The organism is Ectopseudomonas khazarica (genome assembly GCF_004521985.1).
Classification (GTDB): Bacteria; Pseudomonadota; Gammaproteobacteria; order Pseudomonadales; family Pseudomonadaceae; genus Aquipseudomonas; species Aquipseudomonas khazarica.
On record NZ_SBHZ01000001.1, the window covers coordinates 111,879 to 227,221 of the forward strand.

A 115,343-nucleotide genomic window follows, 5' to 3' on the forward strand; every position below is an offset into this window, starting at 1 on the left:
AGTTCAGGATGTATGGGTTTGTTAAAGGAAATAACCGAGCGAATGGAGCTCTGGTGTTCGTTTAGTATTTTTACGGTTATGCCATTGCTTTGCAGGTAGCTGGCTATCAGATTTACCTGGATAAGGCTGTCAGATTCCAATAGTTTACGCAAAATAAATGCCTGATGTCTGGTTATGGGTTGGCTTTGGGGCTGTCCCGGTGAGCGGCTTTAACATGTTGTCATGCGCTGTGCTCGCCGAAAAATACAAGTGTCCAATCGCCGATCTCAAGAGTGTGCAGAGAACCTTTATTGTCACTTTTGAATTTAACTTCATGGATTGGAGCGCTGAAGAGAGGGTTGAACGATCCACGTTCATCAATTGCGGTAGAAAGCAGGCCGACGCATTCTTCGAATTGCCACTTCAGGTCTTCTCGGACGGTAGGAGATAGGTGAGAGAGTGATATGTCTAGCGGGCTCCAGGACTTTTTTATAAATTCGTCGCGGTTTGAAAGTGATGTTTTTATTGTTGAGTATTGGATTTTGCACTTCTTGAGGTGCAAGGCTAGGTCGGCTTCTAGCGTTCCGTTGCGCTTATAAATACCTACAGAGATTCCTGCTTTTCTGTTCGCAACTATTTCTAGTGCCTTGAGAAAACCATGGGTGAAGCTTAAGGCGTTATCGAGTTCAATCGGTAACTGCATAAGGTGTATGATGCTTGGTTGGTGGGAATGAAAAGGGACGGATTTATTTATTGCGATCGCCCATCGAAAATAAATCTGTCCCCTTTAGCTCTCCTTTAGCTCTTCAAATCTCACTGTGCTGCACAGGCAAGAACCAATGTGCTTGGTCATGGCTATCCCTTTAGCTCTTGAGTTGTTTGTTATGCCTTGTTCCATTCGGTTCGCAGTACGGCTAAAACCACTGTATCCCACCACTGCTCTTTGAAAAAACGATGCTCTCTGAAATGCGCTTCTTGGCGCATCCCTAAAGACTTGCAGAGCTTGATGGCTGGTAGATTCCTGCTGATTGTCTCTGCATAGATACGGTGGACCGCGAGCCTGGAAAACCCGAAGTCCGCCAAGGCTAAAGCTGCTTCGTGACTGAACTTGCTACCTTGAGACTCTCTCGAAAACGCACATCCCATCGAAGCTTGCTGATTGCCCTCAAGGCGCAAGCAAACAGTTCCGATGAACTCCCCTGACTGCTTGCACTCAACAGCCAATTGGTATGATTTTCTCGGATTCTCAGAGGCTTGAGCTATGAACAAGCTTGTTAGCTCCCTGTATTTATTGGGGTCGCAATCGCTTTCATCATAGAAGCGTTGATATTTAGAATCCTGAGACATAGAAACAAAAGCACTCTCATCGTTCGGGGTCATGTCCCTAAGAATCAAGCGTTTGGTCTCGATTTTAAACATCGAAAGTTCCTTTTTCATTGTGAGGCATGCCTATTAGTTAGGCGACCTTGCCGTCGCATGACATGACCGCTGCCGTCTGATCACCTCCCCGGAGAGGCGCCAGGTCCTAGGCCAGAATGAAGACACGGCTCGCATAGGCGGAACGCGACACGCAGAGCTGCTCAGGTCGGATGTTCCAGGGTGTTTTGGTGGCTAGACGCTACCGATGGCCAACACGACTGTCTAGGCAGTGTGTCGATAAAGTGGCGAAATCAACGGGCGGTATAGGGCATCAGTGGGCAGGTGCGATGAGACGGAACTCCCGATTTTGCTGACGTTGGGCAGAGCAGAGCAGCGACGGGCAGCCGTTTGAACGGGACCAAATCTCCATCTTCCCGCCATATCTCAAGCTTAAGCCCCTGAAACATCCAGCGTTTCGGGGCTTTTGTTTTCTGGGGCATGCAAAGCGTCAAAACCCCTGCGCTTTGGCGTTTCGACGAGGCGTGCCGGCACCTTTGGCGTCGGTAAACCTTCGACTCGCTCACATTCCTTGCATCCTCTCGGGGAGTGGAAAAGGTCGATCCTGTGAAGGCTCGACGCTGTCTCCCGGCAAAGGAATCGTTATGCGATGAGGCAAAGGGCGGGGTGTTCAACCGGCTCGCGTCGTTAGTCAAAAAAGCAGCGCCAAAATCATGATGAGTGGTCGTTAATCACCGCTGAACCCGGCGATAAGCTCGGTTGCAAGTCGGAGGTCGTGCTCGCGTTCTAGTGGGGCGGCGGTCTGGCGGGACTGAGTAGGCCTGCGTTGGCCGTTTTATCCATGGAGTTCAGTCATGATCGATCTTGCCACCTGGAACCTCACCATTCCCGTAGGCGTGCCTGCGACTGTCATCGATACGCCTCTCCTGGTCGGCGGGTATCAGGATGACTACTTTCAGTCCCGCGACGGGCGGATTTTCTTCTGGGCGCCGGCCAATGGCTCTACCACCAGCAACTCGGTGTACCCGCGCAGCGAACTGAGGGAAACCTATGCCGATGGCACGCTGCGGAACTGGTCCTACACTGCTGCGACCGATGTACTGAGCGCGACCGCCAGAATCACTCAGGTGCCTGCCAGCGGCATGCTGGCGTTCTCGCAGATTCACTCCAAGCAGGGCACTTCACCGCCCTTGATGCTGGGTTACCAGTATGTGCCGCAGACGGGTTACGGCAACGTGGTGATCGCGTTTCGCGGGCATCCTGCCGACGCCGATTCGTTGAAGATCGTGTTGTCGAGCAAGGTGAGGCTGGATCAGGACTTCAGCTATGAAATTCACCTGGCGAAGAACGGCACGCTGAGCATTGGCCTGGTCGAGCCGGGCGGAGCGGTGAAGACCTGGAGTCGCAGCTTGAACAAGGCATGGGCAAGCCATGCGTTGTACTTCAAGGCGGGGGTCTACACCCTCGACAACAACGGCAATGAAACCAATGCGGGAGCGGCGACCTTCAGCCAGTTGAAGGTCGAGCATCGTTAGCTGCGGTGTTCCGTCGATCGGTCCGCGTCGGCTAGTTGCTGCAGGTCGGGGCGTCAGTCGGGTCGGCCTCTGCGCCCTGGAACTGCGAGATCTGCAGGTGGCAGCGACGGCGCACGGTGCTGTCGAGTATCTGGCTTTGCAGCGGCAGCAGGTCGCCTGTCAGCAGGTTCTGCAGCAGCGGAGTGGCCTTGAAGTGGTTGTCGCCCAATATGGTGTCCTGCATGCCCTCTACCCGGATCATGGCCTTGCCGATGCTTTCCAGGCGGTTGCCGGTGATGACCAGTCGGCCGGCGCTGGGTTGGGCGTTGCGCAGGCTGATGGCGTATTCCGGTGTCGAATGGATGCGGTTGTCGAGGATCAGGGCGCCACTCAGTTCGGCTGCGTCGATGGCACTCAGCCTGCTGTTGGCGATCAGGTTGTTCTGGACCAGCAGCCCTGAACCATCGCCGATCTGCCGCAGCATCAGGCCGTAGCCCAGGGATGCACCCAGGCGGTTGCCCTGTATCAGCAGGGCGCCGTGCTGCGCACTGACTTCGATGGCACTCTTGCCCGCGCGCAGGATGAGGTTGTTCTGGATGCGCCCGCTGCTGCTGCCGCTGACGCGCACGCCGCTGTTGTTCTTCACCCCGTCGATGCGGTTGTCGGCAAGCAGAAAGCGGCTGTTGCCGAGGTCGATGGCGTACTGCTGCTGCCTGACGAACTGGTTGCCACGCACCAGTGCCTGGCTGTGATTCAGCTCCAGCGCGCTGGCCATTTCTTCGAAGCGACTACCCTCGATCAGGATCTGCGCCGGAGGGCGATTCGCCGACTGGTGCGGGCTGAGGCCACTGCTGACGCCGCGCGAGAGGTTGGCGTTGTAGCCGATCCTGACCAGTTGCGAGGTCTCGATCTGCAGGCGGCTGCCGGCCCAGTTCATGATGAAGGGGCGGGTGGGGCGGTCGGTGTCCGTGGCACGGCCGTCGCTCCAGCTCTGCAGCCGTGAGTTCTGCACGCGCAGCAACCCCTGGTTGATCAGTGCCGTGCCGGATGGACCGAACAGGTAGAGCACCTGGTCGTCGATCAGCAGTGCAGCATCGTCGGCGATCATCAGCGGGTAGCTGAGCAGGTAGCCGTCGTCATGGCGGCCCAGGACCCGGGCATCGTTGAGCTGCGTGCGCAGTTGCTCCAGGGTGATGCTGCCGCCACGGATCACCACGGCACGCGGGTGTTGCGCCTGGTAGCTGGCGATGGCGCGGAACAGGCCGTTGTGCACGAACGGCTCGAACGGCCAGCTGCCGGCCTGCGCGGAGTACATGGGCTCCAGGGTGACGCTGCCGCGCTTTCCGGGGGCCTGCATGTCGAGTACAGGAGGCTGACTGCGCTGCATGATCTGCGTGCTGCTGCACTGCTGTTGCTGCTGCTGCCAGTGCGGGTCGAGCGTGTGCAGGGCCGCTGGTGCACCGAGGGCCGCGAGGCTGAGGGTGCAGGTCATCAGCAGCAGTGCGCGGGAAAGGGTCAGAGCCTGTGACATGGCGACAATCCTGGGTCAGTTGGGCCGGGGATACAGCGGCTTGAGGTCGCCGCCTACCTGGCTGTAGTGGTTGATCTCCTCGCCGTGTGCCTGGTACAGGCGGCGGCCCCACTGGTGTTGCGGATAGCGGTTGAGGAACGGAAGCAGCCAGACCATCTTGTGCGGGCCGACATCGGCCTGGCGTTCGCTCAGTTCGGCGACGGTCCCGGGCTCCAGCACGGCGCGAGCGGCGAAGTTGGCCAGGCCGGCGAGCTGGCTGCGCTCCTGTTCGCTGAGCGGGCGACCGTTGAATTCCGAGGCCTCGACCAGCAGCATCAACGGCACCAGCGCGTAATGGCTGTAGTCGGCGGCCAGGCGTCCTCTGGCGACTTCCAGTGGCAGGTACTCATAGTCCCCCTTACCTTGGGCGAGCTGGCTGAACGCCCGGCGCAGGGCGACGTCTGCCCAGGCCAGGCCCTTGTCGTCATCGAGCAACATGGCGGTGGCAGCGACGGCCCACGCCGCCCAGTAGTCGTGGTTGTTGAAGTAGATGCCGCTGTCGTGGCGACGAGGCTCGTATTCGGCGACCACCTTGGCGGACAGCTGTTGCAGCCAGCGCGTCTGCACGGGGCTCAACCGATAGCGCTGGTCACTCAGCGCCTGCACCTTGAGCAGGGTCGAGGCGATGGCGGCGAGGGCCCACTTGCGCGAGGCCACGCCGGTCTTGCTGGCGTCATCGCTGAGCAGGGCCGAGCGGCTGCCCCAGGCGTCGAGCCACTGGTCCAGGCAGGCCAGGGCGATGTTGGCCTCGTTGGCCTTTTGCGTGCGCTGGAACACCTGGGCGGCCTTGATCAGGCCACCGATATAGCCCTGCACCTGCTTGCGGATGCGCTGCGTGTCCTTGCTCTGCCGGGCGACCAGGCGGCTCTTGCTGGGGTCGCGCTGGTCGTACTTGCTGTCCAGCTGCAAGTGGCCGGTGTAGGCGGCTGGCGGCGTCTTCGGGCAGCGCTCCTGGCGATAGTCGCCGACCAGGCGTGACGCTGCCGTCGACTGTGGCGCCCAGATCGACTGGGCCGCGTTGGCGCCCAGCGAGGCGCAGAGCAGCAGCAGGGCCGTCAGGCGGGTGCTCACAGGCATAGCTTGGTCTCGATCTTGAAGGGCTGCTCGACGGTCTGCGTGGGTTCGAGCAGCACCGACAGCAGGTTGGCGTCGCGGAATTCCGGCGCACGGCTCAGTTCGAGGTAGTACTGCCCGCCCGTGACGATGGCTTCACGGCGGAACCACACCTTGTCGCGGGTGCCGTTGTCGTAATAGGTGATGATGTAGAAGTTCTTGATGTTGGGATCGCTGATGCGGATGTCGAGCACGGCGTCGCGGCCCTTGAGGTTCTGACGCGCCGTCCCCGTGTTGCTGAGCAGCTCGAGGCGGTCGTTGAGACCCATGCCCGGTCGTTCCAGCTGGGCCTGCAGCACGCTGTCGCTGGCCTTGCAGCCGCCGTTCACGGCGGGGATCAGCTGGCGGTAGGTCAGCTCACCGTCCAGCCGGTAGTTGGCCGGCAGCTCCCAGATGATCAGTTTCGGTGCCTTGTCCGGCGAGTAGTTGCTCGACTGCAGGTATTCCAGCAGCGAGCCGTCCTGGCCGGCGCCCGGTAGTGCGTAGTTGATCAGGTCGGTGCTCAGGTACTGCTTGAGGAATCCGTCGAAGTTGAACTGCTTGGTCTCATCCTCGCGGGCGGCGGAGTTACTGGTCCCTACCAGCACCACCTCGGGGTCGGGCTGTTCTTCGAACAGCAGTGCGGCGTCGTTGCTCTCCGGCACGGTCTGGTAACCGGGCACGAACTGGTAGCCGAAGTGGTTGCCGCAGATCGCCGCCAGGCCAAGGTTGAGCGTGCCGTCCTTGTACAGCGTCAGGGTCTGCTCGGTGACATAGCCCTTGCGCGGCAGTTGCGCATAGACCGGGCTCTGGCGAATGGCCTCGGCCGTGAGGCGGGCAGTGGCCTCTGCGCCTACCGGGGTCCAGTGGTGGTCGCGGCGGAAGAAGAAGTCCTTGGGCGGATTCTCCACCAGGGTCATGATGTCGGGGACGATGGCGCCGGCGTCGCGCATCTGCTGCAGGAACCGGCGCAGGCTGCCGCTGGCTTTCTGGTAGTCGAAACCATGCGCCTGCCCGGGCAGCAGCTGGGCGCGGTGCATCAGCCCTCGGGTCGGTTGCACGGCTACCGCGACCTGCGTGCCGTGCCTGGCGAAGGCCTGCATCAGGCGTGCGAACTCCGGCTGCGCAGCCGCTGGAATGCCGAAGTCATTGGTCAGGTCGACTTCCGAACGGAACAGCCAGCGATCCTTACCAGGCACGATCTGCTTGAGCGCCTTCATGTTGCCCTCGGCGTATTCCTCGGGGGCGCTGAGGCGCGGGCAGATCAGGCATTGCAGGTCCTGGCACTCTTCGGCCTGCTCGGCCTGTGCCGCGGCAGGCGTGGCGCAAGCGCCGGCGGCGATCAGGCTGCCGACCGCCAGTAGTAGAGGGTGCTTCATGCGTTTGCAGGTCATCGTCCGCTCACTTGTTTGGCCGGGCCGTCGGGAGTCATTCCGTCGGGTCGATGCTGTTCGCCAGGGTAATCGCGCGGAAGCCGCTGCCTGCCGGGAGCAGGGCGTAGCTGTAGGAGCGGCCCTTCTTCAGGAACAGCTCGTCGAAGTCGACCAGCCTGGCGTCACCGGCGTAGGCGGCGAAGGCGATCTTCAGCTCGTTGACCATGCGGCTGCCGGTCTGGTCGTGTTCGATCATGTCGACCACCACATGCTGGCCGTCGAGGGTCTTCAGTGCCGCCGGCTTGGCGGTGAAGTTGTAGAACGCGATCTGCGCCTTGCGCGGCTCGTTGACGAACTGGTCGGCGATCAGCTGCAGCTGGCCGTCGCGATAGAGCACCGTGCTGGCGGTATTGGCCTTGAGTTCACGCTCCAGCACCTGGCCGGCAACCGTGATGCGTTGCACGCCGGGAGTGACGAAACGGTAGCCGCCGAATTGCCCACCGGTGACGGACTGGGGCTTGTTCTTGCCGCTGAGCGTGACCTCGACGTTGCTGTCGCTGAGGTTCAGTACCCGCACGAAGGCCGAGTTGGCCGGGGCGACCGGGTCATAGAGGTCGGCATTGCTGTCCTGGGCGGCCTGGGCGCAAGCACTGCCGAGCAGCAGCAGGGTCATGACGCGGAGAATGAGGGCGGGCATAGGGGTACCTCTGGCTGGTGGAGATGTCAGGGAGAAGGGATCTGGCGTTGGGCGAGGAGGGTGCGCACGGGGAACTCCCAGATCACCGTCTGCACCTCGTCGCCACTGGCGGCAGGGCCGGCCAGGAACTCGTTCATGGACTGGAATGGACCGCGCGCTACCAGGGCGACGGTCACCAGGTCGCGCTGCAGCGCCTGCTTGAGGAAGCCGGCGAAGTTCCAATCGTCGATACGCGTGTAGCTGGTGCCCACCAGCGCCAGGGAAATGGCCTCGTCGCCGAACAGGCTGGCGCCGAGGCCGCCGCTGTCGTGCTTGAGGGTTTCATGGAGCTGGATGTACACCGGTTCGAAGTAGCTGGGCGCCAGCCTGGGGTCGAATTTCAGGTAGTTGAGCAGGTCACCGGTGATCTGCTTTTCGCCGGCGGCCTGGGTGATGTAGGGCGTGTCGCCGCGCAGCTGAGGGAACTGTCGGGCCAGGGTCTGCGCCGCCAGCTCGGCCCCCTTCGGGCTCCAGTGAGTGTCGTTGCGCAGGAACAGCGGCTCGGCGGCGGCGACGTCCTGGTACGCGCTGCGCAGGTCGACCGTGTCGATACCGCGCTCGGCCAGGCGCTGGCTGAACTGCTGGTAGAGGCTGCTGATTCGCTCGGCCGGCGCGTAGCTCGAGTGCTCGGCGTAGGTGTCGAGCTTCATCGGCACCGGCAGCATGATCAGCTGCTTGCCCTGCTGCGCCAGTTGCGCGTGGACCTTGTCGATCAGCGCCAGTTGCTTGTCCAGGTTCTGCTCCAGGTCGCTGGGCAGCAGGTACTCCTGGTTGGTGAACAGCCAGCCATCGCGGCCCAGCACCACGCCGCTGGCCCCTTCGCGGAAGATCGCCTGCTGGATGTTCGCCCACAGCTCCACGGACGGGTCGCGCAGAAACAGGCGCTTGTCGTAGAACTGCTCGAACTTGCGCACCAGCTTGCCGTCGAGAAACAGCGACAGGGCCTGGGTCTGGGTGCTGGAGAACGCGAGCACCGCAGGCAGCGAGTACAGAAACATGCCGCACAGCAGAACGCAGAACAGGATGCCGTTGATCTTGCTGGCCGAACTCATCACCGGAAACATGTCGGCAACCTCAGAACTGGAAGTACAGGAAGGGGGAGAAGGAATTCGCCGCCAGGCGGGTGAGCGTCAGCAGGAAGCCGAGCCACAGCAGGAGCATGCCGACGCCGCTGACGTGCTGCATGAAGTACGCCTGCTGGCCGGCGCTGGCGTAGTAGCGGATGTTGATCGAGCCGGCGACGACGATCCACAGCAGGGCGATCAGGGTGAAGGTCATGGTCATGGCCGAGGTGCCGAACCAGTAGAGGTCCAGCGAGCCGAAGCCGTTGAGGCCGATCAGCGCCTTGTAGATCTGCAGGGCGTGGGGCAGGGCGCCGGTGAAGAACAACGGCATGCAGGACGCCAGGACGAACATGCAGCGTGCGTTGCGCCAGAAGTTGTAGGGCGTGTTGATCTTGGTGGCGATGCCCAGCCGGCGCTCGATGACCATGGCGATGCCGAAGAACAGGCCCCAGAAGATGAAGGCGAAGCTGGGGCCGTGCCACAGGCCGGACAGCATCATGGTGATGACCAGGCCGACGAGCATGCCGACCAGGCGCTTGCGCACCAGCGGCATGTACACGTAGTCGCGCAGGAAGTCGGCCAGGGTCATGTGCCAGCGCTGCCAGAACTCGGTGATGCTCTGCGCGATGTAGGGTTGGTTGAAGTTCTCCGCGAAACGGAAGCCCATCATCATGCCCAGGCCGATGGCCATGTCGCTGTAGCCGGAGAAGTCGAAGTACAGCTGCAGCGCGGAGACCAGCAGGCCGAACCAGGCGTCCGCCATCTGCAGTTCGCCACCGCCGATGAACAGCGTGTTCATCGGCGCCAGGGAGTCGGCGATCAGCACCTTCTTGATGAAACCGAGCATGAAGCGGCAGGCGCCCAGGGAAAACAGTTCCAGCGAGTGACTACGGTTCTTCAGCTGCTTGTCGATCAGGCTGTAGCGCAGGATCGGCCCGGCGATCAGCTGCGGGAACAGGGCGATGTAGGCGGCGAAATCGACGAAGCGATCGGTGGGCTCCGCGTTGCGCCGGTAGATGTCGACGATGTAGCTCAGGGCCTGGAACACATAGAAGGAAATGCCCAGCGGCAGGATGATGTGTTCCAGGGTGAAGGTATTGATACCCAGCGGCTCGAGTACCGCGACCAGCACGTCGGCACCGAAGTTGGCGTACTTGAAGTAGCCGAGGGTGGCCAGGTTGCCGACCACGCCGACGCTCAGCAGGCGAAAGGCGATCTGCTTCTCGCCGGCATCGATTCGTGCCTTGATGCGCAGGCCGAACCAGTAGTTCCAGTAGGAAATGGCGACGAACAACAGCAGGAAGTCGGGCCGCCACCAGGCGTAGAACAGGTAGCTGCCGAGCACGATCACGTAGGAGCGCCAGTGATCCCTGGCCAGGTAATAGCAGAGCAGGAAGACCGGCAGGAACAGGAACAGGAAGACATTGGAGGCGAAGATCATGCTGGCGCTGCTCTCGGTCAGTAGGTCAGGGTGATGCCCAGCGTCACCTGGTAGTCGTCGCCGATCTCCAGTGCGCTACCGGCCCTGAAGTAGCTCAGGCTGGTCAGGGTGTTGAGCTGGATGCGCTTGCCGTCGTAGGCCAGCGGGAACATGCGCCAGTAGTGATTGATGTCCAGCACCTGGCCCAGGTGCGACGACCCGCTGTCGCGCACCAGGCCGTCGGTGGTGGTGCGCAGTGGCAGCTGCGCGGAGGCATTGCGCAGGCGCAGATCGCTCAGGCGCATGTCCAGCTGGCTGCGGTCGGTCGGCTGGGTTTCCAGGCTGATGCCATAGAACGCCAGGTTGCTCAGGTTGACGCTGACCAGGTTGCTGACCAGGCGGCTGCTGTAGCTGAAGGGGTCGTTGCGCCGGTCCGACTGGATGCGGTTGAGGCTGAAGCCGTCGTTGCCGCTGTCGTCCGGGCGGTCGGTGAGACCGGCGCTGAGGCCGACGCGCGGGGTCCAGGGCAGGCTCTCGAAACGCTTGCCGACATCGCCGACCAGCGCCCAGCCGCGCTTGTCGCTGCGCTCACGCTGGCCGTTGGCCTGGGTGATGTCCTGCTTGCCGTCGAGCCGCACGGCTTCCAGCTGGTAGTCGCTGACCAGCGAGGTCAGCTGGCGCGTGTCGCCGCGCAGGAAGATGCCGTAGCGCAGGCCGTCGAAGTCCTGGCGATCATCCACCGAGCTGCCCGAGTGATCGTCCTCGTGCAGCAGGCGCGCGCCGATCCAGTGATCGGCATGCCAGCGCCAGGCGTACTCGGCCATCAGGTAGCGGATGTTCTTGTCGCGCGGGTCGAGGCGATTGTCGTCGGAGTTGTAGTAGTAGAACTTCTCGGCGACGGCGACGAAGCCGCTGGCGAAGCTGTCGTTGTAGTCCAGGCGCAGGGCTTCGATGCTGTCGTCCCACCAGATGCCGAAGCGATCACTGAAGCGCTGGCGGCCGAAGGTGGCGGAGAAGCGCGGGTCGTCGCCGAGCAGGTTGCGGCGTGCGTAGAACTCGCGGGCCTCGCTGTAGGCATGACGGCGCCGGCTCAGGTTCTCGTCGCTGCCCTCGGTGTTCTGCAGGGCGTTCGGGTCGGTGTCGTAGTTGAGCCACAGGCGACCGAAGAGCTCCCACCTGGCCCAGCGCTGCTCGGGCGAGTACCAGCGGTAGGAGGGCTCGTAGCGCAGGCTGAAGAAGGTGCGGCGATCCTCGCCGAGGCGGGTCTCGTCGGGGCCATAGCCGGTGCGCATGAACAGCTTGTGGGTCAGCAGCGAGGTGACCGGTTCGAGCTCGGGCGACAGGCTGTCGGCCTCGGCCGCCGGGTTGTCGAACTCATCGGCCTGCGCCAGGAACGGGGGCAGGCAAGCGAGCACCAGGGCGGCGCAGCGCAGGGCGTTGGGGCGGATCACAGGGCGAACTCCTCGATGAGACGGTTGCCATCACGGGTGGCGGCGGTGCGTTGCTCGGGCGTCAGCCTGGAGCCCAGCGCCTGCGTCAGCGCTGCTGCGCGTTGATCGCCCAGTTCCTGAGCGGCGAAGGCGAAGGTGTAGGCCTTGGCGTTGTCGCGGCAGATGGCGCGGCCATAGGTGTAGAGGCGGGCAATGCGCATCAGGGCGTTGATCGAGCCGGCCCTGGCTTCCTGCAGGTACAGCGCCAGGGCCCGTTCCTGATCGGGCTCGTCCAGGACGCCCTGGTTGTACATGTCGCCTTCGAGCAGCGTGGCTTCGGGGTAGTGCTCGGCTTGCAGCTCGGCGATCAGGCGCTGGCTCAGGTGCGGATCGAGGGTGCGCCACAGCACCATGTGCAGCCTGGCGCGCAGGGCCTTGATGTGTTGCGGGGTGATGGGCTGCTCACGCTCGGCCATGCTCAGGCTGAGGTTCTGCCCCTGGCGCTGTTCCAGGCGCTGGACCAGGTCCACCACCGGCTCCGGGCCGTAGCGATCCGGGGCGGTCATGAGGAAGTTGGCCTTGCTCACCATCGCCGGGCCGAAGTCACGGGCGATGGCGTTGTCCAGCCACTGCAGCACCTCGCGGTCGAGCTGTTCGATGAGGCTGGCGTGCGCCTGGGCCTTCAGCTCGCGGGCCTGTTTCTCCTCGTCGGTCTGCGCACGCGACAGCGGGCGGCTGTTGTTGTAGGCGCTGATCTCGGCGTTGCGCACCTCGGTCAGTTGCTGGGCGATGCGCTGCACCAGGTCGACCGGCAGGGTGGCCATGCGCGGCGCCAGTTGCTCGGCGAACGCGCGGAAACGTTGGTTGCGCGCCTCGCCGAGAAAATCGTAGTAGCGGTACACGGCGCGCGGGTCGCTTTCCACCGCCAGGCGGAACCATCTGTCCGCAGACTCGGTGTCACCGGCACGGGCCGCCGCGACGGCGCGGTAGAGCGGGGCGTGGCAATACACCAGACAGGCGCGGTCATAGAGGTCGATCAACTGCGTGACTTGTGCCGCGTCGAACAGCTCGGGAAAGACCAGGAACACTTCCAGGCGGGTGTCGACGCTGATGAAGTCGCGCCCGGCCTTGAAACGCTGCAGCGCCTGCTCCATGTAGGCGCGGTTGGCCTGTTGCCAGCGCGGCTTGTAGTCCACCAGGCGCGCCAGTGGCACCAGTGCGCCGATATCGCCGCGGCCCTCGGCGAAGGCCTGCTTGAACAGTTCGATGGCGCGTGCGGTGTTTGCCGGGCTGCGGCTTGCCAGCACTTCGCCGAGCAGTCGCGTCGCGCCCAGGTCGCCACGGGCGGCCAGGGCACGCAGGTCCTCCTCCACTGGCGCCAGGTTGTCCTGGAACAGCGCGTAGCGAATCTGTTCGAGGCTGCGGGCCGCCTGCGCCGGTCCGGCGATGGCCAGGGACAGGGCAGTGGTGCACAGGAGCGATCTGAGCGACATGGTGACCTCAGAATGTCCAGCGCAGGGGCAGGCCGAGCTTGAACTCGACGGCGGCCGGCAGTTGATAGGCGCTGAGCGGCAGCGGGTGATCCGGCTCGATGGTCAGCTCGACCATCTGCCGCTGGTCGTCCACGCGACTGGAAACGATCTCGCCGGAGAAGGTGTCGTTGCTGCCCAGTACACGCATCTCCACCGCACGAACCCGCTCGAGCTTGTCCATGCGCTCGAAAGGAACGCTGGCCTTGATGTTCAGTGGCTGGTCCTGCGGCAGCAGATGGACCAGCTCCTGCTGCTTGTAGGCGAAGCCGTCCAGGCGCGGTGCAGGGAAGTAGAGGCTGCAGTTGCACGGGCTGGCGATCACCGTTTCCACCGTGACCCGACCCAGCAGGGCGGCGACATCCTGCTCGCTGAGGTCGCCCAGTGCGGCGATGTCGGCGGGGCTGGTGAGGCTGCTGGCCAGTTGCGTGGAGACGCTGGCCAGTGGTTGCCCGGTGCTGACGCTGGTCTGCTCGGCGCCGATCAGGTAACGCAGGTTGCCGTTCTCCGGCATGCTGACGATGTAGGCGTTGGCACCGACGACCGCTTGCGCGGCAGGCATCTGGAAGAACAGCAGGTAGCTCTTGTAGACGATCAGGGTCACTGCGGCGGCGCCGGCGCAGAAGAACAGCAGCGAACCGAGGGCCGCCTTCAGGCGCTCTGCGGGCGTGCGTGCGCTGGCCTGCTTGGTCTTGCGCTCCTTGATGTAGTTCTCGCGCTGCATGACGTTGAACAGGCCGTTGATGTCGGCGATGTCGCCGGACATGTAGGCGGAGATGATGTAGCGCAGGATGTCGCGCTTCTGCCGGTCGAGCTCGACGAACTCGGCGCCGACTTCGCGGCCGCGCTGCGAGACGATCTTCAGCTTGGTATCGATGTTCAGGTCGACCGTGTGCAGGTTCAGCTTGATCGAGCCGTTGAACAGGCTGCCGATCTTCAGCGGCTGATCCAGCAGCAGGCCGATTCCGCCCAGGGAAATGTCCTGGATCTCGCACTCCAGTTCCTTGATGCCGTTGCCTGCCAGGGTCAGGCGGGCAGGGATCTTGGCGCGAACGAACTGGCGTTCATCGATCGCTTCATGAACAACGTTTGCAGGTAGGACAGTGGTGCTACTCATAGCATTCGCGCCTTTGCTTAGGGTTGCGTGAGTTCCAACAGGACCGAGATGACCCCGAAGAAAATGGCGATGGAGGACAGCAACATGGTCTTCGAGGTCCAGCGGTTGAGCGCCGCATCGAAGCTGACGTTGCCGTTGCTGATCGTGGTCTTCTGCCGCGTCCAGCTCTGCTGGTCCATGTGGAACATGGTGTAAACCTTCATCACCGAGCCGACGATCTGGTTGTAATAGAGAACGAAGGGGTACATCGGATCGACCGGGTGCTGGGTGAAGAAGAACAGCAGCGTCACCAGGGTCCGCGACAGCAGCACCCAGAACAGGTAGATCAGCAGGTACTGCACGCCGAACAGCAGGCCGGCCACCACCGAGGCGCTGAGGCCCATCAGGCAGGTCCACATGGACACGCGCTGGTCGTAGAGCACGTACATGGTGAACAGGCCGAGGCGATCGAGGCCCAGCAGGCGGGTCGCGCGGAAGTTCTGCCGCAGCGAGTTGCCGTACCAGCGATACATCAGCTGCCGCGTGGCGCGCAGGAAGCTGTTGTCTGGCGGGTGCTCGACGGTCAGGGTATGGCTGTCCGGCACGTAGAAGGTGTCCCAGCCGGCGCGCATCAGGCTGAACCAGGAGGACTTGTCGTCGCCGGTGAGAAACTGGAAACGGCCCAGGCGCCAGTGGTCGAGGAAGTCCGCCTCGACGTCCTTGATGAACGCCGGGTCGGTCATCACGCTGGCGCGGAAGAACGACAGGCGCCCGGTCATGGTCAGCACGCGCTTGCTCAGCGCCATCGAGCACATGTTGATGTGCCGCTGGACGAAGCGCATGGTGTGCCACTCCTGCATCAGCCTGCTGCCTTCCACCTCGCAGAACTCGTTGGTGGTGATGCCGCCGACGCTGGGCAGGTAGGCGAACAGGGTGACGGCGCGCTCCACGCAGCCCGGCAGCATCATGGTGTCGCCGTCGACCACACCGACCACGGCGTTTTCCAGTGGCATCTGCCGTGACAGGGCGCGGAAGGCGTGGGCCAGGCCGTCGCGTTTGCCGGTGCCGCGAGCCCGCACGATGACCAGCTTGATGTCGTCGCGATCACGCACCTCCTGGCGCATGATGTCCTTGATGAAGTTCTCGTCACCCTTCTCCACGATGGAAGCGATGATGGTGCAGGGCACCGGCATGCGCTGCACTTCCTGGAACACCGACTGGTAGACCTTGAACGTGGTGTGCGTCGGGATGCGGAAGCTGGTCACCACCATGAACATATGGTCGGGCAGGGCGGCGTCGCCCATGCGCTCGACGGCCTTGCGCATGCGCGGAAACCGCCAGTGCAGGAAGTACATGCCACGCAGGTAGTGGGTCGCGGCGTTGCCGTAGCGCCACATGCCCAGGGCTCCGATCAGGAAGATGAACTTCTGGTGCGACGGGTCCAGGTAGCTGGGGTCGACCATCTCCGAGGCGAGCGCGATCAGTGCGATCAGGCAGAGCCAACCGCACAGTTTGCCGAGGCCGGGCGAGGCCTCGAACCACCCCAGAGGTGCTGTTAAATGCCTGAGCATGGGCGTGCTTCCTCCATTGAAGCCGTGTGGGCACGTCTTGCCGCTATCAGTTGATCGTGACGTCGTCGGTGCGGCCGTAGACATCCTCGAAACGCTCGATGTCGTCCTCGCCCAGGTAGCTGCCCGACTGGACCTCGATGATCTCCAGGGGGATCTTGCCGGGGTTGGCCAGGCGGTGAATGGCGGCGATGGGGATGTAGGTCGACTGGTTTTCCCAGAGCAGGAAGGTCTTGTCGTCACAGGTCACGCGGGCCGTGCCGGATACCACGATCCAGTGCTCGGCGCGGTGGTGGTGCTTCTGCAGGGAGAGGCTGGCGCCCGGTTTCACCACGATGCGCTTGACCTGGAAGCGGTTGCCGCTGTCGAGCGAGTCGTAGCTGCCCCAGGGGCGGTAGACCTGGCAGTGGCTGTTCGCCTCGCTGCGGCCCTTGCAGGTCAGCTGGTTGACCAGCTGCTTGACGTCCTGCACCCGGTCCTTGTGGGCGACCATCACGGCGTCCTTGGTCTCGACCACCACCACGTCGTCCAGGCCGACCAGGGTCACCAGCTTGCTCTGGCTGTGCGCCAGGCAGTTGTGGCTGTCGTGCAGCATCACGTCGCCGGACTGGCAGTTGCCGTCGCCGTCCTTGTCCTGGACGTCCCACAGCGCCGACCACGAGCCGACGTCGTTCCAGCCGGCACACAGCGGCACCACACAGGCGCGGTCGGTCTTCTCCATCACGGCGTAGTCGATGGAGTTGTCGGGGCAGCACTCGAACGCGCTCGGGTCGATGCGGATGAACTGCAGGTCGTGGGTGCTGCGGCTCAGCGCCAGCTGGCAGGTGTCATAGATGTCCGGGTCGTGGCGCTGCAGTTCCTCGAGGTAGCGGCTGCAGCGGAACAGGAACATACCACTGTTCCAGACGTAGTCGCCCTGGGCCACGAATTCGCAGGCCGTCTCCAGGTCGGGCTTCTCGACGAAGGCCTCGACCGCCAGTACGCCCTGCGGAAGTTCGCACGCATCACGTCCGGTCTTGATGTAGCCATAGCCGGTCTCGGGGCGCTCGGCAGGTACGCCGAACAGCACCATCGCACCCTGTTCCGCTGCGTTGCGGGCCACGGCGAGGGCCTTGTGGAACACCTCGACATCCTCGATCACATGGTCCGCCGGCAGTACCAGCAGCAGTTCGTCCCGGCCCTCGGCCAGCAGGTGCATGGCGGCGATGGCGACCGCAGGTGCGGTATTGCGGCCGAAGGGCTCCAGCAGGATGGTCTGGGCTTCGTGGCCGATGCTCGCCAGCTGTTCGCTGACGATGAAGCGGTGTTCCTCGTTGCACACCACGATGGGCTTGCTCATGCCGTCGAACGCCAGGCGCCCGATGGTCTGCTGGAGCATCGTCTCGTTGCCGGTGAGGGCGAGAAACTGCTTGGGGTACTGCTTGCGGGACAGGGGCCAGAGGCGAGAGCCACTGCCGCCAGACAAAATCAGGGGAATCATGCTGTCACTCCGTGTAAACACCGATTCAGGGCTATTGGCAGGAAACCGGCATGCGCCGTAACCAATCGAACGGCACCGCACCGGTGCCACCGCTGTTCTTGTTAGCGTGCGCTTACCAGCAGATGCCTTCCCTGTTGGCTTGAGTGGCGTGTTCCATGAATCCGACCAGGTCGACGATCTGCTTGTCGTCACCGATGCCCTTCACGACATCGGCGAAGCGTGGCTCGCCATTGCCGACGATCAGCACATCGGAGGCTGCGACCACATCGTCCAGCTCCTTGCACAGCAGCGAGGAGACGTGCGGGATCTTCGACTCGATGTAGTCCTTGTTGGCGCCGAAGACCCGTGCGTATTCGACGTTGCTGTCGAAGATCTTCAGCTCGTAGCCCTTGCCGATGAGCATCTCGGCCAGCTCCACCAGCGGGCTTTCACGCAGGTCGTCGGTGCCGGCCTTGAAGCTCAGGCCGAGCAGGCCGATGCGGCGCTTGTCGTAGCCCGTGACGATGTCGAAGGCCTTCTTCACCTGAGCGGCGTTGCTGCGCATCAGCGAGCCGATCAGCGGCGCCTCGACGTCCAGGCTGCCGGCGCGGTAGGAGAGGGCGCGCACATCCTTGGGCAGGCAGGAGCCGCCGAAGGCGAAGCCGGGCTTCATGTAGTACTTGGAGAGGTTGAGCTTGTGGTCCTGGCAGATCACGTCCATCACTTCGCGACCATCGACGCCGGCGGCCTTGGCGATGTTGCCGATCTCGTTGGCGAAGGTGACCTTGGCCGCATGCCAGACGTTGCAGGTGTATTTGATCATCTCGGCGACTTCGATCGACTTGCGGATGATCGGTGCGTCGAGTTCGCTGTAGAGCTCTTGCAGCAGGTCGCCGGACTGTTCGTCCAGTTCGCCGATGACGGTCATCGCCGGGAAGTCGTAGTCCTTGATCGCCGTGCTTTCACGGAGGAATTCCGGGTTGGTGGCCACGCCGAAGTCGACACCGGCTCGCTTGCCGGAGGCACTTTCGAGCAGCGGGATCACGACGTTCTTCACGGTGCCGGGCAGGACCGTACTGCGCACGACCACGGTGTGGCGCTCAGGCTTGTCGCGCAGGGCTGCACCAATCTGCTGGCACACCGACTCCATGTAGCCGAGGTCGAGGTCGCCATTGCGCTTGCTCGGCGTACCGACGGCAATGAACGACAGTTCGCTGGCCAGCACCGCAGCGCTGACGTCGGTGGTGCCGCGCAGCAGCCCGGAACGTACGCCGGCGTCGAGCAGTTCTTCCAGGCCAGGCTCGACGATGGGCGACTTGCCCTGGTTGATCAGGTCGATCTTGGCCTGCGACACGTCCACGCCGACGACATCGTGACCACGGGCGGACAAGCAGCCAGCACAGACAGCCCCCACATAGCCCAGTCCGAAAATACTGATACGCATAGGTCCTTCTCCTTAATTAACTGAGTCGGTCAATTGCCGCTGCTGACCCTAATCCCTGTTTCATTGCGCCTGTATGAATCAACGGTTTATTTCCGTTGTATTCGGCTGGCTGGCTGAAAGTGCGCGGATATTAGCGTCGGCTGTTTTGCGCTTTCAAGCAAAACATGGACCTTATTTTTTTATTTTGTTTGTTTAATATTTTGTTATTTTTTTTATTATAAAAATCAATAACTTAAAGTTTGTGGTATTTATGTCGCCAAAAAAAAGTCGCACATTTCCGCTGTGTTATTTTTATGGCGTCATAAAGTCGATGCTTTTCTGCGTGCTTATGTCGCACGCACTTCTGCGCTGTGCGCGTTAGTTGTGCAGGGTGTCTGTAATATCATTGCGATATGTCTGTGCGGTGGTTTTGCCTTCGCTGCGACGAAGTTGGCAATATCGAACTCGAACTGGCGGGCCGGCGCTGCCGGCCTCCGTGTTCTGTGAGGCAATGCCGGAAATTCAGGCTTGGCACAGTGCCACCGTCTGGACTACTCTCCGGTCACCGGGCTAACGAAGTGGCCAACAGGCAGGATGCCGACCCCATACACTTCGTTAGCTCGGTTTTCAGTTGCGTGGCCTGCAGATCGCCGGATCTGCAGGCAAAACAAAGCCCTCTCCTGGAGGGCTTTGTCGTTTCTGCGGGGCGCTCGCGTTGCTGCGGTGGCGGAAAAAGGCGTCCTTGCCAGCTTTCCTTTCCCGCCCTTGAGCTGTCGTATCGATCAGCCTAGGCCAAGTCTGGCGTTTTGCCATGCAGTGGCCTGGTGCCGATAGCGCCTGCGCGCCTGGCCTCAGTCGCTGCGTTGCAGCCGGGCCTTGCCGGGTTTGCTGGCGACGAGGTGTTCCGGCAGGTCGAGCAGGTCGGTGTCGTAGGTCTCCAGTGGCGGCGGACGCCGCTCGAAACGCGCACCGAGCACCAGCAGGCAAGGCGTCAGCAGCAGCGTCAGGACCGTGGCGAACGCCAGGCCGCCGGCGATGGCGCTGGACAGCTGCGTCCACCATTGGGTCGACGGGGCGCCGAAGCCGAGGCTCGGCGTGAGCAGGTCGACGTTGATGCTGAGCACCATCGGCATCAGGCCGAGGATGGTGGTCACGGCGGTGAGCAGCACCGGGCGCAGGCGCAGGCTGCCGGTCTCCAGCGCGGCCTCGCGTGGGGCCAGGCCCTGCCGGCGCAGCTGGTTGTAGGTGTCGATGAGGATGATGTTGTTGTTCACCACGATACCGGCCAGGGCGATCAGGCCCATGCCGACCATGACGATGCCGAACGACTGGCCGTTGACCAGCAGGCCGATCAGCACCCCGGCGGTCGACAGGACGATCGCGGAAAGCACCAGGGCTGCCTGGTAGAGGCTGTTGAACTGGGTCACCAGGATGATCGCCATGAGGAAGATGGCGACCAGGAACGCGGTCATCAGGAAGGTGGCCGCCTCCTGCTGGTCGGCATCCTCGCCGGTGAACTTCACCTTGACCTCGGCCGGCACCTCCCCCAGCGCCTTGCGCAGGGCCTTGAGGCGTTCGTCCAGGCGTGCGCCGTCGGCCAGGTCGGCCTGCAGGGTGATGGTGCGATCGCCATCGACGCGGCGCAGGGTGCCGACCTTGGGCGCGGGCTGCAGGTCGACGAAGTTGCTCAGCGGGACCTGGCCGGCTGCCGTGTTCAGCGTCAGGCGGCCAAGCTGATCGAGCGAGCGCCAGTTGTTGGGCAGGCGCACGCGGATGTCGACTTCGTCGGTGGCGTCTTCTGGGCGGTAGGTTGCCAGCTTCAGGCCGTTGGTGATCATCTGCACCGCGTTGCCGACGCTCAGTACATCGGCGCCGAAGCGGGCCGCGGCTTCGCGGTCGACCTTGATCCGCCACTCGATGCCGGGTAGGGCGCGGTCATCTTCGATATCGACGAAACCCCCGAGCTTCTGCATCTCGCCGCGAATGCGCTCGACCCACTGCTCGGTCAGCGCCGTGTCCAGGGTGCTGATCTGCAGCTTGACCGGCTTGCCGTCGGTGGGGCCTTCCTCCTGCTTGCGGAACTCCAGCACCACGCCGGGAATGCCGGCGGTGCGCTGGCTCATTTCGGCGAGGATGTCCTTGGCCGGGCGCCGCTGGTGCCAGTCGACGAACTGGAACTGCAGGGTGCCGATCACGTCGGCGCCCAGCTGACCTTCCGGTTGCGCCAGGGAGCGGGCATACAGCGCCTTGACCTCGCGCATGCCCAGCACCTGCTTCTCGACCTGCCTGAGCAGGGCGTCCTTCTCCTGGATCGACAGGTCGCCACGGGCACGCAGCCAGATCTGCGCGCTTTCCGGCTCGACCTCCGGGAAGAACTCCACGCCATGGTTGAAGCGACCGTAGCCGATATAGATGAGGGCGATCAGCGCGAGCATGCCGAGCAGCGTCAGGCCGGGGCGCTTGAGCAGCGTCGCCAGCAGATGGCGATAGGCCGTGCCGGCGCGGTTGCTGGTCGTCGCCTGTGGCCGCGCCTTGCCGCCGCTGACGGCGCCGAGCACCGGCAGGAACACCAGGGCCATGGCCAGCGAGGCGAGCAGGCAGATGATCACCGTGGCGGGCAGGTACTTCATGAACTGGCCGACCACGCCGGGCCAGAACAGCAGCGGCAGGAACACCACCAGGGTGGTGGCGGTGGAGGCGATCACCGGCCAGGCCATGCGCGTGGCGGCATTGGCCCAGGCCTGGCGCGGCGACTGGCCCTGCTGCAGGTAGCGGTCGGCCAGTTCGGAGACCACGATGGCGCCGTCGACCAGCATGCCGGCCACCAGGATCAGGCTGAACAGCACGACGATGTTGAGGGTGAAACCGAGCATCCAGATCAGCAGGATGCCGCTGAGAAACGCACCGGGAATGGTCAGCCCCACCAGCAGTGCCGAGCGCATGCCCATGCTCGCCACCACCAGGATCAGTACCAGGACGATGGCGGTCAGCACGTTGTTGAGCAGGTCGCCGAGCATGTTCTGCACTTCCTGCGACTGGTCCATGATGTAGCTGACTTCCACGCCGGGTGGCAGCAGGGGTTTGGCCTGCTCCATCAGCGCCTTGACCTGATCGATGGTGGCGAGGATGTTGGCGCCGCTGCGTTTGGCCACCTCCAGCACGATGGCCGGCTGGCCGTTGATCCGGGCGAAGCCGGTGGGGTCCTTGAAGGTGCGGCGGATGGTGGCGACATCGGCGAAGGTCACCACGCTGTCGCCGACCACCTTGATCGGCATGTTCATGACGTCTTCGAGGTCCTCGATGACGCCCGGAACCTTCATGCTCATGCGCCCGGCACCGGTGTCCAGGCTGCCGGCGGCGACCAGGCGGTTGTTGCGGCTGACCAGGTTGAACAGTTCGTTGTAGTCGATGCCGTAGCTGTCGAGCACCTGCGGGTCGACGACGATTTCCATCAGGTCCTCGCGGTCGCCACCGATGGTCACCGAGAGCACCTCGCCGATGCCTTCGATGTTCTCCTTCAGGCGCCGGGCGATGTACACCAGCTCGGTCTCGGCGATCGGCCCGGACAGACCCACCGAGAGCACCGGGAACAGAGCCACGTTGACCTCGGTCACGGTCGGCTCGTCGGCCTCGTCGGGCAGCTTGCTGCGCGCGGTGTCGACTTTCTCGCGGACGTCGGCCAGCGCCACCTTGGCGTCGAAGCCCGCGTCGAATTCCAGGGTGACGGAGGAGTGGCCCTCGCTGGAGACCGAGCTCATCTCCTTGACCCCTTCCAGGCTGCGCAGCTCCTGTTCCAGCGGGCGCACCAGCAGGCGGTCGCCATCTTCCGGGCTGATGCCTTCCAGGGTCACCGACACGTAGATCATCGGAATAGTGACGTCCGGGTTGGACTCCTTGGGCATGGCGACGTAGGCCAGCAGCCCCCCGCACAGCAGGAACAGCAGGATCAGCAGGGTGGTACGGCTGCGGTCGAGCGCGGCGGCAATCAGTGCGTGCATCTCAGCTGCCCTCTGCGGCGAGTTGCGTGCGCACCTGCTGGCCCGCTTCGACGAAGCCCTGGCCCAGGGTGATCAGCGCGACCTTCGGCGGCAGGCCGCTGACCCAGGCGCCCTGGTTGTCGACGCTGATCAGTTGCACGGGGGTGAACTCCACGCGCTGCTCATCGTTGACCCACTTGACGCCGTGGCGGCCGTTCTCGTCGAGGCTGAGCAGGGCAGGGGACAGGCGGTGGGCCATGGCCTCGCCGGTCTGGATGTGCAGCGTGGCGCTGGCACCTGCCAGGCGCAGGCCGTCCGGGTTGTCCACCTTGACCTCGATGCGGAAGCTGCGCGAGTCCGGGTCGGCGGCAGCGGCGATGAAGTGCAGCTCGCCCTGCAGCGTGCGGCCGTCGAGCAGTTCCACGCTCACCGCCTGCCCCAGCTGCAGCTGGGTGACCTGTTGCTGGGCGATCTGCGCGGTGACCTTGAGGCGGTCGATGTCCACCAGGGTCAGCAGGCTTTGTCCGGGCTGTACGTAGTCGCCCAGTTCGACCGCGCGCTGGTCGTAGATGCCGGCGAACGGCGCCTTGATCCTGGTATTGCGCAGGTGCAGGCGAGCGCTGTCGAGTTCGGCACGGGCCTTGGCCAGTTCGCTCTCCAGGCGCATCAGTTCGCTGGCGGAGATCAGGCTGCGCTCGCGCAGGCGCCTGGCCGCAGTCACGTCGCTCTCGCGCTGGCGCACGTCGGCTTCGCTGCGCGCCACCTGGGCCGGCCGGTCATCCGGCGACAGGCTGAGCAGCAGTTGCTCGGCGGCGACGCGGTTGCCCTTGTCCTGGTCCAGCTTCTGCACGCTGCCACTGACCTGCGCACGCAGCTCGACCCGGCGCCAAGCTTCGATCTGCCCCTGTACCACGTGCTGGCGCTGCATGGGCTGTGCCTCCAGCCACTGCACTTCGACCCGGGCCAGCTCGGCGGCGGCCAGGGGCTTGTCCGGCTCGGCCTGCGCCTCGTCACGGGCGCTGAAGCGTTCGCCGCTGAACAGCCAGAGCAGCAGAACGATGGCGATGACGACCGCGATGATCCAGGGGCGTTTGCTGAGGTGCGTGAACATGAGAATCCCTTACTCGTTGGTGGCGGCCGCTGCCAGCAGCGCAGCGGCCTGGCCGTGCAGGCCGGCGATGATGAAGTCGGTGACGCGCTCGAAATAGGCGTCGAAGGCAATGGGGTCGGCCCAGTGCTCGAAACCGCCCGAGGCAATGCGCGTCATCACCCCGTTGATGCACGCCTCCACGCCCCACAACAGGTGCTGGCAGTGCTCGTCAGAAAGCTGCAGGCCGGCGAAGCTGTTCTGCAGCAGTTCGCTGAACAGGGCCATGTACTCGGCTTCGAGTTCGAGGAACTGTTCGCGGTAGGGCGGCTCCAGGCGTTCCTGAAAGGCCGGGCGGTCACAGTGCAGGCACAGCTGGGCCTGCAGCGGGTCGGCCAGCAGTTGCTCGAAGGCGCGACGGATCATCCGGCGCATGGCTTCCGGCGCCGGGGCCGAGTGGGAGAGTGTCTGCAGTTCGATCAGGTGCATGCGCGAGCGATCCAGCACCAGGCGCGCAAACAGCGCTTCCTTGCTGGGAAAGTGTTTGTACACGGTGCCCTTGCCGATGCCGGTTTGGCGTGCCACTTCGGCGATTGTGACGCGGTCCCAGGACTGACTCTGGAACAGCTGTCGAGCGGCTTCGAGCAAGGCGGTTTCACGTTGCTGGAAGAGTTGATCCTGATAGCGCATGGACTTTCCACGAAAGACTGTGACCGGTGGTCATGCTATGACTGTTGGTCACAAGGCGGCAAGCCAGGAGTTGTAACAAGGCAATTGGCGTGGGTGGGGTTGCGCCCTGCTGCCGGCGGGTACCGTTCGCCGGGGGAGCGCTGCGAGGCCGTCCGGGGACCGGCCATTTCGTTGTCTTGGTGCCCGGCGGGCGGTGAAGCCTGCTGCGTATGGTGCGGGGCACGCGGCAGATGTGATGAAAAGGCGGCCACGCGCCTGCGCGAGCGGCCTTTGTCTGCGCAGTGGCGCTCAGCGCGCCACGCTGACGCCTTCCAGGCTGGCGAAGGAGGTGTCCTTGGCGGTGAGCAGGAAGTCGCGCATGAAGGGCGCATCGAGCATGTCGCTGCGGATCGCCGCATAGAGGGTGGCGAACAGTCCCTTTTCGCCCAGGCGCTTGGCGCTGACGTAGTGACGCGAGCTGTACTCGTGCAGCGCCCAGTTGGGCAGGCCGCAGACGCCGCGTCCGCTGGCCACCAGTTGCATCATCATGACCGTCAGCTCGGAGGTGCGTACCTGCGCGGGTTCCACGTCGTTGGGTTCGAGGAAGCGGGTGAAGATGTCCAGGCGGTCACGTTCCACCGGGTAGGTGATGAGGGTTTCCGTGGCCAGGTCCTGTGGCTGGATATAGGCCTTGTGCGCCAGACGGTGCTGGTTGGCCACGGCCAGCATGGCCTCGTAGGTGAACAGCGGTACGTAGGTGATGCCGGCCAGTTCGACGGGGTCCGAGGTCACCACCAGGTCCAGGTCGCCGCGTGCCAGCGCGGGGAGTGGTGCGAAGGAGAAGCCCGAGGCCAGGTCCAGTTCCACTTCCGGCCAGGCGTCGCGGAACTGATCGATGGTCGGCATCAGCCACTGGAAGCAGCTGTGGCATTCGATGGCCATGTGCAGGCGCCCGGCGGTGCCACCGGCGAGGCGCGCCAGGTCCCGTTCGGCGCCACGCAGCAGGGGCAGGGCGGCGTCGGCCAGTTGCAGCAGGCGCAGGCCGGCGCTGGTGAAACGCACCGGCTTGGTCTTGCGCACGAACAGCTGCAGGCCGAGTCGCTCCTCGAGCTCCTTGAACTGGTGCGACAGGGCCGACTGGGTCAGGTGCAGGCGCTCGGCGGCCTCCACCAGGCTGTCGGTTTCGCGCAGGGCGTGCAGGGTTTTCAGGTGGCGTAGCTCGAGCATGACGGGTCTCTGCGAAGGTTTCATTCATCCAATGTCGTGGCTGGATGAAAGTGGTTCATACAGCCTACATGAGTAAATCTTTAGATCAAGACGAAAATCTTGAGTTTGTCTCACGTGCTGGCGATGCCGAGAATGGCGCCATCTCGATTGACTCTGGAGCGTCACCCCATGGCCCTGTCCCATTCCCTCGGTTTCCCGCGCATCGGCCGCGACCGTGAACTGAAAAAAGCCCTCGAAGCCCATTGGAAAGGCGAGCTGGACGAGGCCGGGCTGCGCGCCGTTGGCCAGCGCCTGCGTGCCGAGCACTGGCAACTGCAGAAAGACGCCGGCATCGACCTGCTGCCGGTGGGCGACTTCGCCTGGTACGACCAGGTGCTCGGCCATTCCCTGGCATTCGGCGTGATTCCCGAGCGCTTCCGCCCGGCCGCCGGCAAACCGACCCTGGACACCCTGTTCGCCATGGCGCGTGGCGCCGTGGCGAGCACGAACGGTTGCTGTGGCGGCGCCCACGCTCAGGAGCTGACCAAGTGGTTCGACACCAACTACCACTACCTGGTGCCGGAGTTCAGTGCCGATCAGGCGTTCGCCCTGAGCTGGGAGCAACTGTTCGAGGAAGTGGCCGAAGCCCACGCGCTCGGTCATAGCGTCAAGCCGGTGCTGATCGGCCCGTTGACCTACCTGTGGCTGGGCAAGGCCAAGGGCGATGAGTTCGACAAGCTGGAGCTGCTCGAGCGCCTGCTGCCGGTCTATGGCGAGATTTTCCAGCGCCTCGCCGAGCAAGGCGTGGAGTGGGTGCAGATCGACGAGCCGATTCTGGTGCTGGACTTGCCGCAGGCCTGGAAGAACGCGTTCGAGCGCGCCTACAACCTGATTCAGCGCGAACCCTGCCGCAAGCTGATCGCCACCTATTTCGGCGGTCTGGAGGACAACCTCGGCCTGGCGGCCAACCTGCCGGTGGATGGCCTGCATATCGACCTGGTACGGGCACCGGACCAGTACCCGACGATTCTCGACCGGCTGCCGGCCTACAAGGTGCTGTCGCTCGGCATGGTGAACGGGCGCAATGTCTGGCGCTGCGACCTGGAAAAGGCGCTCGACGTGCTGCGCCATGCCCATGAACGTCTGGGCGAGCGCCTGTGGGTGGCGCCGTCCTGCTCGCTGTTGCACTGCCCGGTGGACCTGGCGCGCGAGGACCAGCTCGACGCCGAGCTGAAAGGCTGGCTGGCCTTTGCGGTACAGAAGTGTGAGGAGGTCGCGCTGCTGGGCAAGGCCCTGGAAGCGCCGCAGGATGCCGGGGTACAGGCGGCGCTGGCGGCGAGCCGCGAGGTCCAGGCGGCGCGCGCGGCCTCGACGCGCATTCACAAGCCTGAGGTGCAGGCACGTCTGGCTGCGACGCGTCCGCGCCATGCCCAGCGCCAGTCGCCGTTCGCCGAGCGCATCGGCAAGCAGCGCGAGCGCCTGCGGTTGCCGGTGCTGCCGACCACCACCATCGGTTCCTTCCCGCAGACTGCGGCCATTCGTCTGGCGCGGCAGTCGTTCCGTCAGGGCAAGCTGAGCCTGGCCGACTACACCGAGGCCATGCACAGCGAGATCCGCCATGCGGTGCAGGTGCAGGAGCGCCTCGGGCTGGATGTGCTGGTGCATGGCGAGGCCGAGCGCAACGACATGGTCGAGTACTTCGCCGAACAACTGGACGGCTACGCCTTCACCCGCTTCGGCTGGGTGCAGAGCTACGGGTCGCGCTGCGTGAAACCGGCGGTGATCGTCGGCGACCTGAGCCGCCCTCGGGCGATGACCCTGGAATGGATCCAGTACGCGCAGAGCCTGACCGACAAGGTGATGAAAGGCATGCTGACCGGGCCGGTGACCATGCTGATGTGGTCCTTCGCCCGGGAGGATGTGCCGCGTGAGGTGCAGGCCAGGCAGCTGGCGTTGGCCATCCGTGACGAGGTGGTCGATCTGGAGGCCGCCGGAATCAAGGTCATCCAGATCGACGAGGCGGCGTTCCGTGAGGGCCTGCCCCTGCGTCAGGCGGCCTGGCAGGGCTACCTGGACTGGGCCACCGAGGCATTTCGCCTGAGCGCCAGCGGCGTGCGTGACGAAACGCAGATCCACACGCACATGTGCTACAGCGAGTTCAACGACGTGATCGACTCCATCGCGGCGATGGACGCCGACGTGATCACCATCGAGACCTCGCGTTCGGACATGGAGCTGCTGGCGGCCTTCGAACGGTTCGCCTATCCCAACGAGATCGGCCCGGGTGTCTACGACATCCACTCGCCGCGCGTACCCGACAGCGCCGAGATGGCCGCTCTGCTGCGCAAGGCGGCGCGGCGCATCCCGCTGGAGCGGCTGTGGGTCAACCCCGATTGCGGATTGAAGACCCGCGGCTGGCCCGAGACCGAGGCCGCGCTGGTCAACATGGTCGCGGCAGCCCGGCAGTTGCGCGCGGAACTGGCCTGATGTTCCGCCCGTAGCGCCAGGCCCCTCCTGCCAGCCGGTACGGAGGGGTACGCTCTGCATGGGCCTTTGGTCACTTGCCGGGCAACCGTTCGTCCTCCTTCATCAAACTGTCACGCTTGTGTGGCAGCGCCGTCGAACGACTTTCACCAGAATCGCGTTTCAGTGGGGTTCTATGTTTCTGGTGTTCTTCATGCGTGCACTCATCTTCATTGCCGCGTTGCTGTGCGGCGTGCAGTCTTTTGCTGCCAATCGTTGCGATCTGTCCGAGCCGACCCGCTATGCGGACGTCGGTGACGTTCGTCTGGCATACCAGAGCGTCGGTCGCGAGCGCGACCCGGCGCTGCTGCTGATCATGGGCCTGGGCGGGCAGCTGATCCACTGGCCCGACGAAGTGGTCGAGCGTCTCTGTCAGCAGGGCTTCCGGGTCATTCGTTTCGATAACCGCGACGTCGGCCTGAGCAGCTGGCGCAAACCCGCGCCGAGCATCAACCTGCCTTACGAAGTGGTGCGCTACCGCCTGGGGCTGTCGCTGGGAGCGCCCTATCACCTGCGTGACATGGCAGGCGACGCGCTGGGTTTGATGGACGGCCTGGGTATCGGCGTTTTCCATGTCCTGGGGGCGAGCATGGGCGGCATGATCGCTCAGCACCTGGCCGATCTGGCGCCGCAGCGGGTGCTCAGCCTGACCCTGGTGATGACCAGTTCCGGTGCCCAGGGCCTGCCGGCACCCAGCGATGCGCTGGTCGCGCTGCTGGCGCGGCGCGAGGCCGGCAGCCGCGAGGCCGCGCTGCAGCAACAGGCCGACCTGCTCGCGGCGCTGGGCAGCCCCTCGGTCAAGGATGATCGCGCGTTGCTGTTGCACCAGGCCGAGGTGGCTTACGACCGGGCCTTCAATCCCGAAGGCGTGCAGCGGCAACTGTTGGCGATTCTCGCCGAGTCGAGCCGGGTCGAGTTGCTCAACCGCCTGAGCGTGCCGACGCTGGTGGTGCATGGCACCGCCGACCCGCTGCTACCGGTGATGCATGGTGTCCACGTGGCGGCGCACATCAAGGGCTCGGAGCTGAAGCTGATTCCGGGGCTGGCCCACCGTTTCCAGGATGCCTTCAAGGAACCGCTGCTGGCCGCAGTGTTGCCACACCTCGCGGCCCACCGCGGCGACCTCGGGCTGGCCCACCTGTAGCGATCAGAGTTCCTGATTGTGCTTGATCGCGTCGCGGCGCTGCTGGCTGTCGATGTGCTCGCTGCTGTGGCGGATCAGCTTGTCCGCCATGGCCATGCGCTCGATGTAGCGCTGGATGCTCTGCTCGGCATCGTGGCGCGAGAGGTAGGGGCCTTCCAGCGTGCCTTCGCGGGTGGCGAAGAAATACTGGCCATTGACGGCGCTCAGGCGTGAACTGCGGTAGTGCGTGCCCGGTTGGGGGTCGACAGTGCGTTGGCCGAACATGACGAGAGCTCCATCTGCAGGTGCTGGATAGGCTGAGTCTACTGCGAGCGGAGCGGCTTGCCCGGCAAGGCGACCAATGGTCGAAGTTGCCGGCCGTTGGCTACTGGTTGGCGTTTTTTATTGAATTTTGACGCCGGCCTGCTGACACCTGAGGCGTGCCAGGCGGTACAGTTACTCTCGGCAAGCGAGCCGAACTGTCACTGTGCTGGTGCGTCGGCCTCTCCTAGAATGGCCGGCTGCGGTCGACGCGTTCAGTCGACCGCGCTGCTGAGGTCGCCATGCACATTTCCTCCGGCCGCTGGATGTACGGCCTGCTTCTCGCCCTGCTCACATCGCTGCTCTGGGGCATCCTGCCGATCAAACTGAAAGAAGTCCTGCAGGTCATGGACCCGGTCACGGTCACCTGGTACCGCCTGACGGTGGCGGGTTCGCTGCTGCTGGCCTACCTCGCCGCCGCTCGCCGCCTGCCACGTTTCCGCCCGCTGGGGCGCAAGGGCGCCTGGCTGCTGGCCCTGGCCATCGGCGGGCTGACGGCGAACTATGTGCTGTACCTGGTCGGGCTCAGGCTGTTGAGCCCCGGCACCACGCAACTGGTGATCCAGGTGGCGCCGATCCTGCTGCTGATCAGCAGCCTGTTCATCTTCCGCGAACGCTTCAGCCTGGGTCAGGCGCTGGGCCTGGTGGTGATGCTGCTGGGCTTCGGCCTGTTCTTCAATCAGCGCCTGGGCGAGCTGCTGACGTCGCTGACGACCTATACCACCGGCGTACTGACCGTGCTCGCCGCCGCCTTCGTCTGGACCTTCTACGGTCTGGCGCAGAAGCAGCTGCTGACGCTGTGGAGTTCGGTGCAGGTGATGATGGTCATCTACCTGTCCTGCGCCTTGCTGCTGACGCCCTGGGCGCAGCCGCTGCAGGTGCTGGAGCTGAGCCCGCTGCAAGGCTGGCTGCTGTTGGCCTGCTGCCTCAATACCCTGGTGGCCTACGGCGCCTTCGCCGAGGCGCTGGCGCACTGGGAAGCGTCGCGGGTCAGTGCCACCCTGGCGCTGACGCCGCTGGTGACCTTCGTGTCCGTGGCGCTGGCGTCCACCTGGTGGCCGGACCACGTGCTGCCCGAGGCGGTCAACTGGATCGCCTACGCCGGTGCGGTGGTGGTGGTGCTCGGCTCCGCCCTGACCGCCCTCGGCCCCTCGCTGATGGCCAGCCTGCGTGCGCGCAAGGCCAGGCGCCTGGCGGCCACGCAGGCCTGATCAGTCCAGCGGCAGTTCGGTGGTACGTTTGACCTCGCTCATGGCGATGTGCGAATGCGCTTCGTGCACATGCGGGCGCTGCAGCAGGTGGTCGCGCAGGAAGCGCTCGTAGTCGGCGATGTCCTTGGCCACCACCTTGAGCAGGTAGTCCGAGCTGCCGGCCATGCTGTAGCACTCCAGCACCTGGGGATAGCCGACCACGGCCTGTTCGAACTCATCCAGATTGCCGCGACCGTGCGCCGACAGCTTGATGTCGACGAACACGGTGATGCCGAAACCCAGGCGCTTGTGGCTGAGCAGCGCGACCTTGCGCTCGATCAGCCCGTCTTCCTGCATGCGGTGGATGCGCCGCCAGCAGGGTGACTGCGACAGCTCGACCTTCTCGGCCACCTCGGCGGCGGAGAGGTCGGCATTGTGTTGCAGCAGGCGGAGAATCCTGCGGTCGATGGCGCTGAGCTTATCCTGCATGACTATTTCCATTTTCTTGTGATTGTTGGAAGGATCATGCGAAGTATTGTCCTGCAATCTGAAAAATAGAAAGAAAAAAGCGGAACCCTCCAGTCATGCTTTAGGCAAATCCGTCGTGGTGATCCTGCGGCCGGATGCAACGGAGCGCGTTTACCGTCGCGCTCCTCGTGCTCGCCATAAGAATAAAAGGAGCGCTCCATGTCCCTGGCCGAAATCCGCCTGGATGACAAATATCGCCTCGCTACCGGTCACCTCTACCTGACCGGCACCCAGGCCCTGACCCGCCTGCCCATGCTGCAGAAGCAGCGTGACGCCGCCTTCGGTCTGAATACCGCGTGTTTCATCTCCGGCTATCGCGGCTCGCCCCTGGGCGGCCTGGACAAGAGCCTGTGGGACGCGCGCGACTACCTCAAGCAGAACCACATCCACTTCCAGCCGGGCGTCAACGAGGAACTCGGGGCGACGGCCGTGTGGGGCAGCCAGCAGGCCAACCTGTTCCCGGGGGCACGCTACGACGGCGTGTTCGCCATGTGGTATGGCAAGGGGCCGGGGGTGGACCGCAGCGGCGACGTGTTCAAGCATGGCAACTCGGCCGGCGTTTCCAAGCACGGCGGCGTGCTGCTGCTGGCGGGCGACGACCATGGCTGCAAGTCCTCGACCATCGCTCACCAGAGCGAGCATGCCTTCATCGCCGCGTCGATTCCGGTGCTCAATCCGGCCAACGTTCAGGAGGTCCTGGACTACGGCATCATCGGCTGGGAGCTGTCGCGCTACAGCGGTTGCTGGGTGGCGCTGAAGACCATCGCCGAGAACGTCGACTCCTCGGCCGTGGTGGATGTCGACCCACTGCGCGTGCAGGTGAAGATTCCCGAGGATTTTCAGCTGCCCGAGGATGGCGTGCACATCCGCTGGCCGGACCCGCCCCTGGCGCAGGAGAAGCGCCTCAACGTCTACAAGATCTATGCAGCTCGCGCGTTCGCGCTGGCCAACAACCTCAACCAGGTGAAGCTCGATTCGCCGAACCCGCGGCTGGGCATCATCACCACCGGCAAGTCCTACCTGGACGTGCGCCAGGCCCTGGATGACCTGGGTCTGGACGAGGCGCTGTGCGCCAAGGTCGGTCTGCGCGTGCTCAAGGTCGGCATGAGCTGGCCGCTGGAGCCGGTGTCCGTGCACCAGTTCGCCGAAGGGCTGGACGAAATCCTGGTGGTGGAGGAGAAGCGCAGCATCATCGAGGACCAGCTCACCGGTCAGCTCTACAACTGGCCGGTGGGCAAGCGCCCGCGCGTGGTCGGCGAGTTCGACGAGGAGGGCGGTTCCCTGCTGCCCAACCTGGGCGAGCTGACCCCGGCGATGATCGCCCGGGTGATCGCCAAGCGCCTGGCGCCGATCTACAGCAGCCCGGTCATCGAGGAACGCCTGGCCTTCCTCGACGCCAAGGAAAAGGCCCTGGCCGCGCCCAAGCACAAGACCGTGCGCACCCCACACTTCTGCTCCGGCTGCCCGCACAACAGCTCGACCAAGGTACCGGAAGGCAGCCGCGCGCTCGGCGGCATCGGTTGCCACTACATGACCCAGTGGATGGATCGCAGCACCGACACCTTCACCCAGATGGGCGGTGAGGGCGCGACCTGGATCGGCCAGGCTCCCTTCACCGACACGCCGCACGTGTTCCAGAACCTGGGCGACGGCACCTACTTCCACTCCGGGCACCTGGCCTTGCGTGCCGCCGTCGCGTCCGGGGTCAACATCACCTACAAGATCCTCTACAACGACGCGGTGGCCATGACCGGCGGCCAGCCCATCGACGGCGAGCTGCGCATCGACCAGCTCAGCCAGCAGGTGCATGCCGAGGGCGTCAAACGCATCGCTCTGGTCAGCGACGAGCCGGACAAGTACCCGACCCGCGCCACCTTCGCGCCGGGCGTGACCTTCCATCACCGCCGCGAACTGGACGCCGTGCAGCGTGAGCTGCGCGAGTTCAAGGGCGTTTCGGTGATTCTCTACGACCAGACCTGCGCGACCGAAAAGCGCCGTCGGCGCAAGCGCGGCAAGCTGGTCGACCCGGCCAAGCGCGTGTTCATCAACCCGGACGTGTGCGAAGGCTGCGGCGATTGCAGCGTCAAGTCCAACTGCCTGTCGGTGCTGCCGCTGGAGACCGAACTGGGGCGCAAGCGCGAGATCGACCAGAGCGCCTGCAACAAGGACTACAGCTGCCTCGAGGGTTTCTGCCCGAGCTTCGTCACCGTGCATGGCGGCGGCTTGCGCAAGCCCGAGGCCGTGGGCCTGGGTGCCCTGTTCATCGCCTTGCCGGAGCCGAAACAGCCTGCGCTGACGCGTCCCTGGAACATTCTGCTGCCCGGTGTGGGCGGCAGCGGCGTGACCACCGTCGGTGCGCTGCTGGGCATGGCCGCGCATATCGAAGGCAAGGGCTGCACCGTACTCGACCAGGCCGGCCTGGCGCAGAAGTTCGGCCCGGTGATCACCCATATCCGCATCGCCGCGCGGCAGAGCGATATCTACGCGGTGCGCATCGCGGCCGGGGAAACCGACCTGTTGCTGGGGTGCGACCTGGTGGTGGCTTCCAGCGAGGAGTCGCTGGCCAAGCTGAATGACAAGATCGCCCACGCGGTGATCAACAGTCACGAGTCGGCCACGGCCGAATTCACCCGCAACCCCGATGCCCAGGTGCCGGGCGCGGCGATGCGCGAGGCGATCAGCGAGGCGGTGGGCGAGGGCAAGACCCGCTTTGTCGATGCAACGCGCCTGGCCACGCGCCTGCTCGGCGACAGCATCGCCACCAACCTGTTCATGCTCGGTTTTGCCTACCAGCGCGGCCTGGTGCCGGTTTCGGCCGAGGCCATCGACAAGGCCATCGAGCTCAATGGCGTGGCCGTGCAGTTGAACCAGCAGGCGTTCCTCTGGGGGCGGCGCGCGGCACATGACATGGCTGCGGTGGAGAAGCTCGCCGCGCCCAAGGTGGTCGAGGCTCCGCATTGCAGCACGCTGGACGAGATCGTCGCCGACCGCATGCAGCGCCTGAGCCTGTACCAGAACGGCGCCTACGCCGAACGTTACCGGGCGCTGGTCGAGCGCGTGCGCCAGGCGGATAGCGACGCCGGGCAGGCGCTGAGCAAGGCGGTCGCGCGTTATTACTTCAAGCTGCTGGCCTACAAGGACGAGTACGAAGTGGCGCGGCTGTACAGCGAGGCGACGTTCCGCAAGCGCCTGGAAGAGCAGTTCGAGGGCGACTACCAGTTGCAGTTCCACCTGGCACCGAGCTGGTTGAGCAAGCCCGATGCGGTGACCGGCGAGCCGCGCAAGCGCAGCTTCGGTCCCTGGATGCTCAAGGCGTTCGCGCTGCTGGCGCGCTTCAAGTTCCTCCGCGGTACGGTGCTCGACCCCTTTGGGCACAGCACCGAGCGACGTCTGGAACGTGAGCTGATCGAGGAGTACGAGGCCAACCTGGCTTACCTGCTCAGCGAACTGAACGCGGACAACTACCGCACCGCCGTGGCGCTGGCCGAACTGCCGGAGCAGGTGCGCGGCTATGGCCACGTCAAGGAAGCCGCCATGGCCAAGGTGCGCGAGCAGGCCGTGCAGCTCAAGGCCCGCATGACCGTCAGCGAGATCGCGGCGGTGCAGCTGTTCGAACCGGCTGCCTGATTCTTCAACCATCCACCTTGCCACCCCCTCCCGTGCGGGAGGGGGATGGCCTTTTACGATCTGAATACCGAGGTGATTCGATGTCCGTCTTCACTCATGTCGACTTCGACCAGCACGAACAGGTGGTCTACGGCCACGACCAGGCCAGCGGCCTGAAAGCCATCATCGCCATTCACGACAGCACGCTCGGCCCGGCGCTCGGCGGTTGCCGCATGTGGAACTACGCCAACGACGACGAGGCCCTGCGCGATGTGCTGCGTCTGTCACGTGGCATGACCTACAAGTCTGCGCTGGCGCGTCTGCCGCTCGGAGGAGGCAAGGCGGTGATCATCGGCGACCCGCACCGCGGCAAGAGCGAGGCGCTGTTCCAGGCCATGGGCGACTTCGTCGACAGCCTGGGCGGACGCTACGTCACCGCGGCGGACTCCGGCACCGGCGTGAACGAGATGCGCATCATGGCCGAGCGCACGCGCCATGTCGCCGGTGCCGGGCAGCGCGAGGCCTTCGGCGGTGGCAGCCGCGATGGCGACCCATCGCCGTCCACGGCCTATGGCGTGTTCATCGGCATCCAGGCCGCTGTCGCGCATCGCATGGGGCGGGCGGATCTGAATGGCATCCGCGTGGCCATCCAGGGAGTGGGGCAGGTCGGTTTCCACCTGGCCAGGTTGCTCCGCGAGGCCGGTGCGCAACTGTGGGTGACGGACATCTTCGAGGCCAACGTGCAACGTGCGGTCGCTCAGCTGGGGGCCACGGCTGTCGACCAGAACGCGATCTACGGCCTCGACGTCGACGTGTTCGCCCCCTGCGCACTGGGCGCGATCATCAATCTGCAGAGCCTCGAGAACCTGCGTGCGCCGATCATCGCCGGCGCGGCCAACAACCAGCTGGCCGACGCCAGCCTGGCCGAGCTGCTGCGCCGCCGTGACTGCCTGTATGCGCCGGACTACGCGATCAATGCCGGCGGCATCATCGATGTCTGCTACGAGCGCACCGGTGGCAGCGCCGCCGAACTCAAGGCACATATCGAGAGCATCGGCCCGACCCTGACGGAAATCTTCCAGCGCGCCGAACGGGAAGGCGAGACGACCACCGCGATAGCCGACCGCATGGCGCTGGAGCGCCTGCACGGTGGTGTGCCCAGCGTGCGTGCCTCGACAGCCTCTGCGGCGGTTGCCCACGGCTGGCAGCGCTAGGCCGCGAACGGATCGCGACATGACAAACGCGCCGGTCGTCGCTAAGATGCCGCCCGGCCGTTGCGAATACGGCCGTGTCCCCTTAGTTCAACGGATAGAATAAGCCCCTCCTAAGGGCTAGATGCTGGTTCGATTCCAGCAGGGGACGCCATCTTCTTTTTCGCCGATCTGGCGTGCTTCTCCTCCTTAGCTCCCTGATTCTGCATGAGCGACCTTCGCTCGCCATGCCGTCCAGTCGCCTCGCTGTATCCCTCTCTTCGCTGTCGCTTCGCAGATCCAGAGCATGCTGTCTCTGGATGCCTCGCTGCGTCTTCTTTCTGGTCGGCAAGGGCTCTAGAACGCACCTTCTGCGCCCCGCTTGGCTGTCCCGGTCCCGGTTTGTCAGTCCTGTGCTAAAGCGCTCGTCCCGATATGAGTATTTATTCTTATACGCTATTGCAAATCATTATCACTGAGCTCTAGTATCGGCCCACTTTCATCCGGACTGATGAGGCGCAACGTGACCACGGAACTGCCCTACGACTTCATTGCAATAGGCATCGGGCCTTTCAATCTCGGGCTGGCATGCCTTGCGGAGCCTCTGGGAACCCGCAGCCTGTTCCTCGACAGGAAGGCCGAATTCAGCTGGCACCCCGGCATGCTGCTGGACGGCACCACGTTACAGAATCCCTTCCTCGCCGATCTGGTCTCGATGGCCGATCCCACCAGTCGTTTCAGCTACCTCAACTACTGCAAGCAGCAAGGCCGCTTGTACAACTACTACATCCGCGAGAACTGGTACCTGTCGCGTCAGGAATTCGATCGTTACTGCAAATGGGCGGCGGCGCAGCTCGACAACCTGCGCTACCAGCACGACGTGCAGGAGGTCTGGTACGACGAGTCGCTGCCTGGCTACGTGCTGGCCGGTGTGCGCGGCGATACCGGCGAGGGTTTCCAGTACCGCTGTCGCAAGCTGGTGATCGGTATCGGTGGTGTGCCGCACATTCCTGTCTGCTGCAGCCCCGGCGACGCTCGCCAGGCGGTGCATACCTCGGGTTATCTGGACAGCAGGGAGGCACTGCAGCGCTGTCGCAGTATCACGGTGATCGGCAGCGGACAGAGTGGCGCGGAAGTGTTTCAGGACTTGCTGGAGCAAGCCCCGCAGCATGGATACCAGCTGAACTGGGTGACCCGTGCGCCGCGCTTCTTCCAGATGGAGAATGCCAAGCTCACCCTCGAGTTGATCTCGCCGGACTATGGTCGCTATTTCTATGGCCTGGGCGAGGGGGTCAAGCAGCAGATCCTCGACGACCAGCGCAGTATCTACAACGGTATCAATCAGTCGCTGATCGAGCGCATCTACCAGACCCTCGATGAGCGCCAGCAGCAGGGACTCTCCGGTGCCAGGCTGCTGCCGAATCTGGCGTTGCAGCAATGTCGGCGCGAGGGTGGCGGCCAGTGGCAGCTGGAGTTCCAGCATGGCCAGACGGGTGCCCGCTATGGTCACGCGACGGATGGCCTGGTGTTCGCGACCGGTTATCGCTACCAGCTGCCGAGTTTCATCGAGGGCATTCGTGCGCGCATTCGCTGGGATGCGCAGGGGCGCTACGCAGCGTCGCCGAACTGGGCGGTAGATCATCAGGATCGCGAGATCTACGTGCAGAACGTCGGCTTGCACAGTCATGGCCTGACCAACCCGGATCTCGGTCTGGCGTGCTGGCGCAATGGCCGGCTGCTCAACGAGCTGACCGGGCGCGATGCCTATCCCTGCGAAGCGCGTACCACCTACCAGGACTTCCAGCCGCCAGCCGACAGCGGTTTCGTTGCGCTCGGGCCGGGGAGCGCCTCTGCATGAATCTGCGTACCACCATTCTGATCATGTCGGGCTTCGGCGTGATCAGCGATTCGATTCTGATCGCGTTCTACCCGCAATTCTTCGAGACCCGTTACGGCGTGACCAGTCCGGTGCATGTGGGCGCCTACATCGCCGCCATCTCGATTGCGGTGATGTGCATGTTGCCCGTCTGGGCGCGTGTCGCCAGGCGTATCGAGACCATGCACCTGCTGTTCTACACCCAGGGAGTGGCTGCACTGTTCTGTCTGGCTTCGATCTGGGCGCCGAGCGTCGAGAGCTACTGGCTGCTCAGTCTGATGATGTTCATGACCAAGGCCAGTTACCTGCTGATGTTCCCCTACCTGATGCGCCTGGAGGCGCCAGAGAATCACAGCCTGGTGATCGGTCTGCTGTCGGTGGTCATCCACATCGGCGCGATCTTCGGTGCGGCTGTCGGCGGCATGGCGCTGGAGCAGTACGGGCCCAGCTTCTGCATCGCCCTGATGGCGGCCGGTGACCTGGCGCAGATGGCCCTGTGCCTGTACCTGATCCGCAGCGGGAAAGTGGTCAGGGTGCTCAGTCGCGAGGAGAAGACCGGTCAGGCACCGGTGCCGCGGCGTAGCCCGCAGGCGCTGTCGGCGCTGCTCAAGCTGTGCCTGCTGATGTTTCTCTTCGACTTCAGCGCCTATCTGGTACGGCCTTTCTTCACCCTGTACTGGGAGGCACGTACGGGGCTGCACGAGCCTCTGCTGACCGGCCTGGTGTTCGCCATCCCCGGCATCGTCGCCTTGCTCGCGCTGCTGCTCAAGCATCTGCTCGCGCAGTCACCGCGCTGGGTCGATCACACCCTGTTCAATCTGCTGCTCGGGGCATCGGGCCTGGCGCTGCAGGCCAGCGAGTCGCTGGAGCTGATCATCATCGGTCGCTGCCTGTACGGGTGGGCGCTGTATCAGGTGATCGTCAAGCTCGAGGTCACTCTGTTCAAGGTCAGTACGCCGGATGCGTATGCCCGTGATTTCGGCGTCACCAACTTCTTCCAGAACCTTGGCGTGCTGCTGTCCTCGTTCGGCGCCGGGTTCCTGGTCAACCTGGTCGGTATTCCGCTGACCTTCGTCATCGCTGCGGCAGGCCTGCTGCTCACGGCGATCATCGACCGCGGCTGGTTCGGCGTCGATCGCCGGCATGCCGCTCAGGGAGAACTCTGCCATGCCAACTGAGGCCACAGTGTCGCGCCATCCGCGTGCATCGCTAGACCCGCAATTCAGCCTGCGCCCGTTGCGTCTCGACGAGGATGTCGCGGTGATCCACCCCTGGTACCAGATGGACTACGCCCATTACTGGAACATGCAGGACATGACCCTGGAGGCGACCCGCGACTTCTACGCCGATGCCATGGGGAGCGGCCACATGCGTGCCTTCATGGGCTGCTATCGAGGTACGCCAGCGTTCGTCATGGAGTGCTACGACCCCCGGCACGACCCGCTCGGTGAGCTCTATGCGGTGCAGCCTGGCGACCTCGGCATGCACTTTTTCGTCGGTCCGAGCAAGGAGCCGATTCGCCACTTCACCCGTGACGTGCTGCGCGCGGTGATGGCCTTCCTCTTCGACGAACTCGGTGCCCGCCGCGTGGTGGTGGAGCCGGACATTCGCAATCACAAGGTGCATCGCCTGAACCGTCTGGTCGGCTTCGTCGAGCAAGGCCCTGTCGATCTACCTGCCAAGACCGCTCTGCTGGCGTTCTGCACGCCCGCCGACTTCTTCCAATCACTTGAAGGATCAAGCCCGCTATGACTTCTCCTCGTCTGGATCATCCTGCCGACGCCGTCGCCCACCTCAGCCCCGAGCTGTGGCACAGGGTCAACCGTCTGCTGGTGCGCAAGGCCATCGCCGAGTATGCCCATGAGCAGCTGTTCGACCCGCGCCGGCTGGGCGCAGCCGAGCGTGAAGGCTGGCAGCGCTACGAGCTGCGGGCAGATACCGAAGGCTGTGTGTACCACTTCGAAGCGCGCACCATGGCCTTGCGCCATTGGCACATCGAGCCGGCCAGCATCGAGCGCGTGCTCGATGGCCAGCAGCAGGTGCTCGATGCGCTGACCTTCGTCATCGACTTCAAGCGGACGCTGGGCATCCCGGCGGACAAGCTGCCGGTGTATCTGGATGAGATCAGCAGCACCCTCTACGGTGCGGCCTTCAAGCACGGCGAACGGGCACTGAGCAGTGCCGAGTTGGCGGATGCCGACTACCAGACCATCGAGGCGGCGATGATCGAGGGCCATCCCGGCTTCGTTGCCAACAATGGCCGCCTGGGTTTCAACGCCTTCGACTATCACGCCTACGCACCGGAAACCGGCTCGCGCTTCGCTATCATCTGGCTCGCGGTACACCGCGACAACGCACATTTCGCCGCCGTGCCGGGGCTGGATCACGAGCAACTGCTGCGCGACGAGCTGGGCGAAGAGCAACTGCTGGCCTATCGCAAGCAACTGCAGGAGCAGGGGCTGAATAGCGATGACTACCTGCTGATGCCGACGCACCCCTGGCAGTGGTTCAGCAAGCTGAGCCTGATGTTCGCCGCCGATATCGCCCAGCGCAAGATCGTGCCGCTGGGGCGCAGCAGCGATGAGTACGTGGCCCAGCAGTCGCTGCGCACCTACTACAACATGTCGCAACCGCAGCGTTGCTACGTGAAGACTTCGCTGTCGATCCTCAACATGGGCTTCATGCGTGGCCTGTCGCCGTACTACATGGCGGGTACGCCGGCGATCAACGCGTATCTGGATCAGCTGATCAGCAGTGACCCGGTGCTGCAGGCGTACGGTTTCAGCATCCTGCGCGAGGTCGCGTCGGTCGGTTATCGCAACCGCTACTACGAGGCGGCGCTGGAGACTGACAGCCCGCACAAGAAGATGCTCTCGGCGCTGTGGCGGGAAAGCCCCGGCAGCCGCCTGCAAGGCGGCGAGCGGCTGATGACCATGGCGGCGCTGTTGCACGTCGACCCGCACGGTCAGGCACTGCTGCCCGAGCTGATCCGCCGCTCCGGGCTCACCGCGCAGGCCTGGATGCGCCGCTACATGGATGCCTTCCTGCGTCCGCTGATGCACTGCTTCTATGCCCACCACCTGGTGTTCATGCCACATGGCGAGAACCTCATCCTGGTGCTCGACGGCCATGTGCCGGTGCGCGCGATCATGAAGGACATCGCCGAAGAGTCGGCCATCCTCGACAAGGATGCGCAGATGCCAGTGGGCCTGGAGCGTCTGGCCGTGGACGTGCCGGAGGACTACAAGATCCTCGGCATCTTCATCGATGTGTTCGATGGTGTGTTCCGCCACATGAGCCAGATTCTCGAAGAGAACCAGTGCATGAGCGAAACCGAGTTCTGGCGTGGTGTCGCCGAGTCGGTGATCGACTATCAGCGTGCGCACCCGGAACTGGCCGAGCGCTTCGCGCGTTACAACTTCTTCGCGCCGAACTTCCTGCATTCGTGCCTGAACCGTCTGCAGCTGAAGAACAACCTGCAAATGGTCGACCTGGCCAACCCGGCAGGCAGCCTGATCATGGCCGAGCCGCTGAACAACCCGGTCGCTGCGTTTGCACCTCGCAACGAGCACGAAACGGCACCACGGCGTATCGCCGAGCTGCAGCGCTAGCTGCTCGCCCCGTCAGGCAACGCCGGCGGGGCAACGATTTCCATGGCCCGGATTGGGTCATAGCCCAGAGCCTGAGGCGTTGCTGCGCCGACGCGGGCGGGATCGGTACATGCCGTTTTCCGCCAGCCGGTGCCCGCCTTGAGCTCGCTGCAAGGAGCCAAGCATGTACAACCCCAGTCGCACCGCTCAATTTGCCGCTACGCCCTACGATTTTCGCGCCACTCAGCCGCAGTTGCCGATCCACAGCTACTGCGATCCGGCGATCTACGAATGCGAACAGGAGCTGATCTTCCGGCACTGTGCCAACTACATCGGCCACGAGAAGATGGTGCCCGAGCTGGGCGACTGGTACGCGCTGCCGCATGAGGAGCACAGCCGCATCCTGGTGCGCAACGAGCATGGCGTGGAACTGCTGTCCAATGTTTGCCGTCACCGCCAGGCGCTGATGCTTGGCGACTTCAGTCCCGGCAGTGATGCCGACACGGTGCGCCGTGGCAACCTGCGTACCACCGGTGGTCGCATCATGTGCCCGCTGCACGCCTGGACGTACGACACCAGCGGGCTGATCGTGGGGGCGCCGAAGTTTCCGGAGAAACCCTGCCGGAACCTGCCGCGCTACCCCCTGCATAACGTCTCCGGCTTCCTGTTCGAAGGGCCACGCGATCCGGTCGCGGACATCGGCGCGTTGTTTCGTCGTCCGGACATGGACTTCTCCGACTACCAGCTCGATCACGTCGAGATGCACCCGTGCAAGTGCAACTGGAAGACCTTCATCGAGATCTACAACGACGACTACCACATCGCCTCGTTCCATCCCGGTCTGCGCCGTTACGTGCGCAGCGAGGGGCTGCAGTGGGATTACGGCGACTGGTACAGCCTGCAGCGTATCAACGTGAACCCGAACCTCGCACGTGCCGGCACCGATACCTACCGCGCCTGGCACGAAGGCCTGATGGCCGTGCATGGCGATGCCGCACCAGCGTTCGGCGCGATCTGGGCCAGCTACTACCCGACCCACATGATCGAGGTATTTCCCCACGCTCTGGTGCTTTCCACCGTTTACCCGAAGGGCGTGCACGAGTGCCTCAACGTCGTCGAGTTCTATTACCCGCAGGCGCTCTGCGAGAACAACCGCGAGCTGGTCGAGGCGCACCGCGCGGCCTACATGGAGACCGCCATCGAAGACGACGAGATCGCCGAGCGCACCGATGCCGGCCGGCGGGCGCTCTATCAGCGCGGTATCGATGACAGTGGCCCGTACCAGATACCGCTGGAGGAGGGCATGCAGCACTTCCATGGCTGGTATCGCCAGGTGATGGGGCAGGCCCTGGCTGCCCAGCACCGTTGAGACATGCAGATCGGAGCGGCATGGAGGTTATTGCGATGAACTGAAGTCCCCTTGCGCTGTGCCCACGCTTTATCCAACTCAATCAAGAAAAAGTGTCTGCCCATGAAAACGATGTATCACTCAGAACACCGGGTGCGCCTGCGCGCTGCCTGCAGTCCCCGCGTACTGGCCATGGCGCTGTGCGTGTTGCCGTTGGCCTGGCCGGTGGTGGCCGCCGAAGTCGATGAGGATGGCGATGCGCTGGTGTTGCAGCCCATCAGCGTCACCGGCGTCAACCGGGCGCCGCCGGTCGTCACCGAACAGAGCGACTCCTACACCCTGGGGAGCAGCGGTACGGCGACCAAGCTCGACCTGACGCCGCGGCAGACGCCGCAGACCATCACCAGCGTGAATCGTCAGCAACTCGACGACTTCAAGCTCGGCAACGCCAACGATGCCTTGCAGGCGGCGGGCATCGGTGTACAGCGCGTGGAGACCGACCGCACCTACTTCACCGCGCGTGGCCTGGACGTGAACAACTTCCAGATCGACGGCATCGGCGTACCTTTCTCCTCTGAAGAGCAGATGGGTGACATCGATACCTTCCTCTACGACCGCATCGAGATTCTCAAGGGCGCCAATGGCCTGACCTCCAACCCCGGCAATCCGTCCGCGACGATCAACTTCGTACGCAAGCGACCGACCCGTGAGACCCAGGCGCAGCTGGGCTTCAGCTATGGCTCCTGGCAGACGCGGCGCCTCGAGGCCGACGTGTCCGGCTCCCTCAACGACAGCGGTACACTGCGTGGGCGCGCTATCGTCGCCGGGCAGGAGGGCAATTCCTACCTGGATCGTTACCAGCCGAGCAAGACGCTGTTCTCCGGCATCCTGGAGGCCGATCTGACCGACAGCAGCACCGCGACCATCGGCTACTCCAAGCAGCGCAACCGGCCGGAAGGGATCATGTGGAGCGCGTTGTCGCTGTACTACACCAATGGTTCCAAGGTGCATTACGACCGCTCGCACAACACCGCGCCGGACTGGAGCTACTGGGACACCGATGACGAGCAGACCTTCGCCGAACTGAAGACCGACTGGGGCGACGGCTGGCAAACCCAGGTGACGCTCAACTACCGCGAGATCGGTTCCGACGCCGAAATGCTCATGGCTGGCGGTGTGCCGGATGCCACCACCGGGCTTGGCCTGTACACCTACGGGTCGAAGTTCGATCGTACCGAGCGTCAGCTGCTGGGAGACGCGTCGGTGAAGGGGCCGTTCGAGCTGTTCGGTCGAACCCATGAGGTGGTCCTGGGCAGCAACTGGTCGCGTACCCGTGCGCACTGGACATCCAGTGACGATGCCATCGTCCAGTCGCTGCCACCGGTGTGGGACTACGACGGCGACTACCCGCGTCCGGATTTCGCCAACGTCACCAGCTGGGCCGACTACACCGTCTACCGCCGCAGCTACTACGTGGCCGGGCATTTCTCGCTGAGCGACCAGCTGAAGCTGATCACCGGCGTCAACCACACCAACCTCAAGAGCAGCGGTGAGCGCGTCGGTGAAGGCCATCAGTACGACAAGAACAAGTCGACGCCCTATGTCGGCCTGACGTACGACCTCAACGACAACTACTCGCTGTACACCAGCTACACCGAGATCTTCAGTCCGCAGTACCAGGTCGATCGCAACCATGCCTTGCTCGAGCCGATCGAAGGCAACAGCATCGAGGGCGGGATCAAGGGTGAGTGGTTCGACCGTCGTCTCAATGCCAGCTTCGCGCTGTTCCGCACCAAGCAGGACAACACCCCCGAGTACGCCGGCTTCGATGCGGCGGAGGGCTTCTCCTACTATCAGGGCGTGGACACCAAGGTCGAAGGCTTTGAAATGACCGTGGCGGGGCAACTGACACCGGGCTGGGAGGCCAGTGCGGGCCTGACGCATCTGTTCTCTCTGCGCGATGGCGATGGCAGCAGCACGCGCACCTTCATTCCGCAGAACACCCTCTACCTCGCGACCACCTATCGGGTGCCGCAGGTGCAGGGATTGAAGGTGGGGGGCAGCGTCAACTGGCAGAGCGAGATCTTCCGCGAGCAGGGCACTTCGACGACCGGCGAGACCATCGTCAGCCGTCAGGGCTCCTACGCGGTGGTCAATGCACTGGCGAGCTATGACATCGACCCGCACTTCAACGTATCGCTCAACGTCAACAACCTGTTCGACCGCAAGTACCTGACCAGCCTGTACTGGGCGCAGTCGTACTACGCACCGTCGCGCAATGCGACCCTGAGCCTGACCTGGAAGTACTGAGTCCCTCCACCAGCCCCGCCTGAACCCAGGCGGGGCTTTCTATTCAGCCGGCAGCTTCAGCAGCGCTTCGCTGATGGCTTGCGCCAGGTACTGCACGCTGAACACGCCGCCGTGAGTCCAGGTCGCGCGCATGCTGGTCAGGCGCTGCTGGCGCACGAATGGCATGGCCTGCCACAGCCGTGTGGTGAACAGACGCTCGTGCTGGGCGAAGGGTTCGATGTAGATCACCACGCCATCCTCGATGCTGCCGAGCTGGGTAACCGGCGCCTGGGTACTGCCCCAGCGGCTGACCGGTACCGCTTGCGCAGGCTGCAGGCCGAGCAGGGTCATGGCGTGCTGCGGTAGCGAATTGGGGCCGAAGATGTACACCTGGGTCGCTGACGCGAAGCGGATCAGGGTGACCTTGGGCAGTTCGCCCGCAAAGTGAACGAGCAACTGCTGGCGCAAGGCGTCGATGCGCTGTTGCATCTGGCGCAGGCGCCGGTTTGCCAGGTCGCTGCGTTGCAGGCGTGCGGCCAGATCCAGATAGTTGCTGCGCTGCAGCTCCAGGTTGTCCTGTTTCTGGGTGAAGTCGCCATAGCTCAGCACCGGCGCGATGCGCTCGAGGGGCGCGCGTATGTCCTCCAGCAACGGGGTGATCAGGATCAGCTCGGGGCGCAGCTGCGCCAGCCGTTCCAGATTCGGCTCGGTGCGACTGCCGGCGTTGACCACATCGGCTGGCAGCGTCGGGCGTACCACCCAATCACGATAATCCGGAGCATCGGCCACCGTCAGCGGGGTGATACCCAGCTGCAGCAGGTGCTCGGCAGGTTCCCAGCTCAGTGCGGCAATACGCGGCTCGCCCGACAGGGCCAGTGGCGAGCAGGCGAGCAGGGGCAGGCACAGCAACAGGGTACGGCGCTTCATGACAGGCGTCTGTGCAGCAGAAGAAGGATGAAGTAGCTGCCGCAGAGTATCGATGCAACGATGCCCAGCGGGATCTGCAGCGGGAATATCAGGTTGCGGCCGATGGCATCGGCCAGCAGCATCAGCAGGCCACCAAGCAACGCGGCGAGCGGCAGTTGTTGCTGAACGCGCCGCGCACCGAGGGTCGCCGCCATGTGTGGTGCGAGCAGGCCAAGAAAACTCACCGGGCCGACGAGGCTGGTCACCAGGGCGCAGAGCAGGGCCACCAGCAACAGCAGCGCCAGGCGCGTTGCCGGCACATCCAGACCGCGCCCGTGAGCGATGCCGTCTCCCGCCGTGAGCAGGTCCAGCGCGCGCTGCCAGAACAGGCTGAGACCGATCAGCAGGCTTACGCCGACCCCCAGCACGCAGGCTTGCAGCGCGCTGACGCGGTAGGTCGAGCCCGCCAGCCAGCCGAGCAGCGCCAGGGAGTCCGACGACCCCTGGCTGAGTGCCAGTTGCAGCGCAGTGTTGAGCAGGGCCGCGAGCGCCATGCCGACCAGCACCATCAATCCTGGCGAGTACTGCTGCTTGCGCCCCAGCAGGACCAGCGTCGCCAGGACCAGCAGGCAGCCGATGAACGCGGCAATCGGCGCAAGCAACCAGAACAGCGCCTGGCCGAACAGCAGCAGGCTGATCATCACCACCAGCGCTGCGCCGGCGCTCAGGCCAAGAATGTCCGGGCTGGCCAGCGGGTTGTGCAACAGGCGCTGCAGCAACACGCCGGCGACGGCCAGGCCTGTGCCGGCGGCTGCCGCACTGAGCAAGCGCGGCCAGCGTAGCGACCACAGCACGTCCGATGGCCAGGCCAGCTGCCAGCCCTGTGGTTCAAGCTGCAGGCACAGGCCAAGCAGTGCAGTGAGTGCCGTGGCCGATGCCAGCAGCCACCAGGTACGACCGCTGCAGCGCTCGCGGCCCCGCGGCAGGTCCAGCGACTGCCTGGTTTCCGCAGCGCGCTGCTGCCGGGACAGCCAGAGCAGGGCCGGCGCGCCGACCAGCGCGGCAACCGCGCCTGTCGGTATCTGCTCGCCCAGCCAGCGGCTGAGCAGCAGCGCCATGGCGTCGCTGGCCAGTAGCACCAGCATGCCCAGCAAGGCGCTGTAGAGCAGCTCGTCGCGGGCCGTGCGTGCGCCGCACAGATGCGCCAGATTGGGAGCCAGCAGACCGATGAAACCGATCAGGCCGACTGCGGTGATGGCTGCGGAAGTCATCCACAGTGAGGCGAGAAACAGCGTCAGTAGCGCTGGCCACAGATTCAGCCCGCGCCCCTGGGCGGCAGTGCCGCCCAGCTTGAGCAGCGTCAGCGCGCGCGGCGCCAGCCAGAGCAGCAACAGCCCCGGCAGCAGTTTGGGCCAGAGCCAGCTGACCCAGGACCAGTCGATCTGCCCCAGGTCGCCCGCGCCCCAGATGAACAGGCCGCGTGTCTGCTGCTGGTTGAGTATCAGCACGGCAATGGCCAGCGCACCGAGCAGCAGGTTCATGGCCATGCCCGCGAGTATCACCGGCAAGCCGGCGATGCCATCACGTCCGGCAATCAGCAGGACCAGCCCCACGCTCAGCAGCGCCCCGGCCAGTGCAGCCCAGTGACCTTGCACGGCAGCGAAGGCGGGGAAGGCCAGGCTGACGACCAGCAGCCCGAGCCAGGCGCCGGACGCGGCACCCAGGGTCATGGGGGATACGAGGCGGTTCTGCGTCAGTTGCTGCAACAGGCTGCCGGACAGCCCCAGGGCCGCGCCCACCAGCAACGCCATGACCATGCGCGGCAGGCTGGCCAGGTGAAATTGCAAGGCGGTGAAGCTGTCGCCTTCGGGGAAGTTCAGCGTCCAGTGATCGAGGCTGAGATTGAGGTGCAGCAGGGCAATGAGCAACAGTCCGAGGAGCGTCAGAGCGTAGCGGCAAGCATCCGCCTTCAGCGGCCGGCAATCGTCGACCGGGTACTGTGCGCTGTCGACTTCAGCCAAATCGGGGCGCTCTGTTGTCACGAAGAGGGGCGTGGGCCGAGCAACGTGCGAGCATCAGCAGACCAGCTCTTCGCGAAAACGCTGCAGGCGCTCGGCGGGTTTCAGTCTTGGACAGCCGGCACAGGGCTCGCCATCGGCGCGACGAAAGTGTTGGCAGCAGGCATTGCGCCCCAGTGCCAGGCACTGGCGACCGTCGTCCAGGCTGACTTCGATCAGCGGGCTCTTGCCTGGCAGTCCCAGTGCTTGCAGCCACTGTTCTTCCAGCTCGCGCAGCTGTGCATTGCCCAGGTTCTGGTGGCGTTGCAGCAGAAGCAGTGCCGCGCGGGCGCAGTCGGCGATCAGCAGGCGGGCCAGCTTGGGGTAGATGGTGGAGACGCTGTTGAACTCCTCGAGCTGATGTTCCAGCAGGTTCATCAGTCGTTCAGCTGCGTTCTCGACCAGTTTCCGGTCGCCTGTGCACAGCGCGCAATCAGGCGGAAGGTTGAAACCACCGACGAAGCCCTGCTGGATCGACTGCCCCATTCGCTTCAGGCAGGGCACGCGGCGCTCCAGGTGAGCGGCCAGCAGGCTGAGGTAGATGGGTTGCCAGATCAGCAGGGTCCAGCAGCGGGTGGACCAGTAGTGTCGCCCGGCCTCGGGGTGGGCATGCTGCCAGTAGTCATGCAGCGCGGCGATGCGCTCCTGATTGCCCTGGCCTCCGCACAGGAGCTGGTCGCTGCGCACGGGAGCCACGTTGCCGTTCAAGCCTGGCAGGCAGAGGGCGACGGACTTGAGCAGGGCGTCGAGGTCGGTGGCAGGGTGCATGGCGATCGAATCCGGAAGCTTCGCGAATGGAGCGCGTCGGTAGAAGCGGCCGGAGTAATTTAGCAGTCAAATACGAGTGATACAAATTATCATTTGCGTGCTTGGTGTGCGTCACGCACAAATAATGCCCTCGCCAGATGGGCCTTGGGGCCTGGGCGTACGGGCATTGGCGTTCAGAACACCACGTATTCCGCCTTCCTCGCAATTCTGTTTCATGGCTGCAAGCCCCGAAGTTTCTGGCGTTAGGTCAGAGCGGAACACCAGAAGCGTCAAGAACATCAGAATTAGGTTCGTCACGTCTCCAGCAGCCCGCTGGGGGTAGGTGCTGCGGGTTGGAAAGCCGGGGTACGTTTGGGGGTATGCAATGAATATCGAAATACTCAAGGCCAGTTATCACGAGGCCTTGATTGGCTATGCTCGATTCTGGCAGGGCTATCTGCCAGTCCCCAACGGGCGCGTCGTTTATCTTCCCGTTCCTTTCAGCGTGCCTTGCTTTCGATGCGCTTGAGCGCTTGCCGGCAGTGCAGCAGTGCATCACGCACCATGAAGTTCACCAGGGTCGGTGAAACCCCCAGTTCCTTGGCAATGTCGTTCTGCGTCCGTCCGTGCAGTTTGTACATCTCGAAGGCGTAGCGAGTGCGCTCGGGCATCTGCGCCAACGCCGAGGAGAGCATCTCCAAGGTTTCTCGACTCTCGTGGCTGGTCTCTGGTGAGGCTCCAGGGGCAGCGATATACAGGCCTTCTTCCTCGCTGCCGGCATAGCGTTTCTCCAGAGCCTGGCGGCGATAGAGGTCGATCGCCAGGTTACGCACCACGCGTAACAGGTAACTGCTCTGCGACTGGATGTTAGGGACCATGCTCGCGGCGCTGAGCTTGATATAGGCGTCGTGCACCACATCTTCGGCGTGGCTGCGGCAGCCGAGGATGCGTGCCGCAGCGTTGATGAAGGTCTGCCTGCGGGTGACGAACAGGTCGTGCAGGGCCATATGCTGCTGGGGGGGGAGCGTCTTGGGCATGAGATGTTTCCTATGCGGCCAGAGCGTGATGGGCGTCCACATGGGGGAGATCTGACGCGAATCCATTGCGCGGGTCTTTCGCCCTGCCTGGCGGTTCCTGCGCCGGTATCGAGGCGGCCAAATCTAATGTAGTTGATAATTATTATCAAATCATACGTGGCCTCTGACTCGATCAAAAATCAAAACGTTCAGTCGGATGAGAATGCCTTCTCAAGTGGCGCGCATGATAATTAATCTCATGAGTTAATCCTAATTATTCGCTCCTCTCCTTCGTCTTCATCGGAAAGCCGCCCAACCCGGGCGAGAAGGAGGCAGAGATGGCATTTGATCGCGACGACGCGACATTCAAGGTTCTCGTCAATCACGAGCTGCAGTATTCCCTGTGGCCGGACGACAAGGCGGTGCCCACTGGCTGGCGTGAGACGGAGCAGCGAGGCAGCAAGGCGGAGTGTCTGGACTACGTTGAGCGGGAGTGGGTCGACATGCGCCCACTGAGCTTGCGTCAGGTGATGAGCGGCGAGGCTGTGGAGCGGTGATGATGCCTGGCCGCCTGCACCTGTACTGCCTGCCGTATTCCGGTGCCAGCGCGATGGCCTATGCGCGTTGGCGTCGTTCATTGCCGGCTTCGGTCGAGGTGTTGCCGCTGGAGTTGCCAGGGCGTGGTCGGCGTTTCAATGAGCCATTGCAGACCGATATGTACGCGCTGGCCAAGCAGCTTGCGGCCGAGTTGAGCGAGTCGCTCAAACAGCCCTACGCCCTGTTTGGTCACAGTCTCGGTGGCCTGCTGGCTTTCGAATTGGCCCATGCGCTGCGCCAGCTCGGCATGCCTGCTCCGCAGGCGCTGTTCGCTTCGGCAGCGCCGGCGCCGTCGCGCCGTGAGAACCACCTAGAGCTGGCGCAAGAGCAGAGCGATGAGCAGCTGCTACTGCGCCTGCGGTCCCTGGGGGGAACGCCCGCAGCCGTATTTGACGATGCGGAGATGCTCAGCCTGACCCTGCCGGTGTTGCGCGCCGATTTTCTGCTGTGTGGCCGTTATCGCTACTACCGCCGTGCGCGGCTCGGTTGCCCGATCCATGTACTTGGCGGCAAGGCGGATCGGGTATCGATGGATGCGCTGGCGGCCTGGCAGGACGAAACCGCCGATGACTTCTCTCTGGAGATGTTCGAGGGCGATCATTTTTTCATCAACGCCTGCGAACAGCAGTTGCTCGAATACATGTTCGGCAAGCTGCGTGAGAGTGGGCGGGATCTCCGGGCTATCGAGGCCTGAGAGGAGCATGCGATGACTTTCTTCTCCATAAAGCCTTTGCCTGAGTCGCGTGAGGGTTTACCGCTGCTGGTGCAGGCTGAGGACGGAATCGACCTGCTGGCGAGCCAGCAGGAGCTGCGCGAGCTGATCGATCAACACCTTGAACGCTGTGGTGGAGTGCTATTGCGCGGTTTTGCGGTGGGCGAAGCCGAGCGTTTTCGTGCGTTCGCCGCCGCATTCGGCGACCCGTTGTTGAACTACGAATTCGGCTCCACGCCGCGCAGTAACGTGACCGCTGGCGTCTACACCTCTACCGAGTATCCGCCGCATCAACATATTCCGCTGCACAACGAGCAGGCCTACACCCGCGAGTGGCCGATGCGTATCTGGTTCTACTGCATGCAGGCCGCGCAGAGTGGAGGGGAGACGCCCATCGCAGACAGTCGGGTGGTCTACCGTCAGGTCGGTGAGACGATTCGCCGGCGCTTCAGTGAGCGTGGGCTGATGTACGTGCGTAACTACGGCAATGGTCTGGACGTTGCCTGGGAACAGGTGTTCAACAGCAGTGATCGTGCGGTGGTCGAGGCCTACTGCCGGGCTCACCAGATCGAATGCGAATGGAAGGAGGACGGTGAACTGCGCACTCGCCAGCTCTGTCAGGCCGTGGCCCGTCATCCACGCACGGGTGACTGGGTGTGGTTCAACCAAGCGCATCTGTTCCACGTCTCCAACCTGCCCGTCGAGGTGCGCGAAAGCCTGCTGGAAATCGTCGACGAAGAGGACCTGCCGCGCAATGTCTATTACGGCGATGGCAGCCCGATCGAGGAGTCCCTGCTCGATGACATCCGCGGCGTATTGGCCGAAGCGACGGTCAGCTTTCCTTGGTGCAGCGGCGATGTGCTGATGCTCGACAACATGCTGACTGCTCATGCGCGCACGCCTTTCAGTGGCCCGCGCAAGGTCATTGTGGCCATGGCGCAAGGCCATGGCCTGGATCTGCTCTGAGCACCCGAATATTCCATTTCACACGGCGGGTGCAGTGCACCCATCGCGATTCAAGGTGATGCCATGAATGATCGTTACGACGCTGCCACCAACCTGGTTGAGGCGCTCGTCCAGCGTGCCGCTGAAACGCCGCGCGATATCGCTCTGCGTTTTATCGCTGAAGGGGTGGACGAAGCACTGACCTACCGTGCACTGGATGAGCGCGCACGTGATCTGGCTGTCTGGTTGCTGCAGCATGGTCAACCCGGTGATCGCGCCGTTTTGCTGATGCACAGCAGCACGGAATACGTGGTTTCCTTCTTTGCTTGCCTGTATGCCGGCATCATCGCTGTGCCGGCGTATCCGCCCGAGTCCGTTAGGCCGCAGCACCTGGCGCGTTTGCAGGCCATTCTCGGTGACGCCGAGCCGAGCCTGGTGCTCACCGATTCCAGTTTGTTGGACGCCCTGCGTCCGGCCTGTCAGGTTGTCGGTGGTGCCACGCCGCAGCTGCTTGCCGTTGACCACACGCCGGCCGGTCTGGGGCTGGCATGGCAGATGCCGGAGCTGAGCGATGCGCATATCGCCTTCCTGCAATACACCTCGGGTTCCACCTCGACACCAAAGGGGGTGCAGGTCTGCCATGGCAACCTGCTAGCTAACGAGCGGTTGATTCGCCATGGCCTGGGTATCTGTGCCGATGACGTGATGGTCAGCTGGCTGCCGCTGTTTCACGACATGGGGCTGATCGGTGGTTTGCTGCAGCCGATCTACAGCGGTATTCCCTGTGTGCTGATGTCGCCGCGCTACTTCCTCGAGCGTCCGCGCCGCTGGCTGGAGGCCATCTCCCGTTACGGCGGTACGGTCAGTGGTGGCCCGGATTTCGCCTACCGGCTGTGCTGCGAACGCATCGGTGAGGGCGCCATGGAGGGGCTTGATCTGAGCCGCTGGCGCCTGGCTTTCTCCGGCTCCGAACCGATTCGTCCGGACACCCTGGAGCGCTTCGCTACCACCTTCGCGCGGGTTGGGTTCGATGCCGATGCGCTCTATGCCTCCTACGGCCTCGCCGAGGCGACCCTGTTCGTTGCCGGTGGCCAACGCGGTAAAGGTATCGGTTTGCTGGAGGTGGATCCGACGGCACTGGCCAGTAACCTGGGACGCCCCGGCCGCGGCACCTTGCTGGTCAGTTGCGGGCACCTGCAGCCCGAGCATGAGGTGCAACTGGTCGACCCGCACAGCGGCGCATCTCTGGGGCCTGGACAGGTTGGCGAGATCTGGAGCAGTGGCCCCAGCGTCGCGCAGGGCTATTGGCGCAACCCCGAGGCCAGTGAGCGTGCTTTCGTCGAGCGCGATGGGCGCGTCTGGCTGCGTACCGGCGACCTGGGCTTCCTGCACAACGATGAGCTGTACGTCACCGGGCGGCTCAAGGACATGATCATCGTGCGTGGCCAGAACCTCTACCCGCAGGATCTGGAACGCTGTGTCGAAGAAGAAGTGGATGTGGTGCGCAAGGGCCGTATCTCTGCATTCGCTGTGGAGCACAACGGTCGCGAGGGGATCGGTATAGCCGCCGAGATTGGCCGCAGTGTGCGCAAGTTGATACCGGCTGCCGCGCTGATCAAGGCTATTTCGGCGGCCGTCGCCGACAGTTTCCAGGAAGCACCGCTGCTCGTGGCGCTGCTGGAACCGGGCGCGTTGCCAAAGACTTCCAGCGGCAAGCTGCAGCGCTCTGCATGCCGCCAGCAATTGGCTGATGGCACCTTGTCGGCTTATGCGGTACAGCGTGCCGGGCAACTGGTGGAAGGCGATCGGGTGAACACTGCTCGGCTGAGCGAGGCGGAGCAGGCCATGGCTGCTCTCTGGTGCGAGGTGCTGCAGGTGGAGGCGGTCGAACGTGACGATCACTTCTTTGTCCTCGGTGGTGATTCGGTGCGGGCGACCCAGTTACTGGCACGCCTGCGTGAGCGTCATGGCCGCGCAGTGGAGCCGCGCCTGCTGTTCGAGGCGCCGGTGTTGGGCGCTTTCGTCGCTGCGCTGGCCAGTCATGTTGTCGATACACCGGCCTGCGCCGAAGTGACCTGTCTGGATCGCCATGGCACGCTGCCGCTGTCGCCGGCCCAGCGCCGTCTTTGGTTCCTCTGGAAGCTGGAGCCGCACAGCCCGCTGTACCACATCGCCGGTGGTCTGACGGTGCGCGGCGAGCTGAATGTCGACGCAGTGCAACAGGCATTCGTCGATCTGCAATTGCGTCACGAGACGCTGCGCAGCCGTTTCGTCGAGGACAGTGATGGCGAAGTTCGCCTGAACCTGACCGACGCCGCGCCGGTGCCGTTCAGTCAGATCGATCTGAGTGGTCAGCCGAGCACTGCCGAGGGCGACGCGCTGCAATTCGCTGCCGAAACCTTCGATCTGGTCAGCGGCCCGTTGCTACGTCTGCGTCTGCAGCACCTGGGCGAAGGCCGTCAGGCGCTGCTGCTCTGCATGCACCACATCATCTCCGATGGCGCCTCGCTGAATCTGCTGTTGGAGGAGTTTTCGGCGTGCTATGCGGCGCGTCTGCAAGGTGAGGTTGCGCAGCTACCGCAGTTGAGCCATCAGTACGTCGATATCACCGCCGCTCAGCAGCAGGTACTGGACGGTGGAGCGAGCGCACGACTGCTGCAGTGGTGGCGCACATACCTTGGGCAGGAACATCCGCCGCTTGAGTTGCCATACACCTTGGTCAACACGACTCGCCAGAGTGGACGTCGTGCCGGCTTCATCGAGCAGCGTCTCGACGACGTCTTGAGCGGGGAGTTGCGTCAGCTGGCCCAGCAGCACGGTGTGACCTTGGCCATGCTGTTGCTGGCGGCGTTCAACCTGTTGTTGCAGCGCTTTACTGGGCAGCAGGATCTGCGCATCGGTCTTACCCAGGCCGGGCGTGAACAGCTCGCCAGCGAACGTCTGGTTGGGTTCTTCGTCAATCTGCTGGTGTTGCGCTGCGACCTTTCGACCAACCCGAGCCTGAGTGCGCTGTTGCGCCAGGTGCGCGATGGGTTGCTGGATGCCCAGGCTCATCAGGATCTGCCGTTCGAGCAACTGGTGCAGGCGTTGCAGCCAGATCGCAGTCACGGTCGCCATCCACTCTGCCAGGTGGCGTTCGACCATCAGGTACGGGGAACGGTGGCATTGCAGGGGCTGAACGTGGAAAGCCTGCGTCAGATCGATCTGGAAACCCCCTTCGACCTGGTGTTGCGCGTACGCGAGAGCCAGGCCGGCCTCGAGCTGAGCTTCTGCTACGCTGCCGAGCGCTATCGTGCTACCGGTATGGCGTGCATGGCCGAGCAGTTCCTCGCGCTGCTGCGTGCACTGCCGAAGCAGCCGGCGGATGCGCCGTTGCAGGCGGGTGCCTGGCTCGACGAAGCGCTGTGGCGCCGTGCAGTACCGGCCAGTGCTGAGGCTTTCGAGCCGCTGGCGACGGTTATCGCAGCCCAGGCTGCCGCCCAGCCGGAGGCCATCGCGCTGCAGGATGAGCAACGCAGCCTGAGCTTCGCTGAACTGGATGCGCGCGCCAACCGCCTGGCCCAGGCTCTGGTCGCGGCGGGTGTCGGCCCCGAGGCACGGGTTGGCGTGGCCTTGCCGCGCGGCGTGGATATTCCTCTGGCCCTGTTGGCCGTGATGAAGGCCGGCGGCGCCTATGTGCCGCTGGATGTGGATCATCCCCGCGAACGCCTGGCCTGGCTGATCGAGGATGCCGGTATCGGCTGGTTGATCAGTCAGTCCGCGCTGGCCGAGCAGCTGCCGATTGGCGATTCGGTGCAGCGCCTGGATCTAGACCGTTTCGATGATGCCGCCTGGCCGGCGCAATGCCCCGCTTCACGGGTTCACCCGGCCAACCTGGCCTATCTGATCTACACCTCCGGCTCCACTGGCCAGCCCAAGGGCGTTGCTGTAGCGCATGGCGAAATCGCCGCACACTGCCGCGCCATCGGTGAGCGTTATGCGATGCGACCGAGTGACCGCGAGCTGATCTTCATGTCGTTTGCTTTCGACGGGGCTCACGAGCGTTGGCTAACTGCACTGAGCCACGGCGCCAGTCTGCTGATCCGCGGTGCTGCGTTGTGGACGCCGGAGCAGACCCTGGAACGCCTCAAGCTGCATCAGGTGACGGTTGCGGCCTTCCCGCCGGCCTTCCTGCAGCAACTGGCCGAACAGGCAGCACGCCTTGGCCATGCGCCGAGCATGCGCATCTATTGCTTCGGTGGTGACGCGGTGCCCGAGGCAGCATTCGAATTGGCGCGGCGCAGCCTCAAGGCGGAACACCTGATCAATGGCTATGGGCCTACCGAAACGGTGGTCACGCCCCTGTTGTGGAAGGCCGATGCTACCAGCCGTTGTGGTGCCGCTTATGCGCCCATCGGCGAGGCAGTGGGCGCTAGAGACCTGTACGTACTCGACGAGCACCTGCAACCGCTGCCGCGCGGTGTGGTCGGCGAGCTGTACATCGGCGGTGAGTTGCTGGCACGCGGTTATCACCAGCGTCCTGGGATGACCGCCGAGCGCTTCGTCGCCGATCCCTTCGGCATGACGGGTGGGCGTCTCTACCGTACCGGCGACCGTGTGCGTTGGCGTGAAGATGGCTCGTTCGATTACCTCGGGCGCGTCGATCAGCAAGTCAAGATTCGCGGCTTCCGTATCGAGCCCGGCGAGATCGAAGCACGCCTGCGCATGCTCGATGGGGTCAGCGAAGCGGCCGTGGTCTGTCGCGACGGTATGGCAGGGCGCCGGCTGGTGGCCTACGTGGCGCCGCTGCAGGCGACCGACGCGCTCAAGACAGCGCTGCGCGAGCAACTGCCCGAGTACATGGTGCCCACGCAGATCATCGCGCTGGCTCAGTTGCCGCTGAACGTCAATGGCAAGATCGACCGCAAGGCCTTGCCCGAAGTGGCGGACGTCAATGACGACTACAGCGCGCCGCGCGAGGGCCTGGAAAGCCAGCTTGCAGCGCTTTGGGCCGAGTTGCTCGAGCTGCCGCGAGTCGGCCGTGAGGATGATTTCTTCGAACTCGGTGGTCATTCGCTGCTGGCGACCCGGCTGGTATCGCGGATACGCCAACTCCTCGCCGTCGAGTGTCCGCTGCCGATGATCTTCGAGGCCTCGCGGCTGGATGCCTTCACCGCCGCTGTGGTGGCGCTCGGCGAGCGCGACAGCCGCCCGCCATTGCGCACTGTGCCGCGTGATGGCGCGCTACCGCTGTCCCCGGCGCAGGCGCGCTTGTGGTTCTTCTGGCAGATGGAACCGCACAGTGCTGCCTACAATGTCCCTGGCGCCCTGCGCCTGCGCGGCGCGCTGGACGAGGGCGCGTTGCGCCAGGCATTCGCGGGATTGATGGCGCGTCACGAGACACTGCGTACCACCTTCGACGAGCGTGAGGGCGAGCCGTGCCAGGTCATCCATGCGCGGCTGGAACTGCCCATGGTGCGCCTGGATCTGTCCGCCCACGGCGATGCCGAGGCCCAGGCGCATCGCCTGGCCGAAGAGGAAGCCGGGCGCCCGTTCGACCTGCGTGACGGCCCGCTGCTGCGTCTGACGCTGCTGCGCCTGGCCGCAGAGGATCATGTGCTGCTGTTGACCCTGCACCATATCGTCTCCGACGGTTGGTCGATCCGTGTGCTGATGGATGAATTCGCCGCGCTTTACAGTGCCGCGCTGGTAGGCAACCAGGCGGCGCTGCCGGCGCTGCCGGTGCAGTACGCCGACTACGCCCAGTGGCAGCGTAGCCTGCTCGCCGATGGCGAGGGTGAGCGACAACTGGCCTGGTGGGTGCAGCAACTGGGGCATGACAATCCGCGCCTCGACCTGGCATGCGACCGCCCGCGTCCGGCGCAGCAGAGCTACCGTGGCGGCAGTCTCAGCTTCGAGCTGGATGCGGCGCTGAGCGAGCGCCTGAGGGCGTTGGCGCGCAGCCACGACGTCACCTTGTTCATGTTGCTGTTGGGCGCCTATGGCGTCTTGCTGCGCAGTTGCAGCGGCCAGGCTGATCTGCGTGTCGCGGTGCCGGTCGCCAACCGCCAGCAACTGGAAACCGAAGGGCTGATCGGCTTCTTCGTCAACACCCTGGTCTACCCCTGCCGAGTCGATGTGCAGGCTTCCTTCAGCGATCTGCTGGCTGCGCTCAAGCCGTTGGCACTGGGTGCCCAGGCACATCAGGATGTGCCCTTCGAGCAACTGGTCGAGGCGCTGCAACCGGAGCGCAGCCTGGCCTGGAATCCTCTGGCGCAGGTCAAGTTCAACTTCGGCTTCGACGTCAGCCGCCTGCCGGATGCCGGCCCGCTGAAGCTGCAACTGTTCAGTGAACAGCAGTACGGTGCGCGTTTCGATCTGGCCCTGGACATGGCCGAGGCCAGCGAGGACGGCCATCTGCGTGGCAGCTTCGTCTTTGCCCAGGATCTGTTCGACGTCAGCACGGTGGCACGCATCGTCGCTACCTTCACCTGGCAACTGGAACAACTCTGTGCCCGGCCATCCGAGCCACTCGAACAACTGACTCTGGTCCCAGCCGAACTGCGTTCGGAACTGTCCGGCGAGCGCCGCCCGTGGCCGTCCGCTGATGTGCTGCAGTTGTTCAACCGACAGTGCGTGGCACGCCCGGGCGAAATGGCAGTCGAGGCCTGGGATGGTCAATACCGTTATGCTGAGCTGGACGCCGCGGCCAGCCGTTTGGCCAATGCCTTGCGCGCCCAAGGTGTCGGCCCGGGTGAGCGCGTCGCGCTCTGCCAGGCGCGCGGCGCACGCTGGCTGCTGATGCTTCTGGGGGTGCTGAAGTCAGGTGCTGCCTACGTGCCGTTCGACCCGGCATTGCCGAGTACGCGTCTGCAGCAACTACTGGCCGAGAGTGGGGCGCGCTGCGTGCTGGTGAGTGAGCGTGAAACCGCGGCGCTCTTCCCGGATCAGGCAATGCTGGTCGAGGCCGGAGGGCCGTCGGACTTTGCAGCGCAGGCACCTGCCGTGGTCATCGACGCGGCCAGTCCGGCCTATGTGATCTTCACTTCCGGCTCCACGGGGCAGCCCAAAGGCGTAGTGGTTAGCCACGGTGCCCTGGCCAACTACGTGCAGGGCGCGCTGACACGGTTGGACAGCCAGCCCGGGGAGGGCTGGGCGATGGTGTCGTCGGTGGCGGCCGATCTCGGCCATACCAGCCTGTTCGGTGCGCTATGCAGTGGTGGGCGGTTGTGCCTGGCCAGCGCCGAGGAGGTGGCCGATGCCGAGCGTTTCGCCGCCTTCATTCAGGCTCGTGCCGTCGCCGTGCTGAAGATCGTGCCCAGCCATCTCAGCGGCCTGCTGGCCGCCGCGCCGCAGCCGGTCGAGGTCTTGCCGCTGCGTCTGCTGGTGCTCGGCGGCGAAGCCTGCGGCGCACCACTGCTGGCGCGTGTGCGTGAGCTGGCGCCAGGTTTGCGGGTGGTCAACCACTATGGCCCAAGTGAAACCACAGTGGGTGTGCTGACCCATGAGTGGCGCATCGGTGAGTCCTTGCCGCAGGGCAATCTAGCTATCGGTCGGGCGCTGCCCAATAGTCGGGTGCGGGTGGTCGACGAGCAGCTCGCCAGCCTGCCACTTGGCGTGCCGGGTGAGCTGCTGATCGCCGGTGCCGGTCTGGCCGACGGCTATCTGGGCCTGCCGCAGCTGACAGCGGAGCGTTTTATCCATCTTGAGGATGAGCGCTATTACCGCAGTGGCGACCGCGTGCGCCTGCGCGCCGATGGTGAGATCGAATTCCTCGGTCGCCTCGACGAACAGGTGAAAATCCGCGGCTATCGGGTGGAGCCGGCCGAGCTGGCGCAGGTGCTCAAGCGCCTGCCGGGTGTGCATGATGCTCTGGTGCTGGCCGAGAGCGCGGGCGATGGGCCCGTGCGCCTGCTGGCCTGGTGTGTGGCCGATGGGGAGGCCGAAGCGCTGCGCCAGGAGTTGGCAGCCCAGGTGCCGGACTATCTGCTGCCGGCGCAACTGATGCTGCTACCGGCCTTACCGTTGACTGCCAATGGTAAGGTCGATCGCCAGGCACTGCCGCGTCCGGACATGGCTGGCAAACCGTGCGAGGAGGTGCCGCTGAGCGAACTGGAAAGCCAGTTGGCGACGATCTGGCAGGCGGTGCTCAAGGTCGAACGGGTCGGGGCCGAAGACAACTTCTTCGAGTTGGGTGGTGATTCCATCCTCAGCCTGCAGATCATCGCGCGCATCCGCAAACTGGGTTTCAAGCTCAGTCCCAAGCAGTTGTTCGAGCGGCAGACCGTGCGGCAACTGGCGCAGTGGCTGCAGGCACGCGAGGTGTCGGAAGTCGCCACGACGCCTGCCACCGTCAACGCACCGCCCGCCAGTGGCGCGCCGCTGGCCCCGGTGCAGGCTCGCTTCTTCGAGCGTGTACCGGCTGTGCTGCGCAACCACTGGAATCAGGCGATCCTGCTGGAGGCCAGCGAGCCGCTGGATCTCACTGCACTGGAGCGTGCGCTGCATGTCTTGCTGCAATGCCACCCGGCGTTGCGTCTGCGTTTGGATGGTGAGCAAGCGCGTCTGCGTATCGCTGACATGGGGGCACTCGACCTGACGCTGCTCTGGCGCCGCCATGCAACTGATCGGCAGACGCTCGAGCGCCTGTGTGACGAAGCCCAGCGCAGCCTGGATCTGCGTAATGGCCCATTGCTGCGTGCCATGCACGTCGGCCTGGACGAGGGCGGCGAGCGCCTGTTGCTGGTGATTCATCACCTGGCGGTGGATGGCGTCTCCTGGCGGGTGCTGCTGGAAGATCTGCACGCCGCCTATGGTGCTATTCGCGCGGGGCAGCCAGCTGTATTGCCGGCCGAAGGCGACCCGCATGCCGTCTGGGCTGCCCGCCAGCAGGCGCTGGCGACGAGTCCGGCACTGGACGCCGAAATGCCGTACTGGCTGGCGCAACTGGCCGATGCCCCGGCGATTCCCCAGGCCGATGGCCACGCGGCGGCCACCTGGCGCGAGGCTCGGCAGCGCCACATTGCTCTGGACCGCGATGCCACCTCCGAACTTCTTGGTCCGGTCCTGGCCGCTCAGCGCCTGCGCATCAATGACGTCCTGCTGACGGCTGTCGGTCGCGCCTTGTGCAACTGGACGGGGAGCGAGGAGGCCCTGCTGGAAGTGGAGGGCCATGGCCGTGATGCCTTCGATGACGGCGAACCTCTGGAGCTGTCGCGCACCGTTGGCTGGTTCACCTGCCTTTACCCGCTGCGCCTGCGCCCGACCGGCGAACCGGGTGAGGCACTGCGTGCGGTTAAGGAAAGCATCCGTGGTGTGCCTCGAGCCGGCATCGGCTATGGCGTGCTGCGCCACCTGAGCAAGCACGGTCTGGTGCTGAGTGCAGCGGGGCAGGCGCGTGTCACCTTCAACTACCTGGGGCAGTTCGACCAGCAATTCGATGGCGATTCTGTGCTGCGCCCTGCCAGTGAATCGGCAGGTCATAGCCAGCCGCAGAATGCCCCGCTGGGCAACTGGCTGGTGATCAATGGTCGCATCCTGGGCGGGCGTCTGGAGTTGGAGCTGACCTACAGCCAGGCCATGTTCCCGGACGAGGCGATCGATGCTCTGGTTCAGGGACTGGAGGATTCGCTGCACGAGCTGCTGGCCCATGTGCGCATCGCCACGCCGCGTCTGTCGCCGAGCGACGTACCGTTGGCTGGCCTGGACCAGGCGACGCTGGACAGTCTTGATCTACCCGTGAGTGATCTGGACGATCTCTATCCGTTGTCGCCCATGCAGCAGGGACTGTTGTTCCATGCGCTCGACATGCCGGGCTCCGGTCTTTACGTCAATCAGTTGCGGGTCGACCTGGAGGGGCTGGATGCACCGCGTTTCATCGCCGCGTGGCAGCAGGTTGTGGCGCGTCATGCCGTGCTGCGCAGCGGCTTCGTGCTCACCGAAGGGGGTGTGCCGTTGCAGTTCGTGCTGCGTCATGCCGAGCTACCCGTACGTGAACACGACTGGCGCACGCAGGCCGCCGAGCCCGAAGCACTGGATGCGCTGGCCGCGGCCGAGCGTGCTGAAGGCTTCGACCTCGCTATACCGCCGCTGCAGCGCCTGACCCTGGTGCGCCTGGGGGAGCGCCACTACCACCTGCTGTGGACCTGCCACCACCTGATCTCCGATGGCTGGAGCAGCGCTCGGCAAGTGGGTGAGGTGCTGGCACTCTACCGGGGTGAAACGCTGCCGGCGCAGTTCGGCCAGTACCGCGACTACATCAACTGGCTGCAAACTCGGGACGCCGCCGCCGGTGAGCGCTTCTGGCGCGAGCGCCTGGTCTCGTTCGACGAACCGACCCTGCTGGCTGGTGCGTTGGGGCATGCTGCCGCAGAGCCAGCGCGTGAGGTGCACGGCCGTTTGAGCGCCGAGCTGACCCGAGGTCTGCAGCAATTTGCCCAGGCCCAGCGTGTGACTCTCAACACCCTGTTGCAGGGTGCCTGGCTGCTGCTTCTACAGCGCTACACCGGGCAGGCGAGACCCTGCTTCGGCGCCACCGTCGCCGGGCGTCCGGCTGAGCTACCGAGTGCACAGAGCCTGCTCGGTCTGTTCATCAATACCTTGCCGATTGCCCATGAAATCCAGCCGCAATGGGCCGTTGGCGACTGGTTGCGAGATCTGCAAGCGCTCAACCTGCACGTTCGCGAGTTCGAGCACAGCCCGTTGCACGATATCCAGCGCTGGGCCGGGAAGCCGGGCCAGGCGTTGTTCGACAGCATTCTGGTGTTCGAGAATTTCCCCATGGACAGTGCGCTTGCTGGCGGCGGTGACAGCCTGCGCGTACTCGGCCAGCGCCCGGTCGAGAGCACCCATTTCGCCCTGGCCCTGGTGGCCAGTGCTGACGAGTGCCTGGATATCCGTTACGCCTACCGTGCCGACCGCCTGGCGTCCAGTCAGGTGGAGCGCCTGCGTGAGCACTTCGAGCGCTTGCTGCTGGCGATGGCCGAGAGTGCCGAGCGCCGTCTGGGGGATTTGTCGATGCTGGCAGGCGCGGAGCGCGAGCAACTGCTTGGTGGCTGGAACGCCACCGAGGCGGCGTTCCCCGATGGTGTGCAACTGCAAGCGCTGCTGCAGCAGCAGGCCGCGCAAACCCCGGACGCCCTGGCGCTGCAGTTCGGCGCGCAGCGCCTGAGCTATCGCGAGCTGCACCAGCGGGCCAATCAGCTGGCACGCTGGTTGCGCGCTCAAGGTGTGGGCCCGGACGTACTGGTGGGTGTGGCGGCCGAGCGCAGCGTCGAGCTGGTGGTGGCCTTGCTGGCCATCGTCAAGGCCGGCGGCGCCTACGTGCCGATGGACCCGGATTACCCGCACGAGCGCCTGCAGCACATGCTGGACGACAGCGGCGTGACGCTGCTGCTGACTCAGGCACATCTGCGTGATGCGCTGCCGGCCTCGAACGCCCGTAGGTTCTGCCTGGACAGCGACTGGTCGGAAGTGGAGGGGCTGGAGGGGAGCGATCTGCCGATTCAGGGCACGCCGGACAACCTGGCCTACCTGATCTACACCTCCGGTTCGACCGGCAAGCCCAAGGGCGCTGGCAACAGCCACCAGGCGCTGATAAACCGGCTGCATTGGATGCAGAAGGCGTACTGCCTGACGCCGGCTGATCGCGTGCTGCAGAAGACGCCGTTCAGCTTCGATGTATCGGTGTGGGAGTTCTTCTGGCCGCTGCTGACCGGCGCTGGGCTGGTGGTAGCCGAGCCAGGCGCGCACCGCGATCCGCTGGCACTGCGTCAGGTAATCAACCAGGGCGAGGTCAGCGTGCTGCACTTCGTACCTTCGATGTTGCAGGCGTTCGTCGCCTCGGGCGAGCTGGAACACTGCCCTTCACTCACGCAGGTGATGTGCAGTGGCGAGGCGTTGCCCTACGAGCTGCAACAGCAGTTCCGTCAGCGCCACCGCGCCAAGCTGCACAACCTCTATGGCCCCACCGAGGCGGCCATCGACGTCAGCTACTGGGCGTGCGACGAGGAAAACGAACGGCACATCGTGCCCATCGGCCGGCCCATCGACAACCTGCGGCTGTACATCCTCGACCCCTGGCTGGAGCCGGTGCCGCAGGGTGTGGCGGGTGAGCTCTACATCGGCGGCGTTGGTCTGGCGCGGGGTTATCACGCACGACCGGGGCTGACCGCCGAGCGCTTCGTCGCCGATCCGTTCGGTGCAGGCGGGCGGCTGTATCGCACCGGCGACCTGGCGCGCTGGCGGGCGGACGGCGCCATCGAGTACGTCGGACGTATCGACCATCAGGTGAAAATCCGTGGCCTGCGCATCGAGTTGGGTGAGATCGAAGCCCGTCTGCAGGCACATCCGCAGGTGGAAGAGGCGGTGGTGGTGGCGCGTGACACAGCGCAAGGCAAGCAGCTGGTGGGCTATGCCGTGGCCGGTTGCGACGGCGAGGAGTTGCGCCAGGCGCTGGCTGAGCAATTGCCGGAGTTCATGGTGCCGGCGCGTATCCTGGTGCTTGAGGCCATGCCGCTGTCGCCGAATGGCAAGCTTGATCGCAAGGCTTTGCCGGTGCCGGAGTTCGGTACCTCGGCAGTCGGTTACGTGGCGCCCCGCAATGACCTGGAGCGTGAGCTGGCGGCGATCTGGACGCAGGTGCTGCAGGTCGAGCGGGTCGGAATCAACGACGATTTCTTCGAACTGGGCGGACATTCTCTGTTGCTGACTCAGGTCGGCATGACCCTGCGCAATCGTCTGGGAGTGACGTTGCCGCTGCACGCATTGTTCGAGTTGAGTTCCATCCAGGCGTTGGCAAGCCACCTGCAGGCGCAACGGGACAATGCGCCCTCGCAAGAGGCCGAGCTGGAGCTGATGGATGAATTGCTGGGCGAGTTGGAGAGCCTCTGATGACCATGCTGGATGCACAACTGCGCACCGTTGCCGAACGCCTGGCGGCGCTCCCCGAAGAGAAGCAACTGACTTTCCTGCAACAACTGCGGGAGAAGGGCGTTAGCCTGGAACGCCTGCCGATCATGCGTCAGCCCTGTGAGCGTGCGCCATTGTCACCGGCGCAGAGCCGCCTGTGGTTCCTCTGGCAGATGGAGCCGCACAGTGCGGCCTACAACATTCCGGCGGCCCTGCGCTTGCGCGGCACGCTGGATCCTAAGGCCCTGCGCCAGGCTTTCGAGGCATTGGTGGCGCGCCATGAGAGTCTGCGCACGCTGTTTCGCGAAGAAGGTGGCGAGCCGTTGCAGGTGATCCTGCCGACCTTGCCTCTGGCCATGCTGGAAGAAGACTTTGCGGAACTGCCGGCAGGCCAGCGTGAGGACGCCGCACGTGTGCGTCTGGAACAGTTGGCGCGACAGCCTTTCGATCTCGCCAATGGCCCGTTGCTGCGCCTGCACCTGCTGCGACTCAGCGATAGCGAGCACCTGCTGCTGCTGAACCTGCATCATATCGTCTCCGATGGTTGGTCGATGGGCGTGCTGATCGACGAGTTCGCCAACCTCTATGGCGCCTGCGTCACTGGTCGTGGTGCCAGCCTGCCGCCGCTGCCGATTCAGTACGCTGACCATGCTCGCTGGCAGCGCCTGTGGATGGCGGCCGGGGAGGAGCAGCGTCAGCTCGATTACTGGACGCAACATATCGGCGATCCGTCGCTGCTGCTGACCCTGCCCAGCGATCGACCGCGTCCGCCGCAGCAGAGTTACCGTGGCGCCACGCTGGACTTTCAACTGCCTACGGCGTTGGTGAGCGAGCTGCGCAGCCTGGCACGTGGCCAGGGTGCAAGCCTGTTCATGGTGCTGCTGGCGGCATTCGAGGTGCTGCTGGTGCGCTACAGCGGCCAGCGCGAACTGCGTATCGGCGTGCCGGTGGCCAACCGTGGTAGGGCCGAGTGCGAGCGCCTGGTGGGTTTTTTCGTCAATACCCAGGTGCTGTGCGGTGAAGTCGAGGAACATGCTTCTTTCGTCGATCTGCTCGGTGCGGTACGCCAGGCCGTCCTGGATGCACAGGCTCATCAGGAACTGCCCTTCGAGCGCTTGGTGGAAACCCTGCAACCTGAACGCAGCCTGAGCCACAATCCGCTGTTTCAGGTGGCCTACAACCATTTGCCTAGTGCGCAGGATGCCTTGTGCGAGCTCCCCGCTGCCGATGGTGAGGCACTGACGCTGGAGCCTCTGCAGCTGTCGACCGGTATCGCCAAGTTCGACCTGATGCTGCAGACCGAGGAGAACCGTGAGGGCGCTGTGCGCGGGCAGTTCGCCTATGCCAGCGATCTGTTCGATGCAGCCACCATCGAGCGCCTGTGCGGTCACTTCGTTAATTTGCTGGGGGCATTGGCTGCCGATCCGCAGTGCCCGGTGGGGCGTCTGTCGATGCTGGCAGACGCGGAGCGCGAGCAGCTGCTTGGTGGCTGGAACGCCACCGAGGCAGGGTTCCCCGATGGTGTGCAACTGCAAACGCTGCTGCAGCAGCAGGCCGCGCAAACCCCGGACGCCCTGGCGCTGCAGTTCGGCGCGCAGCGCCTGAGCTATCGCGAGCTGCACCAGCGCGCCAACCAGCTGGCACGCTGGTTGCGCGCTCAAGGTGTGGGCCCGGACGTACTGGTGGGTGTGGCGGCCGAGCGCAGCGTCGAGCTGGTGGTGGCCCTGCTGGCCATCGTCAAGGCCGGTGGCGCCTACGTGCCGATGGACCCGGATTACCCGCACGAGCGTCTGCAGCACATGCTGGACGACAGCGGCGTGACGCTGCTGCTGACTCAGGCACATCTGCGTGATGCGCTGCCAGCCTCGAACGCTCGTAGGTTCTGCCTGGACAGCGACTGGTCAGAAGTGGAGGGGCTGGAGGGGAGCGATCTGCCGATTCAGGGTACGCCGGACAACCTGGCCTACCTGATCTACACCTCCGGTTCGACCGGCAAGCCCAAGGGCGCTGGCAACAGCCATCAGGCGCTGATAAACCGGCTGCATTGGATGCAGAAGGCGTACTGCCTGACGCCGGCTGATCGCGTGCTGCAGAAGACGCCGTTCAGCTTCGATGTATCGGTGTGGGAGTTCTTCTGGCCGCTGCTGACCGGCGCTGGGCTGGTGGTAGCCGAGCCGGGCGCGCACCGCGATCCGCTGGCACTGCGTCAGGTAATCAACCAGGGCGAGGTCAGCGTGCTGCACTTCGTACCTTCGATGTTGCAGGCGTTCGTCGCCTCGGGCGAGCTGGAACACTGCCCTTCACTCACGCAGGTGATGTGCAGTGGCGAGGCGTTGCCCTACGAGCTGCAACAGCAGTTCCGTCAGCGCCACCGCGCCAAGCTGCACAACCTCTATGGTCCCACCGAGGCGGCCATCGACGTCAGCTACTGGGCGTGCGACGAGGAAAACGAACGGTACATCGTGCCCATCGGCCGGCCCATCGATAACCTGCGGTTGTACATCCTCGACCCCTGGCTGGAGCCGGTGCCGCAGGGTGTGGCGGGTGAGCTCTACATCGGCGGCGTTGGCCTGGCGCGGGGTTATCACGCACGACCGGGGCTGACCGCCGAGCGCTTCGTCGCCGATCCGTTCGGTGCAGGCGGGCGGCTGTATCGCACCGGCGACCTGGCGCGCTGGCGGGCGGACGGCGCCATCGAGTACGTCGGACGTATCGACCATCAGGTGAAAATCCGTGGCCTGCGCATCGAGTTGGGTGAGATCGAAGCCCGTCTGCAGGCACATCCGCAGGTGGAAGAGGCGGTGGTGGTGGCGCGTGACACAGCGCAGGGCAAGCAGTTGGTGGGCTATGCCGTGGCCGGTTGCGACGGCGAGGAGTTGCGCCAGGCGCTGGCTGAGCAATTGCCGGAGTTCATGGTGCCGGCGCGCATTCTGGTGCTTGAGGCCATGCCGCTGTCGCCGAATGGCAAGCTCGATCGCAAGGCTTTGCCGGTGCCGGAGTTCAGCACCGTTCAGGCGGATTACCAGGCGCCAGAAACGGCGCATGAGAGGCTACTGGCCGATATCTGGCAAAGCGTGCTGGGCGTGGCCCAGGTGGGGCGTGAGGACAGTTTCTTCGAGCTGGGTGGCGACTCCATCGTTTCCATTCAGGTGGTCAGCCGTGCCCGCCAAGCTGGTTTGCAACTGACCCCCAAGGACATGTTCCAGCACCAGAGCCTACGTGCCCTGGCCTCTGTTGTTCGTGAGGCGGTAAGCGAGGCCGCGCAGGGGCCGGAGCAGGGCGAGACGCCGTTGCTGCCGATCCAGCGATTGTTTTTCGCCACTCCCATGGCGCAGCGCGCCCATTGGAACCAGGCTGTGCTGCTGCACTGCCGCGAAGCGTTGGACGCGCGGCGTCTGAGCGAAACCCTGGCGGCGTTGCAGACGCACCACGATGCCCTGCGCTTGCACTTCGCTGCCGATGGTAGCCATGCCGTGCATGCGGAACTGGTGGATGCCGACGTGCTCTGGCTGCGTGAAGCGGCCGATGCCAGTGAACTGGAGCATCATTGCGCCGTCGCACAGCGTAGCCTCGACCTGGCGTGTGGCCCGCTGCTGCGCGCCATGCTGGTCAGCATGGCTGACGGCAGCCAGCGCTTGCTGTTGGTCGTCCATCACTTGGTCATCGATGGTGTGTCCTGGCGGGTGTTGCTGGAGGATCTGCAGGCGCATTACGAGGGACAGCCCCTGGCGCCGCGCAGCAGTTCGTTCAAGCGCTGGGCGCAGCGTCTGGTCGAGCTTGCCGCCAGTCCCGAGCTGACCACCGAGCAGGATTACTGGCGTGCCCAGCTAGAGGTCAAGGCGCCGAGCCTGCCAGGCGCCCGCACCGATGCCAGCCTGACCGAGCGTCATGCCCACACCCTGCGCCTGGAACTGGACGAGGGCGAAACGCGTGCCCTGCTGCAACAGGCTCCAGCTGCTTATCGCACCCAGGTCAACGACCTGCTGCTGACTGCACTGGTTCGTACCCTGTGTGCTTGGAGCGGGCAGAGCAGTGCCGCTGTGTTGCTGGAAGGCCATGGCCGCGAGACATTGTTCGACGATATCGACCTGAGCCGTACCCTGGGTTGGTTCACCAGCCTTTACCCGCTCCGTTTACATGCAGAGGGCGAACCCGATGCGGCGATCAAGGCGGTCAAGGAGCAACTGCGTGCGGTGCCGCGTGGGGGAATCGGCTATGGCCTGCTGCGCCACCTCGGCCAGGGCCTGGAAGGGCTGCACGAGCCACGGGTGACCTTCAACTACCTGGGCCAATTCGATGCCAGCTTCGCCGCTGATGCCCTGTTGCGTCTGGCCGGCGAAAACGCCGGGCCGAACCGCGATGCTGAGGCGCCGTTGGGCAACTGGCTGAGCATCGATGGTCAGGTGCTCGATGCGCGTCTGGGCCTGCGCTTTACCTTCAGCCGCGAGATGTTCGACGAGGCGCCGGTCATGCAACTGGCGCAGCGTTACCTGACCGAGCTGCGCGCCCTGATCGCCCATTGCCTGACACCGGGCGCGGGCGGCGTGACGCCGGCAGACTTCCCTCTGGCTGGTCTCGATCAGGCGCAGCTCGATGCCATCGACTTGCCCGCCGCCGTCATCGAAGATATCTACCCGCTGTCGCCCATGCAGCAGGGCATGCTGTTCCATGCCCTCGACAACCCGGGCTCAGGGCTCTACGTGAACCAGATCAGCGTGGCGGTCGAGCAGCTCGATCCGGCGCGTTTGCAGGCGGCCTGGGCGCATGTGGTGGCGCGCCACGAAACGCTGCGCAGCGGTTTTCTCTGGCAGGGCGGGCTGCGCCAGCCCTTGCAGGTGGTGCAGCGCCAGGTGCCCGCCGAGGTGCGGGTGATCGAGGGCGAGACGGATGTCATCGCCTTCTCCGAGCGTGATCGCGCCGAAGGCTTCGATCTGGCCCGGCCACCGCTGCAGCGCATGAGCCTGCTGGCCCTGGGTGAGGGGCGCTGGCAACTGGTGTGGACCATGCACCACCTGGTCACCGATGGCTGGAGCGGCGCGCAACTGATCAAGGAAGTGCTGCAGGTCTATGCCGGCGAGCGTCTGCCAGCGCCCGTCGCACGCTACGCCGATTACATCGCCTGGCTGCAGCGCCAGGATGGCGACGCTGCCGAAGCGTTCTGGCGGCAGCGCCTGACCGGGCTGGACGAACCCTGTTTGCTGGCCGACAGCCTGCCGCGCCCCGCTGAAGACAGTGGCCATGGCGTGACCTACAGCCATTACGATGCTGCGGCGACCGAGCGCTTGCGAGCCTTTGCCCGGCAGCAGCGCGTGACCCTCAACACCCTGTTGCAGGGCGCCTGGTTGCTGCTGTTGCAGCGCTACACCGGCAAGCAGCGGGTCACTTTCGGCGCCACCGTCGCGGGGCGACCCACTGGCCTGGCGGGCGCCGAGACGTTGCTGGGGCTGTTCATCAACACCTTGCCGGTGGTACAGGCGCCAGCGGCGGATGCGGGGCTCGGTGACTGGCTGCGAGCACTCCAGGCCTACAACCTGGAGGTGCGCGAATACGAGCACACGCCGCTGTACGACATCCAGCGCTGGGCGGGTCATGGCGGCCAGGCGCTGTTCGACAGCATCATCGTGTTCGAGAACTACCCGGTGGATGAGGCGTTGCGGCGCGGTGGTGGCGATGGGCCGCGCTTCGGTGAGCTGGCGTCCAAGGACGTGACCAGCGTGCCGATGGATCTGGCCGTACGTCTGGGCGAGGGAATGGAGATCGAATACCAGTACCTGCGCAGCCATTTTCATGAGGATGCGGTGCTGCGTATCCGCGCCAACTTCGAGCAGATCCTCGCCGCCATGCTGCAGGGGGGCGAGCAATGCCTCGGTGATCTCGATTGCCTGAGCACGCTCGAACACGAGGCGCACCATCGTCTGCACGGTCAGGCATCGCTGCCGACGGCATTCGAGCCGGTACACCTGGCTATATCTCGACACAACCGCCAGCGCCCGCAGGATTGTGTGCTGATCGACGAGACTGTCAGCCTCGACCGTCAGCGTCTGGAACTGGACTCCAACCGCCTGGCCCGGCGCCTGCTGGCCTTCGGCGTCGGCCCCGAAGTGCGCGTGGGCTTGGCCTTGCCGCGTGGTGTCGAGCTGCCGCTGGCGTTGCTCGCCGTGCTCAAGGCGGGAGGCGCATACGTGCCGCTGGACGCCGACTACCCGCGTGAGCGTCTGGCGTTCCAGATGCGGGATGCGGGTATCACCTTGTTGCTGACCGACAGCCGCCTGCGTGAGCGTCTGCCCGTCCCTGAAGGTGTTGTGTGCCTGGAGCTGGACTGGCTCGATCTGTCTGCCGAATCCTGCGAGCTGCCCCAGGTGAACGTGCAGCCTGGCAACCTGGCGTATCTGATCTACACCTCGGGTTCCACCGGCCAGCCCAAGGGCGTGGCCGTGGCGCATGGACAGATCGCCGCGCACTGCCGCGCCATCGGCGAGCGTTACGCCATGACGCCGGACGATCGCGAACTGATCTTCATGTCGTTCGCCTTCGACGGAGCCCATGAGCGCTGGCTCACTACCCTCAGCCATGGCGGCAGTCTGTTGATCCGTGGGGAGGCATTGTGGAGTGCTGAGCAGACCCTGGCGCAGCTGCGCGAGCACCAGGTCACGGTCGCGGCCTTCCCGCCGGCTTACCTGTTGCAATTGGCCGATCAGGCCGCGCACCTTGGCCATGTGCCGAGCATGCGCATCTACTGCTTTGGTGGCGATGCAGTGCCTGAAGCCGCCTTCGAACTGGCGCGCCGTACTCTCAAGGCCGAACACCTGATCAACGGTTACGGGCCGACCGAAACCGTGGTCACACCGCTGCTGTGGAAGGCCGATGCGAGCACGCGTTGCCAGGCGGCGTATGCCCCTATCGGCCAGGCGGTCGGCGCGCGCCGACTGTACATCCTCGACCCACAGCTACGTCCGGTACCGCTGGGGGTGGCTGGCGAGCTGTACATTGGCGGTGAGCTGCTGGCGCGCGGTTATCACCAGCGCCCGGGGCTGACCGCCGAGCGTTTCGTCGCCGACCCCTTTGGCGAGCCGGGCGCGCGTCTGTATCGCAGTGGCGATCTGGTGCGCGGACGCGCCGATGGCGTCGTTGAGTACGTGGGGCGTATCGACCATCAGGTGAAAATCCGCGGTTTCCGTATCGAGCTCGGCGAGATTGAGGCGCGCCTGCAGGCTCACGCGCAGGTGCGCGAAGCGGTGGTGGTGGCTCGCGAAGGCGCCAGCGGCAAGCAACTGATCGGCTACGTGGTCGGTGAGGTCGATGGCGACACGTTGCGCAGCGATCTGCGGGCGCAGCTACCGGACTACATGGTGCCGGCACAGATCCTCAGACTCGAGCGCATGCCGCTGTCACCGGCAGGCAAGATCGACCGCAAGGCGCTGCCAGAGCCGAGCTGGCAGGGCGCGGGTTATGTCGCGCCGCGCAATGAAGCCGAGCGTATCCTGGCTGATATCTGGGCGCAGGTACTGCAGGTCGAGCAGGTGGGTATCCACGATAACTTCTTCGACCTGGGGGGCGACTCGATTCTCAGCCTGCAGGTGGTGTCGCGTGCCCGTCAGGCCGAGGGACTTGGCCTGGAGCTGCGTTTACGCGACCTGTTGCAGTACCAGAGTATCGCGGCTTTGCTGGAGCGCCCGCAGCAGGCCAGCGCGTTCACGCCAACGCTGGTGACGGAGGCGGCCGAGGACGGAGAGCACTTCAGCCTGTTGCCGATCCAGCAGTGGCTGTTCGACCAGCATCTGCCTGAACCCGACCATTTCAACCAGGCCCTGCTGCTGGCTTGCCATCGACCGCTGGACGCAAGCCTCCTGGAGCAGGCGCTGCGCTTGCTGCTGGCCGAGCATGGCAGCCTGCGCCTGGCCTTCGCCAGGGACGATGACGGCCAGTGGCGGCAGCGCTACTGCAATCTCGATGAACTGGGGCTGGAGACCAACCCGCTGCTCTGGCATCAGCAACCGGCAGATGCCGACGAGGCGCTGGCACTGGCCAACAGTGCACAGCGCAGCCTGGATATCGGTCAGGGGCGTTTGCTGCGGGCTGTCTACAGCCAGTTGGCCGATGGTAGCTGCCGACTGTTGCTGGTGATCCATCACCTGGGAGTGGACGGTGTGTCCTGGCGGGTTCTGCTGGAGGATCTGCAACGGCTTTATGGAACATTGCAGCGCGGTGAAGCGCCGGATCTGCCGCCGTCTTCCTGCAGTTATCGAGACTGGGCGCAAAGTCTCAGGGCCTACGCCTGTCAGCCAAGCGTGCGCGAGGAGCTGCCGTACTGGCTGCAGCAGACTGCCAGCGAGGGGCTGGGCGAGCCACCGCGCGACAACCCTCGCGGTCGTGCTCAGGTGGCATTGCGTGAGCGGATCAGTCTGCGCCTGGATCGAACCACTACCACGCGGCTACTCAAAGTCGCACCGCAAGCCTATCGCACGCAGATCAACGATCTGCTGCTGGCGGCCCTCGGTCGCGCACTGTGTGGCTGGAGTGGGCAGCATGCGGTGCTGGTCGGGTTGGAGGGGCACGGTCGTGAGGATCTGTTCGATGGCCTCGACCACAGCCGCACCCTGGGCTGGTTCACCAGCCTGTTCCCGGTGCGTCTGGAGGCTGGCGAGGGCGATTATGGCCAGGCCATCACGGCGCTGCGCCAACGCCTGCGTGCGGTGCCGAACAAGGGCATCGGCTACGGTGTGTTGCGTTATCTGGCCGATGGCCAGATGCGCAGCAGGCTGGCAGCACAGGCGCAGCCGCGCGTCACTTTCAACTACCTGGGCCAGCTCGATCAGAGCGCCGACGGCGAAGCCCTGTTCAGCCTGCTCGATGAGCGGCCCGGTGATGCCTATGCCGCGAGCGCGCCGCTGAACAACTGGCTGGAGATCGTCGGCCAGGTGCACGACGGTGAGTTGGCGCTGCGCTGTCTGTTCAGTCGGCAGGTGTTTCGTCCTTCCAGCATCGAGCGCTTCATGGCGTCTTTCGAGGAGGAGTTGCTGGCAGTCATCGATCATTGTTGCGCACAGGTCGCGCAGGAGGCGTTCGCGCTATGAGTGTTGCCCTTTCTAATGTACCTGGCGAGCTGCACGCGGAAATCGCCGCCTATCTCGATATGGTCGACGAGGGCCGGCGGGCAGGGCGGCCGGCTCCCCATGAGTTGCCGGTGGCACAGGCGCGTGCCGAGTTCGAGGCCGCTTCGCGCAGCCTGCCACCATTCGCTCCGCCCTGTACCGTGGAGCAAGTCTCGCCGCAGGTGCGCCATGGTCATCTGGCGGCAAGGCTGTATCGGCCGGAGCAGGCCGGTGCGGCGCTGCCAGTGCTGATCTATCTGCATGGCGGCGGTTATTGCATCGGCAGCCTGGACTCGCACGATGCGATCTGTCGGCAATTGACCATCAGCGCGCAGTGCGCGGTATTGGCGCTGGACTATCGACTGGCGCCGGAGCATCCCTTTCCCGCTGCCCTGGAGGACGTGCGCGATACCTGGGACTGGCTGCAAGAAGGCGGTTTGGCGCTGGGCCTGGACCCGGCACGCGTGGCCCTGGGGGGGGACAGTGCTGGCGCGACCCTGGCCAGCGTGGTTTGTGCCGAGCTGGCTGCCACGCAGGAGGCAAAGCCCTGCGCGCAACTGCTGTTCTATCCGGCGGTGGACGCCCGCCAGACCAGTGAATCCCAGGAGTTGTTTGCCGAAGGGCATCTGCTGGAGAGCGCGACACTGGCCTGGTTCTACCAGCACTATGCAGAACAGCCGGCGCAGCGCCGTGACTGGCGTTGCTCGCCGTTGCTGGCTGAGGGGCAATTGCGTGGCAGTGCGCCGGCTCTTCTGCTGATCGCCGAGTTCGACCCTTTGCTGGATGAGGGCCTGGCTTATGCCGAGCATTTGCGCGAGCAGGGTGTGGTCGTGCAGAGCCGGCTATGCCGTGGCATGACCCATGACTTCCTGCGTATGGCCGGGCTGGTGCCGGAGGTGCTGGAGCACTACGAGCAGGCGGCAGCGTTTCTGCGACGCTACTGGTAGGGCGTATCGATCAAAGAGAAACTGGTGCGCTGTGCGCACCAGTCGTTGACGATGTGCTAGCCACGGCGTTCGCGCTGCATCAGCCAAAGGAAGTATGGGCAGCCAATGAACGCGGCCAGCAGCCCGGCGGAAACCGGCCATGGATAAGCCAGGTTCCGCCCCAGCCAGTCGGCCAACAGCATGATCAGTGCACCGGCGCCAGCGCTTAGCAGGAGCTGCGGTAGCGCACGGTGTACGCCGAGATGGCGGGCGATATGCGGTGCGATCAAGCCGACGAAGCTCAGGGGACCGACCATCAGGGTGGCAGCGGCGGTGAGCAGTGCGGCCAGCAGCAGGATCCCCAGATGGCTGGCGCGCAGGCGCAGGCCGAGTGCTGCCGCCGTACCGTTACCCAGGCCGAGCAGATCGAGTGGGCGTGCCAGTAGTAACGCAGCGGCGCCCAGCAGCATGGTCAGGATCACGGCGGTCGTGGCAGCATTGGCATCGACCTGATAGGTCGAACCGGTCATCCAGCTCATCAACGCGGTCATGCGTGGGTCACCACTGGCCATCAACAGGGTGCTCAGCGCGCCCATCAGGGTGGTCAGGCACACGCCGGTGAGCAGCAAACGCTCCGGGCTGAAGGCGCTGCGCCAGGCGAACCAGAGCAGAACTGCGAGGGTCAGCAAGGCGCCAAGGCTGGCTGCCGGCAGCATCAGCGCCTGCGGCTGCGGTACCAATAGGAACAGCACCAGCACGCCCAGCGCCGCACCTGAGCTGGCACCCAACACCTCCGGGCTGGCCATGGGGTTACCGGTCAGGCGTTGCACCAACAGCCCGGCCATGGCCAGCATGGCGCCGGCGGCCAGTGCACCGAACACACGCGGCAAGCGCCAGTGCAGCTCGCCAAGCTCGGCCCACTGCCATCCGTACAGCCCTTTGGCCAAAAACACGGCAGGTATCAGCAGCATGATCAGCAACCCGGCAACCAGCAGAATTGGCCGCCACGGATGATCCGTTGGTCGTCCCAGGCTCGTTCTGTGCGGCTGGATACCGCCGCTGCGCTGGCGCGCCAGCAGCCAGAGTAGCAGCGGCACACTGAACACCGCAGTGAGGATGCCGGCCGGTACTTCGCCGACCAGGCGCGACAGCTCGCGCGCGCACTGATCCACCAGGCACAGCAGCGCGGCACCGAGCAGAGGCGCCCACAGCAACCGTTGGCGCAGGGTGCGAGCGCCGGTCATGCGCGCGATGGCTGGCGCGGCGAGTCCGATGAAACCGATGATGCCGACCACGCTGGTGACGAAGGCACTCAGCGCCACAGCGACCAGCAGGCCAAAACCACGGGTGGCGCGCAGCGACACGCCGATGCTGGCCGCGCTCTGGTCTTCCAGGCCGAGCGCTGCCAGCGGGCGTATCAGCAGCACCGCCAGCGTGGCTGCGACGGCCAGACGTGGCGCCAGGTAGAGCACGCCATCCCAGCCGCTCTGGTTGATCGAGCCGGCCTGCCACAGCAGCAAATCAATCAGGTAGTCGTGGTTGAACAGTACCAGCAGGGCGTTCAACGCGTTGCAGTAGAGGCTGATCACCATGCCGGTCAGGATGAAACGCAACGGCGACAAATGGCGGCCCCAGGCGAAGCTGAACAGGGCCAGGGTAGCCAGGCCGGCCCCAGCCAGCGTCACGATTTCCAGGCCATGGATCAGCAGCGTCGGTGCCCAGATGGTGGTGACCGACAGGGCGAGGTTGGCGCCGGCCGCGACGCCAAGGGTCACCGGTTCGGCCAGCGGATTGCGCAGAATCTGCTGGAACAGGGTGCCGGCCAGGCCGAGGGCTGCGCCAACCATCAGACTGACCAGCAGGCGTGGCGCGAAGCTGAAATGCAGCAGTACCTGATTGGGGCTGTCCAGATCCGGTGACCACAGCGCCTGCCACCACAGTTCGTGCGGGAGCAGACCGTTGAGCCCACGCCATACCAGCAGTGCTGCCAGTATGGCGATAAGCAGGGTGCACAGCGCCGAGCCCAGGCTATGCCGAGGCGGGCGCATGGGAAGGCTCAGTGACTCAGCCATGCTGCACCTCTTGACTGTCCAGATAGTCGGCAATGCGCTCGGCCAGGCTGAGGTACGAGGCCACGCCGCCGTAGGGATAGAATTTGCCCAGCGGTTGAGTTTGATGGCGGCGCACTGATGGCAGGTTGTTCCACAAGGCATTGGGCTGACGCAGGCTCTGCAGGCGCGCCGACGTCGTAGGAATTTCGATGTACAGCAGATGGGCATCGGGTTGTTCGCTGAGGCGCTCGATACCGGTGAGGCTGAAGCCCATGGCATTGCTCGGGCCGTTCCAGGCATTGCGCAGCCCCAGTCGTTCGAGCACGTCCTGGGCCATGCTGTGCTGGCCGTAGACAGTGGCGTGGCGGCCATCCTGGTTGAGCACGGCGATGTAAATCGCAGGCCGTGGGCTTAGCGCCAAACGGTTGCGTAGCGTCTCCAGGCGTTGCTCTGCGGCTTGCAGATAAACGTCGGCGCGGTCACTCAGGTGCAGCCGCTCGGACAACTGGCGCATGAAAGCGCTGGCACTGTTCCAGACACCTTTGTCGGTTGGGAAAATGTTCACCACCTCGGTCGGTGCGATATCACCGAGCGTACGTAATACGCTGTTGGGCAGGGCATCGCTGAGGATCAGTTGCGGGTTCAACTGGTGCAGCAATTCGAGATTGGGCTCCCAGTAGGGGCCTATGTCGCGCACGGTCTGCGGTAGTGCTGGATCGGGCATTCGCCGTCGGTAGTAGCCGACGTCGGAAATGGCCAGTGGTTCCACGCCGAGCGTCAGCAGCGTTTCTGCCGCGGCCCAGTTGATGGCGACCACGCGCTGCAGGGGCTCCGCTCGCAATGGCAAACCACAGCCGAGGGCCAATCCGCCGATGGCCATGGCCTGAAGCAATTGGCGGCGTTTCAGGCAGCGGTGGGGGAGGTTCGTCGAGGCAGGCAAGTGTTTCTCCAGATACGCGCAAGGCTCCCGCAGGAGCCTGATCAGTCAGCAAGCAAAAGCCCGGCAGCGCCATTGGCGGTGCCGGGCTTTGCACCTGGTTACCAGCTGTACTTGACGCTGGTCATCAGGTTGCGTTCCAGGCCGGGGTAGCAACTGGTGGCTGCGTCGCAGGTGGCGGTGTATTCCTCGTTCAACAGGTTTTGCGCGTATACGGCCAGCGTGACCTGTGGCGTCAGTTTGTAGCTGGCCGAGGCATCGAACAGGGTGTAGCTGTCGGCCCCGAAGGTATTGGCGTTATTGCCATACATCGAGCCGACGTAGCGGGCACCTGCGCCCAGGGTCAGGCCCCGCAGCGAGCCATCGCTGAAGTTGTAGTTCACCCAGGCAGAAGCCATGTGCTCTGGCACGTTGGCTGGCCGGTTGCCCTGATTGCCGTCGTTGCTGCGGGTGATCTGTGCCTTGGTGTAGGTGTACGAACCGAGGATATCCCAGTGCTCGCCCAGTTTGAGACGAGCCTCGGCCTCGATGCCGCGCGAACGCTGCTCACCTTCCGCGACGTTGAAACCGGTAGTTGCCCCACTGCTATTCCGCTCGGCGGTAAGAATATTGGTTTTGGTCAGGTCGTAGGCGGCCAGGGTCAGCAGCAGGTCGTCATGCGGCTGGTACTTCACCCCCACTTCCCACTGCTCGGCTTCGCTGGGATCGAAGGTGCTGCCCTGACTGCCGACCCCGCTGTTGGGCGCGAAGGATTCGGCGTAGCTGATATAGGGCGCCAAGCCGAAGTCGGTGACGTAGGTCAGACCTACGCGGCCGGTGAAGGCGTCGTCTTTCTGGTTGGTGGATTGACTGTTGGGAATGTTGTTATCGAAGTCGTTACGCACGCGGTCGTGACGGCCGCCGAGGGTCAGCAGCCAGTGGTCGTCGAAGTGGATCTGATCCTGGACGTAGGCACCGAGTTGTTCGATGGTTTGGTCGTAATCAGCTCGAGTCTGCGAGTTGCCTGCATTGGGTGTTTGAATCGGCTGGCCATAGATAGGGTTGTTCACGTTCAGCGGTGGTGTCACGCCTCCGGCGCCCAACGGCATGTTGCGGTAGAACTTGATATCGGCGTCCTGCCAGCTGTAGTCGATGCCGGTCAGCAGCGTGTGGCGGATTGAGCCGGTGTTGAAGTCGGCCTGCAACTGGTTGTCCACCGCGAAGGTATTGAGGTGCTGCTGGCGACGGTCAGCTACACGGAACACGGTACCGCTCGTGGTATCGATCAGTGCCGGCAGCAGGTTGTTGAAGGTCAGATCTACCTGGCCGTAGCGCAGGTTCTGACGGAATTCCAGCGTATCGTTGAAGCGGTGGCGGAACTCGTAGCCGAGGTTGTACTGATCCTGGTCGAAGCGGTTGAAGCTGTGGTCGCCCAGCAGTGTATCGGTGGTGTGACCATTAGGCTTGGTGTAGACGAACAGGCTGCCGCCGTTGCGATCACGCAGGAAGTCGGTGAGCAGGGTCAGGCTGGTGTCCTCGTTCGGCGCCCAGGTGAAGGACGGTGCGATGTACTGGCGATCGTCTTCCAGCTCATGACCATCGTCATACTCCACCTGTGTATTGGCTTCGCGGTACAGGCCGACGACGCGGTAGAGAAACTGGCTCTGCTCGTCGAGTGCGCCACCCACATCGAACTGACCCTGGCGACGGTCATGACTGCCGGCAGTGAGCTGAATCTCGTTGGTCTGGTTGGCGGTAGGTTTCTTGCTCACCCGGTTGATCACGCCGCCAGCATCACCCTGACCGAACAGTGTCGAGGCGGGGCCGCGAACCACATCGACTCTTTCGAGTGCATAGGGCTCGCTGCGAAACAGGGCGTAGTCGTTGTTCTGCTGACGCAGGCCGTTGAGGTAGTCGCTGGTGCTCTGGCCGTTGAAACCGCGAATGAACAGCCAGTCGTAGCCTTTCGGGTCGAGGCCATATGTCTCCACCTTGACCCCCGGCACATAGCGCAGCGCTTCGGTAACGCTCTGTGCACCCTGGGCTTCGAGCTGGGCGCGGGTGATCACCGATACCGACTGGGGTATCTCGAGAATTGAGGTATTGGTTTTGCTGGCGCTGTTGCTGGTTTTGGGTACGAAACTGCTCTGTCCTTCGCTACGCCCTTCGATTACCTGCTCGGGCAGGGCCAGGGCATTGTCGCCCGCGCTGGTGAACAGGCTGACGCGGTTACCGTCGAGTTGATAACGCACGCCGGTGCCTTCGAGCAGGGCATCCAGTGCCTGCAGAGCCTCCATTTCGCCAGTGACGGCATTGCTACGCAGGCGGCTGAGTTGGGCCGGGTTGAACAGGATCTGCAGCTCGGTCTGCTCCCCCAGACTGGTCAGTGCCGAGGCCAGCGGTTGTGCCGGCAGGTCGATGCGTACGGGCTCGGCCAGCAGCGGTGCAGAAGCCCCAAGTGCCAGGCCGAACGCAGTGGCGCGCACCAGGCGAGCCAGAGGTTTGAGTGTGTTCGCGGACGGAGAGAAAGAGCTGGATGAGCGCACTGCTGTACTCCTGAATTATCTGTTTAGCGTTGGTCATAATTAGAATGATTTGCTTTAAGACGCACGAGTGAGCGGAAACCGGAAAAGAAATTTCACGCTCGTGCTTTGCTGGTGCCTTACCCGACGGGGGAGCTCTCCGCAGCAGGCTCAGTGGTGCCTCGATGCTGTTCCTGTAGTGAAACGATTCGTCCGGAGGCCATTTGCAGCAGGCGGTCGGCTACGTGGAAGTAGCGGTCGTCGTGGGAGATCACTATCAAGGTGCGGCCCTGAGCCCGAAGCTCTGGCAGCAGCTCGGTATAGAAGATGCGGCGGAATTCGGGGTCCTGATCGGCGGCCCACTCGTCGAACACCAGCACTGGGCGTTTCTCTAGCCAGGCTTGCACCAGCGCCAGGCGTTTGCGCTGGCCTGTGGAAAGGTCGGTGGTCGAGTAGTTGTGGTCGTCCAGACTGACCTTGTGGGCGATCTCCAGGCGTTCCAGGTAGCGGTTGGCTTCGGCGGGTATGTCCTGGCTGCCCTTGAGCAGATCCTCGAACAGGAAGTAGTCGGCGAAGATGGTGGTGAACAGTTGGCGATAATCATCGCGATTGGCGTCTGTCACCGGCTCGCCGTTGAGTTGCAACGTGCCTCCCTTGGGCACATAGAGTCCCAGCAGCAGCTTGATCAGCGTGGTTTTGCCGCAGCCGTTCTCGCCAGCGATGAAGAGGATCTCACCGGGACGGATCTGCAGATCTACCGGGCCGACGCCAAAGCCTTCTCCGCCGTCTTCGGTGGGGTATCGGTAGTGCAGGCCGCGCAGCTCGATGCCTCGCATGGGCGGTGCGTTGCGGCCGTCGTCACGCAGAAGCAGATTGGGTTCTGGCGAGGAGAAACGCTGCGACAGCTCGGCAATGCGGCGGAAGGCCACCTGAGCGCGGCTGACGATGGGCAGCTGGCCAACCAGATGCTCCAGTGGCCCCTTCATGTACAGCAGCACCAGGATGAAGCCGCTCAGTGTCGCCTTGTCGGTGCTCGGCCAGAAGCTCTGGTAAGCCAGGGCCACGCCGATGACGATGAAGAACAGGGTCGAACCGAAGCCCTTGGCGATGACGAACAGATTGATCGAGCGGATCTGGATGTCGCAGATGCGTTCGGCTGTGCCCTGCAGGCGCTCGCTGTAATGCTGAAAGCGGCGCGGGCGGCTGATGCGCAGTTCCTTGGCACCCTCGGCCATGGCGCGATAGTGCTTCTGCAGATCATCTTCGGCGTCACGGGCCTGGAAGAAGCCGCGGATACCCTTGCTGCGCGCCACGTACTGAATGGCGCTGCCGATGACGATAGCCAGGGCGGTGGTGAGAAACATGGGTAGTGAAAGCGAGGCCAGATAGCCCAGGCAGCCAAGGGTGACGGTGAGTGACACTGCCAGTGGGGCGAAGGCGAAAGCGAAATCGCTGATGGTGTCTATGTCGTGGGTCAGCACTGGAATCAAGCGATGGCTGCGGTAGCGTTCGATCTGGTCGATCGGTGCCGAGATGATCTTGCTGCCCAGATCCTTGCGCAGGCGCGCGATAACGTGTTGACCGACATAGTTGGTGCCGATGTCGGACACGATAGAGCCCACCAGGGCCAACAGGCAGAGCCCGGCGAAACCCAACAGTAAGGCGCTGTGCATGCCGTCATCGGAATGCAGGCTGTAGTTGATGGTGGCCAGCAGTGCCGTGATGCTGGCGCCGCCAAGAATGCCCAACAGGGTTGCGGCGGCGAGTTGTGGCGCGAACGGGCGTAACAGCCGGAGGAGTTCGCGGAACGTACTTTGCGAAGGTGTCTGCATCATCCAGTCCTGAGGCTCGGCGCAGAGCTGCGCCGGAAAACGGGGCGACGCGGTTGCAATCGAAATGACTGCAAACCCGAATCGTTCCTGTTAAGACGGATAAGGCGAGAGAAAACTCAAAGAAAACCCTGGATAAGTGTCTTGCACGAGCTTCGCTTCTGCTGCAGGTCCGGCATCGTTCTCCCCGTGCGCATGGCGTGCCCGGCTAGAGTGAGGCGTAGCGGCTCTTCAGTACCAGGCCACCGTCATCGTCACGCCTGACTTCGATGGGCAGCACGGTTGGCAGCGATTCGACCAGCGCCTTGAGGTCGTCGGTACGGTAGACCCCACCTATTCGCAGGTTGCCGCTGGCTGCGTCGCCGAGGCGAGCCGGCTGTTCAAGGTAGCGATTGATCAGTGGCAGGGCGGCGCTCAATGTCAGATCATCCAGCACCAGTTTGCCTTCGGTCCAGGCAATGGCGCTGGTGGTGCTTGCCTGTTCCACGTCGATCTGGTTGCTCCCTTTGCTGTAGCGTGCCTGCATGCCTGGCGAAAGTTGCGCCTGGCCAGCCTGGGCGCCATTCGGCGGGCTGACGATCACGGCTCCTTCAAGCAGGCTGACCAGCATCTGTCGTTCGTCTGTCCAGACATTGAAACGGGTGCCAGTGACGCGCACCTGGCCGTTGTCGGTCAGTACGCTGAAAGGCTGTTCTATGTCGTGAGTGACTTCGAAATAGCCTTCGCTACCGCTACTGAGCCAGGCACTGCGGTGGTCGCGAAAGATGGCGAAGATCAGTCTGCTGTCGCTGTTCAGTTGAGCGTGCGAGCCGTCTGCCAGGATGACCTTGCGCGGGGCTTCCTGAGCTGCGTAGTAGCCAACCTGCGCTGGCAGCAGGCCTGCCGCCCAGCCGCCCATCCAGATAGTCACTCCTCCCAGCATGGCGGCAGCAGCAATCCTGGTCGCGCGCCAGGGGGTTCGTTGGCGGCGAGGGTGAGTTGTCGTGTTGCTGGGTGTGGAGGTGTGGGCTGGGTGTAGTTGATCGGCCAGCCGCCAGATCGCCAGCATGGCGTCGTACTCGTGCTGGTGGTCGGGGGTAGTGGCTATCCAGCGAGCGAAGGCCTGGCGCTCCTCGGCAGTGCAGTCCATGTCATGCAGACGCGCGCACCAGTATGCCGCCTCGGCGCTGAGGCGCTCGTCTTCGTCGGTGGATTGCGGCTCGATCATTCGGGCGTCCCAGGCTTTTGCGAGGCTTTCATTTGCACAAAATGCGAGTGATTATAAGTATCGCTGACCGGGGCTGTCAGCAAGTGTCTGTTGTCGTGACACATCAGGAACCTGCACGGGGCGGTTCCTTCGGGGGCTTAGAGAGTGTTGTGATACACCATTACCAAGAATTGGTCCGTTACCTCAGTCGTACGCTTGGTGATCGCCAGGCGGCTGCAGATGTGGCTCAGGAAAGCGTCTTGCGCCTGCTCGAGCGTAAGTCCTTGGCTGCCATCGAGCAGCCGCGCGCGTTTCTTTTTCGAACCGCGATCAACCTGAGTGTCGACCGATACCGGCGTGCGCAGGTGCGCGCCGACGAGCCGCTCGAGTCTCTGGGGCATGAAGAACTCGACGACACCTGTGATCCACAGGTTCAGGCCTGTCAGGCGCAGCAGTTGCGCCTACTGAAGAGGGCGTTGGACGAACTGCCACCGGTTTGTCGCCAGGCATTCCTGATGCGCAAGGTAGAGGGCTGTTCTCATGCCGAGATCGCCGAGAGCATAGGCATCTCTCGCGACATGGTGGAGAAGCATATCGTCAACGCCATGAAGCATTGCCGCATGCGTCTGCGCCGGTGGGCGAGGTGAGAGTAAGCCGTTGATGAAGCGTCAGTAATGAGAATTATTATAAATTTCTGAGTTTCTGCCTCGTCTTCTTCTTCAAGACCGCATCCTCGGGCCGCAAGGCTGAGCGAGCGGACTCTCCCAGGCAGGCCCATGGCTTGTTCATGGCAAACGGCTAAAGGACACAGGCATCATGACTCAGTTGATTGTTCCGACCTACGACGTGCTCGGCATCGGCTTCGGCCCCTCCAATTTGGCATTGGCTATTGCTCTGCAGGAGCAGGGTGAGCGGGAAGGGCGCGCTTACAATGCGTTGTTCCTCGATCGTCAGCAGGATTACCGCTGGCACGGCAATACCCTGGTGAGCCAGAGTGAACTGCAGATTTCCTTCCTCAAGGATCTGGTCACTCTGCGTAATCCCAGTAGTCCCTACAGCTTCGTCAACTACCTGCACGCGCAGGGACGCCTGGTGGATTTCATCAATCTTGGCACCTTCTACCCATGCCGGATGGAGTACAACGACTACCTGCGTTGGGTCGCTCAGCAATTTGCCGATCAGTGCGCCTACGGCGAGTCGGTGGTTCGCGTCGAGCCGGTGCATGGTGCTCAGGGTATCGACCAGTTACGGGTGATCTCTGTCGACAGTCAGGGCGCCGAGCGCTTCCGCCTGGCGCGCTCCATTGTTCTCAGTACCGGAGGGACTCCGCGGATTCCGTCTGCCTTCACCCATCTGCGTGACGATGCAAGGGTCTTCCATCACGCCCAGTATCTGGAACGCATGGCCAGCCAGCCCTGTAATCGTCACCAGCCGATGCGCATCGCCGTGGTTGGCGGTGGGCAGAGCGCGGCGGAGGCTTTCATCGACCTCAACGACAGTTATCCGTCGGTGCAGGTGGACATGATCCTGCGTGCGGCGGTGCTGAAGCCGGCTGACGACAGCCCATTCGTCAATGAGATATTCACCCCCGGCTATACCGATCTGGTGTTCAACGAGCCTGAGGCCGAGCGCGAAAAGCTGATTCATGAGTACCACAACACCAATTACTCGGTGGTCGATCTGGATCTGATCGAGCGTATCTACGGCATCTTCTATCGGCAGAAAGTGGCCAAGCAGGCGCGTCATGGTTTCCTGTGCCGGCGCACGGTTGAAAGCGCCCGTGCCAGCGATGAGGGGATCGAGTTGGCGCTGCGCGATAGTGCCACCGGTGATATTGAGAGCAAACGTTACGATGCGGTGATCCTCGCCACCGGTTATGAGCGCAGTTCTCACCGCGAGTTGCTGGCGCCGCTGCAGAAATACCTGGGCGATTTCCAGGTCGAGCGCGACTACCGTGTGCGTGCTGACGCGCAGCTGCGGGCTGGCGTGTATCTACAGGGGTTCAGTCAGAGCAGTCATGGGTTGAGCGACACCTTGCTGTCGGTACTGCCGATGCGCGCTGAGGAGATCGCCCATTCGCTGTTCGAGCGCATGCCAGCAGCCGCTACGACTCAAGCTCGGGCGCTGGAAAGCGCCTGAGTGAGTTCGACTAAATATCTTCATTTGCCATTCGTCTTCAGGTTTTCGAGGTTGTATTCATGACCGGTGTTTCTCTGCCCTTGCCCGATGGGCGCGTTCTTCTGGTCGATGGTGGTGCGGATGAGCTGACCTTGTTGCTGGATGGGCAGCCGCTGCTGCGCGCCGAGCGTCAGGACGAGGTTTGGTGGTTGCAAGGGCGTGATATGCCGCTTGCACTCTGGGCTTTCTCTTATCAGGCGTTCGCCATCGATCCAGCCTGCCAACGACTGCTGCTGAGGCTCGACGATTGTCCTGCTGAGCTGGTGCAGCAGGGGCTGCTCAGCCCTGAGATGGGCGGCCTCTGGCAGGTGCAGCGTTCGATGTTCTGGCAATTGCCGATGCCCTGGCGCAGCGGGGCGGCCAGCGAAAGCTATCCGCAGCGCTTCGTGCTCAGCGATGGGCGGCGTCATCCGCAACGCTCGCCGAAGCCCGCCGGCGAACTGTATCGACGCTTCGACTTTCGTCTGGGCAGTTGGATTTCGCTGCGTACGCTTGATATCGAAGTCGACCTGGAGCGCTTCAATCACTGGCAGAACCACCCTCGAGTAGCTGAGTTCTGGCAGGAACAGGGTAGCCTCGATCAGCACCGCGACTATCTCGAGCGTCTGGCGGCCGATCCGCATGTGTTGACGATGATCGGGTGTTTTGACGACCAGCCGTTCGCCTATTTCGAAGCTTACTGGGCCAAGGAAGATCGCATAGCGCCTTTCTACGCTGCCGCTGACTACGACCGCGGCATTCACATGCTGGTTGGCGAGGAGGATCATCGCGGGCCGCACAAGGTGGAAAGCTGGCTATCGGCTCTGGTGCATTATCTGTTGCTGGATGAACCGCGTACCCAGCGCATCGTCGCTGAGCCGCGTGCCGACAATCAGCGGATGATTGGCCATATGCAGCGTCTCGGCTTCTGGCAGGAGAAGGAATTCGATTTTCCGCACAAGCGCGCTGCGTTGATGGCGCAGAGTCGCGAGCGTTTCTTCGAGCGATGCCGATTGTGCTGAGTTGGTTCTCCCGAATTCGCAGGGGGGGGCGATGATCGCAGCTCTTGCTCCACTGTTTTTTGGCGAGTTCGCGAGTTATCGCGACGTGCTGACTACCTTTGAAGACCCGCGCCCGTCGCTGCCGGTGCGCCAACTCCTGCATACGGCTCAGCTCGATGCGGTACTGCAGCGGTTCGACCCCCTGCATGTCGGGCAGGACCGCCGAGCACTGGCCTCGCAGTGGTCCAAGCACTATCTGGTTCGACTGATTCCTCCAGTGGTCGCTGCTGCGCTGGTGTTGGGACGTCGTTTGCCGTTGGCGCTCGATGCGATTGAGGTGGTGTTGGACGAGCAGGGGCTGCCACAGGCCTTCAAGTTACCCGACGATGGTGAACCCTTTGCCGTTCCACCGGCTGATGCCTTTCAGCGCTTCGCCGAGCTGACCGGGCATCTGCAAGCGTTTATCCAGATACTGGCGACGGAGGCAAGGCTGTCACCCAAGGTGCTCTGGAGCAACGCCGGTAACTACCTGGAGTGGTTCGTCGGTGAAATGGGCAAGGTCTTGCCCTCGTCGTTATTGGTGCATGGCCATGAGCTGATGGAACAGGAGCGATGCGCCGATGGTGTTCGCAACCCCCTGTTCAGGCCGATTCGGTATCTGCAGGTAAGTCAGGAGCTGCGTTCCGACGGTCTCTGGCGCCAGCGTAGGGTGTGTTGCATTCGTTATCGCCTCGAGAACCTCGAGCATTGCGATAACTGCCCCTTGCTGGATCAGCCTCTACCTTATACCGATGATCGCTAGCCTTTGCTCATTGCAAGTAGCTGATCGGCGATCCGTCCGCAGGATTGGTCATTATCCCCATGGGTACGCCGTAGATACGCTCCAGGGTCTCGCCGCGCATCAACTCGGCCGGGTTGCCTTGCGCCAGCAGGCGACCACTGTGCAGGGCCAACATGTGATCGCAATAGCGCGCAGCCATATTGACGTCGTGCAGCACCACCAGCACGCCCAGGCCCAACTCACGGCTGAGGTCGTGGACGCGTGAGAGCACCTCCACCTGGTGGGCGATGTCCAGCGCTGAGGTGGGTTCGTCGAGCAACAGGTAACGGGTGTTCTGCGCCAGCAACATGGCCAGCCAGACGCGCTGGCGCTCCCCTCCGGACAGATGGTCGACCAGACGATCGGCAAAGATGCCGGTATCGGTCAGGTCCATGGCGCGTTGGATGTGCGTGCGGTCTTCACTACCCAGACGGCCAAGGGCGCCGTGCCAGGGATAGCGGCCGAAACCTACCAGCTCACGCACGGTAAGCCCCTCGGTCTGTGGCAACTGCTGAGGCAAGTAGGCCACCTGGCGGGCGAAGTCGCGCTGGCCCCAGTTTGCCAGCGGCTTGCCGTCGAGCAGTATATGGCCGCCGCTGGGTGCCTGTTGGCGAGCGAGTAACTTGATCAGGGTGGATTTGCCGGAGCCGTTGTGGCCGATCAGACCGACCATGCGTCCGGCATCGATGTGCAGGTTCAGGGGATGCAGCAGTGTGCGTTCAGGAATGCTGTAACTGACGCTTTGCAATTCGAACATGAAGCCGTCCGCGGTAGGTTGCGAAAGGCGTCAATCTAATTCAAACGCTAATCGTTATCAATTTTCCCTTTGTCGGTGCCAGGTGTGGCACCAGCCGAAATACAGAAGGCCTGCACGCGCAAGCCTTCTATCTGTCGTTTCAGTCCTGGCGCTTTTCCTGCGCCATGCACGCCGCAGCGGTGAACAGTGCATCGGTGGAGGAGTTCAGTGCGGTCTCTGCCGAGTCCTGGACGATGCCGATGATGAAGCCGATGGCGACGACCTGCATGGCCACGTCATTGGGGATGCCGAACAGGCTGCAGGCCAGCGGGATCAGCAGCAGCGAGCCGCCGGCCACGCCCGAGGCGCCGCAGGCGCTGATCGAGGCCAGCACGCTGAGCAGCAGGGCGGTGGGCAGGTCCACCGCGATGTTCAGCGTATGCACGGCGGCCAGGGTCAGCACGCTGATGGTGATGGCGGCACCGGCCATGTTGATGGTGGCGCCCAGCGGGATGGACACCGAGTAGGTTTCCTCGTGCAGGCCCAGGCGCTGGCACAGTTGCAGGTTGACCGGAATGTTCGCCGCCGAGCTGCGGGTGAAGAAGGCGGTCAGGCCGCTTTCGCGCAGGCAGGTGAAGACCAGCGGATAGGGGTTGCGGCGGATCTTCCAGTACACCAGCACCGGGTTGACCACCAGGGCGACCAGGAGCATGCAGCCGACCAGCACCACCAGCAGGTGCAGGTAGCCGAGCAGGGCGTCGAAACCGGATTCGGCCAGGGTCGCGGCCACCAGGCCGAAGATGCCCAGCGGGGCCAGGCGGATGACCAGCTTGACGATGGCGGTGACGCCGTTTGACAGGTCCCCCAGCAGTTGCTTGCTGCCGGCGCTGGCATGGCGGAAGGCGAAGCCCAGGCCGATGGCCCAGGCCAGGATGCCGATGAAGTTGCCCCTGAGCAGCGCATTGACCGGGTTGTCGACCAGGTTCATCAGCAGGGTCTTGAGGACTTCGCCGATCCCGCCCGGAGGCGACAGTTCGGCGGCCTGACTGCTCAGTACCAGTGCCGAGGGGAAGGCGAAGCTGGCGACGACGGCCACCAGTGCGGCGCTAAACGTGCCGAGCAGGTACATCAGCAGAATCGGGCGGATGTGGGTCTGCTGACCGTGCTGGTGGTTGGCGATGGAGGCCATCACCAGGATGAACACCAGGATGGGCGCCACTGCTTTCAGCGCGGAGACGAAGACATTGCCGATGAAGCCGACGGACAGCGCAGCCTGGGGAGCGACATAGGCAAGGGCGATGCCTGCCAGCAGGCCGATGACGATCTGCGTCACCAGGCTGATGCGGTTGAGAAGCTGCAGGGCAGGGTGGAGGGCTTGGGACATCGGGTGGTCTCTGGTTGCTGGGCACGCTGCTCGAGCAGGGCGCCGGGGCGAGAGGACTTTCAGCCAGGGCCGAAAAAATAGCGCGCGACTCTAGCACAGCCTTCATGGGCTTCTAGCCAGGGCGGTCGATCTCGGCGACGGAGTGCAAGGCGGTGTCGCATCTCGATAAGCTTGCACTGCTTGAAATATTGAACATGCGATGCGTATTTTGTACGTCTCGCCGCCCCTCGGGCGGTATTCGCGTCATTCAAGGACAATAAAGATGAGCACTGCCAACTGCCGCCCACTGGAAACCCTTCTGCAGGGGATCGATGAGATCGACTGCGTCACCCCCGACCTCAACGGGGTACCGCGCGGCAAGGTGATGACCGTCAGTGGCTTCCTCGAAGGCCGTCGCCTGCAGCTCGCTCGCGGCGTGTTGCTGCAGTGCATCATGGGCGGCTACCCGGCGGCGCGCTTCTACGGCAGCGATGACGGCGACCTGCTGCTCAATGCCGAGCCGAGCCAGATCCACCGCCTGCCCTGGAGCGAGCCGCCGCGCGCGTTGGCGATCTGCGACGCGGACGAGCTGGACGGGCGCAGTTCCGGGCTGTCCACCCGTGGCCTGCTCAAGCGCGTGCTGGCGCGCTATGCCGAGCAGGGCTGGCAACCCGTCGTGGCCACCGAACTGGAGTTCTTCGTCTTCGCTGGCAACCCCGATCCGCAGCAGCCATTCCAGCCGCCGCTGGGGCTCGATGGCCGCCGTGAGGATGGTGGCGCGGCGTTCAGCGTCAGTTCCAGCAATGGCCTGCGGCCGTTCTTCGCCGATGTCTACCGCTGCATGGAGGCGCTCGGCCTGCCGCGCGATACCTTCATGCACGAGATGGGCGTGAGCCAGTTCGAGATCAACCTGCTGCACGGCGATGCGCTGCAGCTGGCCGACCAGACCTTCCTGTTCAAGCATCTGCTCAAGGAGGTCGGCTTCAAGCACGGCTTGTCCGTGGTGTGCATGGCCAAGCCCCTGGCGCACACCCCCGGCAGCTCCATGCACATCCACCAGAGCGTGGTGGAGCAGGGCAGTGACCGCAACATCTTCAGCGCCGACAATGGCGAGGCGACAGCGGCCTTCTATCACTTCATCGCTGGCCAGCAGGCCGCGTTGGCGGATTTCACCCTGCTGTTCGCGCCGCATGTGAACTCCTATCAGCGCCTGTGCCACCCCTATGCCTCACCGAACAATGCCTGCTGGTCGGCGGACAACCGCGCGGCGGGGCTGCGCATTCCCGCCAGTGCGCCGGTGGCGCGACGGGTGGAGAATCGTCTGCCTGGCGCCGATGCCAACCCTTATCTGGCCCTCGCTGCCAGCCTTGCCGCCGGCTTGCATGGCCTGGAGCGCGAGCTGCAGCCGAGCCCGGCGATTCAGGGGGAGTTCGAGGTGCCAGAAGAATTGACGCTACCCTGTACCATGCACGCCGCCATCGAGCGTCTGAAACGAAGCGAGCTGGCAATCGAACTGTTCGGTGCGGAATTCATCGAAGGCTACATCGCCAGCAAGACCATGGAGCTGACCAGCTTCTACGATGAAATAACGCCCTGGGAGCGTCGTGTTCTGGCTGGCCAGGCCTGACGCTGTTTTTGCCTACCCGCGTACAAGGAGCTTTATCCGTCAATGCGACTGATCTGGAAGTCATTCCGTTCGCTGTACTTCGCCACGCTGCTGATGCTGCTGGGTTCCGGTCTGCTCAGTACCTACCTGGCCCTGCGCCTGGCCGACACGGTGGATGGTCTGTGGGTCGGGGCGTTGATGGCGGCCAACTATTTCGGCCTGGTGCTGGGGGGCAAGCTCGGCCACCGACTGATCGGCCGGGTCGGGCACATTCGGGCCTACGTGGCCTGCGCCGGGGTGGTCACCGCGGCGGTGCTGGGGCATGGCCTGGTGGAGTGGCTGCCGTTCTGGCTGTTCCTGCGCATGCTGGTGGGCCTGGGCATGATGTGCCAGTACATGGTGATCGAGAGCTGGCTGAACGAGCAGGCCGATGCCAAGCAGCGCGGCCTGGTGTTCAGCGGCTACATGGCGGCCTCCTACATGGGGCTGATTCTCGGGCAGCTGACGCTGGTGGTGCATCCGACGCTGGGGCTGGAGCTGCTGATGCTGGTCGCTCTCTGCTTCGCTCTGTGCCTGGTGCCGGTTGCGCTGACCCGGCGCCTGCACCCGGCGCCGCTGCATCCGGCACCGCTGGAGCTGCGCTTCTTCCTGGACCGGGTGCCGTTGTCGCTGACGACCATTTCGGTGGCCGGGCTGCTGATCGGCTCCTTCTATGGCCTCGCGCCGCTGTATGCCACGCGCATGGGGCTCTCCACCGAGCAGGTGGGTCTGTTCATGGGCAGCTGCATTCTGGCCGGGCTGCTGGTGCAGTGGCCGCTGGGCTGGTTGTCCGACCGGCGTGACCGGGTGCGCCTGATTCGAGGCTGTGCGGTGTTTCTGCTGCTGGCCGCGCTGCCACTGGCGGCGTTGCCGCAGGTGTTCCTCGGCTTGCTGATCGGCGTTGGTTTTCTGGTCAGCCTGATGCAGTTCAGCCTGTATCCGTTGGCGGTGGCGCTGGCCAACGACCACGTGGAACCGGAGCGCCGGGTCTCGCTGACCGCGATGCTGCTGGTCACCTTCGGCGTCGGCGCCTGCATCGGACCACTGCTGGCGGGCGTGCTGATGCGTTTCTACGGGGCCAACATGCTCTACGTGTTCGTCTGCTTCTGCGCGCTGATCCTGATCTGGCGCATTCGTCCCGAGGTGGTCACCCATCTGCACCAGGTCGACGATGCGCCGCTGCAGCACATGGCCATGCCGGGCAACGTCACCAGCTCACCGCTGGTTGCCGCGCTCGATCCGCGCGTCGACGAGCAGACGGTGCAGGAACAGATGCAGCAGGAGCCGGCTCCTGAGGCGCCGGGCGAGAACGAGGAGAAGGGCGAGCGTGCCGGGCAGTAGCCTGCGTCCCGGCAGCGGCTCTCGCGGGATTCAGAAGGGGCCGTCGCCTTCGGTGCGACGCGCCTCGCGCTGCAACTGATAGACGAAGCGCTCGACCTGACGTTGCTCCAGGCCGCTCATGCGGTAGAAGCGCGTGCCGACGAAAGTCATGTCGAGCTTTTCGTCGTACTGCACATGGCGCAGTTCCACTGCGCAGGTCATCGAGCCGAACGGCAGCTGCGCGGTCAGGCGCTCATGCACCTGGCCATTGCTCAGTTGCTCGCTCAGGTTACCTGCGAAACGCAGCTTGCAGCCTGTAGCGGAGATGTCCAGCAGGTGGCCGGGCAACGCATCGCGCAGCTTGTCGCCGGTCAGCACGATCTTGACCTGGTCGCTCTGCTTCAGCTGGGCGCGGAAAGCGCTGCGGCGCTGGTGATAGATGACTTCCAGCGGCAGCGGTGCCCAGTAGCACGGCGCACCTTCGAGTTCGCCCAGCTGCACGTCATGCTCGCAGCTCCAGGCTACGCGCACGCCATCGCGAAAGGCTTCGACGTTGAAGGATTCGCCCTGCTTGAGGAAGCGCTCGCCGTCGGTCGGGATGATTTCGTCCAGGGCCACGCGCGCGCGGTCGCGGTCGACCTCGACGAGATAGCTCTGGAAACGCTGGCCACGTCCTTTGAACTGGATGACCAGAGGATCATGGTTCTGCTGCAATTGACGTAAGGTGGCAATGATCTCTGCGGATGTCTTGAGCACCTTGGGCGGCTGGGGGCCGCTCTCGTCGTGGAACGCACTGGACACAGTTCGGAACTCTCCGAGTCATGGACTACAACGGCACTAGCATGCTGGCGAAGTGCCTGCATGTCCCTGTGCTTTTATTGTTGGCGTGATTCGCTCAAGCCTGGCTGAGCGGTCTCTGCTGCGCGATTTTAGCGGCACTGCCTCGGCTGTCATAGAGCCCGGGCGTTTCCCCGCCACGCAGAATGCCGAGGATGTTGCCGACCGACGCCTGGTTGGCGCGGATCAGTCGGCCGTTGCGCGTGTTGCCATCCTGGCAGCGTTGCAGCAGCTTGGACAGCTCTTCGCTGCGCGCCAGCAACTGATCACCAACGGCGGACTGGGCGGCCAGCGTGGCGAGCCCCTGGCGGTCCGCGCTCAGGTTGGCGCTCTGCAGCAGGCGACTGCGCTCGTTGCCGTGCTGCTGGAGGAGTGCGAGAAGCGGTTGCTTGTCACCGAGCAGGCGGTCGAGGCGGGTGAGATCGCGGTCGGTCAGGGCCTGGAATTCGTTATCGATCAGCTCAAGCAACTGCTCGGCCGTGCCGATATCGTGGGAGAACAGGTCTAGCAGGGCGGTGTCTTGCATGGCGGGCTCTTGGGGGTCGGGCGTCCAACACCCCCAGCGCAGCCCTGGGACTAGCGCTGGGATTCGAAGTCGAGCAGTTTCTGGGCGACGCGTTTGCTGTCGACCTGATAGCTGCCGTCAGCGATGGCCTGTTTCAGCTGGGCCACGCGCTCCTTGTTGACGATGGGCTGATCGCGCAGCTTCTCGCCGATTGCTTGCAGCTGCTGAGCCTCGCGACTCAGTTGCACGGGTTCGCCGCTCTTGGCGTCGGTTTGTCCATCGCTACCGGTGACAGGCGCTTTGCTCGGCTGTGCCGATTCACTGCGATTGCCAGCCTGAGTCGCGCCGGTACGTCCCGTGGTAGCGGACGTATTGGCATTATTCAGCCGGTTGAAATCGATGACCATGATGCAGAACCTCGGACGATATGGTGGACGCTTGCCATGCTTTTCGGCCACTGCCGAGAAAACTTTAGGACTAATTTCATCGCGTCGTCGAACAGTGTAGGGAATCGCCTGACCTTTACGCTACAAGAAACGTGCCTACATGGCGACCTCGACCTGGCCCGGACCCACGACCCGGGCCCGGATGACCCGCTGCGAGCGCAGGTTGCGGATGTTGATCTGTTCGCCAGGAGCCCCGTCCGTCAGGGCTTCGCCGGGCATGCGCACGCTGAAATTGGCGCCGACGGCGTTGATTACGACCTGGTCGCCGCGACGAATCACTTCCGCCGCCTCCAGGTGGCTGGGCGCAATGACCTGATTGGCATTGAGCTGGCGCGTCAATTTCTTGCCGACTACCTGCGCCGGGTCCGTCAGGTAGCCCTGCGAAAGCTGGCCGATATCGCGCTCGGCCATGCTCAGGTCGGAAGCCTTGACTATGCTTAGGCGCTTGAGGGGGCGGGTGAGTACGGCGACATGGCGGTACAGGCGCACTTCGGCGGGAACGAACACGGTCCAGGGAGCGCTGCCGTCGCAGCGCACACGGGTGGTGACCCGGCCCAGGGGCTGTGCCGGGCTCTCGAGCGTGGTCGTCAGCGGGACGTCGCACAGTGCCAGGCGCAGGCGAGGATCGAGGCGATTCACACGAATCTCATGGCGGCCGTGGATTTCGCTACGCTGTAGATAATTGGTGACCGCTTCCTCAAGAAAGGTCTCGGTGGCGCCGATAAGTTGTTCAGCACTGGTAAAGCTGGCCGCCGCCGTAGCGCTATAGCCGAGGATCGGCAAAGCGAGTACAACAGGCAAAAGAGTAAGGCACTTTGCCAGTAGCTGACGGAATGATGACGTTGTCTGCTTCATGAGCAATGCAAAGCAAGCCCCGTGCCGCCTGCTAGGCTCAACGGGGAGAGCGTTACTAGACGAGAAGGAGTCCGGGCATGGCCGGGTTGATGGATTCGGTTAACCAGCGAACTCAGTTGGTGGGACAGAACCGCTTGGAGTTGTTGCTTTTTCGCCTGGAAGGCCCGCAGCTATACGGTATCAACGTATTCAAGGTGAAAGAGGTCCTGCAGTGTCCGAACCTCACCATCATGCCCAAGTCCAGCCCGGTGGTGCGCGGGGTGGCCAACATTCGTGGCGGCACCATCCCGATTCTCGATCTGTCGATCGCCACCGGCCGGGCGCCGCTGAGTGATCTGAAAACCAGTTTCGTGATCATCACCGAGTACAACACCAAGGTTCAGGGCTTTCTGGTGCGTTCGGTCGAGCGCATCGTCAACATGAACTGGGAAGAGATCCATCCACCACCCAAGGGCACTGGCCGCGATCATTACCTGACGGCGGTCACGCGGATGGATCAGCAACTGGTGGAGATCATCGACGTCGAGAAGATCCTCGCCGAGGTCGCGCCCACGTCGGAAGCGATTTCCGCGGGCGTCATCGACGAACAGGTGCAGAGCCAGGCGGTGACCAAGCACGTCCTGATCGTCGATGACTCCTCCGTGGCGCGCAAGCAGGTTTCCCGCTGCCTGCAGACCGTGGGTGTCGAGGTCACCGCGCTGAACGATGGCCGTGAGGCACTCGACTACCTCAAGAAAATGGTGGACGAAGGCCGCAATCCCGATAAGGAACTGCTGATGCTGATTTCCGATATCGAGATGCCGGAAATGGACGGCTATACACTGACCACGGAGATTCGCAGCGACCCGCGCATGCAGAAGTTGCATATCCTCCTGCATACTTCGCTCTCGGGCGTGTTCAATCAGGCAATGGTGAAGAAGGTCGGCGCTGACGATTTCCTCGCCAAGTTCAAGCCGGATGATCTGGCGGCGCGCGTGGTCGATCGCATTCGTGTGTCGGATGAGGGCTAAGAGAACGTCTCTTGGCAAACATTATGGTTGGTGAGGCTGCATTAGTGTCTTCGGGTAATTTGGATTTCGAGCAGTTCCGGACTTTCCTGGAAAAGGCCTGCGGTATCCTGCTTGGCAGCAACAAGCAGTACCTGGTCTCCAGCCGTCTGAACAAGCTGATGGAACAGAACGGCATCAAGACCCTGGGTGAACTGGTGCAGCGCATGCAGAGCCAGCCCCGGGGCGGATTGCGTGAGCAGGTGGTCGATGCCATGACCACCAACGAGACCCTGTGGTTTCGTGACACCTATCCGTTCGAGGTGCTCAAGAGCCGGGTACTGCCTGAGCTGATCAAGGCCTACCCGTCGCAGCGGCTGCGCATCTGGTCGGCGGCCTGTTCGTCCGGCCAGGAGCCGTATTCGCTGTCGATGTCCATCGACGAGTTCGAGCGGACCAACCTGGGGCAACTCAAGGCCGGTGTGCAGATCGTGGCCACGGACCTGTCCCCGTCGATGCTGAGCAACTGCAAGTCCGGCGAGTACGACAGTCTGGCCATGGGCCGGGGGTTGTCGCAGGAACGCCTGCAGCGCTTCTTCGACCCCAGGGGACCTGGGCGCTGGCAGGTCAAGGCGCCGATCAAGAACCGGGTCGAGTTCCGTCCGCTCAACCTGCTGGACAGCTACGCCGCGCTGGGCAAGTTCGACATCGTGTTCTGCCGCAACGTGCTGATCTACTTCTCGGCGGAGGTGAAGAAGGACATCCTCACGCGCATCCATGCGACCCTGAAGCCCGGTGGCTACCTGTTTCTCGGGGCGTCCGAGGCGCTCAACGGCCTGCCGGACAAGTACCAGATGGTGCAGTGCAGCCCGGGGATCATCTACAAGGCCAAGTAGCCGCGACGCCGGTCGGGTATGTCAGCAACGGGAGGCCATGTGCCTCCCGTTGGCGTTTTCGGCACCCGCGCAGCGGCAATGTGCAGCGGCAACGCATGCCCGCATGGCATTGCCGCCTGGTTGCCCGTAGGCGGTAAAGCTTTGCCGCTTTGCCGCTTTCGCTTCTCTGGAATTTTTATAACTCATTGATTTGCAAGGGTTAAACAAGTTGGCACAGGCTTTGCTGAATAGCTCGCAACGGTAACCAGATCGCCCCAGTGGCAAAGGTTCAGAGCATGAGCATCAATTTCGGCAAGGCACTCGGTATCCACGAACAGGCGCTCGCGTTCCGCGCTCAGCGCGCCGAGGTGCTGTCCAACAACATCGCCAACGCCGACACGCCGAACTACAAGGCGCGCGATCTGGACTTCGCCAGCGTCCTCGCCGAGCAGAATGCCAAGCAGCAGCGCGGCAACGTCAGCCTGGCGCGCACCGATGGCCGCCATATCGCAGCTGACGGCGTGGCCACGGGCGAGGCCGAGCTGCCTTACCGCACGCCGTTCCATGCCTCTCTGGACCAGAACACCGTCGACCTGCAGATCGAGCAATCGAACTACGCGGAAAACTCGGTGCAGTTTCAGGCCAGCTTCACCTTCCTCAACAGCAAGTTCAAAGGGCTGACCGCGGCCCTGCGCGGCGAATAAGGAGCGCGACCATGTCTCTTGCCAGTGTCTTCAATATCGCCGGAACCGGTATGAGCGCCCAGAGCACTCGCCTGAACACCATTTCCAGCAACATCGCCAACGCCGAGACCGTCTCCTCGAGCATCGATCAGACCTATCGGGCCCGTCATCCGGTATTCGCCACGGTGTTCCAGCAGGCGCAGGACGGGGATCGCGGCTCGCTGTTCGCCGAGCAGGACGACGCCGGCCGTGGTGTCCAGGTGCTCGGTGTGATCGAGGACCAGAGCAGCCTGATGCCGCGTTACGAGCCGGACCATCCGATGGCCAACGCCGATGGTTACGTCTACTACCCGAACGTCAATGTGGTCGAGGAGATGGCTGACATGATTTCCGCCAGTCGCGCCTTCCAGACCAACGTGGAAATGATGAATACCGCCAAGCAGATGCTGCAGCGTGTGCTGACCCTCGGTCAGTAACGTATTTGAAGGGGACTAGGGATGAGCACAGTAAGCGGCACGAGTTCGGTACTCGACCAGTATCAGATCAAGCAGGACACCACGCAGAACAAGGAGCTCGGCAAGAACGAGTTCCTCAACCTGCTGGTGGCCCAGTTGAACAACCAGAACCCGCTGGAGCCGCAGGGCAACGGCGAATTCATCGCCCAGCTGGCACAGTTCAGTCAGGTGGAGGGTATCGAGAAGCTCAACACCAGCATGGAGTCGCTGCTCTCCGGCTACCAGTCGTCGCAGGCGCTGCAGGCCTCCTCGCTGGTCGGACGCAAGGTGATCATCCCCAGCGAGAAAGCCGTCGTCGATACCAGTGAGAGCTTCAAGGCGACCGCCGTTCTGCCGGTCAGCAGCAGCAACGTCTACGTCAACGTCTACGACAACGCCGGTTCGCTGGTGTCACGCGTCAACCTCGGCGAGCAGGCTGCCGGCAACGTCAGCTTCATCTGGGACGGCAAGGATTCCAACGGCAACCTGATGCCGCCAGGGACCTACAAGTTCGAGGCGCAGGCCACGTATGGCTCGGAAACCAAGGGGCTGTACACCATGTTGCCGGCCAACGTCGACAGCGTGACGCTGGGTGGCGGCGAGCTGATGCTCAACCTCGCCGGTCTCGGCAGTGTTCCGCTTTCGCAAGTGCAGGTCATCGGCCAGTAATTATTGCCGCCGGCAGTTCCGGCAAAGGAGTCTTCCATGTCTTTCAATATCGGTCTCAGCGGTCTGCGGGCGGCAACCAGCGACCTCAATGTCACGGGCAACAACATCGCCAACGCCGGCACCGCGGGTTTCAAGCAGTCTCGCGCCGAGTTCGCCGATCTCTACGCCTCGTCGGTGCTCGGTACCGGCAAGAACCCGCAGGGCAGTGGTGTGCTGCTGGCCGACGTGGCGCAGCTGTTCAACCAGGGCAACATCAACTACACGCAGAACGCGCTGGACATGGCCATCAGCGGCAACGGCTTCTTCGTCACCAGCAACAACGGCGACATCAGCTATACCCGCGCGGGTTACTTCGGTACGGACCGTGACGGCTACATCGTCAACAACTTCGGTTATCGCCTGCAGGGTTACGGCGCCGACGAGAACGGCAATATCCTGCCGGTGCGCACCGACCTGCGCGTCAACGCCGGGCAGCAGGAGCCGAAGGCGACCACCTCGGTCACCCAGACGGTCAACCTGAACTCCAACGCCGTGCGTCCGGTCAATGCCGGGACCATGGCGGCACCGACCTTCGACCCGAGCGATTCGCAGTCCTTCAACTGGTCGACCTCCACCAACATCTACGACGCCCAGGGCAACGCCCACGTCATGAGCCAGTACTTCGTCAAGAACGAGGCGCCGGCCAACAACGGCTGGGTCATGCATGTGCTGATCGACGGCGTGAACCCGCGCGACCCGAGCAGCACCCAGCCCTTCAGCTATGCGGTGAACTACGATGCCGCCGGGCAGCTGGCGACCCCGGCGCTGACGCCGCTGGCCAGTACGCCGGCGAATCCGGCCCTGGACGCGCCGGCGATTCCGGCAGGCACACCGAACGGCATCTTCGCCCTGGCCGATACCGACTGGACGCCGGCGGAAGAGGACCCGGCCAACCCGGGCACGATGGTCGCCAACGGGGCCGACAGCGAGGCATTCACCTTCGACATGCGTGGTTCGACCCAGTACGCCGCGTCGTTCGGGGTCAATGCCGTCAGCCAGGATGGCTATACCACGGGTCAGCTTGCCGGGCTCGAAGTCGACGACACCGGCGTGATCTTCGCCCGCTACACCAACGGTCAGTCGAAGGTGCAGGGGCAGGTGCTGCTGGCCAACTTCGCCAACGTCCAGGGGCTGACGCCGGTGGGCAAGACGGCCTGGGTGCAGTCCTTCGAGTCGGGTGAGCCGGTGATCGGTACTCCGCGCAGCAGTACGCTCGGGGCTCTGGAGGCGGGGGCGCTGGAGGATTCCAACGTCGAGCTGTCGGACCAGTTGGTGAACCTCATCGTGGCGCAGCGCAACTATCAGGCGAACGCCAAGACCATCGAGACCGAGAGCGCCATCACCCAGACCATCATCAACCTGCGTTGATGGCGCTGACCTGAGATGAAGCGGCAAGCCAGGCTTGCCGCTTTGCCGTTCCGCAACCGGCAAAACCTCGCCGCCGCATGTCTTTCGGCGCTTTCTCCTTCTAGATAAGTCCTTTTAAATCAGTGTCTTGTACTTGATTTATCCGTTTGGCACGGCGCTTGCTGTAAAGCATGCAAAGAGCCAAGGGCACGTCGCCCACTCGGAGAATTACCATGGACAAGATGCTGTACGTCTCCATGACCGGAGCGCAGAACAACACCCTGGGTCTGCGCGCCCACGCCAACAACCTGGCCAACGTGTCCACCTCGGGTTTCCGTCGTGATTTCGAGCAGGCGCGTTCGATGCCGCTGTTCGGCGACACCTACCCGGCGCGCGTGTTCGCGATGAGCGAGCGCCCGGCGACCGATTTCCGCCCGGGTTCGCTGCAAGAGACCGGGCGCGACCTCGATGTCGCCATCGGTGGCAAGGGTTGGGTCGCCGTGCAGGCCCCGGATGGCAGCGAGGCCTACGTCCGTACCGCCAGTCTGAATATCGATGCCCTCGGTGTGCTGCGCACCGGCAACGGCTTGCCGGTGATGGGCAATGCCGGGCCGATTGCCGTGCCGCCGGAGCAGAAGGTGGAGATCGGCCAGGACGGCACCATCAGCATTCGTGCCCTTGGCGAAAACCCCAACGTGCTGGCCGAGGTCGACCGCATCAAGCTGGTCAATCCCGATCCGAAGAGCCTGGAGAAGGGCACCGACGGTCTGATCCGGGTCAAGGGCCAGCCTGAAGCAGAGGTCGATGCCACGGTGCAGCTCACCTCCGGCTTCCTCGAGGCGAGCAACGTCAATGCCGTCGAAGAGATGACGGCGATCCTGTCCCTGTCCCGTCAGTTCGAGCTGTCGGTGAAGATGATGCGTACCGCCGAAGACAATGCCTCGGCCATGGCGCGGGTTTTGCAGATTAGCTAATTACCAGTACGCGGCGCCGTAAAACCGGCGTCCGAGGAGAAACGATATGCTTCCGGCACTTTGGGTCAGCAAGACCGGTCTGTCCGCCCAGGACATGAACCTGACCACCATTTCCAACAACCTGGCCAACGTCGCGACCACTGGCTTCAAACGCGATCGGGCCGAGTTCGAAGATCTGCTGTACCAGATTCGTCGTCAGCCGGGTGGCCAGTCCAGCCAGGACAGCGAACTGCCGTCCGGCCTGCAGCTCGGCACCGGTGTGCGGGTGGTCGGTACGCAGAAGATCTTCACCGCCGGTAGCCTGCAGACCACCGAGCAGCCGCTGGACCTGGCCGTGAATGGCCGTGGTTTCTTCCAGATCCTGCAGCCCGATGGCACTGTCTCCTACACCCGCGATGGCAGCTTTCACCTGAACTCCGATGGCCAGATCGTCACCTCCCAGGGCTTTGCCCTGGAGCCGGCCATCGTCCTGCCCAACGAAGTGCGCACCTTCACCGTCGGCGAGGACGGCACCGTGTCGGTCACCACCGCCGGCAACCCGCAGCCGCAGATCATCGGCAACATCCAGCTGGCTGACTTCGTCAACCCGGCAGGTCTCGAAGCCATCGGCAACAACCTGTTCCTGGAAACCGGTTCCAGCGGCGCGCCGCAGGTCGGCAACCCTGGCCTCAACGGTCTGGGCACCACCCTGCAGAACACCCTGGAAAACTCCAACGTCAGCGTGGTGGAAGAGCTGGTGAACATGATCACCACCCAGCGCGCCTACGAAATGAACTCCAAGGTGATTTCCACCGCCGATCAGATGCTGTCCTTCGTGACGCAGAACCTCTGATCAATCCTGATTCTGTTGTGAACGCCGCGAGGTAGTGGTTATGAACCGGCAAATACTCTGTTTCCCCCTGTTGGCTGGCCTGCTGCTCGGCAGCGGCTGCGTGGCGCCGACAGCCAAGCCGGATGATCCCTATTACGCGCCGGTACTGCCGCGCACGCCGTTGCCGGCGGCACAGAACAACGGTTCGATCTACCAGGCAGGATTCGAGAACGGCCTGTATGACGACCGCAAGGCGTTCCGCGTCGGCGACATCATCACCATCACCCTCAACGAGCGGACGCAGGCCAGCAAGAATGCCAACAGCTCGCTGCAGAAGGACAGCAGCGGCACCCTGGGCGTGCCCAATCTGTTCGGCATGGCGGTAGCACCGAAGAATCCGCTGAGCGGCCTCAGCGCCCTGGGCATGACCAACGACAAGCTGAGCCTGGATTCGAGCTGGGATTCGCAGCGCGCCAACACCGGCTCCGGCCAGGCAGGGCAGAGCAACAGCCTGTCCGGTTCGATCACCGTGACCGTCGCCGAAGTGCTGCCCAACGGCATCCTCGCCGTACGCGGCGAGAAGTGGATGACCCTCAATACCGGTGATGAACTGGTGCGCATCTCCGGTCTGGTTCGCGCCGACGACATCGCCACCGACAACACCGTCGCCTCGACGCGGGTGGCGGATGCGCGCATCACCTATTCCGGTACCGGGGCCTTCGCCGACGCCAGTCAGCCTGGCTGGTTGAGCCGCTTCTTCATGAGCCCGCTGTGGCCGTTCTGACCCTGAGGGCGCGCAAATGAAAACCTGGTTGCCTCATCCTTCGTTCCTGGCGCTGAGCCGTCTGGCCCACTGGTATGCGCGACTCACCGCGAGCGGTTCTGCGCGCAAGGCCTTCGCGGTCGACGCAGCGCGCAAGCCGGGCGGGCGCGTACAGCCCAGCAGGGCCTCCAGCCGGCATGAGGGCGTCGCAGCCGGAGCCTGCCGCCGTCAGTTCGCCGTGGCCCATCGCGGCTACCGTCATCGCGGTGCCAACGACTGGCTGCTCCTGGCCACTCTGCTCGGCTGCATGCTGCTGAGCCTGCCGACCCAGGCCGAACGCCTGAAGGACCTGGCCTCGATCCAGGGTGTGCGCAGCAACCAGCTGATCGGCTACGGCCTGGTGGTGGGGCTCAATGGCAGTGGTGACCAGACCACCCAGACCCCGTTCACCGTGCAGACCTTCAACAACATGCTGGCGCAGTTCGGCATCAAGGTGCCGGCCGGCGGCAACGTGCAGCTGAAGAACGTCGCCGCCGTGTCGGTGCATGCCGACCTGCCGCCGTTCGCCAAGCCGGGCCAGGTCATCGACATCACCATCTCGTCGATCGGCAACGCCAAGAGCCTGCGCGGCGGCAGCCTGCTGATGACCCCGCTCAAGGGCATCGACGGCAACGTCTATGCCATCGCTCAGGGCAACCTGGTGGTCGGCGGTTTCGATGCCAGCGGCGCCGATGGCTCGCGCATCACCGTCAACGTGCCGTCCGCCGGCCGCATCCCTGGCGGTGCCACCGTGGAACGCCCGGTGCCGAGCGGTTTCGATCAGGGCAACTACCTGACCCTGAACCTCAATCGCCCCGACTTCACCACGGCGAAGAACATCGTCGACCAGGTCAACAACCTGCTGGGCCCGGGCGTGGCACAGGCCATCGACGGCGGCTCGATCCGGGTCAGCGCGCCGCTCGACCCCAACCAGCGCGTCGACTACCTGTCGATTCTGGAGAATCTCGAGGTGGAGGCCGGGCAGGCCATCGCCAAGGTCATCATCAATTCGCGTACCGGCACCATCGTCATCGGCCAGAACGTCAAGGTTCAGCCGGCGGCCGTCACCCACGGCAGCCTGACGGTGACCATCACCGAAGACCCGATCGTCAGCCAGCCGGACGCGCTCTCGGGCGGCCAGACGGCGGTGGTGCCACGCTCGCGCGTGGGCGCCGAGGAGGAGGCCAAGCCGATGTTCAAGTTCGGTCCGGGTACCAGCCTCGACGAGATCGTGCGTGCGGTTAACCAGGTGGGCGCTGCGCCCTCCGATCTGATGGCCATCCTGGAGGCGCTCAAGCAAGCCGGCGCTCTGCAGGCCGACCTGATCGTGATCTGAGGAGGACTGCCGATATGGATTCTCGACTCTCGGCCGGCCTGCTCGGCAACGGCAAAAGCCCGATCGACAGCGGTGCCTTCACCGACCTGAACCGCCTGAACCAGTTCAAGGTCGGTGGCGACAGCGAGCAGAACATCCGCAAGGTCGCGCAGGAATTCGAATCGCTGTTCATGAACGAAATGCTCAAGGCCATGCGTTCGGCCAACGCCGCGTTCGGCGAGGGCAACTTCATGAACAGCAACGAGAGCAAGACCTACCAGGACATGTACGACCAGCAGCTGGCGGTGACGCTCTCCAAGGAAGGGCGTGGCATCGGCCTGGCCGACGTGCTGGTACGGCAGATGTCGAAGATCAAGCAGCCGTCGAGCCGGCCCAATCCGTTCGCCCAGGTCGAACAGCCGGTGGCTGCGACGTCCGCCGCGACGACCGACAAAGCGGCAGACAAGGTGGCCAGCGCCGAAGGCTTCCGTGATGACGTGGCGCTGCTCAATCGCCGTCGTCTGGCCGTGCCCGGCAAATTGGCGGACCGCCTGCTGGCAGGCATCGTGCCGTCGGCCGGGGAGGGGGAGGGCAAGACCCTGTCCGGCAACGACTGGATTCCGGCGCAGAGCAGCGCCGCGCCACGGGACAAGGCCCTGAGCCTGGGCAACAGCGACGCCCTGACCGGCCGCCGTATCGCCCAGCCCCCGCTGGCGCCGGGCAAGGCGGCATTCAGTTCGCCGCAGGAGTTCGTCGCCACCATGCTGCCGATGGCCGAGGCCGCCGCCGAGAAGATCGGCGTGGACCCGCGCTACCTGGTGGCGCAGGCCGCGCTGGAAACCGGCTGGGGCAAATCCATCATTCGTACCGGCGATGGTCAGAGCAGCCACAACCTGTTCGGCATCAAGACCCACAATAGCTGGGATGGCGAGTCGGCACGCGTGCTGACCACCGAGTATCAGGGCGGCAAGGCCGTGCGTGAAACCGCCAACTTCCGTGCCTACGACTCCTATGCGCAGAGCTTCGACGACTACGTCAGCTTCCTGCAGAACAACGGGCGCTACGAGAAGGCCCTGAGCACCACCGACAACCCGGAGCGCTTCGTCAAGGAACTGCAGCAGGCCGGTTATGCCACGGATCCGCAGTACGCCCGCAAGATCTCCCAGATCGCGCGCAAGATGCAGACCTATCAGGCAATCGCCGCTGCCGACAGCGCCACCACAAGGACCTGAGGTTGACTCATGGCTGACCTACTCAACATAGGCCTGTCCGGGCTGGCAGCGAACAAGACGTCGCTGTCGGTGACGGGGCACAACATCGTCAACGTCAACACGCCCGGTTTCTCCCGCCAGGAAACCGTGCAGGCCACCCGCACGCCACAGTTCAGCGGGGCGGGGTACATCGGCTCGGGCACCACGCTGGTCGATGTGCGGCGCATCTACAACGAGTTCCTCAATACGCAGGTGCGCAGCAGCACGGCGTTGAACAGCGACACCCAGGCCTACCTGAGTCAGATCAACCAGCTCGACTCGTTGCTCGCAGGCAGCACCACCGGTGTCACGCCGGGCCTGCAGAAGCTGTTCGCCGCGTTGCAGACGGCCGCCGAGGACCCCGCCAACATTCCGGCGCGGCAGCTGGTGCTGTCCGAAGCCGAGGGCCTGGCCAAGCGCTTCAACACGATCTACGACCGGCTGAACGAGCAGAACGCCTTCATCAACAAGCAGCTGTCCGCCGTGACCGATCAGGTCAATCAGCTGGCGACCTCGATCGCCGGTTACAACGATGCCATCGCCGTGGCGGCGTCCAACGGGCAGGCCCCGAACGACCTGCTCGACGCCCGTGAAGAAGCGGTGCGCAAGCTCTCCGAGTTCGTCGGCGTGACGGTGGTGCCGCAGGACGACAACACCTACAACCTGTTCATCGGCTCCGGCCAGCCGCTGGTGGTGGGCAGCAATGCCGCACGCCTGGAGGTGACGCCGGGGCAGAGCGACCCGTTGCGCAGTGAAATCCAGTTCGTCAGCGGCAACTCGCGGCAGAACGTCACCTCGCTGATCACCGGTGGCGAGATGGGCGGCCTGCTGCGCTATCGCCAGGACGTGCTGGACACCTCGCTGAACTCGGTCGGCCGCCTGGCGCTGTCGGTCACCGACCAGATCAACCGCCAGCTGGGCCAGGGCCTGGACCTCAACGGCGAGTTTGGCAACGAGCTGTTCAGGCCGCTCAACGATCCGCTGCTGCTGGCCCAGCGCAGCCTGGCCCGCGTCGGCAACAGCGACCCGACGGCCAATCTCAACGTCACGATCACCGACACCACGCAGTTGACCACTAGTGACTACGAGGTGCAGTTCACCAGCGCAACCGAGTACGTGGTGCGGCGTGTCTCCGATGGCACCCTGTTCCCGCCGACGCCGGCGACGTTCGATATCACTACCGTCCCGGCCCCGGAGGTCGATGGCTTCTCGCTCGGCGTGGCGGCAGGCACCTTCGCCGCGGGGGATCGCTTCTCCATCATGCCGACCCGCAATGCCGGCAGCCACATGCGTGCCGACATGAAGAACGCCGAAGAGCTGGCGTTCGCCTCGCCGCTCAAGGCCGAGACCAGCCCGGCCAATATCGGCACCGGCAAGATCACCCAACCGAGCCTGCTCACCGAGATCGACATCTACGATCCGGTCGCACAGGCCGACCTGGAGACCAGTCTGCGCAATGCGCCGCCCCTGCGCATCGTGATGGGGGCGGGCGGTGGTGCGACCCAGAGCTACGACGTGGTCGACATCAACGGCAACGTGATCGACACCGGCAGCATTGTGCCGGGACAGAACAACACGGTCACCATCACCGTACCGGCCAACCCGCCGAACGTGCCCAGCACCTTCGATTACGAAGTCACCATCAGTGGCCGTCCCGAGGGCGGCGACAACTTCTCGGTGTCGTTCAACACCAATGGCGTGTCCGACAACCGCAACGCCCTGAAACTGACCGACCTGCAGAACAAGGCGGTGATCGGCATCAACCCGGCGGCGCCTGGCACGACCGGTGCAAGTTTCACCGACTCCTACGGTGATCTCGTCGAGCGTGTCGGTACCCTGACCAGCCAGGCACGGGTCGACGGAGAGGCGACCGGTGCAATCCTCAAGCAGGCCACCGACAACCGCGATTCGGTCTCCGGGGTGAACCTCGACGAGGAGGCCGCCAAGCTGATTCAGTTCGAGCAGTACTACCAGGCGTCGGCGCAGATCATTCAAGTTGCGCGTAGCCTGTTCGATACCCTGATCAATACATTCTGATAGTCACCCTCCCGGCATCGAGAGGGTGTAGCCTGTTCAACTGACAGGCGTTGCAAGAGGCAAGCCCCATGGTCATGCGCATTTCATCCATCCAGGCGTTCAACAACGGCGTTTCCGGTCTGGGGCGCAACTATTCCAATGTGATCCGGACCCAGGAACAGATCAGCAGCGGCAACCGCATCCTCACGCCGGCGGACGATCCGGTGGCCTCGGTGCGCCTGTTGCAGCTGGAGCAGCAGCAGGCCGTGCTCAAGCAGTACAACGACAACCTGACGGCAGCGGAAAACAGCCTGGTGCAGGAAGAGACCACGCTCAACTCGGTCAACACCGTCATGCAGCGGGTGCGCGAACTGGCCGTGCGTGCCGGCGGCGGAAGCCTGTCGGCAGAGGATCGCCAGTCGATCGCCAAGGAGCTGGAGGAGCGCGAGGCCGAGTTGCTCAACCTGATGAACAGCCGCAACGCCCGTGGCGAATACCTGTTCAGCGGCAACCTGGGCAAGACCGAGCCGTTCGTCCGCAACCCGGACGGCACCTACTCCTACTTTGGTGACGAGGGTCAGCGCAGCCTGCAGGTCGCCAGCTCGACCAACGTGGCGATCAACGACAACGGCAAGCGTCTGTTCGAGAGCGTCACCAATGCCAACCGGGTGGCCAACACCGACGGTGTCAACAACCCGGCATTGCCGACGCCGCCGCTGCCGGCCACCAGCATTCCGGCGGTTCCCGCCGACGAGCAGCGCGTGTTCATCTCGCCGGGCCTGGTCGAGGACGACCGCGCCTTCAACTCCACCTTCCGCAGTGGCGAGCCCTATTCGCTGGCGTTCGTCAGCGGCAACGAATTCCGCATCTACGACGCTTCCGGGGCCGATGTCACGTCCGAGATTCCGGGCGGCGGCAAGATCGACCCGCTGGCCAACAGTGGCAACACGATCAACTTCCGTGGCATGCGCTTTCAGCTCGACGTGGTGCTGAAGGACGGCGACAACTCCATGGACCTGGACAACCTGCTGGCGGACATTCAGCCGCCGGCAACGGCGGGTACGCCGGGCATCGGTACCCACAGCTTCACCCTGCAGTCGGCCGAGACCGAGTTCGCCGTGACCCGTTCCTCGACCAACGCCTCGGGTGCGGTGGTCTCGGGCGGCACCATCGTCAACCAGGCGACCTTCGACGCGCAATTTCCCACGGCCGGGGTGGTGGTGCGCTTCACCGATGCGACCAACTACGAGGTCTACGCCCAGCCGCTCGGGCCTGGCAGCCCGGTGCTGAGCACGGGTACCGCAGCGGGCCCCTATCCGTCGACCTTCAACGTCTATGGGGTCGACTTCAGCATCTCCGCCCCGGCCAACGCGGCGGGCGGCGATGAGTTCGGCGTGCAGCCGCAGTTCCAGGAGCAGCGCAGCATCCTCGACACCATCGCGCGCCTGCGCCAGACCCTGGAATCCTCGCCGACCTCGCCGGCCGGCAACCTGGCGATCCGTGACGAGGTGGCCATTGCTCTGAAGAACCTCGACAACGGCATGGGCAACGTCGATGAGGTCCGCACCGAGATTGGTGCCCGGCGCAACCTGATCGAGACCACGCAGATCGACAACGAGGATGTCACCCTGGTGAACAAGTCCGTGCAGGCCGACCTGCGAGAGCTGGATTACGCCGAGGCGCTGTCGCGTCTGTCATTCCAGACCATCGTGCTCGAGGCGGCACAGCAGAGCTACGTGAAGATCGCCGGTCTGAACCTGTTCAATCAGTTGCGCTGAGCCTGTGGTGTCTGCCGCCTGAACCTTTTTGGGATTCTTTATGAATATCTGTGTTTTCGGTGCCGGTTATGTTGGGCTCGTCCAGGCAGCCGTGCTCGCGAATGTAGGCCATAGTGTGCTTTGCGTTGAGGCCGACGAGGGCAAGCGAGCGCTTCTGGAAGCTGGTGGCATGCCAATATCCGAGCCAGGGCTGCAGGGCCTGGTTGCAACCAATTGCATGGAAGGCCGCTTACGTTTTTCCGGTGACCTGGTCGATGCAGTGAATCACGCGAATGTCCACTTCATCGCGGTGGGGACTCCTTCGGATGCCAAGGGGAGTGCCGATCTGACGTTCGTCTATGAGGTCGTAAAGGGAATTGCCCAAGTGGCCGAGCGTGATCAACTTATCATCAACAAATCCACGGCACCTGTCGGTACCGCAGACGCTATTCACCAAACGATGTGCGAGGTGTTGCGCGCGCGTGGTCGATCGGAGATTCAGGTCGATGTGGTTTCGAATCCGGAATTTCTCAAACAGGGTGCTGCCGTCAGCGATTGCCAGCGTCCTGACCGCATCATCATCGGTTCCAGCAATCCGAAAAGCATCGAGGTGTTGCAGGAGTTGTATGCGCCGTTCAACCGCAACAGAGAGAAAATCATGGTCATGGATCGGCGCAGCGCTGAACTGACCAAGTATGCGGCCAACTGTTTTCTTGCTACCAAGATTTCGTTCATGAACGAGATGGCCAACCTATCTGAGTTGTTCGGGGCCGACATCGAAGCTGTTCGTCGAGGTATCGGTGCTGATCCGCGTATAGGCTATGACTTCATCTATCCAGGATGTGGCTACGGTGGTGCCTGTTTCCCGAAGGATGTAAGTGCACTGAAGGCTTCGGCGCAGAGCGCAGACTATGAGCCAGCGATTCTGGCAGCCGTAGAGTCGGTCAACGAGACCCAGAAGAGAAAACTGGGCCATAGTGTCCAGGCCTTTTACTCAGGCGATCTGCGTGGTCGTGTCATTGCTCTCTGGGGGCTGGCTTTCAAATCCAATACAGGGGACATGCGCGGCGCGCCGAGTCGTACACTGATGGAGCATTTGTGGAGTGCCGGTGCCACGGTGCAGGCATTCGACCCTGAAGCCATGCCCGAATGTCGCCGGCTCTACGGTGAGCGAGCCGATCTGCGGCTTGCCAGCAGCAAGGAGCAGGCGCTCGTAGGGGCTGACGCGTTGGTGGTGGTTACCGACTGGCAAAGTTTCAAGGCGCCTGACTTTGCCCTGATTCGCCAGACGCTAGGCGATGCGGTGGTGTTTGATGGTCGTAATCTTTACGACCCTCATGTGATGAAACGTCACGGGTTGAAGTACTTTTCCATCGGTCGCCAACCGGTCTGACTGGCACCGTCTGAACTGGAGCTACCCTAACCAAGGTGGTCCACTTGTTGCTATACCTGTATATCGGACAACACAATGTCGACTAATTGACGATTGGTCGACTATCCGCGGCAGGGGAATAGCAATGAAGGCGGTGATTCTTGCCGGCGGGCTGGGGACGCGCATCAGCGAGGAGTCTCACCTCAGGCCCAAGCCCATGATTGAGATCGGTGGTAAGCCGATTCTCTGGCACATCATGAAAATCTACTCCCATCACGGTATTCAGGACTTTGTCATTTGCCTAGGTTACAAGGGCTATGTGATCAAGGAGTACTTCGCCAATTACTTTCTGCACATGTCCGATGTGACCTTCGACATGTCCAACAACACCATGGAAGTGCATCAACGTTACGTTGAGCCATGGCGTGTAACGTTGGTCAATACTGGCGAGGACACCCTCACTGGCGGCCGCCTGCGAAGAGTGCGCGAGCATTTGGATGACAACGAGCCGTTCTGCTTCACCTATGGCGACGGGGTGGCAGACATTGATATTCGTGCCCTGATCGATTTCCACAAGCGCCATGGAAAGCCGGCAACGGTCACCGCTATCCAGCCTCCAGGTCGTTATGGGGCACTGAACATGGAGGGTGACCGGGTGGGTGCCTTTCAGGAAAAGCCCGCGGGTGACGGTGCCTGGATCAATGGCGGATTCTTCGTTCTAGAACCCTCGGTCATTGACTACATCGACGGCGACCAGAGCAGTTGGGAGGGCGAGCCGCTGACGCGACTTGCTGAGCAGGATCAGCTCATGGCGTTCCGTCATCGCGGCTTCTGGCAGGCGATGGATACGCTGCGCGACAAGAATCAGTTGAACGATCTATGGTACGGCGGGGAGGCACCATGGCGGGTGTGGTGCTGAGCGACGCGTTCTGGCGTGGCAAGCGCGTTTTACTGACAGGGCATACCGGCTTCAAAGGCAGCTGGCTTGCCATGAAACTTAATGCCTGGGGCGCCCAGGTGACTGGCTATGCATTGCCTCCTGACGCAACGCCCTGCCTTAGCCAGGTCGCTGGAGTCGATGCGCTGATCGACGGCCGTCATGGTGATCTGCGAGATATTCACGCCCTGCACGCTGTAGTAGACGAGGTGAAACCTGAAATCGTGCTGCATCTGGCTGCGCAGGCACTGGTGCGCCGTGGTTACGAAGACCCCTTGGGAACCTACTCCAGCAACGTTATGGGCACGCTGAACCTGCTCGAAGCGGTGCGCCAGGTGGGCGGTGTCAGGGCCTGCGTGGTCGTCACGACCGACAAGGTCTATGCGAATCAGGAGTGGGCCTGGCCCTATCGTGAGAATGAAGCGCTGGGCGGGCATGATCCTTACAGCAGCAGCAAAGCCTGTTGCGAGTTGCTGGTACAGTCTTTCGCGGCTTCCTATTTTCCCCCAGCCCGTCATGGCGAGCATGGATTGGCGGTAGCCACTGCCCGTGCCGGAAATGTACTGGGCGGCGGCGACTTTGCGGCAGACAGACTGGTGCCCGATATTCTTGCCTCATGGGACGCGGGCAGGCCTGTGGTATTACGCTATCCCGATGCAGTACGTCCTTGGCAGCATGTGCTGGAGCCACTTGCGGGCTATTTGCAGCTCGCACAGGGATTGTACGAACAAGGGACGCTCTTCCAAGGCGCCTGGAACTTTGGACCAACAGATGCCGACTGTTGCAGTGTGGCCGAACTGGTCGCCGCTATGAGCCGTCTCTGGCCTGATGCTCCGGGTTTCAGCCTGCAGCCCGTGTCATTGCATGAAGCCGGCATGCTACGCCTGGACAGCAGCAAGGCCCGGCAATTGTTGGGATGGCGTCCACGGTGGGGGCTTCAGCAGTGTCTGGAGCGAACGCTCGCTTGGCACCAGGCCTGGAAGCGGGGCGATGAGGTTTGCAGCCTTTCCCTACAACAGATTGCCGAACACTGGGAGACGCAGTGAGCACGTTGCAGTTGATCGACTTGCCGCTAGCCGGCTTGCAGTTGTTGCATCAGCGAAGCCACGAGGATGATCGAGGACGCTTCACTCGACTGTTCTGCGAGGGTTTTCTGGCTGATAACGGCGCGGCATTCTCGATTCGCCAGATCAATCATTCCCTGACCCGTGAGCGTGGCACCGTGCGGGGCTTGCACTTCCAGTTTCCGCCTCATGCAGAAAGCAAGCTGATCAGTTGTTTGCGTGGTTGTGTCTGGGATGTCGTAGTGGATGTGCGTCGAGGCTCTCCGACGTTCCTGAGTTGGCATGCTGAGCTGCTGGAAGAGGGCAGGGCAACTGCGCTGCTGATTCCTCCAGGATTCGCCCATGGTTTCCAGACCCTGACCAATGATGCCGAGCTGTTGTACCTGCACAGTGCTGACTACGCCCCTACTCACGAAGGCGGGCTTTCAGTTCATGATGCTCGTTTGGGTATCCGCTGGCCGTTGCCAATTCTCAATCTGTCCGATCGCGACGGCGGGCATCCGTTGCTCGATGAGCACTTCGAGGGAGTCGAAGTATGAAATGTCGTGGCTGCGGTGTGCCGTTGCACCTTTGTTTGATCGATCTCGGGACAGCACCGCCTTCCAATGCTTATCTCGGTGTCGATCAACTCGATCAGGCCGAGTCCTGGGTGCCTCTGCGGGTGATGGTCTGTGAAGCTTGCTGGTTGGTGCAGACTGAGGACTATCGCTCTGCCGATACGTTGTTCGACCCTACCTATGCGTATTTCAGTTCGTACTCGAGCAGTTGGCTCGAGCACGCACGATGTTATGTCGACACGATGATCGCGCGTTTCGGTCTGAGTAGAGATAGCTGCGTGGTCGAGATCGCCGCCAACGACGGCTACCTTCTGCAGTATGTTGCCGCTGCAGATATCCCTTGTCTGGGGGTGGAGCCGACTGCCAGTACCGCTGCCGTGGCTCGAGCGCGAGGTCTGGAGATACGCGAGCGTTTCTTCGGCGTCGGTGTCGCCGATGAGCTGCGAGCTCAGGGTTGGGCTGCTGACCTGATGGTGGCCAACAACGTCCTTGCGCATGTGCCGGACATCAACGATTTTCTGCAGGGTTTTTCCCGGCTATTGAAGGCGAATGGTGTGGTTACGTTCGAGTTTCCGCATCTGCTCAAGCTGATAGAGAGTCATCAGTTCGATACGCTTTACCATGAGCATTACTCTTACCTCTCTCTGTTGTCTGTACAGCTGTTGTGTCAGCGCAATGGACTGTCCATCTTCGACGTTGAAGAACTGCCTACGCACGGGGGGTCATTACGCGTTTTTGCGCAGCGTGACTCGGCTGATCGCCTACCTAGCGAGGCCGTGGGCGCTCTGATGCAGTGTGAGCGAGACGCTGGAATGACGCATGCCGATTACTACGCCACCCTCGCCCCGGCGGCACAACGCATCAAGCACGATCTGCTCCGCTTCCTTCTGCAATGTCAAAAGGAGGGCAAGCGTGTGGCTGCCTATGGTGCCGCTGCGAAGGGCAATACGCTGCTTAACTACGCGGGCGTGCGAGAGGATCTGCTGTCCTGGGTCGCCGACATCAGCCCACACAAGCAGGGTAAGTTTCTTCCGGGCAGCCGTATTCCCATTGTCTCTCCTGAGCGGATAAATGATGAGCAGCCCGACTACCTGGTGATTCTACCCTGGAATCTGCTGGACGAAGTCATGCATCAGCAGGCTGGCATACGCGACTGGGGGGGGCGATTTGTCGTCGCGATTCCGGAGCTGCGCATTCTATGAAGCGAATCCACTACACCAAGCCCAGCGTCGGTGAGCTTGAGCTCGACTACGTTACCGATGCGGTACGCAATGGTTGGGGGGAATGCTGTTACGACTATATCCACCGTTTGCAAAAGGATTTTGCCGGTTATCTGGGGGTAGATCATGCGGTCGCCACGTCCAGTTGTACGGGGGCGCTGCATCTTGGGCTGCGTGCACTAGGCATCGGTCCAGGGGACGAAGTCATCCTTGCCGATATCAACTGGATCGCTTCCGCAGCGCCGATTCTCTACGTTGGGGCGACCCCTGTCGTCGTCGATATACTTGCGGACTGCTGGTGCCTGGACCCCGATGCCGTGCGTGCGGCCATCACTCCGCGAACACGGGCTATCCTCGCGGTACACCTGTACGGCAATCTGGCCGCGCTGGAGGCGCTACAGGCCATTGCCGATGCCCATGGGTTGGCGTTGATCGAAGATGCGGCCGAAGCATTGGGCTCGATCTACAAAGGGCACATGGCTGGCAGTCTCTCGACCTTTTCGGTGTTCTCCTTTCATGGCACCAAGGTCATGACCACAGGGGAAGGTGGCATGCTCGCCACCGACGATGCTGAACTGGCGCGACGGGTGGAGCAGTTGAACAACCATGGACGTGCAGCGGGCGATATGCGCCAGTTCTGGCCTTCTGAGTTGGGGCACAAGTACAAGATGTCGAACCTGCAGGCCGCCCTGGGTTGTGCTCAACTGGAACGCATTGAGGAGCTGGTGCAGCGTAAACGGGAGATTTTTGCCCGCTATCAGCATCAGCTGACAGCAGCGCTGCCGGGGGTATACATGAATCCGGAACCCGAGGGATGCCGCAACAGTTACTGGATGCCCACGCTGGTGCTGCCGTCGAATAGTCCAGTGGCCATGCCAGCGGTGCTCGAACGAATGCGTCAGGCAGGTATTGATGCCCGAATCTTCTTCCAGCCGCTCAGCGATACG

General features: G+C 63.6%; 78 protein-coding genes, 1 tRNA gene and 1 pseudogene (2 of these 80 cut by a window edge). 44 read left to right on the top strand and 36 right to left on the bottom strand.

Annotation, left to right across the window (positions count from 1 at the left end):
* The 3 genes from EPK82_RS25180 to EPK82_RS00540 form a co-directional block, all read right to left on the bottom strand.
* Positions 1 to 152, bottom strand: the start of a protein-coding gene (locus EPK82_RS25180; protein WP_167494312.1) for a putative signal transducing protein. The gene continues 169 nt to the left of window position 1, outside the view; the window shows 152 of its 321 coding nt (coding positions 1-152); it begins with the start codon at positions 150 to 152; its stop codon lies off the left edge, out of view.
* A 68-nt stretch (positions 153 to 220) separates the two neighbouring features.
* Entirely contained in the window at positions 221 to 682 is a 462-nt protein-coding gene (locus EPK82_RS00535) for a hypothetical protein (RefSeq protein ID WP_134675477.1), read from the bottom strand.
* Positions 683 to 861: 179 nt separating this feature from the next.
* The gene (locus EPK82_RS00540) at positions 862 to 1,398 is read right to left on the bottom strand and encodes a GNAT family N-acetyltransferase (protein ID WP_134675478.1); all 537 of its coding nucleotides are present in this window, start codon (positions 1,396 to 1,398) and stop codon (positions 862 to 864) included.
* 812 nt (positions 1,399 to 2,210) lie between these two features.
* Here EPK82_RS00540 and EPK82_RS00545 point away from each other — a divergent pair.
* Positions 2,211 to 2,891, top strand: a complete 681-nt coding sequence (locus tag EPK82_RS00545) for a polysaccharide lyase family 7 protein (protein WP_134675479.1) — start codon at positions 2,211 to 2,213, stop codon at positions 2,889 to 2,891.
* Between the two features lie 31 nt (positions 2,892 to 2,922).
* Here the strand turns inward: EPK82_RS00545 and EPK82_RS00550 are convergent, their stop codons facing one another.
* The 16 genes from EPK82_RS00550 to metR form a co-directional block, all read right to left on the bottom strand.
* The gene (locus tag EPK82_RS00550) at positions 2,923 to 4,401 is read right to left on the bottom strand and encodes a right-handed parallel beta-helix repeat-containing protein (RefSeq protein WP_134675480.1); all 1,479 of its coding nucleotides are present in this window, start codon (positions 4,399 to 4,401) and stop codon (positions 2,923 to 2,925) included.
* 15 nt (positions 4,402 to 4,416) lie between these two features.
* Positions 4,417 to 5,517 (bottom strand): polysaccharide lyase, encoded by a 1,101-nt coding sequence (locus EPK82_RS00555; RefSeq protein WP_134675481.1) that lies wholly within the window; start codon positions 5,515 to 5,517, stop codon positions 4,417 to 4,419.
* A complete protein-coding gene (locus tag EPK82_RS00560) occupies positions 5,508 to 6,911 on the bottom strand; it encodes an alginate O-acetyltransferase AlgX-related protein (RefSeq protein WP_134675482.1) in 1,404 nt (467 codons plus the stop codon). Before EPK82_RS00560 ends, EPK82_RS00555 begins: the two co-directional genes overlap by 10 nt.
* A 49-nt stretch (positions 6,912 to 6,960) precedes the next feature.
* On the bottom strand, positions 6,961 to 7,602 hold the full coding sequence (locus EPK82_RS00565) for an alginate O-acetyltransferase AlgF (protein ID WP_134675483.1): 642 nt from the start codon (positions 7,600 to 7,602) through the stop codon (positions 6,961 to 6,963).
* A gap of 26 nt (positions 7,603 to 7,628) precedes the next feature.
* Positions 7,629 to 8,705: an alginate O-acetyltransferase gene (locus EPK82_RS00570; protein ID WP_134675484.1), complete on the bottom strand. Its 1,077-nt coding sequence runs from the start codon at positions 8,703 to 8,705 to the stop codon at positions 7,629 to 7,631.
* A 10-nt stretch (positions 8,706 to 8,715) separates the two neighbouring features.
* A complete protein-coding gene (locus EPK82_RS00575) occupies positions 8,716 to 10,146 on the bottom strand; it encodes an MBOAT family O-acyltransferase (protein ID WP_134675485.1) in 1,431 nt (476 codons plus the stop codon).
* 17 nt (positions 10,147 to 10,163) lie between these two features.
* Entirely contained in the window at positions 10,164 to 11,576 is a 1,413-nt protein-coding gene (locus tag EPK82_RS00580; RefSeq protein ID WP_134675486.1) for an alginate export family protein, read from the bottom strand.
* Complete coding sequence (locus EPK82_RS00585; protein WP_134675487.1) at positions 11,573 to 13,048, bottom strand: SEL1-like repeat protein; 1,476 nt, start codon at positions 13,046 to 13,048, stop codon at positions 11,573 to 11,575. Before EPK82_RS00585 ends, EPK82_RS00580 begins: the two co-directional genes overlap by 4 nt.
* A gap of 7 nt (positions 13,049 to 13,055) precedes the next feature.
* Entirely contained in the window at positions 13,056 to 14,201 is a 1,146-nt protein-coding gene (locus EPK82_RS00590) for a PilZ domain-containing protein (protein ID WP_037055632.1), read from the bottom strand.
* Positions 14,202 to 14,218: 17 nt separating this feature from the next.
* The gene (locus EPK82_RS00595) at positions 14,219 to 15,751 is read right to left on the bottom strand and encodes a glycosyltransferase (protein WP_051800644.1); all 1,533 of its coding nucleotides are present in this window, start codon (positions 15,749 to 15,751) and stop codon (positions 14,219 to 14,221) included.
* Positions 15,752 to 15,797: 46 nt separating this feature from the next.
* Positions 15,798 to 17,228 (bottom strand): mannose-1-phosphate guanylyltransferase/mannose-6-phosphate isomerase, encoded by a 1,431-nt coding sequence (locus EPK82_RS00600; RefSeq protein WP_037055634.1) that lies wholly within the window; start codon positions 17,226 to 17,228, stop codon positions 15,798 to 15,800.
* Between the two features lie 112 nt (positions 17,229 to 17,340).
* Complete coding sequence (locus EPK82_RS00605) at positions 17,341 to 18,651, bottom strand: nucleotide sugar dehydrogenase (protein ID WP_134675488.1); 1,311 nt, start codon at positions 18,649 to 18,651, stop codon at positions 17,341 to 17,343.
* Positions 18,652 to 19,481: 830 nt separating this feature from the next.
* On the bottom strand, positions 19,482 to 22,628 hold the full coding sequence (locus tag EPK82_RS00610; protein ID WP_047584316.1) for an efflux RND transporter permease subunit: 3,147 nt from the start codon (positions 22,626 to 22,628) through the stop codon (positions 19,482 to 19,484).
* 1 nt (position 22,629) lies between these two features.
* Positions 22,630 to 23,718 carry an efflux RND transporter periplasmic adaptor subunit gene (locus EPK82_RS00615; RefSeq protein WP_134675489.1) on the bottom strand — a complete coding sequence of 363 codons (1,089 nt, stop codon included), beginning with the start codon at positions 23,716 to 23,718 and terminating at the stop codon, positions 22,630 to 22,632.
* A 9-nt stretch (positions 23,719 to 23,727) separates the two neighbouring features.
* Positions 23,728 to 24,384 carry a TetR/AcrR family transcriptional regulator gene (locus tag EPK82_RS00620; RefSeq protein WP_134675490.1) on the bottom strand — a complete coding sequence of 219 codons (657 nt, stop codon included), beginning with the start codon at positions 24,382 to 24,384 and terminating at the stop codon, positions 23,728 to 23,730.
* Positions 24,385 to 24,672: 288 nt separating this feature from the next.
* The gene (gene metR / locus EPK82_RS00625; RefSeq protein WP_037055645.1) at positions 24,673 to 25,590 is read right to left on the bottom strand and encodes a transcriptional regulator MetR; all 918 of its coding nucleotides are present in this window, start codon (positions 25,588 to 25,590) and stop codon (positions 24,673 to 24,675) included.
* Positions 25,591 to 25,758: 168 nt separating this feature from the next.
* Between metR and metE the strand changes: the two genes are divergently transcribed.
* Positions 25,759 to 28,056 carry a 5-methyltetrahydropteroyltriglutamate--homocysteine S-methyltransferase gene (gene metE / locus EPK82_RS00630; protein WP_134675491.1) on the top strand — a complete coding sequence of 766 codons (2,298 nt, stop codon included), beginning with the start codon at positions 25,759 to 25,761 and terminating at the stop codon, positions 28,054 to 28,056.
* 190 nt (positions 28,057 to 28,246) lie between these two features.
* Complete coding sequence (locus EPK82_RS00635; protein WP_134675492.1) at positions 28,247 to 29,236, top strand: alpha/beta fold hydrolase; 990 nt, start codon at positions 28,247 to 28,249, stop codon at positions 29,234 to 29,236.
* A gap of 75 nt (positions 29,237 to 29,311) precedes the next feature.
* On the opposite strand, the pseudogene EPK82_RS00640 reads toward EPK82_RS00635, so the two are convergent.
* Positions 29,312 to 29,500 (bottom strand): annotated as a pseudogene (locus tag EPK82_RS00640) (DUF6316 family protein); the annotation flags it as partial.
* A gap of 278 nt (positions 29,501 to 29,778) precedes the next feature.
* Here EPK82_RS00640 and EPK82_RS00645 point away from each other — a divergent pair.
* On the top strand, positions 29,779 to 30,747 hold the full coding sequence (locus EPK82_RS00645) for a DMT family transporter (protein WP_134675493.1): 969 nt from the start codon (positions 29,779 to 29,781) through the stop codon (positions 30,745 to 30,747).
* Here the strand turns inward: EPK82_RS00645 and EPK82_RS00650 are convergent, their stop codons facing one another.
* Positions 30,748 to 31,215: an Lrp/AsnC family transcriptional regulator gene (locus EPK82_RS00650; protein ID WP_037055653.1), complete on the bottom strand. Its 468-nt coding sequence runs from the start codon at positions 31,213 to 31,215 to the stop codon at positions 30,748 to 30,750.
* 198 nt (positions 31,216 to 31,413) lie between these two features.
* On the opposite strand from EPK82_RS00650, the gene EPK82_RS00655 reads away from it, so the two are divergent.
* The 9 genes from EPK82_RS00655 (at position 31,414) to EPK82_RS00695 (ending at position 45,174) form a co-directional block, all read left to right on the top strand.
* On the top strand, positions 31,414 to 34,881 hold the full coding sequence (locus EPK82_RS00655) for an indolepyruvate ferredoxin oxidoreductase family protein (RefSeq protein WP_134675494.1): 3,468 nt from the start codon (positions 31,414 to 31,416) through the stop codon (positions 34,879 to 34,881).
* Between the two features lie 80 nt (positions 34,882 to 34,961).
* Complete coding sequence (locus tag EPK82_RS00660; protein WP_047585723.1) at positions 34,962 to 36,074, top strand: Leu/Phe/Val dehydrogenase; 1,113 nt, start codon at positions 34,962 to 34,964, stop codon at positions 36,072 to 36,074.
* Positions 36,075 to 36,150: 76 nt separating this feature from the next.
* Positions 36,151 to 36,225: transfer RNA gene (locus EPK82_RS00665), tRNA-Arg, on the top strand.
* 348 nt (positions 36,226 to 36,573) lie between these two features.
* Positions 36,574 to 37,908 carry a lysine N(6)-hydroxylase/L-ornithine N(5)-oxygenase family protein gene (locus EPK82_RS00670; protein WP_208651069.1) on the top strand — a complete coding sequence of 445 codons (1,335 nt, stop codon included), beginning with the start codon at positions 36,574 to 36,576 and terminating at the stop codon, positions 37,906 to 37,908.
* The gene (locus tag EPK82_RS00675; protein WP_134675496.1) at positions 37,905 to 39,104 is read left to right on the top strand and encodes an MFS transporter; all 1,200 of its coding nucleotides are present in this window, start codon (positions 37,905 to 37,907) and stop codon (positions 39,102 to 39,104) included. The genes EPK82_RS00670 and EPK82_RS00675 overlap by 4 nt, the downstream gene beginning before the upstream one ends.
* Positions 39,094 to 39,678, top strand: a complete 585-nt coding sequence (locus tag EPK82_RS00680; protein WP_167494313.1) for a GNAT family N-acetyltransferase — start codon at positions 39,094 to 39,096, stop codon at positions 39,676 to 39,678. The genes EPK82_RS00675 and EPK82_RS00680 overlap by 11 nt, the downstream gene beginning before the upstream one ends.
* Positions 39,675 to 41,537: an IucA/IucC family protein gene (locus EPK82_RS00685; protein WP_134675497.1), complete on the top strand. Its 1,863-nt coding sequence runs from the start codon at positions 39,675 to 39,677 to the stop codon at positions 41,535 to 41,537. Before EPK82_RS00680 ends, EPK82_RS00685 begins: the two co-directional genes overlap by 4 nt.
* Before the next feature lie 163 nt (positions 41,538 to 41,700).
* The gene (locus EPK82_RS00690; protein ID WP_047585713.1) at positions 41,701 to 42,885 is read left to right on the top strand and encodes an aromatic ring-hydroxylating oxygenase subunit alpha; all 1,185 of its coding nucleotides are present in this window, start codon (positions 41,701 to 41,703) and stop codon (positions 42,883 to 42,885) included.
* A 102-nt stretch (positions 42,886 to 42,987) separates the two neighbouring features.
* Positions 42,988 to 45,174 carry a TonB-dependent siderophore receptor gene (locus EPK82_RS00695; RefSeq protein WP_134675498.1) on the top strand — a complete coding sequence of 729 codons (2,187 nt, stop codon included), beginning with the start codon at positions 42,988 to 42,990 and terminating at the stop codon, positions 45,172 to 45,174.
* 39 nt (positions 45,175 to 45,213) lie between these two features.
* Here the strand turns inward: EPK82_RS00695 and EPK82_RS00700 are convergent, their stop codons facing one another.
* The 4 genes from EPK82_RS00700 to EPK82_RS00715 all read right to left on the bottom strand — a co-directional run bounded on the left by EPK82_RS00700 (position 45,214) and on the right by EPK82_RS00715 (position 49,900).
* A complete protein-coding gene (locus EPK82_RS00700; protein WP_037055669.1) occupies positions 45,214 to 46,080 on the bottom strand; it encodes an ABC transporter substrate-binding protein in 867 nt (288 codons plus the stop codon).
* The gene (fhuB, locus tag EPK82_RS00705) at positions 46,077 to 48,080 is read right to left on the bottom strand and encodes a Fe(3+)-hydroxamate ABC transporter permease FhuB (RefSeq protein ID WP_244229795.1); all 2,004 of its coding nucleotides are present in this window, start codon (positions 48,078 to 48,080) and stop codon (positions 46,077 to 46,079) included. The genes EPK82_RS00700 and fhuB (EPK82_RS00705) overlap by 4 nt, the downstream gene beginning before the upstream one ends.
* Positions 48,081 to 48,134: 54 nt before the next feature.
* The gene (locus EPK82_RS00710; RefSeq protein ID WP_037055672.1) at positions 48,135 to 48,884 is read right to left on the bottom strand and encodes a siderophore ferric iron reductase; all 750 of its coding nucleotides are present in this window, start codon (positions 48,882 to 48,884) and stop codon (positions 48,135 to 48,137) included.
* A gap of 479 nt (positions 48,885 to 49,363) precedes the next feature.
* Positions 49,364 to 49,900: an RNA polymerase factor sigma-70 gene (locus EPK82_RS00715; RefSeq protein ID WP_051800647.1), complete on the bottom strand. Its 537-nt coding sequence runs from the start codon at positions 49,898 to 49,900 to the stop codon at positions 49,364 to 49,366.
* Between the two features lie 317 nt (positions 49,901 to 50,217).
* On the opposite strand from EPK82_RS00715, the gene EPK82_RS00720 reads away from it, so the two are divergent.
* The 6 genes from EPK82_RS00720 to EPK82_RS00745 all read left to right on the top strand — a co-directional run bounded on the left by EPK82_RS00720 (position 50,218) and on the right by EPK82_RS00745 (position 75,060).
* Positions 50,218 to 50,436: an MbtH family protein gene (locus EPK82_RS00720; RefSeq protein ID WP_037055675.1), complete on the top strand. Its 219-nt coding sequence runs from the start codon at positions 50,218 to 50,220 to the stop codon at positions 50,434 to 50,436.
* Between the two features lie 2 nt (positions 50,437 to 50,438).
* Positions 50,439 to 51,170: a thioesterase II family protein gene (locus EPK82_RS00725; protein ID WP_037055704.1), complete on the top strand. Its 732-nt coding sequence runs from the start codon at positions 50,439 to 50,441 to the stop codon at positions 51,168 to 51,170.
* A gap of 12 nt (positions 51,171 to 51,182) precedes the next feature.
* Positions 51,183 to 52,154 (top strand): TauD/TfdA family dioxygenase, encoded by a 972-nt coding sequence (locus EPK82_RS00730; RefSeq protein ID WP_037055677.1) that lies wholly within the window; start codon positions 51,183 to 51,185, stop codon positions 52,152 to 52,154.
* A gap of 63 nt (positions 52,155 to 52,217) precedes the next feature.
* The gene (locus tag EPK82_RS00735; RefSeq protein WP_134675499.1) at positions 52,218 to 65,003 is read left to right on the top strand and encodes a non-ribosomal peptide synthase/polyketide synthase; all 12,786 of its coding nucleotides are present in this window, start codon (positions 52,218 to 52,220) and stop codon (positions 65,001 to 65,003) included.
* A complete protein-coding gene (locus EPK82_RS00740) occupies positions 65,003 to 74,095 on the top strand; it encodes a non-ribosomal peptide synthetase (RefSeq protein WP_134675500.1) in 9,093 nt (3,030 codons plus the stop codon). The genes EPK82_RS00735 and EPK82_RS00740 overlap by 1 nt, the downstream gene beginning before the upstream one ends.
* Positions 74,092 to 75,060, top strand: a complete 969-nt coding sequence (locus EPK82_RS00745; protein WP_134675501.1) for an alpha/beta hydrolase — start codon at positions 74,092 to 74,094, stop codon at positions 75,058 to 75,060. The genes EPK82_RS00740 and EPK82_RS00745 overlap by 4 nt, the downstream gene beginning before the upstream one ends.
* A 56-nt stretch (positions 75,061 to 75,116) precedes the next feature.
* Here EPK82_RS00745 and fhuB (EPK82_RS00750) read toward each other — a convergent pair whose 3' ends face one another.
* The 5 genes from fhuB (EPK82_RS00750) to EPK82_RS00770 all read right to left on the bottom strand — a co-directional run bounded on the left by fhuB (EPK82_RS00750) (position 75,117) and on the right by EPK82_RS00770 (position 83,564).
* A complete protein-coding gene (gene fhuB, locus EPK82_RS00750) occupies positions 75,117 to 77,111 on the bottom strand; it encodes a Fe(3+)-hydroxamate ABC transporter permease FhuB (RefSeq protein WP_134675502.1) in 1,995 nt (664 codons plus the stop codon).
* A complete protein-coding gene (locus tag EPK82_RS00755) occupies positions 77,104 to 78,030 on the bottom strand; it encodes an ABC transporter substrate-binding protein (protein WP_244229798.1) in 927 nt (308 codons plus the stop codon). Before EPK82_RS00755 ends, fhuB (EPK82_RS00750) begins: the two co-directional genes overlap by 8 nt.
* Positions 78,031 to 78,128: 98 nt before the next feature.
* Positions 78,129 to 80,552 carry a TonB-dependent siderophore receptor gene (locus EPK82_RS00760; RefSeq protein WP_134675503.1) on the bottom strand — a complete coding sequence of 808 codons (2,424 nt, stop codon included), beginning with the start codon at positions 80,550 to 80,552 and terminating at the stop codon, positions 78,129 to 78,131.
* 116 nt (positions 80,553 to 80,668) lie between these two features.
* Positions 80,669 to 82,360, bottom strand: a complete 1,692-nt coding sequence (locus tag EPK82_RS00765) for a cyclic peptide export ABC transporter (RefSeq protein ID WP_208651071.1) — start codon at positions 82,358 to 82,360, stop codon at positions 80,669 to 80,671.
* A 205-nt stretch (positions 82,361 to 82,565) separates the two neighbouring features.
* Positions 82,566 to 83,564 carry a FecR family protein gene (locus tag EPK82_RS00770; protein ID WP_134675505.1) on the bottom strand — a complete coding sequence of 333 codons (999 nt, stop codon included), beginning with the start codon at positions 83,562 to 83,564 and terminating at the stop codon, positions 82,566 to 82,568.
* A gap of 149 nt (positions 83,565 to 83,713) precedes the next feature.
* Between EPK82_RS00770 and EPK82_RS00775 the strand changes: the two genes are divergently transcribed.
* The 4 genes from EPK82_RS00775 to fhuF all read left to right on the top strand — a co-directional run bounded on the left by EPK82_RS00775 (position 83,714) and on the right by fhuF (position 87,503).
* Positions 83,714 to 84,190, top strand: a complete 477-nt coding sequence (locus EPK82_RS00775) for a sigma-70 family RNA polymerase sigma factor (protein WP_080757084.1) — start codon at positions 83,714 to 83,716, stop codon at positions 84,188 to 84,190.
* A 169-nt stretch (positions 84,191 to 84,359) separates the two neighbouring features.
* Positions 84,360 to 85,682 (top strand): lysine N(6)-hydroxylase/L-ornithine N(5)-oxygenase family protein, encoded by a 1,323-nt coding sequence (locus EPK82_RS00780; protein ID WP_134675506.1) that lies wholly within the window; start codon positions 84,360 to 84,362, stop codon positions 85,680 to 85,682.
* Positions 85,683 to 85,741: 59 nt separating this feature from the next.
* Positions 85,742 to 86,722 carry a GNAT family N-acetyltransferase gene (locus EPK82_RS00785; protein ID WP_134675507.1) on the top strand — a complete coding sequence of 327 codons (981 nt, stop codon included), beginning with the start codon at positions 85,742 to 85,744 and terminating at the stop codon, positions 86,720 to 86,722.
* A 31-nt stretch (positions 86,723 to 86,753) separates the two neighbouring features.
* A complete protein-coding gene (gene fhuF, locus EPK82_RS00790) occupies positions 86,754 to 87,503 on the top strand; it encodes a siderophore-iron reductase FhuF (protein WP_134675508.1) in 750 nt (249 codons plus the stop codon).
* A 7-nt stretch (positions 87,504 to 87,510) separates the two neighbouring features.
* Here the strand turns inward: fhuF and EPK82_RS00795 are convergent, their stop codons facing one another.
* Positions 87,511 to 88,278: an ATP-binding cassette domain-containing protein gene (locus EPK82_RS00795; protein WP_037050323.1), complete on the bottom strand. Its 768-nt coding sequence runs from the start codon at positions 88,276 to 88,278 to the stop codon at positions 87,511 to 87,513.
* Between the two features lie 139 nt (positions 88,279 to 88,417).
* Positions 88,418 to 89,641, bottom strand: coding sequence for a serine/threonine transporter SstT (gene sstT / locus EPK82_RS00800; RefSeq protein WP_134675509.1), 1,224 nt, complete (start codon positions 89,639 to 89,641; stop codon positions 88,418 to 88,420).
* A 262-nt stretch (positions 89,642 to 89,903) separates the two neighbouring features.
* Here sstT and EPK82_RS00805 point away from each other — a divergent pair, with 262 nt between their 5' ends.
* Positions 89,904 to 91,247, top strand: a complete 1,344-nt coding sequence (locus EPK82_RS00805; protein WP_134675510.1) for a glutamine synthetase family protein — start codon at positions 89,904 to 89,906, stop codon at positions 91,245 to 91,247.
* 42 nt (positions 91,248 to 91,289) lie between these two features.
* The gene (locus EPK82_RS00810; protein ID WP_037050330.1) at positions 91,290 to 92,606 is read left to right on the top strand and encodes an MFS transporter; all 1,317 of its coding nucleotides are present in this window, start codon (positions 91,290 to 91,292) and stop codon (positions 92,604 to 92,606) included.
* Positions 92,607 to 92,636: 30 nt separating this feature from the next.
* On the opposite strand, the gene EPK82_RS00815 is transcribed toward EPK82_RS00810, so the two are convergent.
* The 4 genes from EPK82_RS00815 to flgA all read right to left on the bottom strand — a co-directional run bounded on the left by EPK82_RS00815 (position 92,637) and on the right by flgA (position 95,228).
* The gene (locus EPK82_RS00815; RefSeq protein WP_037050332.1) at positions 92,637 to 93,386 is read right to left on the bottom strand and encodes a flagellar brake protein; all 750 of its coding nucleotides are present in this window, start codon (positions 93,384 to 93,386) and stop codon (positions 92,637 to 92,639) included.
* Between the two features lie 94 nt (positions 93,387 to 93,480).
* Positions 93,481 to 93,948: a flagella synthesis protein FlgN gene (locus EPK82_RS00820; protein WP_037050334.1), complete on the bottom strand. Its 468-nt coding sequence runs from the start codon at positions 93,946 to 93,948 to the stop codon at positions 93,481 to 93,483.
* 50 nt (positions 93,949 to 93,998) lie between these two features.
* Positions 93,999 to 94,334, bottom strand: a complete 336-nt coding sequence (gene flgM / locus EPK82_RS00825; RefSeq protein ID WP_037050337.1) for a flagellar biosynthesis anti-sigma factor FlgM — start codon at positions 94,332 to 94,334, stop codon at positions 93,999 to 94,001.
* A 135-nt stretch (positions 94,335 to 94,469) separates the two neighbouring features.
* Positions 94,470 to 95,228, bottom strand: a complete 759-nt coding sequence (flgA, locus tag EPK82_RS00830) for a flagellar basal body P-ring formation chaperone FlgA (RefSeq protein WP_037050340.1) — start codon at positions 95,226 to 95,228, stop codon at positions 94,470 to 94,472.
* Between the two features lie 77 nt (positions 95,229 to 95,305).
* On the opposite strand from flgA, the gene EPK82_RS00835 reads away from it, so the two are divergent.
* The 19 genes from EPK82_RS00835 to EPK82_RS00925 form a co-directional block, all read left to right on the top strand.
* Positions 95,306 to 96,238 (top strand): chemotaxis protein CheV, encoded by a 933-nt coding sequence (locus EPK82_RS00835; RefSeq protein ID WP_037050343.1) that lies wholly within the window; start codon positions 95,306 to 95,308, stop codon positions 96,236 to 96,238.
* Positions 96,239 to 96,282: 44 nt separating this feature from the next.
* Positions 96,283 to 97,110, top strand: coding sequence for a protein-glutamate O-methyltransferase CheR (cheR, locus tag EPK82_RS00840; protein ID WP_037050345.1), 828 nt, complete (start codon positions 96,283 to 96,285; stop codon positions 97,108 to 97,110).
* Between the two features lie 275 nt (positions 97,111 to 97,385).
* Complete coding sequence (gene flgB / locus EPK82_RS00845) at positions 97,386 to 97,793, top strand: flagellar basal body rod protein FlgB (protein WP_037050348.1); 408 nt, start codon at positions 97,386 to 97,388, stop codon at positions 97,791 to 97,793.
* Positions 97,794 to 97,804: 11 nt separating this feature from the next.
* Positions 97,805 to 98,248: a flagellar basal body rod protein FlgC gene (flgC, locus tag EPK82_RS00850; protein WP_037050350.1), complete on the top strand. Its 444-nt coding sequence runs from the start codon at positions 97,805 to 97,807 to the stop codon at positions 98,246 to 98,248.
* A gap of 21 nt (positions 98,249 to 98,269) precedes the next feature.
* A complete protein-coding gene (flgD, locus tag EPK82_RS00855) occupies positions 98,270 to 98,935 on the top strand; it encodes a flagellar hook assembly protein FlgD (protein ID WP_037050352.1) in 666 nt (221 codons plus the stop codon).
* Between the two features lie 36 nt (positions 98,936 to 98,971).
* A complete protein-coding gene (flgE, locus tag EPK82_RS00860; RefSeq protein WP_134675511.1) occupies positions 98,972 to 100,342 on the top strand; it encodes a flagellar hook protein FlgE in 1,371 nt (456 codons plus the stop codon).
* Positions 100,343 to 100,554: 212 nt separating this feature from the next.
* Positions 100,555 to 101,295, top strand: coding sequence for a flagellar basal body rod protein FlgF (locus EPK82_RS00865; RefSeq protein WP_134675512.1), 741 nt, complete (start codon positions 100,555 to 100,557; stop codon positions 101,293 to 101,295).
* A gap of 46 nt (positions 101,296 to 101,341) precedes the next feature.
* The gene (gene flgG, locus EPK82_RS00870; RefSeq protein ID WP_037050359.1) at positions 101,342 to 102,127 is read left to right on the top strand and encodes a flagellar basal-body rod protein FlgG; all 786 of its coding nucleotides are present in this window, start codon (positions 101,342 to 101,344) and stop codon (positions 102,125 to 102,127) included.
* Between the two features lie 40 nt (positions 102,128 to 102,167).
* A complete protein-coding gene (gene flgH / locus EPK82_RS00875) occupies positions 102,168 to 102,890 on the top strand; it encodes a flagellar basal body L-ring protein FlgH (protein WP_037050361.1) in 723 nt (240 codons plus the stop codon).
* A gap of 286 nt (positions 102,891 to 103,176) precedes the next feature.
* Positions 103,177 to 104,244 (top strand): flagellar basal body P-ring protein FlgI, encoded by a 1,068-nt coding sequence (locus EPK82_RS00880; protein WP_037050585.1) that lies wholly within the window; start codon positions 103,177 to 103,179, stop codon positions 104,242 to 104,244.
* A gap of 14 nt (positions 104,245 to 104,258) precedes the next feature.
* On the top strand, positions 104,259 to 105,455 hold the full coding sequence (flgJ, locus tag EPK82_RS00885; RefSeq protein ID WP_134675513.1) for a flagellar assembly peptidoglycan hydrolase FlgJ: 1,197 nt from the start codon (positions 104,259 to 104,261) through the stop codon (positions 105,453 to 105,455).
* Between the two features lie 9 nt (positions 105,456 to 105,464).
* A complete protein-coding gene (flgK, locus tag EPK82_RS00890; protein WP_134675514.1) occupies positions 105,465 to 107,510 on the top strand; it encodes a flagellar hook-associated protein FlgK in 2,046 nt (681 codons plus the stop codon).
* A 68-nt stretch (positions 107,511 to 107,578) separates the two neighbouring features.
* Positions 107,579 to 109,267 (top strand): flagellar hook-associated protein 3, encoded by a 1,689-nt coding sequence (locus EPK82_RS00895; protein WP_037050368.1) that lies wholly within the window; start codon positions 107,579 to 107,581, stop codon positions 109,265 to 109,267.
* A 40-nt stretch (positions 109,268 to 109,307) separates the two neighbouring features.
* A complete protein-coding gene (locus EPK82_RS00900; RefSeq protein ID WP_134675515.1) occupies positions 109,308 to 110,639 on the top strand; it encodes a UDP-glucose dehydrogenase family protein in 1,332 nt (443 codons plus the stop codon).
* A gap of 124 nt (positions 110,640 to 110,763) precedes the next feature.
* Positions 110,764 to 111,537 (top strand): glucose-1-phosphate cytidylyltransferase, encoded by a 774-nt coding sequence (gene rfbF, locus EPK82_RS00905; RefSeq protein ID WP_134675516.1) that lies wholly within the window; start codon positions 110,764 to 110,766, stop codon positions 111,535 to 111,537.
* A complete protein-coding gene (gene rfbG, locus EPK82_RS00910) occupies positions 111,519 to 112,601 on the top strand; it encodes a CDP-glucose 4,6-dehydratase (protein WP_134675517.1) in 1,083 nt (360 codons plus the stop codon). The genes rfbF and rfbG overlap by 19 nt, the downstream gene beginning before the upstream one ends.
* On the top strand, positions 112,598 to 113,158 hold the full coding sequence (locus EPK82_RS00915; RefSeq protein ID WP_134675518.1) for a dTDP-4-dehydrorhamnose 3,5-epimerase family protein: 561 nt from the start codon (positions 112,598 to 112,600) through the stop codon (positions 113,156 to 113,158). Before rfbG ends, EPK82_RS00915 begins: the two co-directional genes overlap by 4 nt.
* Positions 113,155 to 114,378 carry a class I SAM-dependent methyltransferase gene (locus tag EPK82_RS00920; RefSeq protein ID WP_134675519.1) on the top strand — a complete coding sequence of 408 codons (1,224 nt, stop codon included), beginning with the start codon at positions 113,155 to 113,157 and terminating at the stop codon, positions 114,376 to 114,378. Before EPK82_RS00915 ends, EPK82_RS00920 begins: the two co-directional genes overlap by 4 nt.
* Positions 114,375 to 115,343, top strand: the 5' portion of a protein-coding gene (locus EPK82_RS00925) for a DegT/DnrJ/EryC1/StrS family aminotransferase (protein ID WP_134675520.1). Its footprint extends 162 nt past the window's final position; 969 of the gene's 1,131 nt are visible here — the first part of the coding sequence; the start codon lies at positions 114,375 to 114,377; its stop codon lies off the right edge, out of view. Before EPK82_RS00920 ends, EPK82_RS00925 begins: the two co-directional genes overlap by 4 nt.

What these genes read in the sequence shown, in the direction of transcription:
- EPK82_RS00535 (WP_134675477.1), bottom strand. Translation starts at nt 682, where the DNA reads ATGCAGTTACCGATTGAACTCGATAACGCCTTAAGCTTCACCCATGGT.
- EPK82_RS00540 (WP_134675478.1), bottom strand. Translation starts at nt 1,398, where the DNA reads ATGTTTAAAATCGAGACCAAACGCTTGATTCTTAGGGACATGACCCCG.
- EPK82_RS00545 (WP_134675479.1), top strand. Translation starts at nt 2,211, where the DNA reads ATGATCGATCTTGCCACCTGGAACCTCACCATTCCCGTAGGCGTGCCT.
- EPK82_RS00550 (WP_134675480.1), bottom strand. Translation starts at nt 4,401, where the DNA reads ATGTCACAGGCTCTGACCCTTTCCCGCGCACTGCTGCTGATGACCTGC.
- EPK82_RS00555 (WP_134675481.1), bottom strand. Translation starts at nt 5,517, where the DNA reads ATGCCTGTGAGCACCCGCCTGACGGCCCTGCTGCTGCTCTGCGCCTCG.
- EPK82_RS00560 (WP_134675482.1), bottom strand. Translation starts at nt 6,911, where the DNA reads ATGAAGCACCCTCTACTACTGGCGGTCGGCAGCCTGATCGCCGCCGGC.
- EPK82_RS00565 (WP_134675483.1), bottom strand. Translation starts at nt 7,602, where the DNA reads ATGCCCGCCCTCATTCTCCGCGTCATGACCCTGCTGCTGCTCGGCAGT.
- EPK82_RS00570 (WP_134675484.1), bottom strand. Translation starts at nt 8,705, where the DNA reads ATGTTTCCGGTGATGAGTTCGGCCAGCAAGATCAACGGCATCCTGTTC.
- EPK82_RS00575 (WP_134675485.1), bottom strand. Translation starts at nt 10,146, where the DNA reads ATGATCTTCGCCTCCAATGTCTTCCTGTTCCTGTTCCTGCCGGTCTTC.
- EPK82_RS00585 (WP_134675487.1), bottom strand. Translation starts at nt 13,048, where the DNA reads ATGTCGCTCAGATCGCTCCTGTGCACCACTGCCCTGTCCCTGGCCATC.
- EPK82_RS00590 (WP_037055632.1), bottom strand. Translation starts at nt 14,201, where the DNA reads ATGAGTAGCACCACTGTCCTACCTGCAAACGTTGTTCATGAAGCGATC.
- EPK82_RS00595 (WP_051800644.1), bottom strand. Translation starts at nt 15,751, where the DNA reads ATGCTCAGGCATTTAACAGCACCTCTGGGGTGGTTCGAGGCCTCGCCC.
- EPK82_RS00600 (WP_037055634.1), bottom strand. Translation starts at nt 17,228, where the DNA reads ATGATTCCCCTGATTTTGTCTGGCGGCAGTGGCTCTCGCCTCTGGCCC.
- EPK82_RS00605 (WP_134675488.1), bottom strand. Translation starts at nt 18,651, where the DNA reads ATGCGTATCAGTATTTTCGGACTGGGCTATGTGGGGGCTGTCTGTGCT.
- EPK82_RS00610 (WP_047584316.1), bottom strand. Translation starts at nt 22,628, where the DNA reads ATGCACGCACTGATTGCCGCCGCGCTCGACCGCAGCCGTACCACCCTG.
- EPK82_RS00615 (WP_134675489.1), bottom strand. Translation starts at nt 23,718, where the DNA reads ATGTTCACGCACCTCAGCAAACGCCCCTGGATCATCGCGGTCGTCATC.
- EPK82_RS00620 (WP_134675490.1), bottom strand. Translation starts at nt 24,384, where the DNA reads ATGCGCTATCAGGATCAACTCTTCCAGCAACGTGAAACCGCCTTGCTC.
- metR (WP_037055645.1), bottom strand. Translation starts at nt 25,590, where the DNA reads ATGCTCGAGCTACGCCACCTGAAAACCCTGCACGCCCTGCGCGAAACC.
- metE (WP_134675491.1), top strand. Translation starts at nt 25,759, where the DNA reads ATGGCCCTGTCCCATTCCCTCGGTTTCCCGCGCATCGGCCGCGACCGT.
- EPK82_RS00635 (WP_134675492.1), top strand. Translation starts at nt 28,247, where the DNA reads ATGCGTGCACTCATCTTCATTGCCGCGTTGCTGTGCGGCGTGCAGTCT.
- EPK82_RS00645 (WP_134675493.1), top strand. Translation starts at nt 29,779, where the DNA reads ATGCACATTTCCTCCGGCCGCTGGATGTACGGCCTGCTTCTCGCCCTG.
- EPK82_RS00650 (WP_037055653.1), bottom strand. Translation starts at nt 31,215, where the DNA reads ATGCAGGATAAGCTCAGCGCCATCGACCGCAGGATTCTCCGCCTGCTG.
- EPK82_RS00655 (WP_134675494.1), top strand. Translation starts at nt 31,414, where the DNA reads ATGTCCCTGGCCGAAATCCGCCTGGATGACAAATATCGCCTCGCTACC.
- EPK82_RS00660 (WP_047585723.1), top strand. Translation starts at nt 34,962, where the DNA reads ATGTCCGTCTTCACTCATGTCGACTTCGACCAGCACGAACAGGTGGTC.
- EPK82_RS00675 (WP_134675496.1), top strand. Translation starts at nt 37,905, where the DNA reads ATGAATCTGCGTACCACCATTCTGATCATGTCGGGCTTCGGCGTGATC.
- EPK82_RS00680 (WP_167494313.1), top strand. Translation starts at nt 39,094, where the DNA reads ATGCCAACTGAGGCCACAGTGTCGCGCCATCCGCGTGCATCGCTAGAC.
- EPK82_RS00685 (WP_134675497.1), top strand. Translation starts at nt 39,675, where the DNA reads ATGACTTCTCCTCGTCTGGATCATCCTGCCGACGCCGTCGCCCACCTC.
- EPK82_RS00690 (WP_047585713.1), top strand. Translation starts at nt 41,701, where the DNA reads ATGTACAACCCCAGTCGCACCGCTCAATTTGCCGCTACGCCCTACGAT.
- EPK82_RS00695 (WP_134675498.1), top strand. Translation starts at nt 42,988, where the DNA reads ATGAAAACGATGTATCACTCAGAACACCGGGTGCGCCTGCGCGCTGCC.
- EPK82_RS00700 (WP_037055669.1), bottom strand. Translation starts at nt 46,080, where the DNA reads ATGAAGCGCCGTACCCTGTTGCTGTGCCTGCCCCTGCTCGCCTGCTCG.
- EPK82_RS00710 (WP_037055672.1), bottom strand. Translation starts at nt 48,884, where the DNA reads ATGCACCCTGCCACCGACCTCGACGCCCTGCTCAAGTCCGTCGCCCTC.
- EPK82_RS00715 (WP_051800647.1), bottom strand. Translation starts at nt 49,900, where the DNA reads ATGCCCAAGACGCTCCCCCCCCAGCAGCATATGGCCCTGCACGACCTG.
- EPK82_RS00720 (WP_037055675.1), top strand. Translation starts at nt 50,218, where the DNA reads ATGGCATTTGATCGCGACGACGCGACATTCAAGGTTCTCGTCAATCAC.
- EPK82_RS00725 (WP_037055704.1), top strand. Translation starts at nt 50,439, where the DNA reads ATGCCTGGCCGCCTGCACCTGTACTGCCTGCCGTATTCCGGTGCCAGC.
- EPK82_RS00730 (WP_037055677.1), top strand. Translation starts at nt 51,183, where the DNA reads ATGACTTTCTTCTCCATAAAGCCTTTGCCTGAGTCGCGTGAGGGTTTA.
- EPK82_RS00735 (WP_134675499.1), top strand. Translation starts at nt 52,218, where the DNA reads ATGAATGATCGTTACGACGCTGCCACCAACCTGGTTGAGGCGCTCGTC.
- EPK82_RS00740 (WP_134675500.1), top strand. Translation starts at nt 65,003, where the DNA reads ATGACCATGCTGGATGCACAACTGCGCACCGTTGCCGAACGCCTGGCG.
- EPK82_RS00745 (WP_134675501.1), top strand. Translation starts at nt 74,092, where the DNA reads ATGAGTGTTGCCCTTTCTAATGTACCTGGCGAGCTGCACGCGGAAATC.
- fhuB (WP_134675502.1), bottom strand. Translation starts at nt 77,111, where the DNA reads ATGGCTGAGTCACTGAGCCTTCCCATGCGCCCGCCTCGGCATAGCCTG.
- EPK82_RS00765 (WP_208651071.1), bottom strand. Translation starts at nt 82,360, where the DNA reads ATGCAGACACCTTCGCAAAGTACGTTCCGCGAACTCCTCCGGCTGTTA.
- EPK82_RS00770 (WP_134675505.1), bottom strand. Translation starts at nt 83,564, where the DNA reads ATGATCGAGCCGCAATCCACCGACGAAGACGAGCGCCTCAGCGCCGAG.
- EPK82_RS00780 (WP_134675506.1), top strand. Translation starts at nt 84,360, where the DNA reads ATGACTCAGTTGATTGTTCCGACCTACGACGTGCTCGGCATCGGCTTC.
- EPK82_RS00785 (WP_134675507.1), top strand. Translation starts at nt 85,742, where the DNA reads ATGACCGGTGTTTCTCTGCCCTTGCCCGATGGGCGCGTTCTTCTGGTC.
- fhuF (WP_134675508.1), top strand. Translation starts at nt 86,754, where the DNA reads ATGATCGCAGCTCTTGCTCCACTGTTTTTTGGCGAGTTCGCGAGTTAT.
- EPK82_RS00795 (WP_037050323.1), bottom strand. Translation starts at nt 88,278, where the DNA reads ATGTTCGAATTGCAAAGCGTCAGTTACAGCATTCCTGAACGCACACTG.
- sstT (WP_134675509.1), bottom strand. Translation starts at nt 89,641, where the DNA reads ATGTCCCAAGCCCTCCACCCTGCCCTGCAGCTTCTCAACCGCATCAGC.
- EPK82_RS00805 (WP_134675510.1), top strand. Translation starts at nt 89,904, where the DNA reads ATGAGCACTGCCAACTGCCGCCCACTGGAAACCCTTCTGCAGGGGATC.
- EPK82_RS00810 (WP_037050330.1), top strand. Translation starts at nt 91,290, where the DNA reads ATGCGACTGATCTGGAAGTCATTCCGTTCGCTGTACTTCGCCACGCTG.
- EPK82_RS00820 (WP_037050334.1), bottom strand. Translation starts at nt 93,948, where the DNA reads ATGCAAGACACCGCCCTGCTAGACCTGTTCTCCCACGATATCGGCACG.
- flgM (WP_037050337.1), bottom strand. Translation starts at nt 94,334, where the DNA reads ATGGTCATCGATTTCAACCGGCTGAATAATGCCAATACGTCCGCTACC.
- flgA (WP_037050340.1), bottom strand. Translation starts at nt 95,228, where the DNA reads ATGAAGCAGACAACGTCATCATTCCGTCAGCTACTGGCAAAGTGCCTT.
- EPK82_RS00835 (WP_037050343.1), top strand. Translation starts at nt 95,306, where the DNA reads ATGGCCGGGTTGATGGATTCGGTTAACCAGCGAACTCAGTTGGTGGGA.
- flgB (WP_037050348.1), top strand. Translation starts at nt 97,386, where the DNA reads ATGAGCATCAATTTCGGCAAGGCACTCGGTATCCACGAACAGGCGCTC.
- flgC (WP_037050350.1), top strand. Translation starts at nt 97,805, where the DNA reads ATGTCTCTTGCCAGTGTCTTCAATATCGCCGGAACCGGTATGAGCGCC.
- flgD (WP_037050352.1), top strand. Translation starts at nt 98,270, where the DNA reads ATGAGCACAGTAAGCGGCACGAGTTCGGTACTCGACCAGTATCAGATC.
- flgE (WP_134675511.1), top strand. Translation starts at nt 98,972, where the DNA reads ATGTCTTTCAATATCGGTCTCAGCGGTCTGCGGGCGGCAACCAGCGAC.
- EPK82_RS00865 (WP_134675512.1), top strand. Translation starts at nt 100,555, where the DNA reads ATGGACAAGATGCTGTACGTCTCCATGACCGGAGCGCAGAACAACACC.
- flgG (WP_037050359.1), top strand. Translation starts at nt 101,342, where the DNA reads ATGCTTCCGGCACTTTGGGTCAGCAAGACCGGTCTGTCCGCCCAGGAC.
- flgH (WP_037050361.1), top strand. Translation starts at nt 102,168, where the DNA reads ATGAACCGGCAAATACTCTGTTTCCCCCTGTTGGCTGGCCTGCTGCTC.
- EPK82_RS00880 (WP_037050585.1), top strand. Translation starts at nt 103,177, where the DNA reads ATGCTGCTGAGCCTGCCGACCCAGGCCGAACGCCTGAAGGACCTGGCC.
- flgJ (WP_134675513.1), top strand. Translation starts at nt 104,259, where the DNA reads ATGGATTCTCGACTCTCGGCCGGCCTGCTCGGCAACGGCAAAAGCCCG.
- flgK (WP_134675514.1), top strand. Translation starts at nt 105,465, where the DNA reads ATGGCTGACCTACTCAACATAGGCCTGTCCGGGCTGGCAGCGAACAAG.
- EPK82_RS00895 (WP_037050368.1), top strand. Translation starts at nt 107,579, where the DNA reads ATGGTCATGCGCATTTCATCCATCCAGGCGTTCAACAACGGCGTTTCC.
- EPK82_RS00900 (WP_134675515.1), top strand. Translation starts at nt 109,308, where the DNA reads ATGAATATCTGTGTTTTCGGTGCCGGTTATGTTGGGCTCGTCCAGGCA.
- rfbF (WP_134675516.1), top strand. Translation starts at nt 110,764, where the DNA reads ATGAAGGCGGTGATTCTTGCCGGCGGGCTGGGGACGCGCATCAGCGAG.
- rfbG (WP_134675517.1), top strand. Translation starts at nt 111,519, where the DNA reads ATGGCGGGTGTGGTGCTGAGCGACGCGTTCTGGCGTGGCAAGCGCGTT.
- EPK82_RS00920 (WP_134675519.1), top strand. Translation starts at nt 113,155, where the DNA reads ATGAAATGTCGTGGCTGCGGTGTGCCGTTGCACCTTTGTTTGATCGAT.